Here is a 113,135-nt window from a genome sequence, read left to right as displayed (position 1 = left end):
GGCGATGTCCCTCAAATCCCGGCCAACCACCTGTTGGTCAAGAACCTGACGGTGATCGGCTTCTATATCGGCGGCTACCTCAGGTTTCGCCCGGATATCGTGCGCAACAGCTTTCAGACGCTGTTCCAATGGCATGCCGAAGGGAAGATCACACCTCATATCAGCCACACCCTGCCGTTGAACGAAGTCGAACACGGCCTCCGCCTGTTGAAAGAGCGTAAATCCACCGGCAAGATCGTGGTTACGCCCTAGCCCACCACAGCCCGAAGGGGTGTGCCGCCCAGCATGCGGAAATTCTGTCGCACCAGTTGCGCCAGCGCCTCTATGACAGCATCGCGCCCCGGCTCTCCACCGTATAGATTAATCATATGCGCAGGCAGCTCGGGCAAAACACCACCCGAGTCGATCTGTTCAAGGTGTGCGGCCTCGGTGCCGTCCAGCATCGCGTGAATCGCCAGATCAGCGCTGACGGTCGCTTCGATGGTGCGGTCATTCTCGGTTTCGACGGAAAGCTCCCACGGGATACCTGCGGCATCCAGCGCCGCGATAACCTGCGGGCGGAACATGCAGCGCCGCCCCAGCGCAATCGGCACCGGGTTCTTGCGCCAGGCCGAGCCACCGGGCGCCCCGATCCAGCGCAGCGGAAGCTCGGCAATGGTCTCAGAGCCGTCGGATGACGAAGGCTCAGTCGTCAGGATCAGATCACATTCTCCGCGCTTAAACATATCCTTTAGCTGCAGCGAATAGGACGAGATCAACTGCACCCGCACACGCGGGAAATCGGCATTGAACCGCTGAAGTACGCGCGGGATCGCCGGGTAGACAATGTCATGAGGGACACCCAGAACCACCTCGCCCTCAAAGGCCTGATCCGTGAGTTTCGAGATCACCTCATCATTCAAAGCAATCATCCGACGGGCATAGGCAAGCAACTGCTCGCCCGAGGCGGTCAGCGCGATGGTCCGACCACTTCTGTCCAGAAGCTCCAGATCCAAAAGCTCTTCCAAGCGTTTCAACTGCATGGAGACGGCTGATTGCGTCAGATGCAGAAACCCCGCCGCCCGGGTAACGCCACCCTGATCGGCCACAGCCACAAAGGATCGCAATGTGGTGATGTCCAGATTTCTCATGTTCACGAATCCTTATGCATCCAATCAAAAATATTCGTTTTTAAAATGTGCCTTAACTCGCCATATAAATCAAGGAAGTTGATGAGACCGATCTAAACCATCTGAAAAACGAAAGGATAGACCATGAACTCGATCGCCCTGAACCGCCCTTGCCCTCAACACAAACAATCCCTGTTTGCGCGTATACGGTCCGTCCTGTCCGTACGACGTCAACGCCAACAACTGGCTCGGCTGGATACCCGCGCCCTGAACGACATCGGCATCACCCGTGCCCAGGCCGACGCCGAGGCCCGCCGTCCCATCTGGGATGCCCCGCAGTTCTGGAAAAGCTGCCTTTAAAACTCATGTTTTTTCAGCGATAGGCGATCTGCGGCAGCAGGTCGCCGTTTTTGTTGCGTATTTTAGGCGGAAATACCGCAGAAACTCTTGAAACACAGCCTGCAGTTGCCGATATTCAGCAGGAAAGCGGCCAATACTTACGGGCCGCACGCAGATACGTTTAGGGAGACCTTTTTAAATGGCACAATTCGATACGATTCGGACGGCCGCAGGCGCACGCGCCGCCGAGATTGATGAGGGCCTTCGCGCCCATATGAACAAAGTCTACGGCACGATGTCCGTGGGTATGTTCATCACCTTCCTCGCAGCCTGGGCGATCTCGGGTCTGTCGATCACCACCGATCCGTCGGCGGCCGTGGCGCAGCTGAACGCGAACACCTACCTGACCGCGCTAGGTCATTCGATCTATGTCTCGCCACTGAAATGGGTGATCATGTTCGCACCGCTGGCCTTTGTGTTCGGCTTCAGCGCCATGATCAACCGCATGTCGGCCGCGGCTGCGCAGTTGGTTTTCTACTCGTTCGCCGCCGTAATGGGCCTGTCGATCAGCTGGATCTTCATCGCCTTTACCGGTCAGTCGATCATTCAGGTCTTCCTGATCACCTCGATCGCCTTCGCGGGTCTGTCGCTCTACGGCTACACGACCAAGAAAGACCTGTCGGGTATGGGAACCTTCCTGATCATGGGCGTTATCGGTCTGATCGTCGCGATGGTGGTCAACATCTTCCTGGCCTCGTCGGCCATGGCCTTCGCGATCTCGGTCATCGGCGTTCTGATCTTCGCCGGCCTGACCGCCTATGACACGCAGCAGATCAAGAATACCTACCTCCAGATGGCACATGCCGGTGATCAGGAGTGGCTGGGCAAAGCCGCCATCATGGGTGCGCTGAGCCTGTACCTGGACTTCATCAACATGTTCATGTTCCTGCTGCAACTGCTGGGGAACCGAGAGTAAACCTCTCCCCCACTGCAGAAACCATTCAAACCTGCCAAGACCCGATCTTGGCAGGTTTTTTGTTTCCGGAATATGCGTGACGGCCCTGCAACGCGCAGGCGATGGCCGAGCGTCACCCCTCCAGCTTGCGCGCCACCAGATACGAGGCCGGGAAGGCCGCCACAAACCCCACCACAGCCGCCAGCACGATTGGAAGGACTGCGGTGTATCCCATAACCAGAACAGCAATCACGGCTGTTCCTGCGAGGGTAGAGCCAAGGAAGATATGAACGATCAACATCAGGGGGAGCATTGCGACCTCATTCAAGTATTCGACAATGCGCAAACATTGGCACGTTGATCGAATTCGGTCCTTGATCTGGGTCAGAGGTTTGGGGGGCTCAGATCACTTGCGACGGCGAGTGAGTATCCGTTCGAGGAAACGTGCGTAGTGGATGAATGGAGAGGGGAAGAACCGCGACCAATCCAAACGGATGAGCGGCGTCCCGGAAATTGTCCAGTGGACGAACTCAGCCGCAAACGCGGAGCCACGGAGCGCCAAAGCGTTCGCAACGGTTGATCAGTAGAACGGAGGGCAGCGCCGACCCGAGGGGCGGCGCAAACGCGCCGCCACATGGGGGCGGGTCGGCTCGGCCCGGCGGTGCCGCCGGGCGAGACAAACCCTTGTGAAACCCAGACACTTGTGAAGGTTGAAAGATACAACTTAGTACTACTGCTGTCTCGCTGAGCAAGAGACCTTAACCGTCAAAACACGAGCTAATTTATGAAGAACTCATTTCCAAATAAAGGTACAGCAGTAGAACAACTCATTCGACGAGAGTTTGCATACGAATTGGGGCTCTACCTTCAAACGTGCGCGCACATTGAAATGATGGCCAGCGCCTTAATTGTTTGCTTGAGAGGGCTGGAACCAGAAAGCGAGGATTGGTTTCATGAGTACTGTAAAGTTAGGAAGCTCCAAACTGGTCGATTCCTCGAACAGCTCGGTAAATGCAGTGAGCCAGCAAAAACATTTGGGTTCTCGGATGAGCTATCCAAGCTATCTGACTGGATTAAACGATTTGTACAGAATCGGCATATGGCCGCACACGGCGCATTCTTTGACAGTCCCCAAGGTTTCATGCGTGTCGACTATGTAACCAAAACCGGTACGAAAAAGGAAACCAAGTTTCAGCGCGAAAATACCGCTGTGACGCGGGAGCAAATTGACGTCGTACTAAAAGATGCTGACAGGATCTATCTCACTGTTTTGAGCATGATTGCCCTTATTCACGAAGACCTTCCATCCAGAATACATCAAAGAGTTGTGCCGATAGTAGTGCACCCAACCTAAGAAAACCAAACTTCTTCATCGATCTAATCGCGTGGGCACGTAGTTGGCTGCGCCAACGGCTTTCGCCTACCCACCGAAAAAATGGGCAGACTCAGCTGTCCATTTTTAGGGCGCTAATAAACGCCTCTTGTGGGATATCCACCTTCCCGAACTGACGCATCTTCTTTTTACCCGCCTTCTGCTTGTCCAGCAGTTTGCGTTTCCGCGTGGCGTCGCCTCCGTAGCACTTCGCGGTCACGTCCTTGCGCAGCGCCGAGAGCGTCTCGCGGGCGATGACCTTGCCTCCGATGGCGGCCTGAATCGGGATTTTGAACATGTGGCGCGGGATCAGGTCCTTGAGCTTTTCGCACATCGCCCGGCCCCGCATCTCGGCCCGGTCGCGGTGAACCATGGTCGACAGCGCATCGACCGGTTCGTCATTCACCAGCACCGACATCTTGACCAGATTATCCTCGGTATAGCCGGTCATCTGGTAGTCGAACGAGGCATAGCCCTTGGTCACCGATTTCAGGCGGTCGTAGAAGTCAAAGACGACCTCGTTCAGCGGCAGGTCATAGACGACCATGGCGCGGGTGCCCGCATAGGTCAGGTCTAGCTGGCTGCCGCGGCGATCCTGGCAGAGTTTCAGCACGTCGCCGAGGTATTCGTCGGGCACCAGAATGGTCGCCTTAATGCGCGGTTCCTCGATATGGTCGACCTTCGAGGGGTCGGGCATGTCGGCGGGGTTGTGCAGCTCGATCATCTCGCCGTCTTTCATGTAGACGTGATAGATCACCGACGGCGCGGTAGTGATGAGCTCAATATCGTATTCGCGTTCGATCCGGTCGCGAATGACCTCAAGGTGCAAAAGGCCGAGGAAGCCGCAGCGGAAGCCAAAGCCCAGCGCGGCGGATGTTTCCATTTCAAAGCTAAAGCTGGCGTCGTTCAGCGCAAGTTTGTCGATCGCGTCACGCAGGTCTTCGAATTCAGCCGAGTCTACGGGGAAGAGGCCACAGAACACCACCGGCTGCGCGGGTTTGAAGCCGTCCAGCGCGTCCTCAGTCCCGTTGCGGTCATTGGTGATGGTATCACCCACGCGGGTGTCGCGGACCTGTTTGATTGAGGCGGTCAGAAAGCCGATCTCACCGGGGCCCAGCGAGTCCACCATCTCCATCTCGGGGCGGAAGACACCGACGCGGTCGACATGATGCAAGGTACCGTTCGACATGAACTTGACCCGCATGCCCTTTTTCAACGTGCCGTCCATGATGCGGACCAGAACGATAACGCCGAGATAGGCGTCATACCACGAATCCACCAGCATCGCCTTAAGCGGCGCGTCGAGATTTCCCTGCGGTGCGGGCAGTTGCTGGACGATGGCTTCGAGTGTCTCATGGATGCCCTGCCCCGTCTTTGCCGAGACCTGAATCGCGTCCGTCGCGTCGATGCCGATCACATCCTCGATCTGTTCCGCCACGCGATCACAATCGGACGCAGGCAGGTCGATTTTGTTCAGCACCGGTACGATCTCATGATCGGCGGCGATGGCCTGATACACGTTGGCCAGCGTCTGCGCCTCAACCCCTTGGGTCGAGTCAACAACCAGCAGAGAGCCCTCGACCGCGCGCATCGACCGGCTGACCTCATAGGCAAAGTCCACGTGGCCGGGTGTGTCGATCAGGTTCAGCACATATGCCTCGCCATTGTCGGCGGTATAGTCGATGCGAACCGTGTTGGCCTTGATGGTGATGCCGCGCTCACGCTCGATGTCCATGCTGTCGAGCAGCTGTTCCTTCATGTCACGATCCTTGACCGTTCCGGTCTCTTGGATGAGCCGGTCAGCAAGGGTGGATTTGCCATGGTCGATATGCGCGACGATGGAGAAATTGCGGATATGAGCGAGGTCTGTCATGGATTGGGATATGTCCGGAGTTTGTGGTCTCGTCAAGCGCTGAAGCGTTGCAAAAAAGGCCATTCTCGCAGCTTTCTGAGCAATAGCATTTACCGGATTCTAGCCAATGGGTAGAATGCTTAAAGCGACTGATCCGAATAAGAGCCAGAAAGCAGCTATCAGGTGGCCGATTACTCTATCTTCGTTTTGGGCGAAAGCCAGCTAACGATTTCGGTCGCGCAAGGGCTGGACGGCCTCACTCAGGGCACCGGCATTCATCTGATTGGCGAAACAATCACGATCGACACTCTAGCTGTTACGGAAGTCTTCATTACGGACGCAGGTTCAGACACGAGCTTTGCAGACAATGATGGAAATCAGCGTTTGGATGGTGACCAAACAATTGATGGAACCCTGTTTTCCAGTGGTACGCGGGTTGAGGCCGAATATGGAATTACCCTGACGGATGGAACCAATACCTACCAGGCTGTTGCCTTCAATGTGAATAACTCCTCCCCCGCCTTTGGTACAGTTGAAGGGATAGCATTCATCGGCGGCCCGGGCGAGTTTCCTCCGTCAGGTATCCCACTGACCGTCGTCAGCACGCAAGAGGGTCCGAGCTTTGAATCCTCAGATTATGTGAGCCCAATCTGCTATTGCCGTGGAACACTCATAGAGACCCCAGAGGGTGATACCCCGATTGAGAAGCTTCAGGTGGGCGACTTGGTCTGGACGAAAGATGACGGGCACCTGCCAATCACTTGGGTCGGATCACAAGATGTGATCGCGAGCGGGAGTTTTAGAGCGGTCGAAATCCCCTCCGGCCCATTGCAAAATCCAATTTCGCTCAGCGTTTCACAGCAACATCGGCTGCTGATCACGCACCCTGCGGCTGAGCTAATGTTTGGGGTACCGGACGTATTTGTTCCTGCAATCAGCCTTGTTGATGTTGGCCTTGCCCACTTCTCCGATGCACGCGCCGTTAGTTATCATCACATCTTGCTTGATCGACATAGCATCCTAAAGGCCAACGGGGTTGAGGCAGAAAGTATGTTTGTTGCGAAAGCACCTCGGGACGCAGAGCCAGACGCTTTGTTTTTTCAGAATATCACCCCCCCAACTGCCGGGCCGATGCAGATCGCGCGAATGCCACTAAGACGTCGTGAAGCCACGGTCTTGCTTTGTGAAGTCCTACGTATTGATCCCAAGCCATGTTTGATTCATACTCCCGCGCAGATTGAGAGGGGCGCAAGATCCCTCCAAGCAGGCAAAAACGAGGCATGAGCATGAAACAGTTCCTCCTAATCGCATTTTGTGCGGCGTCGCTGACGACAGTGGCTCCGGTTGCGGACGCATCGCAGATCAAGCGGGCGTGTTTGGCGTCGGACCGTCAGGCAGCGACGCGGGCGCGGTGTTCTTGTATCCAGCGCGTGGCAGATCAAGCGTTGACGCGCAGTGATCAGAAGACCGTCTCGAAATGGTTCACTGACCCCCATCAGGCGCAGCAATTGAAGATGTCTCAGACTGCACGCGATGACGCGCTGTGGGATCGCTATCAGAACTTTGGCCAAATGGCGCAGGCGATCTGCAGCTAGGCCGTTCTGAAACCTTGACCTGATGCCCGCTGCGCCCCAAAAAAAGGCGCAGCGAAAGGTGTATCTTATGGTGATGAAAGGGCTGACCCTGCGGGGCCTTGAGGTGTTTGAGGCGCTGGCCCGGACAGGATCGGTGGCACAAGCGGCGGAGATCACGGGGCTCAGCCAGCCCTCGGTTTCTCAGCAGTTGCGCAATCTGGAAAAGGCCATCGGCACCGATCTGGTGGACCACGGGCGAAGGCCAATGCGACTGACGCAGGCCGGGCGCAGTTTTCTGACACGCGCGCAGGCGGTTCTGTCCGAGCTGCAGATGGCCCAAAGCGAGCTGACCGTGATGGATCTTGGCCATCTCACGACGCTCTCGATCGGATTGATCGACGATTTCGACAACGACCTGACACCGCGGCTTGCGACCCTTTTGGCCGACAGCCTGACGCGCTCGAAATTCAAGCTGATCACCCTGCCCAGCCTTGACTTGTTTTCCGAGCTTGAAGCACAGCGCCTGCATATGGCCGTCTCAGCCCATAGCGGCGAGGTGTTGGAGGGGGTCGTAGAGTACCCTCTGGTGCAGGACCCCTTCATTCTGGTCGCGCCGAGCAGCGTCGGCAATGGAACCGAGGCCGTCGAGAAACTGCCTTTCCTGCGATATGCGCGCGAGCAGCTGATCAGCCGTCAGATTGAAAGCCATATCGCCCGACAGCAAATCGAGTTCGAGGAGCGGTTCGAGATCGGCTCACACCTGGCCCTGATGGCGATGGTGGCGCGGGGCTTGGGCTGGGCGATCACCACACCGCTGGGATATATGCGCGCGGCCCGGTTCCACGAGGACCTGCAGGCCCATCCCTGCCCCCTTGGAGCGTTTTCTCGCACGATTTCGTTGTTCACCCGCACCGACTGGTCCGATCAGGTCCCGCAAGAAGTCTCGGGCATGATGCGACGGCTGATGCAAAGCCAGATGATCGACCCGGCCATTGCCAAGCTGCCCTGGCTCAGCGGACAGTTGAAGGTGATGAACAGTTAGCCCTCAAGATACGCGGCAAGCCCTTCGACAGCGGTTTCGATCAGATCCAGCGCGCCGTCAAAATCCCGCGTGTAGTACGGGTCAGGCACGTGATCCGCCCCGGCCTGAGGCGCGAAATCAGTCAATAGACGAACCTGGGTCTGATTACCGACCGGGCGCAGGGCTTCAATATTCGCGATGTTCTCGGCGTCCATCCCCAAAATCAGGTCGAACCGCTCGAAATCCTCAACCACGAATTGCCGGGCCCGCAGATCGTCCAGCTTGATATCCCGCGCCTTGGCTGCGGATTGCATCGGACCATAAGGCGGCTTGCCGATATGCCAGCCTGCCGTCCCGGCGCTGTCGGTTTCATGGTGGCGCGCGCGAGCGCGAAAAGTGCCCTCGGCCGCAGGAGACCGACAGATATTGCCCAGGCAAACAAAGAGGATACGATGTGTCATGGGCCAATCTGTAGCGCGTGAGGGGCATATGGAAAAGATCGTCATTCTGACCGGGGCCGGGATTTCCGCCGAAAGCGGCCTCAGCACCTTTCGCGATGAGGGCGGCCTGTGGGCGCAACACCGGATTGAGGATGTGGCAACGCCCGAGGGTTTCGCCCGCGACCCTGCCTTGGTTCAGGGGTTCTACAACGCCCGCCGCGTGCAGGCCGCCAAGGTGGAACCCAACGCGGCGCATAAAGCGCTGGCCCGGCTGCAACGGGGCTTTCCGGGCGAGGTTGTGATCGTCACGCAAAATGTTGACGGGCTGCACGAGGCCGGCGGCGCGCAGGATGTGATCCACATGCACGGGAAACTATCCGGCGCGCTCTGCGCATCCTGTGGCCACCGCTGGACAGCACCGCCTGAGATGGAGGTGGGCGAGCCCTGCCCGGCCTGCAACGCCCCCACCGCACGCCCTGACGTGGTCTGGTTTGGGGAAATGCCCTATCATATGGAGGAGGTTTTCGATCACCTCGCCTCCGCCACGATCTTCGCTGCGATCGGCACATCAGGCCAAGTCTATCCAGCGGCAGCTTTTGTCCACGAAGCTCAAGCAATTGGAGCGCGAACAATCGAGATCAATCTTGAGCCGACCGGCGGAGGCTTCGACGACCATCTTCTGGGCAAAGCGTCCGAAACTGTGCCAAAATGGGTTGATCGCTTACTACAGATTCAAACCTAGTGCGAACGACAAAGCGGGACTATCCCGCTCTATTTCAACAAGGTTTTTCAAGAGGCCGTAAAATGACCGACCAAGACCCCCAAACCGGCGAGATTCTGGACGATAACAGCATGACCGAGCGAGACAGGCTGAGCGCGCAACTTTCAAGCCTGTGGTGGACGTTTCTGATACGTGGGGTGCTGGCGGGTGCGGTCGGGATCGCCGCGCTGTTCTGGCCCTCGAGCAGCATCGCGCTGTTGCTACGGCTGGTTGGGGCACTGTTGATCATCGACGGCGGGTTGACTCTTTTGGGGGTTGGTCGTCGCGGGCTGTTGGGCGGGGCGGCCATCGGCGCTGTTCTGATCGGCCTCGTTCTGCTGATCTGGCCCGAAGGCACCGTCAAGCTGGCCTTCTTCCTACTGGGCGCCTGGGCATTGATCATCGGCATCGGCTCACTGGCCGCTTCACAACAAATGAATGAGCGCGACCCTCAACGCGGCTCGATGCGTGGGTCAGGGATCGCAGCTTTGATCATCGGCCTGGTCCTGATGATATGGCCAGCCGTTGCATTGATCGCACTGGGATGGGCCATCGCCTTTTCAGCACTTGCGATTGCAGCCGTGATGTTCTGGCTGGCCACCCGTCTGCACAACGCCAGCGACCGGGTCGGCATGAAAACCATCAATCGCTGATGTGCCAACACCAGCCTAGGGATGCAAAAGGCCGGGCTCTGTGCCCGGCCTTACGCATGGATGATGGCCGCAACGCGGTCCGAAGACAGGCGTTCACCTAGTTCGAATACGACCCGTGGTTATCATGGCCATGTTTGTCCTCGCGTTCCAGATCAACCGGAATCTCAACCACGACCTCACCTGCATTTTCAAAAACCAAGGTAACAGGCAGCATCTCGCCTTGTTCAAAAGGGTCCTTCAGACCCATGAACATCACATGGGCGCCCCCGCGCTTGAGCGCAAAGCTCTCACCCGCTGGAATCACAAAGCCTTCCTCGACATGCACCATCTTGGCCACGCCCGCATCGTCGATCATATGGGTGTGCAGCTCGACCCGAGCCGATACGTCCGAAGTCGCACTGATCAGGCGATCATCGGTATCACTGGTGTTCTGTATCACCATAAAGGCCGCACCCGCCTTGGCTGCCTTACCAGACGACCGAGCGTATGCGTCGTCTACAACGATGATATCGGCGGCAAAGGCTGGAACGGCCAACACACAACCGGCCAGTGTTGCGAACAGAGTGGATTTGAGGGACATCGCGCCTCTCCTATTTATTTTGGTCTGATTTGTATCGAAAGGGAATCAGACCTTCACCGGAGGGGCCCGCGCCGGTTTCCGCGGCAAAGGCAGCGCGATCAAGTTTTCATCGCGGCTGAGCGGCTGAACACCACGCATCAGCGGCGCATCAGGTACGACCGGAGGATGCGGATGAACTGCCCCTAGCAGAGCCAAAGCATAGTCCGGACAATAGTGCGGAGGCGCTGTCGGCTGCCCCTCCTCATCCATATAGACGACAACGGGTCCTGTGCCCGTACACAGCACCATTTGGCCTACTGCGCGGTCAACTCCGCGCGAAACGGCCAATCCCTGCCCTGTCAGAACAACCAACAGGCACATCACAACTGGAAGGATTCGAGGCACGAAACGTTTCATTCGGCCTGGATATAGGCCGCTGCGCAAACAAGCTACAAGCGCCAAACCGTCGCGCCCGAAATCGCTTCAGTATTCCAGACCGCGCCGCTTTACGGTTCCCTTTGTGAGGCTGGTATGAGACCGGTTAACCCGGCGCTGCATCCGGGAACATGCGGAAATTGTCTTACTTGCCAGCTTACTCAGCAAAAGAAAGAAATAAAAACTCTTAAATGACATTGGACAACACTCGTTGTTGATAAACCAATAATGTCAAAAATAGGGCGGCTTTGTCTGTGAACAAGATCACTCAAGAGGATTTTGTTTCCCGGACGAGCACAACCGTTGCCAATCGTTTCCAAATGAAAAAGCCCCGAACCGGCTAGGTTCGAGGCTTTGGAATTCTGTTAAGTGTAAGGACTTAGGCCGCGGCTTGGGCCTTAGCGATTTCCTTTTTCACTTTCAGAGCGTTTGCCGACAGCTCTTCGTCCTTGGCTTTCGCCAGGAACGCGTCCAGACCACCACGGTGGTCGACCGAGCGCAGGGCAGCCGCCGAGATGCGCAGCTTAACGCCGCGACCCAGGGTCTCGGACTGCAGGGTAACGTCGTTCAGGTTCGGCAGAAAACGACGACGAGTTCTGTTTTTGGCGTGGCTGACATTGTTGCCAGTCATCGGGCCTTTTCCGGTCAGTTCGCAACGGCGCGACATGGTTTCTTCCTTTGTTTCTGGAGGCCCGGCAAAACGCCTGCGGCCAAATCACAAGGGGCACAACCCGAAGTCGCGCCCGAAAACTGGTTGGATGCGTTTAGTGGGAATCGCTGGAAGGGTCAAGACACGGCGGACGGATTCTTTTACAAAACCGTTTACTGCGGAACGGCCTGCCGGGCCGCACCTGCGGCGCGCGTATTTTGGAAAAGGTGAAAGCACCTTTAGACCAGACTCGCCAGCATTTTCTCGGCGGCTGCAGCAGGGCTGAGGCGACCTTGGGATACTTCTGCATCAAGCTGCGCCATCTGGGCCTTGGCCTGGGCTGTTTCAAGGCGTGCAAGCAGCGAATGCCGCACCTCTTGATCGAACCAATAGCGGGCTTGTGCGGCGCGATTGGATTGCCAATGACCCGCCTCGCGCCTCCAATCGGTCAGACTCTGAATTTCCGCCCATGCCTTGTCCAGCCCATGTTCCTCAACCGCTGAGACGGCCATGGCCTTCGGGAAACCTTCGGGGTCCTGAGGCCGTTTGCGCAACAGGCGCAGGGCACCGGCGTAATCGGCACAGGTGCGGGTTGCGGTTGCCTTAAGGTCTCCGTCGGCCTTGTTGATCAGGATGATGTCGGCCATCTCCATGATACCGCGCTTCACGCCTTGCAACTCATCCCCGCCTGCCGGGGCCAGCAGCAGCAGGAACAGGTCCGACAGCTCCGAAACCACGGTTTCGGACTGGCCGACCCCCACGGTTTCGATCAAAACGACATCGTAGCCGGCTGCCTCGCACAGGGCGATGGCCTCGCGGGTTCGGCGGGCGACGCCGCCGAGGTGGCTCTGGCTGGGAGACGGGCGGATAAAGGCGTTTTTCTCACGGCTCAGACGCTCCATCCGGGTTTTGTCGCCCAGAATGGACCCACCCGAGCGGGCCGAGCTGGGATCCACGGCCAGAACTGCGACGCGCAACCCCTGCCCGATCAGCATCATGCCAAAGCTTTCGATGAAGGTGGACTTGCCGACACCCGGCGTACCTGACAGACCAATCCGCAGGGATTGCCGCCCGGATTGCGCCAGATGGGACAGCAACTCAGTCGCTTGTGCCCGGTGATCTTCCCGCTGGCTTTCGACCAAGGTAATCGCACGCGCCAAAGCCCGACGCTCGCCCTGCAATATCCTGTCGCCCAAGTCAGCTATGTCCATCCGTCCGGTCCCTTTAGAATCCGCCCTAGATGAATGTGCGACGCGTGGTTTGTCCAGAGGCCCTGCGGGATTAACTGCGCTGCTTCTGGACGTCGGGTCTCGCTTTGGCGATAAGGCCGCATGAGCCGTTTGCCGATAGATGACGCCCTTCCGGAACTCCTGGAGGCCCTGAGAACCCATGGTCGTGCCGTGCTGCAGGCCCCGCCGGGCGCGGGCAAGACGACGCGGGCGCCTCTGGCGATGCTAGAGGCCGGACTATGCGCCGGTCGGATTGTGATGTTGGAGCCCCGCCGGCTGGCTGCCCGCGCCGCAGCCGAACGTATGGCCGAAACGCTGGGCGAACGCGCCGGGCAAACGGTAGGTTACCGCGTCCGAGGCGATGCGAAAGTGTCGAAATCCACCCGGATCGAGGTGGTCACCGAAGGCATCCTGACCCGTATGTTGCAATCCGAACCGGACCTGCCCGGCGTCGGAGCGGTGATTTTCGATGAGTTCCACGAACGCTCTCTGAACGCCGATCTGGGACTGGCTCTGTGTCTTGAGGTGACCGGAGCCCTGCGCGATGATCTGATCCTGCTGGCGATGTCCGCGACGCTGGATGCAGATCCTGTGGGGAGGTTGATGAAGGCCCCGCTGGTGACCTCGGAAGGCCGCAACTATCCGGTTGAAACGCGATGGTTGGAGAAACCATTGGGTGCGCAGGCCCAGCGGCTGGATGCGCTGATTGATCTGGTCGCTAAAGCTGAGCGGGACAGCCAGGCTATCGGTGGCGGTATCCTCGTGTTCCTCCCGGGCGAAGGAGAGATTCGGCGCGCAGAAAGCGCACTGTCCGGACGTTTGCCACAGGATTGCGTTGTGCGCCCTCTCTTTGGGGCCATGCCCTTTGCCGCCCAGCGCGCGGCCATTGCGCCGGTTGAGAGCGGGCGGAAGGTGGTGCTGGCAACCTCGATTGCCGAAACCTCGCTGACGATCCCCGATATCCGCGTCGTGGTTGATATGGGACAGGCCCGGCGGGCACGGTTCGATCCCGGCTCGGGCATGTCGCGGCTAGTGACGGAACGGGTGACACGGGCTGAAGCGACCCAGCGCGCAGGCCGGGCGGGCCGGGTTTCAGACGGGCTGTGCTATCGGCTGTGGTCGAAAGGCGAAGAGGGGGCATTGGCCGCCTACCCGCCTGCCGAGATCGAGGCCGCCGACCTGACCGGGCTTGCGCTGGAACTGGCACTCTGGGGGGCCGAAGCCGGCGATCTGGCATTTCTGACAGCTCCGCCCGAGGGCGCTCTGGCTGAGGCGCAGGCGCTGCTGACCTTACTGGGCGCTTTGGATGGCAAGGGGCGGATCACGGATCATGGGCGTGCATTGGCTGCCCTGCCCTTGCATCCCCGCTTGGGTCATATGCTGGTTACGGCGGGGGCGCAGGCAGCCCCTCTGGCCGTACTGATGGCGGAACGTGATCCGCTGAAGGGCGCTCCGGTTGACCTGTCCTTGCGGCTTGAGGCTCTGCGCGACGCCCGTGCGTTTCAGCGCAGCCGAGTGTGGCAGGTCAATATGGGCGTGTTGGACCGGGTCAAGGCCGAGGCCAAACGGCTGCGGGCACAGGCCGAATCTGAGGTCGAAAACCTCAGCCCCGCTGCCATGGCTGCGCTGGCCTATCCCGACCGCATTGGCCAAAGGCGCAAGGGCGACGCGCCACGCTATGTGCTGTCCGGCGGCAAGGGCGTTGTTCTGGACAATGGCGACACGCTGGCAGGCGCGCCCTATTTGGTGGTCATAGATACGGACGGCAACCCGCGCGAGGCGAAGGCGCGCATGGCCGTTCAGATCAGCGAAAGTGAAATTCGCGCCCTGTTCGCAGATCAGATCGGATGGGAGACCAGTTGCGTCTGGTCAAAACGCGACCGACGGGTCATTTCACGGCGGCAAGAACGCCTCGGCGCAATCACGCTAGAGGACCGGATCTGGAAAGACGTCCCCGAGGACGCGATCGCCCGTGCCATGTTGGACGGCGTGCGCGATCTGGGGCTGCGGTTGGAGGGCGCAGCCGCCCGGCTGGCCGCGCGGGTTGAACTGGTGCGAGCTGATGGGGTCGACCTGCCCGACTTCTCGGGCCAAGGGCTGATCGAAACAGTGGAAGATTGGCTGCTGCCGATGCTCTCGGGCGTGCGCAGTGCAGAGGACTGGAAGCGCTTTGACCTGCTGCCCGCGCTGCGGGCCCGTTTGGACTGGGCGCAGACGCAAGAGCTGGACCGCCTTGCTCCGGGATCCTTCGTTACCCCGCTGGGCCGCAAGGTTCCCATCGACTATGGCGGCGACGCGCCCGAAATCTCGGTGCGTCTGCAAGAGCTGTTCGGTGTCACGCGCCATCCGGTGGTCGGAGGCACACCGCTGAAGATCACCCTGCTGTCTCCCGCGCAACGCCCGATCCAGATCACCCGCGACCTGCCGGGGTTCTGGGCTGGCTCTTACGCGGATGTCCGCAAGGACATGCGCGCGCAATACCCCAAACACCCTTGGCCCGAAGATCCAACGCAGGCCGATCCGACGTTGCGGGCCAAACGAAGGCCCGGCTGAGGCATCACCAAGCACCGAATTTTGCCGAATTCCCCCCAAATTGCGACAAAATTGCCGCCAAACCCCTAAGAAAAGCCGTTTTTCCGAGGTTACGTTGCATTCATCTACTCCGACGACTATCTGAACATGCATTGAGGTAAGATGTTTTCCGAGCGGCAGAAGAATGAAAGCGCAGTTGCAGAGAATCTGGGATGAGGTCGGACGACCTATGATACAGCGACCCAAGCGCGTGCAGGTGGCCGCCCTCTGTACGCGTCAGACCAAATCAGGCCACGAGGTTCTTTTGGTGACCAGCCGCGATACCGGGCGCTGGATCATTCCCAAAGGCTGGCCGATCGACGGACTGGACGGAGCCGGAACTGCCCTGCAAGAGGCTTGGGAAGAGGCCGGCGTGCGCGAGGCCAAAGCCAAAAAAGAGCCAGTGGGTCACTTCACCTATGACAAGGTCCTCAAAGACGGCTCAGTCGAAGCAGTGTTGACCAGCGTCTACCGTCTTCGCGTGACGAAACTTCTGGATGACTTCCCCGAAGCAGATCAGCGTCAGCGGAGCTGGGTGACGCCGAAGATAGCAGCTGAACGTGTGGATGAGCCTGAACTCAAGGCCCTTCTAAGGCATCTTTAAGGGTCAAGTGGCGTCATGGTTGCCCTCAGGTCGTGAAACCTGTAGGGACCGGCGTCAATCTTTTTGGACCTCATCACACCCATGTCGAACACGAACTCCAAACCGCGCTGGAAGGCGCTGGACAGCGACCTGCATCGCATCTCGCGGGTCGAGACAGCAAATGCGCATGTCGCCCGCCCCTTGCTTGCACCAGGCATAGCTCTGGCCTTCATGGCATTGGCCGGGTTGACGGCGGCAGTTCTGTTCGGGCAAGCGGATGGTGGCGTCATCGTCGTCGCAGCGGCGGCGTTCGGGGCCTATATGGCAATCAATATCGGCGCCAATGACGTGGCCAACAACATGGGCCCGGCCGTGGGTGCAAATGCCCTGACCATGGGCGGCGCGATTGCCATCGCGGCCATTGCCGAAAGCGCAGGCGCGTTGCTGGCAGGTGGAGATGTGGTTTCAACCATCTCCAAGGGGATCATTGACCCGGCCTCAGTCCAGAACAGCAATGTGTTCATCTGGGCGATGATGGCGGCACTGATCTCCTCGGCCATGTGGGTCAACCTTGCGACCTGGCTGGGCGCGCCTGTTTCGACCACCCATTCCGTCGTGGGCGGAGTCATGGGTGCTGGCGTCGCCGCGGCAGGGCTGAGCGCGGTCAGCTGGGGAACCATGGGGGCGATCGCGGCCAGCTGGGTGATCTCTCCGGTTCTGGGAGGCGTGATCGCGGCTGTGTTTCTGGCGCTTATCAAGGCCAAAATCCAGTATCGGGACGACAAGATTGCAGCCGCACAACGCTGGGTGCCGATCCTCGTGGGGCTGATGGCCGGTGCGTTCGCCACCTATCTGGCGGTTAAGGGGCTTAAGAAAATCGTTGCGATTGATCTGAACACAGCTGTTCTGATCGGTTTGGCCGCCGGTCTGATGGCATGGGCCGTGACGGTGCCTTGGGTGCGCCGTCGCTCGCAAGGGCTGGAGAACCGCACGCGGTCGCTGAAAACCCTGTTCGGGTTGCCTCTGGTGATTTCAGCGACCTTCCTAAGCTTTGCGCATGGGGCCAATGACGTGGCAAATGCGGTCGGCCCTCTGGCCGCTATCGTGCACGCAGCCGAGTTCGGAGATTTTGCCGCCAAAGTCACCATTCCCACATGGGTCATGGTGATCGGAGCCTTTGGGATTTCCTTTGGTCTGTTCCTGTTCGGGCCGAAACTGATCAGAATGGTGGGCAGTCAGATCACCAAGCTGAACCCGATGCGCGCCTTCTGCGTCGCGCTGTCTGCCGCAATCACCGTGATCCTGGCCAGCTGGTTGGGCCTGCCAGTCAGTTCGACCCATATCACCGTGGGTGCCGTTTTTGGCGTAGGCTTCTACCGAGAATGGCATTCTGATCGACGCTGGGCACACTCCAACCGCCAACGCCCGCCCGAGCAGCGACTGGCGCGGGAAGAGCATCAGCGGCGCAAGCTGGTTCGCCGGTCGCATTTCATGACGATCGTGGCCGCTTGGGTGGTGACCGTTCCAGCAGCGGCTGTGTTGTCCGCTGTGATTTTCTGGATGCTGACTGCATTTGGATAAGCTGGGGACTTGCGAGGCTCTGCCTCGCGCTCCGCGATATTTTTAGCCAGATGAAGAGCGGATCAGGGTCTGATCTGGGCAGGCCGCATGGGTTCTGTTGTGGTTGCACGGATCAATTCGGCGACCCGGCTGTTGATTGGGGTTGGTCTGTTCAGGGACACGCCTAGACGGATAATTTCACCTTGCAGACTGTCGATTTCCGTAGGGCGACCAGCGCTGAGGTCATAGGCCATCGAGGTTCGCGCGCTGGGGTCGATGGTCAGCATTTTAGAGGCGATGCGCTTGAACAGAGGTGTCGGCAGGCGCAGGATATGCGGCGTCATCCATGCAGGCAGCGGCGTGGTCGAGGCGACCGGGTGACCGGCGGCTTTAAGAACTGAAAGCGCCTCGACCATCTGATCGGCCATCAGGCTACGCCAACTGCGGTCCGTCAATTGTTCGACCAGCGTAAGGCCAGATAAGGCATTCAGCGCGTTGTTGAGGTTGATGACGAGCTTGCCCCACTGAACGGCCTCGATCTGGTCGCTCTCGGTGATCGCAAGCTGAGCGCTGGTCAGATGTTCAGCCAAGGACCCCGGGCCCGCTTGTATGACGATATCCCCGGACGTGGCGCGGTGATAGGTGGCAGGTCGGTTTGGAACCACGTTGAAAGGCACCATCCCCGCGCGAACATCGTGGTTGGGCAATGCGGCGCGCAGGGTTCGGGCGTTCTCCATCCCGTTTTGCCACGAAAGGACCGGAGCCGACTGCGACGCGTGCGCAGCGATCAGCGCCGCCATGTCTTCGGTCGCGCCAGATTTCACAGTGACGATGATCAGATCGGCTTTGGCCAGACAAGTGGGATCTGTGCTGAGCGTCAGCGACGTCGCCGGAACCGTGAGGCTGAGACCCGAGAAATCGGTGACCGTCAGCCCCTGCTCTCGGATCGGGTCCAAAACGCGGGCGCGGCCGAGCAGAGTGACCATATGCCCGGCATCAGCCAGCAACGCGCCGCAATAGCAACCGATACTGCCCGCACCTGCAATAACGATCTTCATGGCGATCCCTCCGTTGCGGCAAGGATCACCGGGATGGCATGCCGGGGCAAGTCCAGCGTCAGGTAACGTGGCGTTCAGCGGGCTAGTCTGGGTTTGGTGCGTTCCAGTTCCGGCGAGATGGGTATGAACTCCTGATCATCGCCGGGCGGCAGGTGGAAGGCTCCGTTCGCCCAGTCGGCGTTCTTCCATTCCCGTGTTGCGTGTTCGATTTTTTCCTTCGACGAGGACACGAAATTCCACCAAATATAGCGCTCTTCGTTGAGGGTCGCGCCGCCGAGCAACATAAGCCGCGCGCCCATCGGCCCGGCCGTGACCGAGAGCTTGTCGCCCGGACGGAAAACCATCATGCGACCGGCCTCGAAGTTATCGCCCGCAATCTCGACTGAGCCTTCGGTGACATAGACGCCCCGATCCTCATGGTCGTCCGGCAGCGGGAACGAGGCACTAGGGTCCAGTTGGACATCCAGATAGAATGTCTCGGACAGCATGGTGACCGGGCTTGTCTCACCATAGGCCGAGCCGAGGATCAGGCGGGCGCTGACGCCTTTGTCCTGAATATGGGGCAGCGCGCCTTGTTTGTGATGCTCAAAATCCGGTGCCATATCCTCATGCGCTTCGGGCAAGGCGATCCAGGTCTGGATCCCGAATAGCTTGTTTTCGCGGGCGCGCGTCTCAGCACTTGTGCGTTCAGAGTGGGTCACGCCGCGACCGGCGACCATCCAGTTGACCTCACCGGGGTAGATCATTTGGTGGGTGCCCAGACTGTCCCGATGTTCGAACTCGCCCTGATACAGATAGGTCACCGTCCCCAGCCCGATGTGAGGATGCGGGCGGACATCTATGCCGCCTTCGGTGATGAACTCGGCTGGACCCATCTGATCGAAGAAGATGAACGGCCCGACCAGTTGGCGTTCGACCGATGGCAGCGCCCGGCGCACTTCGAACCCGCCCAGATCACGGGCACGCGGGATGATCAACGTCTCAAGCGCCGGGTTTTCCGTGACGCAGTCGGGGGTGTGAGTCGGGTTCCAGCTCATGCCTGATCTCCTTTGGTCGGACGGACTAACTTTCTAACGTTCCTGAATGCACTGTAGCGCAGAGTTCACGACATGTATCGCGCAACTATGCACATACTTGGTGCGGCGTCTGGTTCGTTGAAGCTCGGTGGGCCATGTACCGTCACATAGCCGTGAACATTAAATTGTCCACGCTTAGACGGCGCGCGCTCGGTTTTCCAAACAAGCGTGCTATATTTTGGGATAGGCGAACCCGGCCAGTCAGGTCGGGCTAGAATGTGGGCCACATGACAGGAGAGTTTCCATGACGCGCCTTCATATAACCCGCCGGTCTCTTCTAGTTGCCGGCATTGGCACCCTCGCGACGGGTTTATCGGAGGGAGCGCACGCCAGCGGGCTCGCTGCGACCCCTTCGATGCGCGGTGGGTCCAACAACTATCGCCCCGGCGCGCCGATCGTCGACAGGATCGGTGGCGGAGGGTTCTGGATGACAGGCACGGTGCGACGCGCCGGGGATGGAGCGCCCCTGCCCGGTCAACGCATCCAGATCTGGGCGCACACGACCGAAGGGCACGAGCGCGATCCTCACAGTCACGGAGCGACCTTGACCGACGCCAATGGCGAGTTTCGGCTGGAGATGCCGCAGATCGTGCCTGCCTTCGGGCAACCGCATGGGCATCTGGCCTATGACAGCGGTGAGTTCCAGACGGTGTTCCTGCGGCCTGTGATGTCTAGCGCGAAAGACAAGACGCTGGCCGCACATTTCGTGCTACAACCTGCCTGAACCAAGTGATCCGCATCGCTCTGATTTGGCTGGGGATTGGGGGAGCGTTGCTTGGTCCTTTGATCACGGCCGCAACCAGCCCTTATCTCGCTTGGCGTGACCCAATCTACATCCTAGCAGGCTTTGCCGGGGTTCTGAGCCTTGGGTTGTTGTTGCTTCAACCTCTACTGGCGGCCAGAATTTTGCCGGGTCTTGCCCCGATGAACAGCCGTCGCATGCACAGATGGGTCGGGATTACGTTGATCTTGGCGATCTTTATCCATGTTGGCGGCCTTTGGATTACCAGCCCTCCGGATGTGGTGGATGCGTTGCTCTTCGTCTCAGCGACCCCGTTTTCCGCTTGGGGAGTGATCGCCATGTGGGCGGCATTTTTTGCGGCGTTTCTGGGTATCTACCGACAGCGCTTGGCCTTGCGGTTTCGCGTCTGGCGGCTAACGCATACGACGCTGGCTTCTGTGACGATCGTCGGAAGCGTTGTGCATGCCATGCTGATCGAGGGCACGATGGAGATCATGACCAAGACCGCCCTCTGCGTTTTGGTGCTATTAGCGAGCGGGCGGGCGCTCGCCAAACTGCGTGTTTGGGACGTGAGGAGACGGGCTTAAACGCCCAGACACCACCGCATCACTGCCTTTTGCGCATGAAGGCGGTTCTCGGCCTCATCAAAGATCACGGAGTTCGGGCCGTCCATCACCTCGGAGGTCGCTTCTTCCTCGCGGTGGGCGGGCAGGCAGTGCATGAACAGTGCATCCGGCTTGGCATGGGACATCAGCTCGGTATTGACCTGATAGGGGCGCAGCATGTTGTGGCGGCGCTCTTTCGCGGATTGGCTGTCATGCATCGAGACCCAGGTATCGGCAACCACCAGATCTGCGCCCTCAACGGCCTTGTAGGGATCTCGCTCAACGACGATTTTCGAGCCCTTCTGACGGGCAAAACCAATGAATTCTTCCTCGGGGTCGAACTGTGCCGGGCCGGTGAAGGTCAGGTCAAAGCCGAACTGCCCTGCCGCGTGAAGGAACGAGGCGCAAACGTTGTTCCCGTCGCCGGTCCAGACCACTTTTTTACCCGCAATAGGGCCGCGGTGTTCTTCGTAGGTCAGGATATCGGCCATGATCTGGCAAGGATGGGTGCGGTCGGTCAAGCCGTTGATCACAGGTACGTCCGAGTATTCGGCCATCTCGGTCAAGACGGTCTCGTCAAAGGTGCGGATCATGATCATGTCCACATAGCGTGACAGGACACGCGCCGTGTCGGCGATGGTTTCGCCATGCCCCAACTGCATGTCCTTGCCGGACAGAACCATGGTCTGACCGCCCATCTGGCGAACACCGACATCAAAGGACACACGCGTCCGGGTCGAGGGTTTTTCGAAGATCAGCGCGACCATATGGTCTTTGAGCGGCTGTTCATCATCCAGCGCGGCTTTTGGCCGTCCAAGGCGGGCCTGTTTCATCGCGCCCGCTTGATCAATCATGTTGCGCAGGTCGGCTGCGCCGGTTTTGTGAATATCAAGGAAATGGTTCATATCGTTTCGCTTTTGGCTGTGTGGTACGTGGGGGCCAGCCCCCACACCCCCGAGGAATTTGTGAACAGAAGAAGGATCAGGCGGTGGCCAGGTTGGCTTCGATTTGCGTTGCGGCCTTATCGAGGCGGATCATCGCCTGGGCGATATCGTCCTCGGTCAGGGTCAGTGGCGGCAGCAGGCGAATGACGTTGTCGGCGGCGGGAACCGTGATGACCTCGTTGTCATAGCCTGCGTTGACGACGTCGATATTTGTCGCTGTGCACTTCAGGCCCAGCATCAAGCCGGTGCCGCGCACCTCTTCGAAAACCTCGGGGTGGTCGGCCACCAAGCCTTCGAGTTTCTGGCGAAGCAAGCCAGCCTTGCGGTTGACGCCTTCGAGGAAGGCAGGCGTGGCGACCTGGTCGATCACGGCGCAACCAACGGCGCAACCGAGTGGATTTCCTCCGTAGGTCGAGCCATGCGTGCCTGCGGTCATGCCGCTGGCGGCCTCTTCCGTGGCCAGCACCGCGCCCAGAGGGAAGCCTCCGCCGATGCCTTTGGCGACCATCATGATATCGGGCGTGATACCCGCCCATTCGTGGGCAAAGAGCTTACCGGTCCGGCCCACGCCGCACTGGACCTCGTCCAAGATCAGCAACAGGCCGTGTTCGTCACATATCTGACGCAGGGCTTTGAGTTCGGCGTCGGGAACGGGGCGGATTCCGCCTTCGCCCTGCACCGGCTCGATCATGATTGCCGCTGTTTTTTCGGTAATCGCATTGGTGACTCCGTCCAGATCTCCGAAGGTGAGATGCACGAAACCGGGCAGCAGAGGGCCAAAGCCTTTGGTCATCTTCTCGGACCCGGCGGCGGCGATACCAGCCGAAGACCGTCCGTGGAACGAGCCATCGAAGGTGATGATCTCGACCTTCTCAGGCTGGCCTTTGTCATTGAAATACTTGCGGGCCATTTTCACGGCCAGTTCGCAGGACTCGGTGCCCGAGTTGGTAAAGAACACCGTGTCGGCGAAGGTATGCTCGACCAGCTTATCGGCCAGCGCCTGCTGCTGCGGAATGTGGTAGAGGTTCGAGACATGCCACAGCGCGTGTGCCTGCTCGGTCAGCGCGTTCACAAGCGCCGGATGCGCGTGGCCCAGCGCGTTCACCGCGATGCCCGCCCCGAGGTCCAGAAAACGTCGGCCATCCGCCTCGGTCAGCCAGGCTCCTTCGCCCTTCACGAAAGTCAGGGGCGCACGATTATATGTCGGCAGAACGGACGGGATCATCGGATCATCCTTTTAAGATAGCTTAAGCCCTGTGAGTGATACACCGGGGCCATGGTCGTCAACTGATTTGGTGGAGAATGCGCGGATTTGGACAGCGCAAATAGATCAAACGGGCCGGTTATGCGGTCAGGCGTCGGCGTCGGAGGCGCAGGATATGTGCGGTTTTGATCATGGCGGCTCGTATAGCGAGGTTCGATCTGTCTGGGAAGACCAATAGTTAGAAAGCCCTGAAATTTCACAATGAGATGAGAAGCCGCCATTTCACGCTTGCTATTTCAACTCCTGTGGCACACCGCTTGGCCATGATGCCGACACCTCAGAATCCGCCCCTTGCGGCCCTGTTGATCTTTGCCGCCAGCGCCCTGCTCGCAGGGACAACATTGCTGGCCAAAGCGTTGGGGACAGACACGCTTGGCCCTGCGCTGCATCCGATGCAGATCAGCCACGGGCGGTTTCTGTTTGCCTTTGTGGTGATCGTGACCGCCACAGTTGTTCTGCGCCCGGCGCTGAGGCGCCCTCATTGGGGGCTGCATATCGGCCGCACCAGTTTCGGATGGCTGGGGATCACGCTGATGTTTGCATCCGTCGCTTATATCCCGATCGCGGACGCCACGGCGATTTCCTTCCTTAACCCGGTTTTTGCGATGGTTCTGGCCATCCCGCTGCTGAAAGAAGGTGTCGGCCCTTGGCGTTGGCTGGCCGCAGCGGTGGCTTTAACCGGGGCACTGATTCTCTTGCGCCCGACGCCTGCCAGTTTCCAACCGGCCGCCCTGTTGGCCCTGACGGCGGCCGTGGTGATCGGGATGGAGCTGATTTTCATCAAAAAACTCTCGGGCCGCGAGATTCCGATCCAGATTCTTTTGGTGAACAACGGATTGGGCCTGACCATCGCCTCGGTCGCGGTGATTGCCGTGTGGCAGGCGCCGACCCCTGCACAATGGGCAGCTTTGGCCGGAATCGGGGGGTTGATGGCCTGCGCGCAGGCCTGTTTCGTCAACGGAATGGCCCGCGCCGATGCCTCGTTCGTTGCGCCCATCAGCTATGCCACATTGATCTTCGCGGCGTTCTACGACTTTGCGATCTTTAGCGTGATCCCGGATCGGATCAGTATCATCGGCTCATCCATAATCCTGACAGGCGCGTTGATTCTGGTCTGGCGCGAAACCATTCACCGTCAGGCCTTGAGCCGGTAGCCCGTCCGTAACATCTGCCAGGTCACCGCACCGACGAACAGCGTCGCCCCGGTGCAAACTGCCATTCCCAGCCAAGGTGAGCTATCGGAGACGCCGATCATCCCATAGCGCAGACCGTCGATCAGATAGAAAACCGGATTCAGATGACTCAGTTTGTTCAGCATCGGAGGCAGCGCCTCGACCGAGTAGAAGGTACCCGATAGGAAGGCTAAGGGCGTGACGATGAAGTTGGTGATCGCGGCCATCTGGTCGAATTTATTAGCAAAAATCCCGGCAAACAGGCCCAGCGCGCCCATGAAGGCTCCGCCTAGAATCACGAAGATTAGGGTGATGAATAGGTTCTGCGGCGCAATCGACAGAAACACCAGAAACGCGAGGGCCACAACACAAGCAATCAAAACGCCGCGCGCGATGCCGCCTGCAAGATAACCCAGCAGGATCTCCAGTGGGGAAAGCGGTGGCATCAGGGTATCCACAATGTTCCCCTGCACTTTCGAAATGACCATAGAGGACGAGGTATTGGCGAAGGCATTCTGGATCACCGTCATCATCATGATACCGGGCGCCAGAAAGATCAGAAACGGAACACCCATCACGTCAGGCCGACTTGGGCCGATGGCAATAGTGAAGATCAACAGGAACAATCCAGCCGTCACCAGCGGGGCCAGCAAGGTCTGGGTCCACACTGCCATAAAGCGCAGGGTTTCGCGTTTGGCCAGCGTGTAGAGGCCCATCCAATTGACCGCGCCAAACCGGCGCGCGTCCTGATCCATAAGATTCTGCATGAGAGCCTTTTAACTGATTCGAAGACCGCTTGTAACTCGGCCCGCAGTGATTAGAATAGGGCGCTGAGACGAATTCCCAAGGCGGCCCGAATCCGGGGCCGCTTTCCGCTTTTGAAAGGCAACCGATGTCCTGGACTGACGAGCGCGTAGAACTGCTGAAGAAAATGTGGGGCGAGGGCCAGTCGGCCAGCCAGATCGCCAAGGAACTGGGCGGCGTGACCCGCAACGCGGTGATCGGCAAGGTCCACCGTCTGGGCCTGTCCAACCGCGCAACCGGTACAACGCCCGCCAAGGCCGAGCCCAAGGAAAAACCGGCACCCGCGCCCAAGGCCGAGGCGAAACCAAAGCCCGCACCCAAGACCGAACCCGCGCGTCCCGCCCCTGCCCCGGCAGCCGAGGCGAAACCTGCGGTTCCCGCCCGCCGTCAGATCATCCCGGCGGGTCAACCTCTGCCGCCGCAGCCTTCGGCGAATGAGATCAGCCCCGAGGCGCTGGCCAAGGTCAATGAGGTTGAGAAGAAAGCCAAGAAGCTGACGTTGATGGAGCTGACCGAAAAGACCTGCAAATGGCCCGTCGGCGACCCCGCGACCGAGGATTTCTGGTTCTGCGGCCTGCCGGTTGAAGCGGGCAAGCCCTACTGCGAGGCGCATGTCGGCGTGGCCTTCCAACCCATGAGCTCGCGCCGCGACCGTCGGCGGTGATTGGGAACGCCAAAACCATATTTCTATTCTGGAATGTGGGAAGGGTGCGGGGTTTCTCCGAGCCTCTTATCGGAAGTGTTGCGAAGTCAAAACAACACTAGGCGTACCGGGCGCTGACGCGAAAAACATCCTCGCAGCTTTCCGCAAGGCTGTATTAGATCGGGGCGTCGGATGTGCGGACTCTACCGCCATTCGCCCGAATGATTTGAATGACTGTTTTCCATTCAAGGCATTCAGCTATCCTCCGTTGAGCGCAACTTGAGCCATGCCACAACGTTGGCCACTGCCTCATGGTTTTTAGTGGCTCGCGACATGAGGACATAGAAGTCATTTCTGCTCACGTCCCAGGCTGCACCAACCTCGACCAAGCGTCCGGCTTCAATGTCATGAGCTACTAGAAACCGGCTTACCAAGGCCACGCCTTGTCCAGCGATGGCAGCGTCGACCGCAAGCGACGTTTGGCTCAAGCGGAGGACACGGGGAGACTGGTCCTCGACGCCCAATTGCGCAAGGTAGCTGGGCCATAGATCATGGGTGTCATGGATCTTCGGCAGTTTGGCGAGGGTTTCTGGCTCAAGGAGACTACCGTCCTTGGCCGCGAATTTTGGCGCGGCTACCGCGATGAGCGATTGCTTGAACAAAAGCGTCACGTCCAGTGAAGCGCCGAAGGGTGGCGACCCTTGGCGCACTGCGAGGTCTATCCCGTCGCTATGAAAACTCGAGACTTTCTCAGTGGCCATGATTCGCAAATCAATGTTCGGGTATGCCGCCGAAAAATCCGGTAGGTTGGGGATCAGCCATTTTGCAGCGAAAGTCGGAGTGACGCTGATAAGGACTTTGTACGGCTCTGGCTTCAACTCGGCAGTTGCGGATCGAAGGTCTGCAAACACGTCAGCGATCCGGTTGTGAAAGCTGCGTCCTACCGATGTAAACCGTAGGCCCTTCGGTACCCGTTCAAACAAGGCCACATCAAGATGCGCTTCGAGCTGACGCACTTGTTGCGCCACGGCCCCTTGCGTGACGCCCAATTCATCAGCGGCGGCTCGGAAACTAAGGCGGCGGCCTGCTGCATCGAAAGCACGCAAACTATTGAGCGGGGGAAGGTCAGTCATTTTGCGATAGTATTTCTACTGTCATGTAACATCAATTCTCAATCGATCTCTCTCATATTGATATCCATATATAGTCCAATCATGAAAGGACACTAGTTATGTCAGTAGAAAAAGTAGCACTGGTCACAGCGGGCGGTAGCGGCATGGGAGCGGATGCAGCCCGTAAATTGGCGGAAGATGGGTTCAAGGTTGGCATCCTGTCCTCGTCCGGCAAGGGTGAGGCGCTCGGCGGCGAACTCGGCGGCTTTGGCGTGACCGGCTCTAACCTTGACGGAGAAGCGCTGAACGCTTTGGTCGAGGGTGCGAAGGATCGTTGGGGCCGTATTGATGTCTTGGTGAACTCTGCTGGCCACGGACCGAAGGGTCCGGTTCTCGAAATCAGCGACGACGAATGGCATAAAGGGATGGAAGTCTACCTGATGAACGTGATCCGCCCGACAAGGCTTGTCACACCCACAATGCAGGCGCAGGGCGGCGGAGCAATCATCAACATCTCAACCTTTGCGGCATTCGAACCCGACCCTCTTTTTCCAACGTCGGGGGTATTCCGGGCCGGGCTTGCTGCATTCACGAAGCTCTACTCGGACAAATTTGCGTCAGAGAACATTCGTATGAACAACGTCCTTCCGGGCTTCATCGACAGCCTGCCCGAAACCGAAGACCGCAAAGCGCGTATTCCCATGGGGCGTTACGGGTTGGCGTCGGAGGTGTCTTCTCTTGTTTCGTGGCTCGCCTCAGAAGATGGTGGCTACATGACGGGACAAAACCTGCGTATCGACGGAGGCTTGACCCGTGCAGTCTGATGCTTTGGTCCTTGGATCGCCTCGCGAGCGCCTTGTCTTCGCTGTCAAGTGGGGCGCATCCGCCGTTCAGATCATGGGATATACTGCAACGGGGTTTGGTTGGGCACCTTGGAACCTATACATGTTTCTTGTCGGTGTAGTTGGTTGGTTCGCCGTTGGCGCACTGTGGCATGACAAGGCGCTCATGCTTGTCCACCTTGTCGCGCTAGGCGCAATGATTGCTGGTATGGTTAGCAGCAGATGAGCAAAAGCAGCCATTCGTGCATAGCGTGGCATTCGGTATATCTGGGCTCGAAGCAGACATTGAGGTTTCGGTGATCTTGGAGCCGAGGGCACATGATCGGTATTTTACTGCGCCGGATGGGACGGCAGATCCGGTTCAGGTTGCCAGCCGGGCACATCTTCTGGCGCGACCGAGGCGTGCAGGTGTTCGGACTGGTCCTTGCCCACTATCCGTCTTTTGCGCAGCAGAAAAATCTTGCCCCACCCGCGCCACGTCCCAACCGAAGCCCCTTGGGCATTGGTCGGAAAACGAGCACGCCATCCCTCCGGCAGCGGCAGCCCATGCCGCTCGGCCTTGTCCAGCATCCAGATGAGAGAGATGTTGCTGAGGGCGCGTGCCTCTTCGTAGCCGTTCAACTGACCACCCACATCGCCATGGGTGCCCCGGAACCAGACCTGTTCGACATGGCCTTTGAACTCTGGTGTGCATTTCCACAGGACAGGTTCATAGACCTCCCGGGTCTCGTTCAGGGCCATCGCGTGATATCCGTGGCGGATCGCGCGGCCCAGCTGATGATTGTGGAAGGCGTGCTTTTCCTCAGCCCAACGCCACAGCAGCGGTAGGCGCAGACCAAGCGCTTTGACCGTGTCCCACACCCCGACCATCTCAATTGCCACATCCTCATGGCAAAATTTGCGGCGGAAATCGCGGGCCGCCGTGCCACTCGGGTTGCATTCATAGTGGCGGTAGGCCTGCTTGATGTTCCGCTCGGTCGCGTGTTCCGCCTTCAACAAGCCGATCATGTCGATCACACCCGCAAGGCTGCGAACACCGTAGGCCCCACGGGAATACCCTATAAAGTAAATCCGGTCTCCGGGTTTGTAGCGCGAGGCCAGATAGCCATAGGCCCGACGGATCTGCCGATTGATCCCCCGCCCCATCATCACATCGAGCGAAGACTTCCAGCTTTCCCACTGCACGCCAGCCTCATAAAACACGGAAACCTGAGGCCCCATTTCCTGACACAGGCGAAACGTCTGCCCAGCATGGGTTTCGAAGCCAGGCTCCAGCGTCGACATTGTTCCGTCCAGAATGACAACATGGCTGATCGGCTCACGGTGCAGCGCTTCGGCGGAATGCTCAGAGCGTAAGGGTCGCCCGAGCCATCCAAGAACCTTTCTGCTTAACCGTGACAGAATCATATCTCAGCCACTCCTGTACTCTTCGAGGGAGCGCGCGCGCCTCAGCATTGCGCCTCCCTGACCTTCAAGGGGCATCTGCAGCTGAGGCCTATGCGCCCATATCCCGCCTCGGTTCAACCGCCAACCCATTACTTGCCCACGCGCCGGTAGAGGCGAGGTACACTCAAGGATGGGTTTCATCCGCATGTCGGACAAGAGATCCAACGAAACCGTGAGACGTTGAAGCATAGCTGCAAGCCTAAGTGCGCAATTGGGCATCATCATGACTAAGGCGTGCGGCATGCGTGACCTCATCGTTACAGCCACCATATGTCTGAATATATTACGAAAGCTCAAACGCATTGCAAAATTCCCGAAACCGTCTGACGACAGATCACGAAACGAGCAGTGAAGCCGCATCTTTTCGGGTCGCCCCATCTCGTGACAGCACGTTACAAGTGTAGCTGAACGACCCAGTGCCTGTCTGTGGCGTCGTTCACTATCCCGGCGGGCCGAATGCCTTGTGGATTTGAGCGCAAAGCCTTCCCCTTTTGCCATCCTTTCGCTATTTCACGCACTAACCAAGATTGATGACGCAGGACGCACCCCATGGCGATGGAAAAGACATTCAACGCGGCCGAGGCTGAGGCCCGCATCTACGAGGCCTGGGAACAGGCCGGAGCCTTCAAGGCAGGCGCGAACAAATCGCGTGACGAGAGCTTTACCATTATGATCCCGCCGCCCAACGTGACAGGTGCTTTGCACGTGGGCCATGCGTTCAACAACACGCTTCAGGACATCCTGATCCGTTGGCACCGGATGCGCGGCTTCGACACGCTCTGGCAGCCCGGCCAGGACCACGCAGGCATCGCCACACAGATGCAGGTTGAAAAGATGCTGGCCGCCACACAACAGCCGGGTCGGCGCGAGCTGGGCCGTGAGAAATTCCTTGAGAAAGTCTGGGAATGGAAAGGCGAATACGGTGGCACGATCATCGAGCAGCTGAAACGTCTCGGTTCCTCCTGCGACTGGTCGCGCAACGCGTTTACCATGGCGGGTGCGGCGGGCGATCCGCGCACAGGCCATGAAAATTCGGCCAATTTCCATGACGCCGTGATCAAGGTCTTCGTCGATATGTACGAAAAGGGCCTGATCTATCGCGGCAAGCGTCTGGTCAACTGGGACCCGCATTTCGAAACCGCGATCTCGGACCTTGAAGTCGAGAATATCGAAGTCGCGGGCCACATGTGGCACTTCAAATACCCGCTGGCCGGGGGCGAGACCTACACCTATGTCGAGAAAGACGAGGACGGGAATATCGTGCTCGAGGAAGAGCGCGACTATATCTCGATCGCCACGACGCGCCCTGAAACCATGCTGGGCGACGGCGCGGTCGCGGTTCATCCCTCGGATGAGCGTTATGCGCCCATCGTCGGCAAGCTTTGCGAAATCCCGGTTGGTCCGAAAGAGCATCGCCGTCAGATTCCGATCATCACCGATGACTACCCTGATCCCGATTTTGGCTCGGGCGCGGTGAAGATTACCGGCGCGCATGACTTCAACGACAACATGGTCGCCAAGCGCGGCGGCATCCCGATGTACCGCCTGATGGACACCAAAGGCGCGATGCGGGCCGATGGTGCGCCTTACGCGGAAGAAGCGGACAAGGCGCAGGAATACGCACGCGGCAAGGAGTTCACCGAGAATGAGATCGACGCGATCAACCTGATCCCCGACCACCTGCGCGGCCTCGACCGATTCGAAGCGCGCGCGAAGGTTGTCGAAGAAATCACTGCGGACGGTCTGGCTGTTATGACCCGCGCGGATGATCCGCGTCTGGGTTCAACCGCTCTGAAGCCCGATCATGAAGGCGCGGACAAGCTGGTCCCGTTGGTCGAAAGCAAACCAATCATGCAGCCCTTCGGCGACCGCTCGAAAGTCGTCATCGAGCCGATGTTCACCGACCAATGGTTCGTCGACGCGGCCAAAGTCGTCGGCCCCGCGCTGGATGCGGTCAAGGACGGTACAGTCAAGATCATCCCCGAGTCTGGCGAGAAAACCTATTACCACTGGCTGGAAAACATCGAGCCCTGGTGCATTTCGCGCCAGCTGTGGTGGGGGCATCAGATTCCGGTTTGGTATGGCCTCGATCTCTCGGCTGAGAACTTCAAGGACGACGAAAACGACGGTGACCTTGATCTGGTCGAATTGGGCCGTTTGCTGAACGAAGGCGGCATGTTGCATCGTGGCAATGTCATGGAATGCGCTGCGAGCCTTGAAGCCGTTACAGAGAAATTCCTCGATGACAACGCAAACATCCCCAGCCCGCTGAGCCATGCGACGGTTGTCGAAGTCGCCGACAAGCAGGAAGCGATCCATCAGTTCGCTGAAAGCCTTGCTCGGTACGCGGTCGATCAAGACCCGACCAAGCTGGTCTACCCGGTCTGGCGCGATCCCGACGTCCTCGACACCTGGTTCTCTTCCGGCCTCTGGCCCATTGGCACACTGGGCTGGCCTGAACAGACCGAAGAATTGGAGCGCTACTTCCCCACGGATGTCTTGGTTACCGGTTTCGACATCCTGTTCTTCTGGGTCGCCCGGATGATGATGATGCAACTGGCCGTCGTCGATCAGATCCCGTTCCACACCGTCTACCTGCACCAGCTCGTCCGTGACGAGAAGGGCAAGAAGATGTCCAAGACCACCGGCAACGTCATTGACCCGCTGGAGATCGTGGACGAATTCGGTGCCGACGCACTGCGGTTCACCAACGCCTCGATGGCGGCGATCGGCGGCGTGCTGAAACTGTCCCGCGAGCGCATCACCGGTTACCGGAACTTCGGCACCAAACTTTGGAACGCCGTCCGCTTTGCCGAGATGAACGAGGTCTTCACCGACGCCGTGCCGCAACTGGACGTGGCCGACCTGAAGCCCAAGGCGGCTGTAAACCGCTGGATCATCGGCGAAACCGCCCGCGTGCGGGAAGAGGTCGATGCGGCACTGGAAAGCTACCGCTTCAACGACGCCGCCAACGGTCTGTACGCCTTTGTCTGGGGCAAGGTCTGCGACTGGTATGTGGAACTGTCGAAACCGCTGCTGCAAGGCGACGATGCCGAAGCGCAAGCCGAAACCCGCGCCACCATGCGCTGGGTTCTGGATCAGTGTGTGGTCCTACTGCACCCGATCATGCCCTTCATCACCGAAGAACTCTGGGGCCTGACCGGTGACCGCGCCAAGATGGTCGTGCACGCCGACTGGCCGACCTATGCCGCCGCTGACCTAATCGACGCCGACGCGGATCGCGAAATGAACTGGGTGATCTCGGTGATCGAAAACACCCGCTCGGCCCGCGCGCAGATGCGGGTTCCTGCTGGCCTCTATGTCCCAATGCTGGTGACCGAGATCGACGATCACGGCCAAGCCGCATGGGACCGCAACGAAGCGTTGATCAAACGCCTGGCACGGATCGACAGCCTGACCAAGGCCGACGAGCTGCCAAAAGGCACCATCTCGATTGCCGCCCCCGGCGCTTCTTTCGGCCTGCCGCTGGCTGATATCATCGACATCGGTGCCGAAAAGGAACGGTTGGAGAAAGCCAAAGGCAAACTGGCCAAGGAACTCGGCGGTCTGCGGGGACGTCTGAACAACCCCAAATTCGTGGCCTCGGCCCCGGAAGAGGTGGTTGAGGAAGCCAAAGCCAACCTCGCTGCGCGCGAAGAAGAAGAGGCCAAGCTGAACGAAGCCCTCGCTCGTCTGGCCGAACTCGCCTGATCTTCTTCTCGTTCCAAATACGGAAATCCCGACCTCATCACCCGAACCGGTGGTGAGGTTTTTCTTTACCTTCAGAGCTTTCCCCTTGTTCGCGCCAGCCCGCGCTTGTTAGCACTTCGGAATAACAACCCTCCGAGGCCCCTATGGCACGACCTTTCCCTCCGATGCAGACCGTCTCAACCGGACTGGTAGTCGCCATTGTCGGGTTCTTCAGCTCATTTCCCATCGTGCTGCAAGGGCTGAGTGCGATGGGCGCATCACCAAGCCAAGCAGCCTCGGGCCTGATGAGTGCTGCAATTGCAATGGGGCTGGCGGCGATTGTTCTTAGCCTGCGTTACCGGCAACCAATCAGCGTGGCCTGGTCCACCCCCGGAGCGGCGCTGCTGGCGGTCTCAGCCACCCCGGTCGCAGGCTTCTCAGGCGCAATCGGCGCCTTCCTCTGCGCCGGAGCTTTGACGATTCTGGCCGGACTTTGGAAACCCCTAGGGCGTCTGGCCGCTGCGATCCCGACCACTCTGGCACAGGCGATGTTGGGCGGTGTTCTTTTGCCCCTGTGCATTGTCCCATTCAAAGCGGCTGTTGAGCTACCCTGGCAGGCCCTGCCCGTGATCCTGACGTGGTTCATCGCCGGACGTCTTAACCGTCTGTTTGCTGTTCCCGCAGCCGTCGTCGCCGCGGCGCTGGTGGTGGTGTTCAGCGCCGATGGTACTTCGGTCCGGCCCGAGGCCTATCTGGCCGCGCCTGTCTGGACGATGCCCTCATTCTCACTTGCGTCAGCTATCGGCATCGGCCTGCCGCTATTCGTCGTCACAATGGCAACCCAAAACATCCCCGGCATCGCCGTGATGCGCGGCTTTGGCTACACACCCGCACCTGGCAAGCTGTTTTCCTCCGTCGGAGGGGCGAGCATGTTGTCGGCCCCATTTGGAGCCCCCGCCACCTGTCTGGCGGCCATCACCGCCGCGATGTGTTCGAACGAAGACAGCCACCCGGACCGCACCCTGCGCCATTGGTCGGCAATCATGGCCGGTGTGTTCTACTGCGTCTTCGGAATCTTCGCCGTGGCGATCACAGGCTTTGCCGCCCATGCCGACCCGCTGCTGATGGGCACGCTGACCGGCGTGGCCCTGATTGGCGTTATGGCCAACGCCACCTTCGCAGCACTGGAAATACCCGCCGAGCGAGAAGCCGCGATTCTGACCTTCGCCATCACCGCCTCAGGGATCACGGTGTTTGGTCTGGGCGCTGCGGTCTGGGGCTTGATGGCTGGGGGCGTCGCCTACATCTTGACCACCAAACTGCGATGATCCCTTTCTCCCCACGCCTGAAAAAGTTATCCTGCGCCCATGTTCGGATCACTTGGAAAACTGGTGGAACGCCAGATAGAGAAGGCTCAGGCCGAGGGTCAATTACAGGGTCTTGAGGGCGAAGGTGCGCCTCTGCCTGATCGCTCTGGCGAAGCGCAAAGCGATCCCGCCATTGCGGCCGGTCATCGGATCATGGCGCAGGCCGGGGTACTGCCCGAGGAGTTCGACATCAAAAAACAGTTGGACGAGGCCCGCAAGGAATATGCCGGACTGACCGATCCCGAGGCCCGCAAAGCCACGATGTCTAAGATCGCCGATCTCGAAATGCGCTACAACATGGCCCGAGACGCGCGGCGTGCCTTCATGCGGTGATCACTTGAACTCGGGCTTTCGGCCCTGCATCTGTGCCATCACAACCTCCATCTGGTCAGGCTTTCCAATCAGATCCACCTGTTCCGAGGACTCGGCCAGCAACACATCGGCGCGCGGATTGGTTTCGGCGAAATCTATGAGGCGCTTGGCGGCGCGGATGGCTGAGGGGCTTTGCGAGGTGATGTTTTCAGCCAATGCAAGTGCTTCGGTCTGTGGATCATCGGACAGCTTGGTGACCAAGCCCCACTCGGCCGCCTGTGCAGCCCCAATGGGACGCGCGGTATAGGTCAGCAGCCGCAAAACGTCTGAGCGAACCAGCTTCGGAAGCAGAACCATGCCACCCATATCGGGAATGATGCCCCATTTCATCTCCATCACTGCCAGCTTCGCCTCGGGGTGGGCGATGCGGATATCCGCGCCTAGGGCAATCTGAAGACCGCCCCCATAGGCCGCGCCTTGGATAGCGCAGATGACAGGAACAGGGATGCGTCGCCAGATCAGGGCCAGTTCCTGCATCTCGTTGGCGTCCTCGTGGTTGCGGGTCATCAGCCATTCGGTCGGGTCCATATGGGCCATTTTCGCGAAACTCGCCATGTCGAGACCGGCACAGAAGCTTTTGCCCTCACCCGACAGGACCACGGCGCGGGCGTCTGAGGCCGCAACCTCTTGCCCGGCGGCCAGCAGCGCTTTGATCATCGCCTCGTCCAGAGCATTCATCTTGTCGCCGCGCGTCAGCGTGACATGAGCGATGCGATCCTTGTACTCGACAGATACGCGCGCCATTGCGGACCTCCTTGTTTTGCAATCTTGGTAAGACTGCCCCGAATGCGAGTGTAGTTCCACTGCGACGTTGAGGCATGTTGAGGCGCGGGCTTGCAGCAACCCGCACGGTGGGCTTATCTGCGCCTATGACCAGACCTCGCTACACATCGCTCGCCCAATCCCTGCCCGCAACCGTCCCGTTTGTGGGGCCGGAAACACAGGAGCGCCAACGCGGTGCCCCCTTCAAGGCGCGGCTTGGTGCGAACGAAAGCGTGTTTGGCCCCTCGCCTCGTGCAATTGAAGCGATGCAACGGGCCGCCAGTGAGATCTGGATGTATGGTGACCCCGAGAATCACTATCTGCGCCATGCTTTGGCCGAGCATCACGGGGTTACGCCCGAGAACATAGTGGTGGGCGAAGGCATCGACGGGCTGTTGGGCTACTTGGTGCGGCTATTGATCGGACCGGGCGATGCGGTTGTGACTTCTGACGGCGCCTATCCAACCTTCAATTACCATGTGGCAGGTTTCGGAGGGGTTTTGCACAAAGTCCCCTATCGCGACGACCACGAAGACCCCGCAGCTTTGTTTGCCAAGGCAGCAGAGGTGGATGCCAAGCTGGTCTATCTGGCCAACCCCGACAATCCGATGGGAAGCTGGCATTCGGGCGCCGATATCGTGGCCGCGATGGACGCTCTGCCTGCGGGGTGCCTGCTGGTACTGGACGAGGCCTATGTCGAATGCGCGCCGGACGGCACTGCTGCGCCCGTTGCCGCCGAAGATCCGCGCGTGATCAGGATGCGAACGTTCTCCAAAGTGTATGGGATGGCAGGCGCACGGCTGGGCTATGCCATCGGTGCCCCCGAATTGATTGCCGCCTTTAACAAAGTACGCAACCATTTCGGGATGAACCGGGCTGCACAGGCCGGAGCACTAGCCGCGCTTGAGGATGGTGACTGGCTGTCAGAAGTGCAGGCTCGGATCACTGAGGCTCGGGATCGTATCGGGCGAATTGCGCAGGCCAACGGTTTGACCCCGTTACCTTCGGCCACGAATTTCGTTGCGATTGACTGCGGGCGTGACGGGGTGTTTGCCAAGGCTGTTCTGGACTCGCTGGTCGAACAGGGTGTGTTTGTGCGAATGCCATTTGCGGCCCCGCAGAACCGATGTATTCGCGTGAGCTGTGGTGGAGAGGCAGAGTTGGCGGCCTTTGAGGCGGCCCTGCCTTTGGCCTTGGCGCAAGCTCGGGCGGTCTAGGGGGGCTGTCTGCCCCCCATCGCGCCAAGGCGCGATTCCCACCGAGGATATTTTGAGCCAGATGAAGAGGCAGACCTGCGCTATGTGGCCAGTGTCGCGGCGGCGGCTTCCAGCGCGCCTTGGCCGCGGGGGATATCAAGTGCCGCCATGGCGGTTTCCATGCCACCCAGCATCGCCATGATCATCTGCGCGTTGACGTGCCCCATATGGCCCAGGCGGAAGCAACCGTCCCAGTCCTCCATCCCCAAGCCAATACCCAGTGTCAGGCCAAGCTGATTTTCGGTGTAGTTGCGCAGCGGTGTACCGCGCCCCTCGGTCAGGCGTAGGGCGGTGACGGCGTGGCTGCGATGGGTCGGGTCGGTGACGTTGAAATGAAGCGCTCCGCCTTGCGCCCAGACATCGCAAGCAGCCCAGATAGCCTTGGCAAGGCGCTCATGACGGGACCAGACGTTTTCGAGACCCTCACGGTGGATCAGGTCCAGCGCGGCACGCAGGCCGTAGAGGTGATGAGTCGGCGCGGTGCCGTTGAAATACTGATAGAACAGCTCGGGGTTGGCGCGCGGTTGCCAATCCCAATATTGCGAAACGCGGGGCATTGCAGCACGTTTCGCCTTCGCTTTGTCGTTGAAGAAGACAAAGCCGGTGCCCGCCGGGGTCATGAGGCCCTTCTGGCAGGCTGTCACGGTGACATCGACTCCCCAAGCGTCCATCTCGAACCGGTCGCAACCCATCGAGGCGATACAGTCGGCCATTAGCAACGCTGGGTGGTTCAAGTCATCCAGCAGGGCGCGCAAGGCAGGGATATCATTCCGGATCGAGGTGGACGTATCCACATGGACGGCAAGCACAGCTTTGATTTTGTGCTCCTTGTCGGCGTTCAGCGCCTCGGCGATGTGGTCGAGATCCCAGGGTGAAGACAAGCCGAAGTCTATCAGGTCGATCTTTGCGCCGATCCCCTCGGCCATCTCGGCCCAGCCATGGGTGAAACGACCCGAGGCCGGGGCTAGAACGGTTTCTCCGGGGGCGATCACATTCGATAGCGCGGCCTCCCACGTGCCGTGGCCGTTGGCGATATAAATGGCGACGTCGTGCTGGGTTCCGGCCACGCGCTTTAGGTCCTGCGTCAGCGCGGGCATCATCTCGATCAACGCGCCATCGTAGATATTGGGCGACGGGCGGTGCATGGCTTGCAACACCGCGTCGGGCATAACCGAAGGGCCGGGAATGGCCAGATACTCGCGCCCATGCACAAGGGAGGTTTGGTTGTTCATGAGGGTAACCTGTTTAACTTGTGGCTTACCCTAGCGTTTCGACTTTCGGCGTCAATCCGTCAGGTGGGTCGCCTCACGCGCAAGCGCTTCGATCCCGGACCAGTCACCCTCTTGAACCATCTGCTTGGGCGCGACCCAGCTTCCTCCGGCGCAGGCCACGTTGGACAGCGAAAGGTAGTCGCGGGCATTTGAGGGCGATACTCCGCCTGTGGGGCAGAACGTGATCTGAGGCAGGGGCGCCCCTATGGCTTTGAGGGCCGGTGCACCGCCCGAGGCCTCGGCGGGGAAAAATTTCAGCATGTCATAGCCCTTTTCCAGCAGGGCCATCGCCTCACTCGCAGTGGCCGCGCCGGGCAAAAGGGGCAGGCTTTCGGCTTCGCATGCGGCGATCAGGGCATCGGTCGCGCCGGGCGAGACGCCGAACTGCGCGCCCGCCTCTTTGGCGGCGCGGACGTCTTCGGGAGTGACCAGCGTGCCTGCGCCCACGACGCCTCCGGGCACAGCGGCCATGGTGCGGATCACGTCCAGTGCCGCAGGGGTGCGCAGAGTGACTTCGAGCGCGGGAAGACCACCTGCGACCAGCGCCTCTGCCAAGGGGCGGGCGTGGGCCGCGTCATCGACGACGAGCACCGGAACGATGGGGGCCAGCGCGCAGATTTCGCGGGTGCGTTGGGTTTTGGACATGGGTTAAACTCCGAAAATGCTGGCACCTGTGTCGGCGGACCCGACATTCTGGCGGAACGCGCCGAAGAGGTCGCGACCAACGCCGTGCTGGTTGGCAGACAGATCAGCAGTCGCTGGGCTGCGGTCGAGGACGCCGGGGGTGAGGATTTCAAGCTCACCCTTTACCGCATCGACGCGCAGAAGATCACCGTCTTGCAGATAGCCGATGGCACCACCGTCCAGCGCTTCGGGGCAGACATGGATGGCGGCGGGAACCTTTCCCGACGCACCAGACATGCGGCCATCGGTGACCAGAGCGACCTTTTGGCCCCTGCCCTGAAGGATCGACAGTATCGGTGTCAGCGAGTGCAGCTCGGGCATGCCGTTGGCCTTCGGGCCCTGGAACCGAACAACGACGATGACATCATCGGTGAATTCTCCGGCCTTGAAGGCGGCTTTGACATCGTTCTGGTCGTGGAACACACGGACGGGCGCTTCGACCACTTGGTGCTCGGGTGCCACAGCCGAGACCTTCATGACGCCGGTGCCCAGATTTCCGGTCAGGCGCGACAGACCACCGGTAGGCTGGAACGGGTCCTTGGCCGGGCGCACGATCTTTTCATTCAGGCTGTGACCCGCACCGTCTTCCCAAACCAGCTCGCCGTCTTTCAGCTTTGGTTCCTTGGTGTAGTTGTGAAGACCCTGCCCCGCGACGGTCAGTGTGTCGGGGTGCAGCAGCCCATCCTCCAACAGCGTGCTTATGGTAAAGCCCAAACCCCCGGCGGCGTGGAAGTGGTTCACGTCGGCCAGACCGTTGGGATAGACCCGCGCGACCAGAGGGACCACGGCAGAAATATCCGAGAAATCCTCCCAGTCTAGAACGATACCACCCGCGCGCGCCATGGCGATCAGGTGGATCAGCAGGTTGGTCGAGCCGCCTGTGGCCATCAGGCCAACGATACCATTGACGAAGGCGCGTTCATCGAGGATCTGGCAGACCGGTGTGTAGTGATTGCCCAACGCGCTGAGAGACAGGGCGCGGCGTGCGCCTTCCTCAGTCAGCGCATCGCGCAAAGGCGTGTTGGGGTTGACGAAGCTAGAGCCCGGCAGGTGCAAGCCCATGAACTCCATCAGCATCTGGTTGGTGTTGGCGGTACCGTAGAAGGTGCAGGTGCCGGGGCCATGGTAAGCTGCCATTTCAGCCTTCATCAGAGCATCGCGACCAACCTCTCCGGCAGCGAATTGCTGACGCACCTTGGCTTTTTCGTCATTCGGTAGACCGCTGGTCATCGGACCAGCGGGCAGGAAGACGGCCGGCAGATGGCCAAAGGCCTGCGCGCCGATGATCAGGCCGGGCACGATCTTGTCGCAAACCCCAAGAAACACCGCCGCGTCATAGGTGTTGTGGCTGAGAGCCACGCCCGTCGCCAGCGCGATCACATCGCGCGAGAACAGCGACAGTTCCATCCCCGCCTCGCCTTGGGTCACGCCGTCGCACATGGCGGGAACCCCGCCTGCGACCTGCGCTGTACCGCCTGCCGCGCGGATCGCCTGACGGATCAGCTCGGGATACCGCTCGAACGGTTGGTGGGCCGAGAGCATGTCGTTATAGGCGGTGACGATGCCAAGGTTCCCAGCCGTACCGGTCGCCATCGAGTTCTGATCCTCACCGGCACCGGCATAGGCATGCGCCTGACCACTGCAGGACAGATGCGCACGGGCGGGGCCCTTGGATTTGGCCTGTTCCATGCGCTCAAGATGCGGGCCGCGCAGGTCGGCGCTGCGGTCGATGATGCGTTTAGTGACGTCCGAAATAATTGTATTGACCATGATTACCCTCCGATCTGACGCCAACGGCGTCCATCGCGATGCATCAGCATCAATGCTTCTTCGGGCCCTGAACTGCCCTGATCGTATTTTGCGGGCTTGTCGCCACGCTCTTCCCAGCCGCGAATGATGGGATCAACCCAGGCCCAGGCGGCCTCGGCCTCATCGCCGCGCATGAACAGGGTTTGGTCGCCGCGGATCACATCCATGATGAGACGTTCATAGGCGTCGGGCGATTGCGCGCCATCGCCCAACGCATCGGCAAAGCTCATGTCGAGCGCCACGTCGGACAGACGGAACCCGCCCTGCCCCGGTTCCTTGATCGTAGTGCGCAGAGTGATGCCCTCGTCCGGCTGCAGACGGATCACCAGCACATTGCCGTGCAGAGGCCCCACATTGGGAAAAATCGTATGCGGCGGGTCGCGGAAGAACACCGCAATTTCGGACTCGCGCGCCCTCAGGCGTTTGCCGGTGCGCAAGTAAAAAGGCACGCCCGCCCAACGCCAGTTGCCGATATGAGCCTTCAACGCAATGAAGCTTTCGGTACGGCTGGCGGGATCGCCGACATGATCGAGGTAACCGTCGCCGCCCTTGTCCGTGCGATATTGGCCACGAGCGATATCCTTCGGCTCGACCGGCTCCAGCGCTTCGATCACCTTAACCTTTTCATCTCGTACCGCGTTTGGCGCGAATTTCGAAGGCGGCTCCATCGCGGTCAAGCAGAGAAGCTGCACCAGATGGTTCTGGATCATATCTCTCATCGCGCCGGATTGGTCGTAGTAAGCACCGCGCCCCTCGACCCCGACAGTCTCGGCCACGGTGATCTGCACGTGATCGACATGGGTCGCGTTCCAAAGCGGCTCGAAAAGGGAATTGGCAAAGCGCAGCGCCATCAGGTTCTGCACGGTTTCCTTGCCCAGATAGTGGTCGATCCGGTAGATTTGATGCTCTTCAAAACAGGCGCGCAGCCCCTCGTTCAAAGCCTTAGCCGAGGCCAGATCATGACCGAAGGGCTTTTCCACCACGATCCGGCTGTCAGGCGTTGCAAGCCCGTTATCGTTCAGACGCTGCGCAATGCCTGAGAACAAGCTCGGTCCGACCGACAGATAGAAAGCCCGCACCACATCCGGGCGCAAGGCTTTGGCCAGATCGGCCCAGCCCGCATCGCCCAGCGCATCCACTGGCACATAGTCAACATGGGTCAAAAAGCGATTCAGAGTGTCCTTGTCGTAACTCGGCGCGAATTTATCCATCGAAGCGCGCAACTGGTCACGAAACCCGTTACTGTCCATGTCGGACCGGGCGGTTCCGATGATCCGCGCATCCTCCGGCATCTGGCCCATTTCAAACCGGTGATACAGCCCTGGCAAGATCTTGCGCTGCGCCAGATCGCCCGTCGCGCCAAACAGCACGAGGTCGAACGGGTCTACCGGGATGACGCGTGAAACCATGATCAGCTTCCTTTTATGCTTCCTGCCTCAAGAAGCAGAACCTCAGTCGCGATGTGGGTCGCTGGCACGGCCCTGAATGTTATCGCTAACATTTCCACCGCTGGATACGGAACCTTGAAATAAAAATCAAGCCCGGAATCCCCAATAGGCCGACTGATGGGTCACGATTGCGACCGCAACCACTCCATGACCGCCGGGCGCACGGATTGCTCACCACGATGACGTGCATCCGCGATGATCTTGCGGACGTCCTGCAGGTTCGATCTCAGCAACAGGCTTTTGACCGGCCCGATCGAAGCCGGACGCATGGACAAGGTGCGGATCCCCATCGCCGCCAAACACAGTGCCTCAACTGGGCGGCCGGCATCCTCGCCACAGAAACTCAGCGGCGTATCCGAGATACTGCAGCGTTCCACGATCCGTTCGATGAAGCTGAGGAAGCTGACGTTCAACGTGTCATATCGGCGGCGCACCAGCTCGTTTTCACGATCGGCGGCAAAGAAGAACTGTTTCAGGTCGTTGCCTCCGATCGAGATGAAATCCACCTCATCAAAGAACTTTTGCGGTGAGAACGCCAGCGACGGCGTTTCCAGCATCGCCCCCACTTCGAGCGTTTCCGGCAGAATATGGCCAAGACGCTTTTCACGCTCGATGGTTTTGTTGACCTCCCAACGGGCCTCGCGGAACTCCTCAGCCTGCGCGACGAAAGGAAACATGATGGTTAGTGGGCGGCCATTGGCGGCGCGCAACAGGGCCTGCAGCTGCATCCGCATCACGCCGCGCTTATCCAGACCAACGCGAATCGCACGCCAGCCCAGCGCCGGGTTCGGTTCGGCCACGTGCTTCATGTAGGGCAGAACCTTGTCGGAGCCGATATCGAGGGTCCGGAACACAACGCGCTTTTCTCCGGCCGCGTCCAGAACCCGCTGGTATTGGGTCACCAGCTCAGACCGTTTCGGCATCTGGTTGCGGATCAGGAATTGCAGCTCGGTCCGGAACAAGCCAACGCCTTCCGCGCCCGAGTTCCCGAGCGAGGGCAGATCGGCCATCAGGCCCGCATTCATCGCCATGTTGATCCGCGCGCCATCCTGCGTAACGGTTGGCGTTTCCCGGATCGAGGCATAGCGCTCCTGCGCTTTGGCCTGCATCGCGATCTTGTCGCGAAACGCGCTGACAACACTGTCTTCGGGGCGCAGATGGACAACGCCGTTGTCCCCATCGACAAGAATGTGGTCGCCGTTCAGAGCTTCGGTCGTGATCCGCCCGACATGCACGACCAAAGGGATCGCCAGCGCGCGGGCCACAATCGTGGCGTGGCTGCCAACCGAGCCTTCTTCAAGGACGATCCCCTTCAGGGACCGCCCATATTCCAGCAGGTCTCCGGGGCCGATATTGCGGGCGATCAGGATCGGATCGGGCGGCAGATCGGCGCTATCGGTCTTGCCCTGCCCCGTCAGGATGCGCAGCAAGCGATTGCTGAGGTCATCCAGATCCGCCAGACGTTCCCGCAGATAGGGGTCGGTCACCTGACCCATACGGGCGCGTGCTTGCGACTGCTCTTTCTCGACCGCGGCCTCGGCGCTGAGGCCGAGAGCGATGTCTTCCTCCATCCTCCGCATCCAGCCCTTGGAATTGGCGAACATACGGTAGGCTTCCAGAACTTTTAGTTGCTCTTTGTCACCGTTCTGTGAGATTTCGAGCATCTTGTCGACGCCGACGCGCAGCTCCTCGACCGCCTCATTCAACCGCTCGCTTTCGCGGTGCGGGTCTTCGGCAATCGGGTTGGTCACGACTACGCGCGGCTCGTGCAGCCAGACATGCCCCTCGGCAGACCCTTCCTGCGCCGGACCGCCGGTCAATTGCACCGATTGCTGGTGCAAGGGGGAAAGGGCCGCGCCTTCGCCAACGAACGCGCCCAGTTCCGCCATCTCAGCCAGAACCATTGCGACCACTTCCAGCGCATAAATTTCATCGGCAGAGAATTCACGCGCGTCACGGGACTGCACCACCAGAACGCCCAGTTTCTGACCCAGCCGCTGTACCGGTACTCCGAGGAATGAGGAAAAGCGTTCCTCGCCAGTTTCCGGCATGAACCGGAACCCCTTGGCCGCGGGCGCATCTGCTGTGTTCACAACCTTGCCGGATTTGGCCACCCGGCCCACAAGACCTTCGCCCAGACGCATCCGGGTTTGGTGGACGGCCTCGGGCGAGAGGCCCTCAGTCGCGCAAAGCTCAAGGGTTTCTTCGTCACGGAACAGATAGATCGAGCAGACCTCGCAGCGAATGCTGTCCGCAATCAGCTGCGTGATGCGGTCGAGACGCTCCTGACCGGCCGCCTCGCTCGCCATTTCCTCGCGCAGCCGAACCAGCAGCTTGCGGGATTCTGTTTCCGTACCGTCTGCCATGGCCCAACCCAATTAGTGCGTCAGGCGAAACCTTTGGCCGATCAGCTCAGGCCGCCTTGTCCAGTTCAAAGGCATCATGCAGTGCCTGAACCGCAAGTTCCATGTATTTCCTGTCGACAAGGACGGAAATTTTGATCTCAGAGGTTGTAATGACCTTGATGTTGATCCCCTCATCCGAGAGAACCTTAAACATTTTGGCCGCCACACCCGATTGCGAGCGCATGCCGATGCCCACCACCGAAACCTTGCAGACGTCTTCGTCGGCCACCAGCTCGGCATAGTTCAGTTCGCCCGCATCCTTGATCGCCAACAGCGCCTTTTCAGCGCGCGCCACCTGATCGGTCGGGCAGGAGAAGGTCATGTCCGTACGCCCTTCGTCCGAAATGTTCTGGACGATCATATCCACGTTCACGCCCTCATCGCTGAGCGCGGTGAAAATGATCGATGCGATGCCGGGGCGGTCGGCCACGGAAACGACGGTCATCTTGGCTTCGTCGCGGGAATAGGCCACACCGGCCACAACATTGGATTCCATGATATCCTCCTCGTCGCAGACCAGTGTACCGGCCTCGTCTGATTGTTCTTCGAAACTTGAAAGAACGCGCAGTTTCACCTTATAGCGCATCGCCAGCTCGACCGAGCGGGTTTGCAACACTTTCGCGCCCAGTGACGCCAGTTCGAGCATTTCCTCGAACGAAATCCGGTCCAGCTTGCGCGCCTTTTCGCAGATGCGCGGGTCGGTCGTGTAGACGCCATCGACGTCCGTGTAGATATCGCAGCGCTCGGCCTCAAACGCGGCAGCAAAGGCAACAGCGGTCGTGTCCGAACCGCCACGGCCCAGCGTCGTGATCCGGCCTTCGGGGCTGATACCCTGGAAACCGGCAACCACGGCCACCCTCATGCCTTCGCCGAACTTTTGGTTCAGGTTGTCGGTCGGAATTTCCTCGATCCGGGCCGAGGAATGCGCGCCATTGGTCAGCAGCGGCACCTGCCAGCCCTGCCAGCTGCGCGCCGGAATTTCCATCTCCTGCAACGTCAGCGCCATCAGGCCGGCGGTGACGTTTTCGCCCGACGACACCACAGCATCATACTCGCGGGCGTCGAACAGCGGCGAGGTCTCGTTCACCCACCCCACCAATTCGTTGGTTTTGCCGGACATTGCCGAGACGATGACAATGACGTCATAGCCCTTTGCCACCTCAACGCCGATGCGTTTCGCCGCGCGGCGGATGCGGTCAAGATTGGCAACCGATGTGCCACCGAATTTCATCACGAGTACGGGCATGGGGGCAAGTGTCTCCGCGCCTTGGATTTAAAGTCCCGAGCCTCATATGCGAGGGGGACACCAAGAGCAAGGGGCGCTGCATAACAGATATTGCGTCACGGGGCCGCTTTACTTTCCGAAAACGCAATGTCAGCCTAGCGCTAAAGCAATTCCAAGAGGTTATTCATGCATCGTTTCGCAACCGTCCTTGCCGTGATCGCATCCCCAGCCCTGTCCCAGCAGGCCAGCGTGGCTGGCACCGATGGACAGAACGCGCTGGGTACGGTTCCCTGCGCCGGCAGAGCCGGTGATCCGCTGCAAAGCTGCAACGCCGAGCTGCGCCGCCGTGATGATGGCACCGCAACATTAGCCGTGATGTTGCCCGGTGGTGATGTTCGCAGAATTTACTTCACCGATGGCATTCCGGATTCCAGCAGCTCGCCCTCACCGATCAACCATGAAGTTCGGGGCGACATCATGGTGATTTTCATCGAACCCGGCGAAGTGTATGAACTGCCCAAGGCCGCGCTGAACACTCAGTAGGCGTGAGGCTTCCCGTCGTAGGTTTCGAAACAACCTGTGTTGTCCAGCGACAGCGCATCGAAACGCTCCATCAGGCCAGCGACGGCTTGATCCACATGGATGTCCGCCGCTGAGCCACCCATGTCGGTCTTCACCCAACCGGGGTGATAAATGCCCACTGCAATCCCATCCGCCTTTAAGTCGGCCGCCAGATTACGCCCCAAATTCAACGCCGCCGCCTTGGAGGCGCGGTAGATGTAGCTGCCGCCCGGCGCGCGGGTGTGCGATGCCATCTGAGACGACATGATCGCAATCCGTCCGACAGCCGCGCGCAGATTGGGCAGCAATGACTGCACAGTCAGGAAAACGCCAGTGACATTGGCCGCAAAACTCTGCGCCCACATCTCGGCGGGGTAGTCATCAATGCTGTGACCTTTGTCCAAATAAACGCCCGCATTGCAAATCAACAGGTCGACCGGCTGCCCTTTTAGCTGGTCCGCCATCGCCGCTTGCTGCGCCGGATCGGCTACGTCCAACTGAACCTCGGCGCTGCCATCACGCGCAGTTCCCGTGACGCCATGACCCTGCGCGCGATATCGCTCCGCCAGAGCCCATCCAATTCCCCGATTGGCTCCGGTAATCACGATATGCATGGGTCAGTTTGTCTTTCTGCTGGGAATAAAGGGAAGTGGCGCAACCGGTACCCCGTCTTCGATCAGGGATTTCGCCTCATCCGGTTTCACTTCGCCATAGATCGAGCGCTCGGGTGCTTCGCCCAGATGCATCTTGCGCGCCTCCGAGGCGAAGTCATGGCCCACATAGTCCGAGTTTTCTTCGACCTTGCGGCGTAGTTCGGCCAAGACGCGTTCAACTTCAGTGGGGGTGCTGGCTACGTTGATATCATCCGATGACGGTTTTGGCATTTGCGCGGTCTTCTGGGCATCCCGCGCAGGCCGGACACGCGGAGTCATGATCGCCTTTTCAACATGGGCACATCCACATACCGCGCATGTCACCATGCCCGAGGCTGCCAGCTTGTCGTAGGCTTCGGCAGATTGGAACCAGCTGTCGAAACTATGGCCCTTGCTGCACTTCAACGCGTATTGAATCATGGTCCTTCCAAAATGACGGTTGGCGAATAGATACCGACCGAAACTCCAATATCAAGTCTCTCAGCATTAAGTTTAGTGTATCCGGGGCGCAAATTTGCGCAAAATAGCGGCAAGATCCGGCGAGTTGACTCTCGATGCGGCCTTTTGAAGCGTACACCACTTACGTTTCCGCTGCCCTGTCTCTGGGAACTGATTCTGAACCTGATCCACATGCAGTGGGTAGACATCCACCGCGCACAGAACCGGACCACGCTTGGCGCAGGTTTTGGCCATCGAGAACTGGCCCAGCTTGACCGGCACACATGTGCCGATCACACCGGCCTCTTCCCAAGCTTCCTGAGCCGCGGTTTCCGAGGCGCTTAATCCATCAATCAACCAGCCTTTCGGGATGATCCAGCGCTGCGCCTTGCGGGAGGTGATTAACAGAACCTCAGGACGACCTCGCGACAACCGATAGCACAACGCGGCTGCCTGAGGCAGGACCGGAACCTGCCCCACATCGAGGTTTAGACTGGACGCCCGAGAAACCTTCATCGCGCCACACTCACTTTCGCATCAGATCAGTGCCTGTATACCGCGTCTTCTATTAAGCTTTTATATCGCGGCCTGTTAAACTCAGTATACCACATGATGCGGCAGCGACCAAATCTAACCGCTACATACGCGCGCTGAGCCTGCGAACCAGAACATCGTGTGAGATATCCGCGTCCATCGCCAACCGACGCAAACCAAAGTGAACATGGGCGATCTGCTGGTAGTAGCGGGTATAGATGTAATTCGTCCCACCCCCCGCAAGCGCCCCCAGAACCGGTACGGATTGCGCCGCCAATTTCTGACCCAACACAACCGATAGTTTTGGCGCCACAGCCGCAATCAGTTTCTGCATCGCAGGGCCTGTCAACGTCAGGCGCACGGAAAAGAACCCCAGATCCGCTCCGTCATCGTGCGACAAGGGACCTGCAGCCGCCAACACCCGAACACAGTCGAATTTCACGTTTTCTTCAGCCGGATCAAAGCCTTCACGCGCGGCTGCCCCTTGGATTGAGCGCAACAGCATCGCTGTGGTCGCCGGCAACTCGACCAAGGCGGTAGACAGGCCACCCAATCCGCCCGCAGCGCCCATTGCCGTTGTGACCGCGGTGTTCAGCCAAGGGGCCTGATCCGGTACGACCTGCCGCGATCCTTGCGCTGCCTGCATCGCCATCCAAAGGGCTTGCTCGGTCGCTCCGGTCAAGCCGTTGCGCAGAGGTTCGGGCAGTTGATCCAGCAGGGATTCCGCCGACCCGCCCAAAGCGTTGAGCAGTTTGACACCCGCCCCACCGGCCGAGCGGTAGTGTTTCGCCAAGCGATCCAATTCCGCGTCCGCGTCGACACTGTCGATCAGTATAACATCCTGCATCCGAACCCTCCGTTCCTTGAAAGATCGGTATTTCAGCGCGGTGTTTCAATAGTTCAGCGCGACCAGCGGGTTACGGCTCCGGTGATATTGTCCCACTTTCCGGGGCTCAGAGCCATGCCCAAAACACGGTCGGGGTTGGTTGGCGGGGGCATCTCAACCCCCGTCAATGGCGTGAACCCAAAACGGGCGTAATATGGCGCGTCGCCGACCAGCATGACGCGGTCCCAACCCTTTTCCCGCCCCGTTTCAACGCCGGAATGAATGAGGTAGCCTCCAAGCCCCTCGCCCTGATGAGTGGGGTGAACTGCAACAGGACCCAACAGCAAGGCGTCATGATCACCGACATGAACAGGCCAGAACCGGATCGCTCCGGCCAGAATTCCCTGCCCATCGCGCGCAACCAGAGACAAACCGGTCACTGGCGGCACATCATCGCGCAAACGGTAAGAGGAAAGCGCCTCACGCCCCGGCGCAAAGCACAGATCATAGAGGGCCTCGACCTCCCACCAATCCTGCGGCTCTTCCGGCCTGATCGCGAAGTGCTGCACGCCTGCCCTCTTTTCCTAGCTGGCAATCGCCCTAGCACTTCGTTACGCCTTGGGCAAACGCTTGGAGACCATATGTTCTATCGCCCCGAAGACGGCCACGGCCTGCCGCACAACCCGTTCAACGCCATCATCACCCCGCGCCCAATCGGATGGATTTCGTCGCGCGACGCTAACGGGATCAACAATCTGGCGCCTTACTCATTCTTCAACGGGGTCGCCTACTCCCCGCCGCAGGTGATGTTTGCCACAACCGGAACCAAGCACGACCAGGATGGCGGCAAGGACAGCATCGCCAATATCGAGGCAACGGGCTTATTCTGCGTGAACATCGTAGCCTTTGCCCACCGAGATGCGATGAATGCGAGTTCAGCCGGACTGCCAAAAGATACCGACGAATTTGCCCATGCAGGCCTGACAGCGGTCGAGTGCGAAACCATTGCCTGCTCACGCGTTGCAGATGCGCCCGCTGCGCTGGAATGCAAGCTGACCGAGATCACGACTCTACCCGGTGAGGCGAACCGCGTTGTCTTTGGCGAAGTAACCGGGGTCCATCTGCGCGATGACTGCCTGAAGGATGGCAAATTCGACGTGACAACCTTCCAGCCTTTGGCGCGGCTTGGCTACCGAGACTATGCCGTTGTCACCGAGCTGTTTTCGCTGAACAGGCCGGATGATTGAGGCCTGTCCCAAGGGGGCGCTGCCCCCGCCGCCCTGCGGCGACTCCCCCGGGATATTTTTAGCCAGATGAAGCAGGGGATCCTTTGTTCATCTGGCCTCAAATATCCCGGAGCGCGAGGCAGAGCCTCGCAAATACCTCAGTGGCCACCCAGGATGCCGGTACGGACCGAGTAGTCCACGGCCAAGCCGTAATCCGGGTCATCGTCGCTATCGACCATCAAGTGGCCCGCTTTGTTCAGCAGCTTGTGGCAGTCGTGGCTAAGATGACGCAGCATCACACGCTTGCCCGCAGCCTCGTATTTTGCAGCGACGTTTTCGATGGCCTGCAGGGCGGATTGATCGACCACGCGGCTTTCGGCGAAATCCACAATGACCACGTCGGGATCGTTCGGAACGTCGAACAGCTCGACAAATCCGTCCGACGAGCCAAAGAACAACGGACCCTGGATTTCATAGACTTTCGCGCCCTTTTCCGTCTCAGAGTCGCGGGTGACAGCATGGATACGCTTGGCGTTATTCCATGCATAGGCCAGGGCCGAAACAATCACGCCGACGACAACCGCAACCGCAAGGTCTTCCATCACCGTAACGACAGTCACCAGAACAATCACGAAGGCGTCCATCAAAGGCACCTTGCGCATGATCTTGAATGAGTTCCAGGCGAAGGTCCCGATCACCACCATGAACATTACACCAACCAGCGCAGCCAGCGGGATTTGCTCGATCAGCGGCGAGGCGAACAGGATGAAGATCAGCAGGAACAGAGCAGCCGCGATGCCCGCAATCCGGGTGCGACCGCCGGACTTCACGTTGATCATCGACTGGCCGATCATGGCGCAACCACCCATGCCTCCGAAGAAGCCGGTGGCTACGTTTGCGACGCCCTGCGCGATGCATTCCTGCGAGGCTCCGCCACGCTTGTTAGTGATCTCACCCACAAGGTTCAGAGTCAGCAGAGATTCAATCAGGCCAATTGCGGCCAGAATGACCGCGTAGGGCAAGATGATCTCGAGCGTTTCGAAGTTCAGCGGCACCATCGGGATGTGGAAGGCAGGCAAGCCGCCCTCGATCGAGGCCAGATCACCGACGCGCGGCACATCCAAACCAAAGCCGATCACCAGCGCGGCAACCACCAGAATACCGGCTAGAGGGGCCGGAATGATACGCGTGATCCGCGGCATGACCCATATCACCGCCATGGTTAGCGCGACGAGACCCAGCATTGTATAGAGTTGCATGCCTGAGAGCCACTCGCCCCCGCTCATCCCGTGGCCGGTGTTTTCCATGGTTCCGGGGACCTTGAACTGGCCCATCTGCGCCAGAAAGATCACAATCGCCAGCCCGTTCACAAAACCCAGCATCACCGGATGCGGCACAAGGCGAATGAAACGCCCCCAATGCATCGCACCAGCTATTACTTGCAGAATGCCCATCAAAACCACGGTTGCGAACAAGTACTCGACCCCGTGCTGCGCGACCAACGCCACCATTACGACCGCCAAGGCCCCCGTCGCGCCCGAAATCATGCCGGGGCGGCCTCCGATCAGCGCGGTGATTAGGCCGACCATGAAGGCCGCGTAAAGACCGACGAGAGGATGCACGCCCGCGACAAAGGCAAAGGCCACGGCTTCGGGCACCAGCGCCAGTGCAACCGTCAGACCTGACAGCAGCTCAATCCGCAGGCGCGACACGGTAAGGCCCTCATCGGGCACCCAACGGAGATCGGGCTTGGCAATACGGTTGGCAAAGCTTGCCAGCATGGCTCGGGGCATGGGACGGTCCTGTGGGTCTTTGTGTTCGCGCGAAAGGGCGCCTTTTACCTGTCAAAGCACCCAAGAGATACCGCGATCAGCGGGACCCTGATATGCGTCAACCGCATAGCTTAACAGCACAACTCGCGATGAACCGGTGCAAATGGCTGAGACCACTTGCCAATTTCGCCTGCGACCCGCAGTGTTTTCCCGCATGGATTGAGCAGCGGAGACCCAACGTGACCCAAACAAAAATCGCCGTCATCGGCGGATCAGGCATTTACGACATCGACGGGCTGGAAAATGCGGAGTGGGTCCGGGTTGATACGCCTTGGGGAGCGCCCTCCGATCAGGTTCTGACCGGATCATTGGATGGAGTCGATATGGTGTTTTTACCCCGCCACGGGCGCGGACACATCCATTCGCCAACCGAAGTGCCTTATCGCGCCAATATCGACGCTTTAAAGCGGCTGGGTGTGACGGATGTGATATCGGTCTCGGCCTGCGGATCATTCCGCGAGCATATGGCGCCGGGTGATTTCGTGATCGTGGATCAGTTCATCGACCGGACATTTGCACGAGAGAAAAGCTTTTTCGGAACCGGCTGCGTGGCCCATGTCAGCGTGGCGCATCCCACCTGCCCGCGTTTGTCGAATGCCTGCGAAGAGGCCGGAATAGCCGCTGGTATTTCCGTGCATCACGGCGGCACCTATCTGGCGATGGAGGGGCCGCAGTTTTCGACTCTGGCCGAGTCCAAGATGTACCGCGAACAGTGGGGCTGCGATGTGATCGGCATGACCAATATGCCTGAGGCGAAACTCGCCCGCGAGGCCGAGCTTTGCTATGCCTCGGTTGCGATGGTCACTGACTATGACAGCTGGCACCCTGATCATGGCGAGGTCGACGTGACCTCGATTATCGCAACCCTGACCGGGAATGCAGAAAAGGGCCGGGCTTTGGTCAAAGGGCTGCCAGGCTTGCTGGGTCCGATCCGCACGCCCTGCCCGCATGGGTGTGACCGGGCCCTGGACCACGCGATCCTGACCGCGCCGGAAAATCGCGACCTGACCGTGCTGGCAAAGCTGGACGCGGTGGCCGGCCGGGTTCTGTAGTCTTACTGCGGCGGCAGATTGTCTTGCACGGTCTGCCACAAGCCATGCGACCAGAGATCATTGTGTGTGCCGCCCTCAATCATGAACAACTGAGCCTCGCCTCCTTCGGCAAGCGCTTTTCCGTGATGCGGCGGGACGACGATGTCTTCGGAGCCATGAAAGATCAGCGTCGGCACCTCAATTTGGCCGATGATGTCGCGTGTGGCGAACTTGTCCTGCATGAGAAGTGAAACGGGCAGCCAAGGGTAGCGCTCGGCCGCGACATCAACGGTTGCGGTAAAGGGTGCTTCCAAGACCAGCAGTCCCGCGTCAGGGCGCTGTGCGGCAACAGCAGCCGCGACGCCAGTTCCGAGGCTCTGACCATGAAGCACAACCGATTGGCCCTGTGCGCTTAGTTGGTCATAGAGGGCCAGACCGTCAGCGACGAAAGCGGCCTCGGATGGGGTGCCATCGCTGCCGGGGAACCCTCGATAACTTGGCGCGAGCAGACCGAAGCCGCTGTTCAGGATTTCACGTAGCCGGTCGGCGCGATCTCCCAGATTACCGCTTTGTCCGTGGAAAAACAGAACGGTCGGCGCATCCTCAGCCACTGCAGGCGCGGACCAGACCGTCAGATCGGTGCCATCCGACATGGGCAGCGACAGGACCTCGACATCCGCCAAACCGATCGCGCTGGGTTCAGGCAACACGCCGGATGGTTTGAACAGCAGATCGCGCTGATTCACATACATATAAACCACGGCCAACACATAGAGCGCCGCGATCACCGCAATCAGGACAAATGCGCCTTTTCTCAGCCGCGCTGTGTGGTCTTGCGTCAGGTTCTGAGTCTGCTCCATCGGGGCCTCCGTTCATCCGTCTTATCAGTCTGGGCATCGATGCGCGGGATTCAAGAGAGATGTATCAGGCTTAATCCGGCCTTTAGAATTTCTGGGCGAGGCTGAAACCGCTTGACGCCTGCTCCGTGTGAGGGCTTGCTGCGAGGCGAACAGGAACAGGATGACCCATGTCTTTAGAACTCTGGTTGGCCTTTGTGGCCGCATCGACCGCGTTGCTGCTGATCCCCGGACCGACCGTGCTGCTGGTTCTCAGCTATGCGCTATCAAAAGGGCGCAGCGTGGCGGTTGCCTCGGCCACCGGTGTTGCCGTTGGTGATCTTGTCGCGATGACAGCGTCTCTGCTGGGTTTGGGCGCTTTAGTTCTGGCCTCTGCCACGTTGTTTTCTGTGTTGAAGTGGATCGGGGCCGCCTATCTGGTCTGGTTGGGCATCAAACTGTTGCGCAGCGCGCCATCGGGTGGGTTGAACCCGGTTGAAACAGGGCGTGATGTTACCGCGCGCGGGGTTTTCGGACATGCGGCAGCAGTTACCGCCCTGAACCCGAAATCAATCGCCTTTTTCATCGCCTTCGTCCCGCAGTTCCTGCGCCCAGCCGAACCCCTGGGCCCTCAATTCGCGATCCTGATTGCGACCTTCGTGGGCCTCGCGTGGCTGAATGCGCTGGCTTACGCGCTTCTGGCCGATCGACTGCGGCTCATGATCGGGCGCGCTGGCGTGATCAACGCAATGACACGGTTCGGAGGACTAGCTCTGATCGGAATGGGCGTTGCGACGGCTGTACTGCGGCGACCCGCCTAATCGTCTGCGTGTTCTTTCATGAACCCGCGGATAAAGCGGCGGATTTCGCGTGCGGCTGACGTGTCCAGCTCTTTACACAATTCGACAAAGGCATCACGTTCGTCCTTATCCAGACGCAACACCAACTGACTGTTTTTCTTGGTAGAACCCTTACCGTCTTTCTTCGCCACGCGCCTTAATCCCGCAAAACACTTGATTCTCTCCGCGATGCAATGTATATACATAGCATATAGGATGTAGATATCGGGCACCTAACAACAAAAAAAGGATTTTGGCAATGAACCTTCATGCGGCTCAGGCATTTCTTTTGAGAGACCAGCGCAATTGGCGCAAACCTCACCTGTCGTGGCTCCCCGCCACGCTGTACCGGTACTACGGACTATCAAAGGCCGTCCCGAACCGGCGCAGATAGGCGCAGGCGGCAATCTCTCCTTGCAAGGTTGACCCCAATGGGCCAAACACCCCGGCGTGTTCTGATGCCAAAGGGGTGCCTCATGTCCAGAAACAACTCGGTCAAGGATTACATCCGAACCATCGTCGATTTCCCTCATGAAGGGATCATGTTTCGCGACGTCACCACCCTGTTTGCCGATCCGCGCGGATTTCGCATGGCCATCGATCAGATGCTGCACCCCTATGCGGGCGAGAGGATAGACAAGGTCGTCGGGCTTGAGGCGCGCGGTTTTATTCTGGGCGGCGCAATTGCACACCAGTTGAGCGTCGGTTTCGTTCCCATCCGCAAAAAGGGCAAGCTGCCCGGCACCACGATCAGCCAGGACTACAAGTTGGAATATGGCGAGGCGATCGTCGAAATCCACGATGACGCCATCCAAGCAGGCGAAAAGGTTCTGGTCGTCGATGATCTGCTGGCCACCGGCGGCACCGCTGGCGCTGGCATCAAACTGATTGAGCGGCTGGGGGGTGAGATCATCTCTTGCGCGTTTATTGTGGATCTGCCTGAGCTGGGCGGGCGCAAAGTGCTAGAGGATATGGGCATGGATGTTCATGTCCTATGTGAATTCGAAGGTCTGTGAGCCGAAAAAACTCACATATTATTGTATTGAAATTTGAAACAGCGTTGGCTTAGCGCTGTTTCGCGACTGTTCAAGGCAATTCTTTGCGCAAAACGCGTGATCCGTATGCGCAGATCGCCGTATCCCGATTGATGCTGCTTGAAGCATTTCTAATTTGGGAGACCATAAAATGTTCCGCAAACTCGCAGTCGCTAGCGTCGCAACGATCCTGTTGGGCACATCCGCAATGGCAGACGGTCACGGCAAAGACATCGTCGATACCGCCGTCTCAGCCGGTAGCTTCGAAACCCTCGTCGCCGCCGTTCAGGCCGCCGAACTTGTAGACACTTTGAAAGGCGAAGGTCCCTTCACCGTGTTCGCCCCTACGGATGAAGCGTTCGCAGCTCTGCCCGAAGGCACAGTGGCCGACCTGCTGAAGCCCGAAAACAAAGACCAGTTGGTCGCCGTGCTGACCTACCATGTGGTGCCGGGCAAAGTGATGTCGGGCGATCTGTCCGACGACATGACCGCGGCCACGGTACAGGGCGGCGATATCACGATTGATCTGGATTCGGGCGTGATGGTGAATGACGCCAACGTCGTTCAGGCTGATATCGAGACATCAAACGGCGTGATCCACGTGATCGACAAGGTCATTCTGCCCGCATCATAAAGCAATCAGACACGGTCCGGACCGTTCGGGCCGTGTCTACGCCTTCAGGATCGCTCCGGGGTTCATGATCCCTTTTGGGTCCAAGGCAGCCTTGATCCCTCGCATCGCCTGAAGTTTGACGGGATCGCCATAGCGCTCCAAGTCCTCGACCTTCAACCGTCCCACCCCGTGTTCCGCGCTGACCGAGCCGTCAAACGCGTGAACAAGATCGTGAACCGCGTTCTTCACCGCTTTGCGGTGGCCATCAAAGGCATCGCGGCTCTGACCCTTGGGCGGGAAGACGTTGTAGTGAAGGTTACCATCGCCCAAATGCCCGAAACAGTTGATACGGAACGGACCTAACGCGCCGATCGCCTCGGCACCCTGCCGAATGAATTCGGGGATGGTCGAGATCGGGACCGATATATCATGGCTCGAGACGGACCCGATCAGGCGGTTGGCCTCAGGGATACGCTCACGCACGGCCCAAAGCGCGCGGCGCTGCGCCTCGCTCTGGGCAATCACGCCATCTTGGACAAGGCCCCGAGGCTCCGCAGCAGCGAAAATCGCCTCCAAACGCTCAGACGCGGTCTGCCCGGCCGCCAATCCAAGCTCGATAAGCACGCTCCATTCGGGCGGCGTATCGAATGGCTGGCGCACATCGGGCAGCACCTCGGTCAGGAAACCCAACCCTTGCCGGTGGATCAGTTCAAACGAACTGACCGTCTCGCCCACCAAATCGCGCGCAAGGGCCAGCAGGTCGATCGCGGCCTCGGGCGAGGCCACTTGAAACATCGCTGTCCCTACCTCAGCCGGACGTGGAAACAGCTTAAGGGAGGCGGCGGTGATGATCCCCAGCGTCCCCTCGGACCCGATCAACAGATTGCGTAGATCATAGCCCGTGTTGTCTTTTCTCAACCGGCTCAGCCCATGCCAGATTTCACCGCTGGGCAACACCGCCTCTAGCCCCAGACACAGATCACGTGCATTACCATATCGCAGCACGTTGACGCCCCCGGCATTGGTCGCGAGGTTGCCCCCGATCCGACACGATCCCTGCGCGGCCAGAGACAGGGGAAACAGCCTGTCCGGCGCCTCTGCTGCGGCCTGCACGTCCTCAAGAACGGCCCCAGCCTCGGCAATCATTACGTTTTCAGTTGGATAAACCGCGCGAATGGCGGTCATACGCTCCAGTGAGATCAACAAAGGTGCCGGACCAGAGGTCATGACCTGCCCACCTACCAAGCCCGTGCCGCCGCCATAGGGCACAACCGGCACGCGCGCACCCGAGGCAAGCCGAACCAGCGCCGCCACGTCCTGCACGTTGCGCGGCAGGGCCAACAACCCAATTTCGCCCGCAAACCGGTTGCGCGGCTCTTCCAGGTAACGTTCAGAAACCGGACGCAACACATCATCGCCCAATTCAGCGCGAATGGCGTCAGCAAGCTTGGCATCTGCGGGGTTCAAATCCATTCGCCTTCCTTGCCCAACATGCGCGCGACCGGCAAGCCCTATTCCAGATCGATCAGATATTGCGGCTCTAGCACGACAACTGTGGGCCGGTCCGGCAAACTGCGCAGCGAGACGGTCAGCTCTGACACACCTTCGCGTACAACCGGGAAGTCATTGCGAATATAGACGAGAAAGCGATCCAGCGAGAAACCGGAGAACCAATGCATGGGAATAATCACCGAGCTTTTCAGCCGTTTGAGGACCGAGATCATCTCGGGCAGAGGCATGGTCGTCCCGCCATCGACGGCTGCCATCACTACATCCAAACGCCCCAGCGCGGCAAACTGCTCATCCGAGGGCACGTGATGCAAATGCCCCAAATGACCGATACACAGCCCTTCGACCTCGAACACGAAAATCGAGTTCCCCTTCTCCTCGACCCCACCATAGGACGACCGGATATCGGTCGAGACATTGCGCACCAGCATCTCGCCTAAATCCAGATGATGGTCTATCCCCTGCCCGAACTCACCCCACCCTGGCAGCACATTGGGAATGGCCGGGTCCGGATGTGCCGTCCAATGGGTGCTGTGCGCGTGGTTCATCGTCACCACATCCGGGATCAGATCGGCGCTGCCGATGAACCCGGTGAAATCCGTGACCGCGTTCAGCCCGCCCGCAGTCTGGATCAGAAAGGACGCATGCGCGATATAGCTGATCCGCACCGAAAACTCCGGCACCGGGTCCTGCCAAGCGGCCTTGTGCAGATATTCAATCCCAGGTGCTGCGTCGGCGATGGCAATGCAATGGCTCGGCCGCCGCTCCTGCGCAGCAGCCGCACCCGAAAGAAATATCAATACAGCTACAATCCAGCGCATAGGAGGAGTGTAGCGCATCCCTCCGCCAAGTCATGCCCCTTGTTCATCTGGCCAAAAATATCCCGGGGGAGGCGCGGCTTGCCGCGACGGGGGCAGAGCCCCCTAACCTGCGTCCGTCCGGCCCCGGCGATCCGACCGCAAGCTGGCGTAAAGAACATGCGTCCGCCACCGCCCGTTGATCTGCAGATAGGACTGCGCCACACCCTCGTATTTGAAACCCGAGCTTTCCAGCAGCCCGCGAGAGGGTTTGTTTTCGGGCAAGCAGGCTGCCTCGATCCGGCTTAGGTCCAAGCGGGTGAAGGCGTGATGAACGACCGCTCCGATAGCCTCGCGCATGTAGCCGTTGCGCGCAAAGCTCTGCCCGGTCCAATAGCCCAGGGTTCCAGCCTGCGCAGGACCGCGGCGGATGTTGTCCAGTGTGATCGCCCCCACCAGCAGGTCATCTGAACGGCGGAACAGAAACAACGGGATTGCGGTTCCGCTGGCGACCGAGCGCTGCGCCCAATAGACCCGGTTGGTGAAAGACTTGCGGCTTAAATGGTCCTGCGCCCAGATCGGCTCCCAGGGGGTCAAATACTCCTCTGAGGCGCGGCGCAGAGCGGCCCATTCGTTGAAGTCGGAATGCACAGGCGGGCGCAACCTTAGCCGCGCGGTTTCAAGTTTCAGCTTGCGCCTGCCCAACAGCATCACGCCGCACGCCTCTCCTGCAGTTCTACCAAGGATGGCGCGCCCGAGACCGGACCGTATAGCGCCAAGGCCGCCGGGGCCTGAACGGCCATGCGTTCGGCGAAGGCCCGGACATCTTCGGTACTGACCGCATCAATTTTGGCGACGGTATCTTCCAACGAAGGCACCCGCCCCCAGATTTGCACCAGACGCGCCAGACGCTCAGCCCGGTTCGAGGGGCTTTCCAGACCCATCAGCATCCCGGCTTTCATCTGCGCACGGGCACGAGCGACCTCTTCTTCGCTCATGTCTTCGGCGGCGCGCTTCATCTCGTCTATCGTGATGGTTGCCAGCTCGGCGACCTGATCTGCCGACGTTCCCGCGTAAATCGTGGTCGTGCCGGTATCCGCATAGGCCCCGGTCTGCGCAAAGATCGTGTAGCAGAGCCCGCGCGACTCACGCACTTCCTGGAACAGACGCGAGGACATGCCGCCGCCCAACGCCGTCGAATAGATCTGAGCGGTATAGATCCCATCGTCGCGATAGCCCGGGCTTTCCAGCGCCAGAGCAAAATGCGCCTGCTCCAGATCTTTTTCTTGCCGCGCCTCACCGCCAGTGAAGCGGGCAGCTTCCGGGATCAGGCCCTTGCGCGGTTGCAAGTGGCCAAACATCTCTTCGGCCATTTTCATCAGCGCGTCGTGATCCACAGCACCCGCCGCAGACAGGATCATTTGCTCAGGGCCATAGTGCTCAGCCACGAAGCCGGAAAGATCTTCTCGCGAGAAGGAACTCACCCGTTCAGACGGACCGAGGATGGTGCGGCCAATCGGCTGGTCGTGATAGCTTTGTTCCTGCAGCCAGTCGAAAATCACGTCGTCCGGCGTGTCATAGGCCTGACCTATTTCCTGGAGGATCACGCCACGTTCAACTTCGATCTCACGCGGATCGAAAACCGGGTTCAGAACGATGTCGCCGATCACATCCATCGCCAGCGCCACGTCGTCTTTCAGGACGCGCGCGTAATAGGCCGTCACTTCGCGCGAGGTATAGGCGTTGATATAGCCACCTACATCCTCAATCGCCTCTGCGATTTGCAGCGAAGAACGCCGCTCGGTTCCCTTGAACGCCATATGTTCAAGGAAATGCGCGATCCCGTTCTGTTCGATCCGCTCATGCCGCCCGCCGGCGGTCACCCAGATGCCGATGGCTGCCGATTGCAGCCCCGGCATATGTTCACTGACGATACGAAAGCCGTTCTTCAGCTGGTCTTGTCTGACTGTCACTCAGCGATATGCCTTCTGATATGATCCTCGAGGGCACCCAGATCATTGGCAATCCGCGTCACCCGTTCCGGACGTTCATACAGATCAGACATGCGGGATGGAAGAGGCGGATGTTCCCCGCTCGCCTTCTCGACCGCAGCCGGGAATTTCGCCGGGTGCGCGGTGGCCAGAGTGATCATCGGCACATCTGCTGCGCGGTGGTCCTCAGCCACTTTGATGCCGATGGCCGAATGCGGGCAGACCAGCTCGGCACTATGGGCCAGAGTATGTTTGATCGTCTCAAGCGTTTCATCTTCGGACACGCGGCCCGAATCAAAGCTCTCGCGCAAGGCCTCCATCGCGCCTTGGCTGACGTTGAAACCACCAGATTTCAGCTCATCCATCAACTGAGCGACCGCGCTGCCATCCTCGACATAAGCATAATACAGCGCGCGTTCGAAGTTTGAGCTGACCTGAATATCCATCGACGGGCTGATCGAGGGGATGGTCTCGCCTTTGAAATATCCCTCACCCGACAGGCAGCGGTGCAGAATGTCGTTCTGGTTGGTCGCCACAACCAGTCGGTCGATGGGCAGCCCCATACGTTTGGCCAGATAGCCTGCGAAGATGTCCCCGAAATTGCCGGTGGGCACGGTGAAGCTGACTTCGCGATGCGGCGCGCCAAGGCTGACAGCCGCCGAGAAGTAGTACACGATCTGCGCCAGAACGCGGGCAAAGTTGATCGAGTTTACGCCCGCCAATTTGACCTCATCCCGGAAGTCGAAATCGTTGAACATATCCTTCAGTGCGGCCTGACAATCGTCAAAGTCACCATCCACGGCGAGCGCATGGACATTGCTGTCCGCTGGCGTCGTCATCTGGCGGCGCTGCACCTCGGACACCCGTCCATGCGGATAGAGGATGAACACATCCACCGCATCCAGGCCCCGGAATGCCTCAATCGCTGCCGAGCCGGTATCGCCGCTGGTCGCGCCAACGATGGTGACACGGTCGTTGCGGCGATTCAGGGCCACCTGGAACAGCTGACCGATCAGCTGCATGGCAAAATCCTTGAAGGCCAACGTTGGCCCGTGGAACAGTTCCAACAGGAAGTGGTTTTCGTTCAACTGCTTTAGCGGCGCGCGGGCGTCGTGACCGAAGCCTTCATAGGCGCGGGCGATGATCTGTTTGAACTCATCCTCTGCGAAGGAACCGCTGACATAGGGCCACATCACGCGAAACGCGATCTCCTCGTAGGACTGACCAGCCATGGCGGCGATCTCGTCATGGCTGAGCGTAGGGATTTCGGCCGGCAGGTACAGGCCACCGTCACGGGCCAGCCCGGTCAGCATCGCCTCTTCAAAGCTCAGTTCAGGCGCTTGGCCACGGGTCGAGATGTATTTCATTGCGGGTCACTCTCAGAAGGGGCGCGATTGCGCCACAGGAAGTATCCGGTCATCGCGGCCCAGACGAGGGCCAGTCCAAACCATGTGATTGCATATTGCAGGTGATCATTGGGGATCCCCGCCGTGTCGACCGGCAGCGGGGTCACGCCCGGATCGGTCTGAGACCGGGCGATCAGCAAGATCGGCTCGGTCCCCAGCGCGGCGGCCAGATTGGGCACGTCGCGGGCGAACCAGATGTTGCTGTCGATATCGGCCTCAGGCGTATAGCTGTCGATCTCATCTGGCCAATGCAGGTTGCCTGTCACCTCCATCGGGCCGGTCAAACGGTCAGTCTGCTTGGCCGTGGTTGGCACAAAACCCCGGTCCACCAAAATGGTGCGATCCTCGGTGCTGAACGACTGGATGATGCGATACCCGGCCCCGACTTGCTTGACCGAGACCAGAACGTGGATCTCGCCCGGCTCCATATCACCCGAGACCGTCACAGGCAGATATTTGTCTTCATCCTCTGACACCTGTTGCGGCAGCGGAACTGGTTCGGCGGCGATGCGGCTTTCAATCTCGGAAAGGATCTCTTGCTTCCACGCCAGACGCTGGACCTGCCACGTACCAAGCCACAGCAATACGCCCAATCCGGCGAGACTGAAGATCAGCAGAAACAGAGTGCGGCGCATGGAAGGACTATCGCTCGTTGCAGGAACCGGCGTCTTGTTAAGGGGGGCAGGCACGAGAATGCAACCACGCAATTGTATGGGGCGCAATCTTGCCCTCGAAAATGCGAAAAAGCCGCCCCGAAGAGCGGCTTTTGCAGTTCAATACCAAAGCCGCTTAGAACAGCGGCGCCTGTCCCCAGATGTAGACTGCGAAGAACAGGAACAGCCAGACCACGTCAACGAAGTGCCAGTACCAGGCTGCGGCCTCGAAACCGACGTGTTTCTCGGGGGTGAAGTCCCCTTTCAGCGCGCGGATCAGACAGACTGTCAGGAAAATCGTACCGATCACTACGTGAAAACCGTGGAAGCCGGTTGCCATGAAGAAGTTCGAGTAGAACTGGTCACCGCCAAACTGCCAATCCTCATGGGCCAGCAATTCATAGTATTCAAACGCCTGAAGCGCCGTGAACAGGATACCCAGCACGATACCGATGGCCAGACCGTTGATCAGCGCCTTGCGATCGTTGTCGTGAACCAGAGCGTGGTGCGCCCAGGTGATCGCACAGCCCGACAGCAGCAGGACCAGAGTGTTGATCAGCGGCAGGTGGAACGGATCAACCGCGTGGATATCCGGCTGGATGTATTCGGTGCCCGCATAGTCGTACATCGGGTACATGCGATGTTTGAAGAACGACCAGAACCAGGCGAAGAAGAACATTACCTCGGACATCACGAACAGGATGAAGCCATAGCGCAGACCGATGCGCACAACCGGCGTGTGGTCGCCCTGACGGCTTTCCACCACAACTTCGGACCACCAGGCGAACATGGTGTACAGCACGGCAACGAGACCGGCCCAGAACAGCCACGGCGTCACACCGTGCATCCAAAGGACGGCTCCGAACAGCATCACAAAGCCACCGACAGCGCCGATCAGCGGCCAGATCGACGGGGCCAAAATGTGATAATCATGGTTTTTTGCGTGTGCCATCAGCGTCCCTCACCTAAAGGCGTTAGTTCGTGTTTGTGTCTTCCTGCGTTTCAAGGGCGGCATAGCCCTCGGGCAGGTCAATTTCGTAGAATGTATACGACAGAGTAATCGTATGCACATATTTCGCTTCGAGGTCTTCGACCATTTCCGGATCAACAAAGAAGCTGACCGGCATCTCTACCCGCTCACCGGGTTGCAAAACCTGCTCTTCAAAGCAGAAGCAGGCGATTTTCTGGAAATAGCCACCTGCCGAATACGGCGCGACGTTGTAAGACGCCTGCCCCGCAATCGGGCGATCGGTCGGGTTGTAGGCCTCATAGAAGGCCAGCCCGGTTTCACCGATGCGCACCTCCATCTCACGCTCGACGGGCTTGAACTCCCACGCCATGTCCTTGGCTTTGGATGCGTCGAAACGGACCGTCACTTTGCGGTCGAGGATATCATCAGGCGCGGCTTCGGCGACGCCAGTGGTGCCTCCGAATCCGGTAACACGGCAGAACCAGTCGTAAAACGGCACAGCCGCCCAGGCGAGGCTGCCCATCAGGACAACCACACCCACGGTTTGCACAACAGTTTTCTGAGGACCGGACAGAGCCATCAGTTTTGCACCTCCTGCACGGGTTGCCCCAGGCTGGTGCCCGAGACCTTGACGATTGTGAGGCCGAAGATGATCACGATGAAGGCCGCAAGTGTCAGGCCAACACCCAAGTTTCGGCTGAAACGACGTTGGTGAATTTCATGGCTTTTGCGCAGGCTCATCACCACCCTCCCAAGCCGTAGGGTTTCAGCAGCGCCTCAACCAGAATCGCGCCAAAATGCAGGAACAAGTACAGCAGAGACAGCTTGAAGAAACTCCGCTCCACCTTGAAATTGTCCGCTTCCGCGTCGTCTTCGGTGCGGCGCGAGATCTGCCATGCGCCACGCAGGAACAGGGCGTTCAGCACCATGGCAACTGCCAGATAGATCGGCCCGCCGATGTCTGAGAACGCGGTGCCAACGGCCAGAACAGCCAGAAGGCCGGTGTAAACGAGAATATGCTTACGGGTCGCGCGACGACCATGGGTCACGGTCAACATGGGCACGCCCGCATCGTCATAGTCCGAGCGCATGAACAGCGCCAATGCCCAGAAATGTGGAGGCGTCCACATAAAGGTCAGAGCAAACATCAGCCACGGCTCAAGCGTCATCGACCCGGTTGCGGCAACCCAGCCGATCACCGGAGGGAACGCACCTGCCGCGCCGCCGATCACGATGTTCTGCGGCGTCGAGCGTTTCAGCCACATCGTGTAGACCACAACGTAGAAGAAAATGGTGAAACCCAGAAACGCGCCGGCGAACCAGTTGGTCGCAAGGCCCAGCATGATCACCGACAGGCCGGACAGCGCCAAACCCAGCGACAGCGCCTCGCCTTCCTGTACTTTACCGGCGGGAATCGGACGGCCTTTGGTCCGCTTCATCACCCGGTCGATATCCGCATCCCACCACATGTTCAGTGCACCAGACGCGCCGCCACCGATGGCGATAAACAGGATGGCGCAGAAACCCACGAAAGGATGCACCGACGCCGGAGCCGCCAGCAAGCCAACCAGAGCCGTAAACACGACCAGAGACATCACACGCGGCTTCAGCAGGGCGAAATAATCGCCAAAGCTGGCCTCATCCGCGTATGCCTTGGCGGTCGATGTGCTGGCATTGATGCTTGCGTCGGTCATCTCGGGTCCTTTTGGGGCGAAAGCCGCGCGGTTTAGCGCGCAGCCAACGAGTATTCTAAGGCGCGAACGCCCAGTCTACGCTCAGTTCGAGGCCACTTGGAAGTTTTGCGGCTTGCCCGCATATTCCTCGATCGCGCCGTTCAGCCACTGCTCGTAGGCCTCTTCGCTGACAACTTTGACGGTGATCGGCATGTACGCGTGGTCCTTGCCGCAAAGCTCGGAACACTGGCCGAAATAGACGCCCTCTTTGTCAGCTTCAAACCACAGCTCGGCCAGACGACCGGGAACGCCGTCCTGCTTCACGCCGAAGGACGGGATCGTCCAAGAGTGGATCACGTCAGATGCGGTGACCTGCATCACGATGACCTTGCCGACCGGAACCACAACAGCGGTATCAGTGGCCAGCAGCCATTCATCATCGCTGTAGCCTGCATCAGCCAGTTTGGCGCGCATAGCGTCATCCAGAACGAAGGGGGTCACATCCGCGTCTGCAGGGCGTGCGCCTTCATCAAGCGTAGCGGGGTGGCCAAGCAGGTAGCTGTCGAACGCGAAATCGTGATCAACATATTCGTAAGTCCAGTACCACTGGTTGCCGACCACTTTGATGACCACATCACCTTCGGGAATTTCCTGCTGCTTGAAGAGAACCGGAAGGGAGAAAGCGCCGATGAACACCAGAATCAGGATCGGACCCAAAGTCCACGCGATCTCAACCGGGGTATAGTGCGAGAACCGCGCCGGTGTCGGGTTGGCGCGCTGGTTGTAGCGCACGATGCAGTAAACCAGCAGCGCAGCAACAAACAGGCAGATCACGGTGATGATTACCAGAATCATCGCGTCCAGCCTGTGAATCCCGTCTGCAAGGCTGGTCGCTGCGGGTTGAAAGCCCATTCCACCGTCAACCGGCTTGCCAATTATCTCAAGCTCCTGAGCCATGGCGGGAAGGCTGGAGAGGGCCGTAGCAAGCCCGGAAAGCATCAAAGCATTCTTCATGTCTTGTCCTGATCGTTTGATCTTTGCGTCTCTGGCGAAAAGGTATGAATCGGTGAAACCACACCCGTTGTCTTTGGCCGCGTTAAAAACCATATTCCTGCGGGTAGATAAAGCAAAATGCTTGCGTCAAACAGACGCTATTTTTGATCTGGATCAAACCGGAAAGGTTACAGCCCATGACTCAGGCCCCGTTTCGCCCTTTTGAAAGCGCTCTTCCGCATGATGAAGCGCTCTCCATTTTGCAATCGGCGACCGCCGGGGCCGAGGACGGAGAATTGTTTGTCGAACGGCGGAAATCCGAGTCTCTGGTCTTTGACGATGGTCGGTTGAAGACCGCATCCTACGATGCATCCGAGGGATTCGGGCTGCGGGCCGTTCAGGGCGAAGTAGCGGGCTATGCACATTCGACAGACGTTTCGATTCCCGCGTTGAAACGCGCGTCCGAGACCGCTCGGCTGGCCGTTGGTGACGGAGGGGGCACCCTGGCCGATGCCCCCATGGCGACCAACAAACGCCTTTACACCGATGAAGATCCCATTGAAACCGCCAGCTTCCCTGTCAAGGTTGAGACCCTGCGCGAGATCGACGCCTTCGCCCGCGATCTAGACCCTCGCGTCGTGCAAGTCAGCGCCACTATCGCCGCCGCGGTGCAAGAGGTCGAGATTCTGCGCCCCGACGGCGTGCTGGTGCGCGACGTGCGCCCGATGACCCGGGTAAATGTCTCGGTCATCGTCGAGCAGAATGGCCGCCGTGAAAGCGGCTCGGCTGGTGGCGGTGGCCGTGTAGGGCTGAGTGGGCTGATCGACCCTGCCGACTGGCAGAGCAAGGCGCGTGAGGCCCTGCGGATCGCACTGGTCAACCTCGAAGCTGTCCCCGCCCCGGCCGGAGTGATGGAAGTCGCCTTAGGCCCCGGCTGGCCCGGTATCCTGCTGCACGAAGCCATCGGGCACGGGCTGGAAGGGGATTTCAATCGCAAGGGCAGCTCGGCATTTGCAGGTCTGATGGGGCAGCAGATTGCCTCCAAAGGCGTGACAGTGGTGGATGACGGCACGATTGCTGATCGGCGCGGCTCGATCACTGTGGATGACGAGGGAACGCCAAGCTCTCGCACAGTATTGATCGAGGACGGTATCTTGACTGGGTACATGCAAGACCGCCAGAACGCCCGCCTGATGGGCGTCACCCCTACCGGCAATGGACGACGGCAAAGCTACGCGCACAAACCGATGCCGCGCATGACCAATACGGTGATGCTGGGCGGCGATGCCGACCCGGCCGCTCTAGTTGCTGATATCAAGGACGGTATTTGGGCCGTGGGTTTCGGTGGTGGTCAGGTCGACATCACCAACGGCAAATTCGTCTTTTCCTGTACCGAGGCCTACCGGGTCGAAAACGGCAAGATCGGCGCTCCGGTCAAAGGCGCGACGCTGATCGGGGATGGACCTTCTGCGCTGAACCGCATCCGTGGGTTGGGCAACGACATGGCGCTGGATCCGGGAATGGGAACCTGCGGCAAGGATGGTCAATGGGTGCCCGTAGGTGTCGGCCAGCCAACGGTTCTGATGGACGGACTGACCGTCGGAGGCTCCGCCGCCTGAGTCGGAATCACCTGAAATAGGAAAGGCGCAGGGTTAACATTGCGCCTTTTCGCCAAAGTGGCTGAAGTCAATTGGAATTGCGGTTCATTCACCTTGGCAGAAGTTTTATACTTACAATACAATTGCTTAACAGCATTCCCTGGAGAACACGCCCAAAAAATTGCATCTAATTTTCAACGATTTACAGGCTGTTAACCCCGACACACGTAAACCAGTTCTGCAATCAGGCGGAGCATCGGATGACCGAAGAGCAGCATTCTTCCAATCACCCCCCACTCCCACCCACCACGGAAGAGGATCGGTTTTCGTGGCTCCGCCTGTTGCGCTCACGCAAGGTTGGTCCGGCGACGTTTCGTCGGCTGCTAAGCGAACATGGCTCAGCGCAGAACGCGCTGGCCGCGCTGCCTGAAATGGCACGCGCTGCCGGAATAAACGGGTATGAAATCTGCCCTCCCGGCGTGGTTGAGGCGGAACTCAAGGCCGCACAAGCCGCCAAAGCGCGGCTTGTGTGCCTTGGGTCCGCCGATTTTCCAAAAGCTTTGCAGGATGTATCTGACGCGCCGCCGCTTCTATGGGCTTTTGGCGATCTTTCCATGCTGCAAAAACCCGCAATCGCCTTGGTGGGCGCGCGCAATTGCTCCTCGCTCGGCGCGCGTATGGCCCGTGGTCTGGCGAAAGAACTGGGCGATCTCGGCCATGTCATTGTCTCTGGTCTTGCCCGCGGAATCGACACTTCGGCCCATCTGGCCGCGCTGGAAACCGGCACCATCGCCGTGATGGCCGGAGGGGTCGATGTCATCTACCCGGCCGAGAACAGCGAACTGGCGCATAAGATCGGCGAGACAGGTCTACGCCTGTCGGAGCAACCTATGGGGCTGACACCACAAGCCCGCCACTTTCCGCGCCGCAACCGGATTATATCGGGGCTGGCACAGGCGGTCGTGGTGGTTGAGGCCGCGGCTAAGTCAGGCAGCCTGATCACTGCAAGGGACGCGCTGGACCAAGGGCGCGAGGTCCTCGCCGTTCCCGGCCATCCGTTCGATGCACGGGCCTCCGGATGCAATTTGTTGATTCGGGACGGCGCGACCTTGATCCGATCTGCGGAAGATGTGATCGAAGCCCTGCCCAAGGGAGAAGACCTCTTCCGAACACCCAGTGAGCCTCCTGTTGCGCCAATACCGACACCCGCTGTAGCGCTGCACGATCAAATCCTGCAACGACTCGGCCCATCGCCCATCGCCGAAGACCAACTGCTGCGCGATATCGCTGCTTCGGCCGGTGATCTTGGACCCGCTTTGGTAGATCTGGAACTTGAGGGCCGAATCCAGCGTCAACCCGGTGGGCTTTTGTCGCTAGCAAGCTGAAATGGACGTATCGCAACGCAGCACCCCCATGAGGCTTCGCCTGCCCCAAAGGCATATAGGGGGCTGAAATCTAGGGATTTTTCACGCTGCAAAAGGAACGCATTGACATTCCGGCCTTGCCCCACACATTTTGCACGACCATAACAGGCGCCCTATTCGTCGAGCGAGGTTTCCCCTTAAATGCCCGTAGTTGTTGTAGAATCTCCGGCCAAAGCAAAAACAATCAATAAGTATCTCGGCCCCGACTACACGGTTCTGGCCTCCTATGGCCATGTGCGGGACCTGCCGCCCAAGGACGGATCGGTCGATACCGACCATGAATTCGAGATGAAGTGGGAGGTCGGCAATGATAGCAAGAAGCACGTCAAAGCGATTGCGGATGCGCTGAAGGAAGACAACGCGCTGATCCTCGCAACTGACCCTGATCGCGAGGGGGAAGCGATCAGTTGGCACTTGCAGGAAGCGCTGACCAAGCGGCGCTCGATCAAGAAAGATACCCCAGTCAGCCGCGTGACCTTCAACGCGATCACCAAAGAGGCCGTCACCCAGGCGATGCAAAACCCGCGCGAGGTCGACATGCCGCTGGTCGAGGCCTATCTGGCCCGCCGCGCGTTGGACTATTTGGTGGGCTTCAACCTGTCGCCGGTTCTGTGGCGCAAATTGCCCGGCGCGAAATCGGCAGGCCGGGTGCAATCTGTCTGTCTACGGCTGATCGTCGAACGCGAGATGGAGATCGAGGCGTTCAAGCCGGTTGAATACTGGTCGGTCAAGGCCCTGTTCGAAACCCCACGCGGCCAAACTTACGAGGCGCGCCTGGTTACCTATGCCGGCAAAAAGCTGGACAAGCACGATCTGAAAGACGCGACACAGGCAGAGCTGGCTGTTCAGGCCATCACCAGCCGCGCGCTGAGCGTAACCTCGGTCGAGGCGAAACCTGCGGCACGCAACCCCAGCGCGCCCTTCATGACCTCGACCCTGCAACAGGAGGCTAGCCGCAAATTCGGTATGGGTGCGCGGCACGCGATGCAGGTGGCGCAGCGTCTCTATGAGGCAGGCTACATCACCTATATGCGAACTGACGGCATCGACATGGCCCCCGAAGCGGTCGCCGCCACGCGCGACGCGATTTCGGATCGCTATGGCGCCGAATATGTGCCGGACAGCCCGCGCATCTACAAGAACAAGGCCAAGAACGCGCAGGAAGCGCACGAATGTATCCGCCCGACGGACATGACGCGCGATGCAAAAGAACTGAAAGTGACCGATGAAGATCAGCGCAAGCTTTATGATCTGATCTGGAAGCGCACGATTGCTTGCCAGATGGCTGCTGCGCGCCTGGAACGCACAACCGTTGAAATCGGCAGCGACGACGCTCAGGTCGGCCTGCGCGCGACCGGTCAGGTGGTGCTGTTTGACGGTTTCATGCGCGTCTACGAAGAAGGCCGTGATGATGTGGCAGATGACGATGAAAAACGTCTGCCGCAAATCATGCAGGGCGATCCTGCGAAATTTGCCAAAACCTCGCTGCGCGATCAATTCACCAAGGCGACGATCGACAGCACGGACAAAACTGCCAAACAGGCGATCCTGTCCGATAACGAAGCCGTTCTGGCGCTGCAGCACCATACGCAACCGCCTCCACGCTATACTGAGGCCACTTTGGTCAAACGGATGGAGGAGCTGGGGATCGGCCGTCCTTCCACTTATGCCTCAATCGTAACTACGATTCAGGACCGCGAATATGTGCGTAAGGACAAGAACCGCCTGATCCCCGAAGAAAAGGGCCGGATCGTCACCATCTTTCTGCTGAACTTCTTCCGCCAATACGTGGGCTATGAGTTTACGGCGAATCTGGAAGAAGAGCTGGACGATGTCAGTGCCGGCGATCGTGACTACAAAGATCTGCTGAGCAAGTTCTGGCGCGATTTCTCGGCCGCGATTGGCGAGACGTCTGAGCTGCGAATCTCGGAAGTGCTGGACAAGCTTGACGAGGCGCTGGCCCCGCAATTGTATCCGCCACGTGAGGACGGGTCGGACCCACGCATTTGCCCGAAATGTGGGACGGGTCAACTGCATCTAAAAACGTCTCGGACCGGCGGGTTCGTTGGCTGCGGCAACTATCCCGAATGCACCTATACCCGACCCATCGCGGGCGAAGGGGCCGAAGGAGATGAACGTCTTCTCGGTGAGGATGCAGGCGACGAAATTTGGCTGAAATCCGGCCGGTTCGGTCCCTACGTTCAGCGCGGAGAGCCGACGCCCGAGAACAAGAAACCCCCGCGCGCCTCTCTGCCCCGTGGGTGGAGCAAGGACGACATGGACCTTGAGAAGGCCCTGACCCTATTGTCCCTGCCCCGCCAAATCGGTGAACATCCCGAAGGCGGTATGATTAGTTCGAACTTCGGGCGGTTCGGGCCGTATATCATGCACCAACTGCCGGAAGAGGCGAAACCGGTCTACGTGAATGTCAAAGACCCCAATGACGTGTTCGAGATCGGCATGAACCGCGCGGTCGAGATGCTGGCAGAAAAACGCGCCAACCCGGGACGTGGGCGGCGCGCTGCGGCCGCCCCCCTCAAAGAGTTGGGCGAACACCCTGATGGAGGTGCCATGCAAGTTCTTGATGGGCGCTATGGGCCTTATGTGAAGTGGGAAAAGGTCAACGCCACCATTCCCAAGGACATCAAGCCCGAAGATGTGACGCAGGAAATGGCCATCGAATTGGTCAATGAACGCGCCGCAAAGAAGGGAACAAAGAAGAAGGCTGCCCCAAAGAAGAAGGCCGCTGCCAAGAAAACAACTAAGAAAACGGCAAGCTAGGGTTGGATAGGTAGAAATACCACCAGCCCTTTGGATTCGTTGACTTCCCCCTGACGCGGCGGCACAACCTGCCCATCACCATGTCATTGGGGGAGTTTTCCATGAAGAAAATCTATGCCAATGCCTCTGACGCGCTCGACGGAGTGCTTTCGGATGGCATGATGATCGCGGCGGGCGGTTTCGGCCTTTGCGGCATCCCGGAACTGCTGCTCGAGGCGATCAAAGAATCGGGTGCTCAGAACCTGACTTTTGCGTCAAACAATGCGGGTGTCGACGATTTCGGCATCGGCATCCTGCTGCAAACCAAGCAGGTCAAGAAAATGATCAGCTCATACGTCGGCGAAAACGCGGAATTCATGCGTCAGTACCTGGCCGGAGAGCTTGAGCTGGAATTCAATCCGCAGGGCACTCTGGCCGAACGGATGCGCGCAGGTGGCGCAGGCATCCCCGGCTTCTATACCAAAACCGGCGTGGGCACTGTGATCGCCGAGGGTAAGGAACACAAAGACTTCGACGGCGAGACCTACATTCTGGAAGAAGGCATCTTTGCCGATCTGGCCATTGTCAAAGCATGGAAGGCCGATGACACCGGCAACCTGATCTTCCGCAAGACCGCCCGGAACTTCAACGTGCCTGCGGCGACTTGTGGCAAAATCTGCATCGCCGAAGTCGAAGAGATTGTCCCCCGAGGCTCAATGGACCCGGATGCGATCCACCTGCCGGGCATCTATGTGCATCGGATCATTCAGGGCGATCACGAAAAGCGCATTGAACAGCGCACCACCCGTAAGAAGGAGGAAGCATAATGCCTTGGGATCGGAACCAGATGGCCGCCCGTGCGGCGCAAGAGCTTGAAGACGGCATGTATGTGAACCTCGGCATCGGTATTCCGACGCTGGTGGCAAACTATGTGGGCGACAAGGACATCACCCTGCAATCCGAGAATGGTATGCTGGGTATGGGCCCCTTCCCGTTCGAAGGCGAAGAAGACCCCGACCTGATCAACGCGGGTAAGCAAACCATCACTGAGCTGTCGCGCACCGCATATTTCGACAGCGCGACCTCGTTCGCGATGATCCGGGGCGGCAAGATTGCCGCAGCCGTTCTGGGCGCGATGGAAGTGGATGAAGAAGGCGACTTGGCCAACTGGATGATTCCCGGTGTTCTGGTCAAAGGCATGGGCGGCGCGATGGATCTTGTGGCCGGCGTCGGCCGTGTAATTGTGGTGATGGATCACACCAACAAACACGGCAAATCCAAGCTGCTGAAGAAATGCACCCTTCCGCTGACCGGGAAAAAGGTGGTGAATCGCATCATCACCAACCTCGGGGTTCTGGATGTGGTTGAGGGTGGCCTGAAGATCGTCGAGATCGCTGAAGGCGTCACCGAAGACGAGATCCGTGCCGCAACTGAGGCGAACATCGTCAACTAAACCAAAATCTGGGCCTGCTGATTTAGGCAGGCCCCATAGCGTTTCGGGTTAGACTTGTAACGCGAATAACCTGCCACGCTTTTAGTGTTCTCGGGACATTCGCGTCACTTGATTATTCAGGTAAAACCCGAAACGCTTTAGTTTAGCGTTTGGAATACGCACCCATCCGAGGCATAGACCGGCGGCGTCGCGCAGAGCGCCCGCGCGACCTGAAAAGCCGCGAGCACCTTGGGCACATAATCCCGGGTCTCTTCATAGGGCGGCACACCGCTGTGTTTGCGGACGGCCCCCTCTCCGGCATTGTACCCGGCAAGCGCCAATATCGGGTCATTGTCGAACTCACCCATCAGCCAATCCAGGTATTTGACCCCACCCGAGATATTCTGAGAGGGCTGGAAGCTGTCCTGCACGCCAAACCGCTCGGCCGTTGCGGGCATCAGCTGCATCAGCCCCTGCGCCCCGGCCGAGCTGACCGCATCGGCCCGCCCAGCCGATTCCACCGAGATAACCGCCAGAACCAGTGCAGGTGAGACGTTAGTGCCAATGGTCGAGCGCAGGATATCGCGCCCCTGATTGTTCACGATGCCCTGTAGGGTCTGCAACCGAGGTGTGGACACGCTAGTAGCGGCCAAGGCGTCTATCGCAGAATCCAGCCGTCCCGGCCCGGCCTGTGCCAGCTCGGGCGAGATCTTCTCCCAAAAGGCTTTATACGCGCCTTTCGGAGGTGCTTTGGTCGCGACGACGGGGGCGTCTGCTGCCGGAGGTACTTTGGCATGTTTGATGACATCGGGGACTACCAGTTCCGCTCCGGTGCTGGGTGCGGACGGTCTGGCCGCGTGTTCTTCAGAGGTAATCCGAATGTTAACCTTCGGCCGCTGACCCGGCTGAGGCGCCTTGATCCTTTTATAGACACCACGCGGTTCGACCTCATCGGCGCGCACGGTGTCTGGCGTGCATACCAAAAACGCCAATACGCCGGCGCATGTAACTGCGTCCCGGAGATTCATTTGCCTGCCTCATGTTTTAGTTTTGATTGATTTGAACCTCGAATCTTCGCGCAAAGCCAGAAAAACCAAGCAAATTGGGGCAGTTTCGCCTCATTTGCCGCAAATTTGCATCGCTAAAAGACGACCCCAAACAACCAGATTTGTTTTTTTACATTTATTTTCAATATCTTAAAAACTAAATAACCAAAAAGTTAGGCATCGGGCAAATTTTTCCCTGTTTGGCCCAATTCCTGCCATGCACAACAGGCAAACATAGATGCATACCGAGACGATCGGGAGCGGACTGAGAGAGGAAGCTCTGAAAGACGCCGAGGTTTAGAAGACTTTTTTAGATCCTTTAGGAGGGACGTAACATGATCAAGTTCATCAAGAACTTCCGCAAAGACGAAGACGGCGCAGTAACAGTTGACTGGGTTGTTCTGACCGCAGCAGTCATCGGCCTGGCAGCCGTTGCATACCAGCAAATCGAGGGCGGCGCGACCAGCCTGGCGGACGACGTAGACACCGCGCTGAGCACCGCTACTGTTTCGACTGGCGACAACACCAACGCAGGCGGCATCACCACAGCAGGCTCTGCGACCGGCACCGACGAATAATTTGGCTTACAGCTAAGTTTCTAGGCCGCACCAAGATTTTGGTGCGGCTTTTCTTTTTGAGGTAAATACACCCAAAGTCTACAAGGCGCTATTTTAACAAGCGCTTTTTGTCACCGTCAAAAATGAGTTTTTGTTCCGTGACCAATGCGAAAGCAGTGGCAATTTGGCATGACCTCCTTTTTCTGGCCCAATTTCCGCCATCCACGTCAGCTAAAACTGTATAGATCGAATTATCTGCACTTGGGCTGGCGATGGCTTGAGTAGAAGAGGCTCTTGGAAGGACGACACATGAAACAGTTTCACAATCGCTTTGTGAAAAGCGAAGAGGGCGCAATCACGGTTGATTGGGTCGTCTTGGTCGCTTTGATCATCGGGCTCAGCTCTGCACTCATACTTGTGATGAGGACCGGAATGGACAATTTCGGCGGAAACGTGGACCAAGCTTTGTCAACGGCGACAGTCAGCACTGGTGACAATGACAACGCTGGTGGAATCACTTCAGCCGGAACCGTAAACGGCGAATGATATCTTTGCCTTGAAGATCGTGCGCCTGTGACAGTTAGCAACGAGTTTTCTGTCCGGCGCGCGATTGCTTTGACGTCAGTGATTTGTGCGCGCGCGTCGCAGATGAACAAAAAATTTTTTGCATCGAAAAACGCTTTTGCCCCAGATTTCGACACAATTCCCCGTTAAACAGGTCGCTGTTTCAGAACTTCTTGTTGGGCACTATTTGCCCAACTAGCACAGAATGAGGTGGATGTATGCGAGCGATATTCGGACTTGTCCTGATTGTCGGACTAGCTCTGGCCGGTGGTGCTGTCTACATGGCGCAGAACTATATCTCTGCTTATCAACAGGAACTCGCACGCGAACGGCAAGCAGCAGCAGCCGCGTTAGAGGCCGCCGCAGCAGAAAACGCTGCGATAGAAGTGATTCCAACCGTAGGTGTTATTGTATCAAATCGGACCCTGAAATACGGAGAACGTCTGGCAGAAGACGACGTGCGTGTTGTTGATTGGCCAGAAAACGCGATCCCGGAAGGCAGCTTTACCGACCTTGCGGTTCTTTTCCCCGAGTCAGGCAGCAAAGATCGTTTCGTTCTTCGCACAATGGAAAAAGACGAAGCGCTGATGGAGGTCAAAATCACTCAGCCGGGCGAAGGGGCGGGTCTGACGTCTCAGCTGGACAAAGGTATGCGCGCTTTCGCTATTCGGGTTGATGTGGCTTCGGGCGTTTCCGGTTTCTTGCGCCCCGGTGATTTTGTGGACGTGTACTGGACCGGTTCGCGTCGCGGGACAACCGCCGAAGCGGATGGCGAGATCACCCGCCTGATCCAGCCCAGGGTCGAACTTATCGCCGTTGACCAGATCGCAGGAACGGACGTGACCGGAACAACCATCGCGCGAACGATCACCGTTGCAGTCACACGTGAACAGGTTGCTGTACTTACGCAAGCGCAAAACACGGGCAGACTGACCCTGGCGCTTGTCGGGATTGAAGATGAAACGGTGTCGTCAGAAGTCATCGAAATCGACCAACGCGCGTTGCTGGGTGTCGTCGAGGAAGAAGCCGCCCCCGTCCCTGAACGTGTGGAGCAACAAGTTTGCAAGACGCGCATTCGTCGCGGTAACAGCGAAGTTGCCGATAGTGTGATCGCCTGTACAAACTGACGCCTATTCAGGATGTTACACCTGCCGAGCCGCGCAATTCGCGCGGCTCAATTGATTCCTATGTTGCTAATTGCCCACATAAGGAAACTTCCGGAAACCCTTGATTATTGCAATAAATTCCGTTTTCGCGCAGAGTTTCGCCTATAGGGCATAAGACCCATAAAAACGAGGCGTGATCGGAGAGGCAGGTCACATGAAAATACGTTCCTGGATCAGCGCAACCCTGCTGGGGTTGTCGCTCGTTGTTAGCCCAGTCGGCGATGCCGCTTGGGCCGAAACTCTTCGCGTGGTGAAGAAGGGCACAGTGGAAACGCTGGAAGTACCTGTAAACCGCGCGATCGTTGTTGAAAGTGAAGAGCCATTTGCCGAACTGAGTATCGCGAATGCCGGTATTGCCGACATCTCGTCGCTTTCAGAGCGAACGATCTATGTCTTGGGCAGAGCACCCGGCCTAACTACTCTTACACTTTTCGATGGGGCCGGTATGCTTTTGGCGAATGTCCGCGTACGCGTGTCCCCTGACGTGACTGAATTTAAAGAGCGTCTGAGGCAGATCTTGCCGAACGAACAAATCGAAGTGCGCACTGCGAACGACGGCATCGTCTTGTCCGGCACGGTTTCAGGAGCGGCCAAACTAGCCCGCGCATTGGAACTAGCCGAACGCTATGCCCCCGACCGGGTCTCGAACCTGATGTCGGTCGGCGGTGTGCAGCAGGTCATGCTGAAGGTTCGCTTTGCCGAAATGAACCGCTCGGTCGCAAAGAACCTGTCGACATCTCTTGGCTTTGGAGGCGGCGACGTCACAGCCGGTTTCAACACCCTAAACACGCAAGGTGCGTTGAACAATGCGCTGGCCAACAACATTCCGATCGCGCAAGCAAATACGGGCGCAATTCTGTTCGGTTTTGGCGCCGGTTCTACCCAAGTTAGGCTACTGCTTGAAGCACTCGAAACCAAAGGTCTTGCGCGTACGCTCGCCGAACCGAACCTATCCGCTCTGTCCGGTCAGCAGGCAACGTTCCTAGCCGGTGGTGAGGTCCCGATTCCTGTGCCCGCAGATGACGGTGTTGTCGCAATCGAATACCGCGCGTTCGGTGTTGAGATCGACTTCATTCCGCGCGTGGTCGACGGTGATCTTATCAACTTGGAGCTTGGCACTGCAGTATCGAGTATCGATACGTCTTCGGACTTTACGATCAACGGCGATTCGGTCCCAAGCTTCATTACCCGCCAGACCTCAACAACCATTGAGCTGCGCGACGGTGAAAGCTTTGCGATCGCAGGCCTGATTCAGGATGACTTCACGGACCTGAGCAATCAGGTGCCATGGTTGGGCGACGTTCCTGTTCTGGGCACCCTGTTCCGCAGCGCACAGTACCAGCGAGAACAAAGTGAGTTGGTTATCATCATCACCGCGCACTTGGTCTCACCGACCCGTGGGGAAACGCTTGCTTTGCCGACAGATCGAGTAAAACCCCCCAGTGAGTTTGATCTGTTTATAAACGGTCGCGTTGCTCGGACCGAGCGCGCAGGCGCAGGTGGCGCATCGGAAGTCGCCAAGCAAGATTTTGGCAGTTCTTACGGCTATATTCTGGATTGATGAGGAGGTTAGGACCAATGAAAACGTTGATACTCACCTTAGGTCTTTCGGTCGCAGTTACCGCATGTACACGCGAAGCCGGGTATGAAATTGATGCGGGAACCTTTGGCAACGCGACGCTGAACAATTCGCAGGTCATGAACGGAGAGCTGACATACGCTCAGATTCTGAGCCGCCGGTTCGCCGCTGAAGTCCCCAGCCAAGTGAACTTTGCCTTCAACAGTTCACAGCTCGATGCGTCGGCCCAACGTATTCTGTTGCAGCAGGCGGATTGGATCAAACAATTCCCTGAAGCACGGTTCCGTGTGTATGGCCACACGGACGCAGTGGGCTCAGCCAGCTACAACAAGAGCCTTGGCTTGCGTCGGGCACAAGCTGTTGTGTCCTTCTTTGCCCAACAGGGAATCTCGCGGTCTAGACTAGAGGCGGTGGTTTCTTTCGGCAAAACGCGTCCACTGGTTGCTACAACGAATCGCGACCGCCGGAATCGCCGGACGGTGACCGAGGTTTCGGGCTTTGTGGATCGCGCACCACAAACGCTGGACGGCAAGTATGCTGATGTCATCTATCGCGAATACGTCGAAAGCGCAGCTTCCGGTTCTACAGTCGAACAAGTCGACGCAACTGGCGGCGGCGGTGGATAATCCCATCTGAACGGGCGACATCGTCGCCCGTTTCCCTACAATTGGTTCTTTTGCGCCAAATTCTCGCCCAACTTCAAAGCAATATTGTGAACAATAGGGTGACCTGCGGCCAAAATTGACCGCATTGGGGCGACAGCAAATCTACCCGAGCGTATTCGTTCGCATGAAATGCCAAGCCCTCTCTACGAGGATTGTGTATATGAGTAGCGCGACGCCGCAAGACAACGACTCGGGAATTCTGGCCTGCACGATCAGCCGGGACGTCCAGAACTTCGATCTGCTAATCGAAGACATGGAAACCATTCTGGGTGAGCGTTGGGGCGATCTTGGCTTTGCCGAAGCTCTCGCGTTTTTCAGCCAACCCGAAGCGGAAACACTGGAATTCGTTGCCCTGGCAATTGATGGAGATGATGAAGACAACCTCTCGCTGATGGGCGAGATCATCACCCAGGCAAAAGACAAGAAGATCAAAGTGGTGCTTATTGCCGAGGACGTGACCCCCGCCTCGCTGCATCAGCTTCTGCGCAAAGGCGCGGATGAGTTTGTCCCCTACCCGCTTCCCGAAGGTGAACTGAACGAAGCGATCGAGCGGATGAACAAGCCCGATCCCGTGGTTGCAGCACAAGCCGCGGCGGCCACTTTGTCCAGCGGAGAATCAAAAGAAGGCGCTCTGTTCGTAGTGCAAGGGCTGGCGGGCGGCGTTGGTTCTACGACATTGGCTGTGAACCTGGCCTGGGAACTCGCCACAATCTCGGACAAGGACGCGCCTTCTGTCTGTCTGATCGACCTGGATCTGCAATACGGCACGGTCTCGACCTATCTGGACCTGCCCCGCCGTGAAACCGTTTTCGAGATGCTGTCCGATACAGCGTCAATGGATGATGAGGTTTTCTCGCAAGCCCTTCAAAGCTATGAAGAAAAAATGCAGGTTTTGACGGCCCCATCCGACATGGTGCCGTTGGATCTGATCACGCCCGAAGACATCCAGCGCGTGATAGATACGGCGCGCAAACATTTCGACTATGTGATCGTGGACATGCCCAAGACATTGGTTTTGTGGTCAGAAACTGTTCTACAAGCTGCACATGTCTATTTCGCCATGATCGAGTTGGACATGCGCTCGGCTCAGAACGCATTGCGTCTGAAACGCGCCTTGCAGGCCGAAGAGCTGCCGTTCAACAAATTGCGCTTCGCCCTAAATCGGGCCCCCAAGTTCACCGATCTAAACGGCAAGGGGCGCATCAAACGTATGGGCGAAAGCCTCGGGATTTCGATCGACCTGCAACTGCCCGATGGGGGCAAGCCGGTGATGCAAAGTGGCGATCATGGCCTGCCACTGGCCAGTTCAGCCGCCAAAAACCCGCTGCGTCGCGAAATTGCCAAGCTTGCAAAGTCGCTCCACAGCCTCGGCAGCAACGACGCTGAGGCCGCATAACACAACTCCAAGGGAAGAGCCGCCATGTTTTCCAGATATAAGAAAGCGTCTGATGCGCAGCCGGTCGAGACTCCGGCCAAAGCGCCCGAAGCGGCCCCCGCAGCGCCAACGGCAACAGCAGTTGCACGCAAGCCCGTTCAGAAGAAAGCTGGCGAAGTCACGAGCGCCGACCGCGACCGCAAACGGAAAGAGCGCCTGAGCGAAATCAAGATTGAGCTGCACCGGGAACTACTGGAAAATTTGAACCTCGCAGCCCTTGAAAACGCAGGAGAGGCCGAGCTTCGCACCGAGATCAGCGCAATTGCCAGCGAAGTTTTGGAAGCCAAAAGCATCGTGCTCAACCGCGACGACCGCGCGCAGCTGAACAAGGAGCTTTACGACGAGGTCACGGGCCTCGGACCACTTGAAGCCCTGCTTCGCGACGATACGGTCAACGATATTCTGGTGAACGGCCCGCAACAGATTTTTGTCGAACGTGCGGGTAAGCTGGAAATCAGCGACATCACGTTTAAGGACGAAAAACACCTGATGCGGATCATCGACAAGATCGTGTCCGCAGTGGGCCGTCGTGTTGACGAATCCAACCCCTATGTCGACGCCCGTCTGGCCGATGGCTCGCGTTTCAACGCGATGGTTCCTCCGATCGCGGTTGACGGCTCGCTGGTATCGATTCGCAAGTTCAAAAAAGACAAGCTGGGCATCGATGATCTGGTCAATTTTGGCGCGTTCACTGAAGAAATGGCCGCCTATCTTCAAGCCGCCGTTTCGACACGCCTGAATATCATTGTCTCGGGCGGTACGGGTTCCGGTAAAACGACCACTCTGAATGCGCTTTCGAGCTTTATTGACGACGCTGAACGTATCTTGACCATCGAGGATACGGCGGAACTTCAACTGCAGCAGACTCACGTTGGCCGGATGGAAAGCCGCCCGCCAAACGTTGAGGGAAAAGGTGAGGTCAGCCCCCGCGACTGTCTGAAAAACGCCTTGCGGATGCGTCCCGACCGCATCATCGTGGGTGAGACCCGTGGCGCCGAGGTGATCGACATGCTGCAGGCGATGAACACCGGCCACGACGGCTCGATGACCACAATCCACGCGAACTCGGCGCGGGATGGTATCTCGCGTCTCGAGAACATGATCGCAATGGCGGGGATCGAAATGCCGATCAAGGCGGTTCGCAGCCAGATCTCAAGCGCTGTGAACTTGATCGTTCAGGCCAGCCGTTTGCAGGATGGCTCGCGTCGCATGACCTCGATCACCGAAATTACCGGGATGGAAGGCGATGTGATTTCGATGCAAGAAATCTTTCGTTTCCAACGCGTTGGCCTGACACCCGATAACAAAATCATCGGTCACTTCACCGCCACCGGCGTGCGCAGCCACTATTCTGAACGCTTCCGCCTTTGGGGCTTTGACCTGCCCTCGTCCATCTACGACCCAACCACAATGTAGGAGATCACGACATGCAATTGCCTATGGAGGCTCTCATCTATGTCGCCATCTTCGTGGGTGTCCTTGCCCTGGTGGAAGGCATCTATCTTGTGGCGTTCGGCAAATCCATCAGCCTGAACAGCCGAGTCAACCGACGGCTCGACATGCTCGACAAGGGCGCGGGGCGCGAGCAAGTTCTAGAACAGCTGCGCAAGGAAATGCAGCAGCATATGAAAACGCAGAGCATCCCTCTGTATTCGCTGCTTGCAGACAAAGCCCAAAAGGCTGCCATAGCGTTTACGCCAAGACAACTGATCATGATCATGGGTCTTGTTTCGGCTTTTGCCTTTGTTGGCTTGAGTATTGGCACGGCAACTGAAACTGTGCTGCGCGCCGCTATTTCGATCGCCATCGGTGTTGGTGGCGTCTTCATGTGGGTCAGTAGCAAGGCCAAAAAACGCATGAGCATGATCGAAGAACAACTGCCCGACGCAGTCGAGCTGATGGTGCGCTCACTGCGCGTCGGTAACCCTTTCGTATCTTCGATTCAGATCGCTGCAAACGAAGTTCAAGATCCACTTGGAACCGAATTTGGCGTCATTGCAGATGAGTGTGCCTATGGTCGTGACGTGGGCGAGGCCCTCAAAGACATGGCAGAGCGACTGGATATGCAAGATCTACGCTTTCTCGCGGTCGCAGTTGGCATTCAGCAACAATCCGGCGGCAACCTCGCCGAAATTCTAGCCGGATTGGCCCAAGTGATCCGTGCCCGTTTCCGCCTGTTCCGCCGCGTAAAGGCGATCACCGCCGAGGCTCAATGGTCCGGCAAATTCCTTTCGGGATTTCCGTTATTTTGTCTGGTCTTCATTTTGGTAAAATCGCCAGACTACTATGACGAAGTTCTTGACCACCCCTGGTTTATCCCATGCTGTTTCATCGTTGGCATCATGCTGACACTGAACCTGATCGTTATGAAAATGATCACCAATATTAAGGTGTGAGGTCACTGTCATGGAATTTCTAGCCTCCATCAATGATACTTTGACGCAGCAGCTGGGAGAGTTTGGCCCCCTGATCGTGGTCGGTGTTCTCGGCGTGGTTTTGGTGGCCGTGGCGGTTCTGTTGATGCTGAACCAGCCTGAAGATCCCCTCAAAAAACTTCAACGTTCGAACGCAGCGCCAAAAACGCCGAAGAAATCCAAAAAGGATCAACTGCGTCAAAGCGGTCGAAACGAACAGCTGGAAAAGTTTGCGACTTTCCTTGAACCCAAAAGCGAAGAAGAGCTGTCGGCCATTCAGCTAACAATGCGTCAAGCGGGGTATCAATCCAAGGACGCGGTCCGGTTCTTTCACTTCGCTCAATTCGCTCTGGGTATCCTGGGTATTCTCCTCGGAGTTGTATGGGTCACGGTATTTGCTGGCGATCAGGAGTTCACTGGAACCCAATTGTTGATCCGTGTTCTGGTTCCGGGCGGGATTGGGTATTTCATACCGAAATACTGGATTACTCGCCGTGTTGAAGAGCGACGTGAAGCCATTACGTCTGCCTTTCCGGACACGTTGGATTTGATGCTTGTCTGCGTCGAAGCCGGTCAGTCCCTCGACCAGGCGATCGTGCGCGTTGCATCGGAAATGAAAAGCTCTTACCCGGAGATTGCGCAGGAATTCGAAGTCGTAGCCTATGAAATGAAAGCAGGTAAGGACAAGGATACGGTCTTGCGTGACTTCGGAACGCGCTGCGGCGTTCAGGATGTAAGAGCATTTGTAACCGTGATGATCCAATCAGCCACGTTCGGCACCTCTATTGCCGAGGCTCTGCGGGTTTATGCTGCCGAAATGCGAGACAAACGTGTGATGCGTGCAGAAGAAGCCGCAAACAAGTTGCCTACGAAGATGACTCTGGTCACAATGACCTTAACGGTACCGCCTCTATTGATCATTCTGGTGGGGCCTTCTGCAAGCGTCATTTCGAACTTCGGAGGATGATGTAACTTCGATGCTCCCAGAAAAAGGCTGTGCCTTGCGTAGGCTTCGCCGAAGTTTTCAGGCCATCATGGTTTTCGCCATGGTGGCCTCTTGCACGGAAGGGCGCCTGTCGGATGACCTCGATGCGCCGGGCATAGATCCGTCGGGACAGGCCGAAGACAACATCACCGTAGGAAACCGCCTGATGGCCGCCGGAGAATATGAGCTGGCCCTCGACAGCTTTACCCGCGCCGCGCTGGAACAAGGGATGACGCCGCAGGTTCTGACCTCATTGGGGACCGCAAATCTGGGGCTGCGTCGTTTGGGGCAAGCCGAGACCCTTCTACGCCGCGCGGTCGAGGATGACACGGACTGGCCCATCGCCTGGAACAATTTGGGTGTCCTGCTGATGGAAACCCGACAATACCCCGAGGCAGAACAGGTGTTTCGACGGGCGTTTGCCTTGGACAATGGCGAAAGTGACGCAATCCGCGACAATCTTCGCTTAGCTATCGCAAAAATGGAAAATCCTGTTAATAATACTGACCAAGAACAAGAATATACGCTGGAGCAGCTAGGCGACGGGCAATTTTCGCTACGCAAAATCCAGTAACCGAGGCAAGAGCAGTAAAAGGACGCAAAAATGCGCCAACAATTCTTGATTCCATCACTCGTGGTCACTGGGTTGATCCTGTCCGCCTGTGCAAAAGAAACCGAAGAAGAAAAGGTCGAACGCACATTTCAGGAGGTGAACGTCATTGACGAAACCAACCTGAACGACGTGCTTCTGACCGCCGCCGACCCCAACGAGGCAGTCACTTATTTCCATAATGCCGCAGCCAAGAACCCTGACCGGATCGACCTGCAGCGCGGGCTTGCGATCTCGCTGGGTCGCGCCAAACGCTCGACCGAGGCGGCCGCCGCGTGGAAACGCGTGACGACCATGAACGGCGCCAATGCGGCCGACAAGGTTGAATACGCGGATGCGCTGGTACGCAATGGGGATTGGAACACGGCCCACACCGTTTTGAACTCGGTCCCGCCGACGCATGAGTCGTTCAAGCGCTACCGGCTTGAAGCCGTCGTAGCGGATTCCCGCAAGGAATGGAAACGCGCCGATCACTTCTATGAAACGGCTGTGGGCCTGACCACGCGCCCGGGTGGGGTGATGAATAACTGGGGCTACTCCAAGCTGACGCGCGGGCAATATGCTGAGGCCGAACGCCTGTTCACCGAGGCCGTCCGACAGGACAAGAGCCTGTTTACAGCCAAGAACAATCTGGTTCTGGCCCGGTCGGCGCAGGGGAATTACAGCCTGCCAGTCGTGCCCATGACACAGGTTGAACGCGCCCGGCTGTTGAACACGATGGCAATTTCCGCGGTGAAACAAGGGGATACGACAACCGGCAAGAACCTCCTCCGCGAGGCGATTGCGACCCATCCCCAGCATTTCGATGAAGCCGTCCGCTCGCTTCGCGCGCTTGAGGACAGCTGACACATGGCGATACCAGCCTATGCGGCAGCATGGTTTCTGCCCTTTGTGCTGCCGATCTGCTTTTATGTCGCGTTCACGGATATGCGCGAAATGAAGATCAAGAACCACGCCGTCACGACGCTGGTTCTGGTCTATATCGTCGTTGGTCTGTTTGTGCTGCCTCCGTGGTCGACGGGGCTGATTGGAGGGCAGATCGGCCCTCTTGATATCGCATTACCGATCTATGTCTGGCAATTCCTGCATATCTTCGTGGTTCTGCTTGCCGGTATCATCCTGAACGCCGCCGGAGCGATGGGCGCGGGCGATGCCAAATTTCTGGCCGCAGCCGCTCCGTTCATCTGGTTCGCAGATATGATTCTACTCATGGCTATTCTGATGGCCTGTACTTTGGGGGCCGTATCGACCCACCGTTTGGCCAAGCACACAAGGCTGCGCGCGATTGCCCCACATTGGGATAGCTGGGACAAGGGCAAAAAGTTCCCGATGGGGTTGGCCCTGTCTGGTTCGCTTGCCATGTATCTGATTCTTGGGACTGTTCTCGGATCGTAAACTATCATCTGCGCGCCTTGTCGCTGCCTTGGTCCCGCCACAAAGCTGCGCCAGATTTCACACAACTGGCCTGCTTTGGGGCCTTTGGTGTGACATCAGAACAGACGAGTCCCGCTCATGAATATGCAGACCTCCGCAGTTATGGCGCCCCCTGCCCCGAAGGGTTTGGGTGAAATGCAGCTCCCGCTTGTGATGATGCGGGACATTTTGCTGAAGACGATCTTTCGCAAGAATGCCAGCACCGTGACCGAAGTGGCCGAAGCCGTCTGCCTGCCCGGCTCTGTCACGCAGGAACTAATCGACATTGCCCGTGACCAAAAATTACTTGAGGCCACAGGCACACTGAACGCCAATAGCGGCAATGAGATGGGCTATCAGCTGACCGACGCCGGCAAGGCCCGTGCGTTGGACGCGCTCAGTCAGTCGGAGTATTTCGGTGCGATGCCCGTACCGCTGGATGTGTATCGCGAGCAGGTCAAACGCCAGTCGATCCGCAATATTCAGGTCACGCGAGACCAACTGACCAATGCGATGGGTCACCTGGTTTTGCCCGACAGCCTGCTGGATCACCTCGGCCCCGCGGTCAGTGCAGGCCGTTCGATCCTGATGTATGGCCCTCCGGGGAATGGTAAGTCTTCGATCTCGAACGGTATTCGGGATGCGTTGGGTGACAATGTCTATGTCCCCTACGCTATCGAATATGCCGGTCAGGTGATCACCGTTTATGACCCGATCGTACATACCGCGATTGAGCAGGAGCCTGACGACCCTAACAGCCTGCGTCGCCGCAAGAGGTTCGATTCGCGCTATGTTCAGTGCGAGCGCCCAACCGTTGTAACCGGTGGTGAATTGTCGCTGAGCATGCTGGACTTGGTCTACAACCCCACCGCGCGGACCTATCAGGCCCCGCTGCAGCTGAAATCGACCGGTGGCATCTTCATCGTGGACGACCTTGGACGACAGGCAGAACCCCCTCAGGCCCTCGTCAACCGCTGGATTGTTCCGCTGGAAGAGAACAAGGATATCCTCGGTCTGCAATCGGGTGAAAAGTTCGAAGTCCCCTTCGACACGCTGGTGATCTTCTCGACCAACTTCCACCCGAATGAGATCTTCGACCAAGCGGCCCTGCGCCGGATCTTCTTCAAGATCAAGATTGATGGTCCGAACCAAGAGAACTTCCTGAAGATCTTCGCAATGGTCGCCCGCAAACGCGGCATGCCACTGGATGAGGCCGCGCTGGTGCATCTGTTGAAGGTGAAATACCCGACGATCGACAACATCTATGCGAACTACCAGCCGATCTTCCTGATCGACCAGATGATCTCGATCTGTGAGTTCGAGGGCATCCCCTATCAGATGAGTCCCGACCTGATCGATCGTGCCTGGGCCAACATGTTCGTCAAAGACGAGAAAATCGTCAAATAACGCCGTGCCATTTTCGGGATGACAGGGGTAGTCTGCGCACATGACGCAGATTCCCGCCCGGATCGGCACTTGGTTCAGCACCAAGGGCTGGACCATCCACCCTCATCAGCAGGACATGTTCGACCGAGCGCAGGACCCGGCCACTTTGCTGATTGCACCCACTGGCGGCGGCAAAACGATGGCGGGGTTTCTGCCCTCACTGGCCGAGTTGGCGGACGGTACACGTACCGGATTGCATACTATATACGTCTCGCCCCTCAAGGCCCTTGCAGCGGACATAAAACGGAATCTGCGCACACCCGTGGACGAGATCGGGTTGCCCATCCGCATTGAGGACCGCACAGGCGATACCTCAGCCACGCAGAAAAAACGCCAGCGCGCCAACCCGCCGCATATCCTGCTGACCACGCCCGAGAGTCTGGCTCTGCTGACCTCATATGAGGACGCTTCACGCATGTTTGATGGAGTGCAACGTGTGATCGTCGATGAAATCCACGCTTTGGCCGAAAGTAAGCGCGGGGATCAACTGATGCTGGCGCTGGCGCGGCTCCAGACTCTATGTCCAAACATCCGACGTGTGGGCTTGTCGGCCACTGTTGAGGACCCTCAGGCCATTGCCCGCTTTCTGGCCCGTCACCCCGACCCGTGTCAGATCATTCAAGCCGATCCTGGCCCCGATCCCAACATCGCGATGCTGGAAACTGCCGAGATGCCGCCATGGTCGGGCGGAGGCGCGGCCTATGCGATCCCAGCGGTGCTGGACCAAATCCGCCAACACAAGACGACACTGATCTTCCACAACACCCGCGCGCAGGCTGAGATTTTCTTTCACAATCTGTGGCTTGCCAACGAGGACAGTCTGCCCATCGGAATCCATCACGGCAGTCTGGATCGCCAGCAACGCGAGAAGGTCGAGGCCGCCATGGTCCGAGGTGACCTGCGCGCCATTGTCTGCACCGGCTCCCTCGATCTAGGCATCGACTGGGGGGATGTTGATCTGGTGATCCAGATCGGCGCGCCCAAGAACGTCAAGCGGCTGGTGCAGCGTATCGGACGGGCAAATCACCGCTACAACGCGCCGTCCAAAGCCTTGCTGGTACCTGCCAACAGGTTTGAAGTGGTCGAATGCGTGGCCGCCCTTGAGGCCGCAAATGCCCATGATCTGGACGGAGAGCCGCGCGGCGCAGGCCCCCGAGACGTGCTATGCCAACATATCCTGATCGCGGCATCTGCGGAACCGTTCAATGCGGATGCACTGTTTACCGAGATGACCTCGGCCGGGCCGTTTGCACAATTGACGCGACCCGAGTTTGACGATTGTCTCGAATTCTGCGCGACCGGCGGCTATGCCCTGCGGGCCTATGATCGATGGCAAAGGTTACAGCAACGCGCCGACGGTTTGTGGCAGCTAAGGGACCCCCGCGCCGCGGCACGCATTCGGATGAACCTCGGCACCATTCAGGACAGCGATACCCTGAAAGTCCGCCTGAAGCGCAACCGGGGTGGTAAGCCGTTGGGCGAGGTGGAGGAGGCTTTTGCAGCCACTTTGACCCCCGGCGACACCTTCCTGATCGGCGGTCAGATCGTGCGCTACGAAGGCCTGCGCGAGCTTGTGGTCGAAGTCAGCCGCCGTGCCGACAAGAAGCCCAAAATCGCCACTTTTGCGGGAACAAAGTTCGCCACCTCAACGCAGCTGAGCGACCGTATCCTGCGCATGTTCGCGCAGTCCGATTGGCCTCAGCTGCCGCAACACACAGCCGACTGGCTGAAGTTACAGCGGCATGTCTCTCGCCTGCCCCAACGCAACCGCCTGTTGGTCGAGAGCTTTCCCAGCGACGGGCGCGAGCATATTTGTGTCTACGGCTTCGCCGGACGCAATGCGCAACAAACCTTGGGCCTACTCCTCACCAAACGCATGGAGGAAACAGGCCTTGCCCCTCTCGGATTTGTTGCGACCGACTACGCGACCCTGATCTGGGGCTTGGATGCAGTGACCGATCCAACGCCTCTGTTTCGGATCGATGCGCTGCGCGACGGGTTGGACACATGGCTGGCTGGGAATGCGGTAATGAAACGCACGTTTCGCGCCTCGGCCACAATCGCGGGCCTGATCGAGCGCAACACTGGCGGGCAACGCAAAAGCGGACGGCAGGCCACGTTTTCGTCAGATATCCTCTACGATACGTTGCTGAAATACGACCCCGACCACATTTTGATGCAGATCACCCGTGAAGAGGCCATGCGCGGCCTCGTCGATTTTGGCCGAATCGAAGCAATGGTGGAACGGATTGGCGACCGTATTGATCTGGTTCGGCTGGACCGCGTGTCACCTCTCGCCGCACCCTTGTTCCTTGAAGTTGGAAAAGTCCCAGTCAAAGGGGCCGGCGAAGAACGTTTGTTGGCGGAGGAAAGCGCGCGATTGCTCCAGGCGGCCGGGCTGGATACGCTCTGATCCACCTTGCACGGGCGGGCAAAACGCGCGAAGAACGTTCCATGAACAACGTTGAATTTTCCTTTGCCGGGCAGAACCTGATCGCCCTACCCTCGGGCGCATTGTGGTGGCCCGCGCAACAATTGCTGTGCGCCTCCGACCTACATCTTGGCAAGTCAGAACGCATGGCCCGGCGCGGTGGCGCGATCCTGCCGCCCTATGAGAGTCAGGACACGTTGGACCGGCTGGCCGCGGATCTGGAGCATACGCGCGCTGCAACCGTGATCTGTCTAGGGGACAGCTTTGATGATCTTGACGCCTCCCTGTCGCTGCCCGGCCCCGAGAGGCTGCGCATTGCCACCCTACAAGCCGGGCGCCGTTGGATCTGGATCGAAGGCAATCACGATCCCGGCCCGGTAGAGCTTGGTGGTACGCATCTGGCCGAGTGGACCTGCGACACACTCACCTTTCGCCATATCGCGCAGTCCGGGGCACAAGGTGAGATTTCGGGCCACTATCACCCAAAGGCCACGCTGCGTGCGCGTGGCCGCAGCATCACGCGCCCGGCTTTTCTTTTGGATTCAAATCGTCTGATCCTGCCCGCCTTTGGCACCTATACCGGCGGGTTGCGCAGCTCGGATCAGGTTCTGACCGATTTGATGGAGCCAAAGGCGCTGGCGATCCTGACGGGTGCTCAACCGCAGATGATCCCGATGCCTCGCTAAGTCTCAGATCAGGCCGTCCTTTTCCAGCATCGGCCGGTACTTACGGCTGACCGGAACAAGATCGCCATTAACCAAACTCAGGAAGATCTTGCCCTCGGACCGCTCAACTCCCGCCACGGCCTTATCGCACACCCAATGCGACCGGTGCAAGCAATGGCCTGCAACAGGCTCCATCTCGTCTATGGCATCGGTAAAACGAGAGCGGATCGTAAAGGTCCCCTCGGAGGTCACGACGTCCACATTGTGGTCGCGCACGGTCAGGCGGTAGAACTCACCCTGAAAACTCTCGGGCAGACGACGCGCGAGCCGTGGCATGGGCTTTAGCTCAGGCTCGGCTTCGACCTTGCCATCGTGCCATTCGGCCCGACGCACCAGCAACAGGCCTGTCGCAAACAATATCCCGTAACTAGCAACAGTCGCCATCTCAGGCGCCATATGACCACCCCAAGTGAACAGCAACCATGCCAAAAGCCAGAGGGTCGGAGTGAACATCGCAAGAATCACAACCGCATATGCCAGGTCGCGCGCGGGCAGTTGCTCCAGTATCTGATGTCGTTCAATCACATTCCGCGCGGCCCAAATGGCGGCCAAAGCCAAAACCAAAACGCCGGCCCAAAACAGCAAACGCAGGGGAAAAGACAGCTCTGCGGCCAGAAAAGGGGGGAATACGTAGGCAAGCAAGGGCAGGAACACAACGCCTGCGACTACCCGCTGTGGGGTGCAATGAGAACGCAATAGCCCGATGTATAACGTCATACTCACAGAACAGCGCCCAAGACCCAGTCAGGACATCTTGGACGGCCACGGTATTTACTCGGCAACTGACTGGGAAATAACGGATATCATGAATTGAGTTCCTGTAAAACACAATTCATGCATGGGCTTGAACGCAGGCCGCTGACCCCGGCCCGCGTCTCGTCAGGGTCGGACCGCACAACGCAGTCCGACGAAGTCGTGGATCAGGCTGTAAGGCCCTCGGGCTCTGGCAGGCCGTTGGCGCGGCAGCACGCAGTCAGAGTGTTGGCCAGTAGGCAGGCGATGGTCATCGGACCCACGCCACCCGGAACCGGAGTGATCGCGCCTGCGCGCTCAGCTGCGCTGGCGTAGTCGACATCACCGACCAGCTTGTTCTTGCCGTCGCGCTCGATACGGTTGATGCCCACGTCGATCACGGTTGCGCCTTCTTTGATCCAATCGCCCGGAACCATCTCGGGGCGGCCTACGGCTGCGACAACGATATCAGCGCGGCGCACGACGTCCGGCAAGTCCTTGGTGCGAGAATGCGCGATGGTCACGGTGCAGCTGTCACCCAGCAGCAGTTGCGCCATTGGCTTGCCCACGATGTTCGACCGGCCAATCACAACCGCATCCATGCCCGACAGCGAGCCGTGGTAGTCGCGCAGCATCATCAGGCAGCCCAGAGGGGTGCAGGGCACCATCGACTTCTGACCGGTACCCAGCAGGCCCACATTCGAGATGTGGAAGCCATCAACGTCCTTGGCCGGATCGATCGAGTTGATCACCAGGTCTTCGTTCAGGTGCTTGGGCAGCGGCAGCTGCACCAGAATACCGTGAACCGCAGAATCGTTGTTCAGCTTGTCGATCAGTGCCAGCAGGTCCTCTTCCGAGGTCTCGGCGTCCAGCTTGTGCTCATACGAGTTCATGCCGACCTCAACGGTCTGCTTACCCTTTGAGCGCACATAGACCTGGCTTGCCGGGTCTTCGCCCACCAGAACCACGGCCAGACCGGGCGTGATGCCGTTTTCTTCTTTCAGCTTTGCAACCTGATCGGCCACTTGCGCGCGCACTTTCGCCGCAAAGGCTTTGCCGTCGATAACCTGGGCTACCATCCTGTGATCCCTTCTTTCCAAAAACGGATCGGGCGCAAAGCGCCCGGGTGTTCAGTCAGGGCCAATCACGCGCTCTTCGCGGGCAATCGACCAGTCAATCAAAATGCGCCAGAGCTTTTCGGCCAGATCCGGGTCCATCCCCAACTGATCCGAGCTTGCGCGCACACGCTGCACCACCTCTTCGACACGGTCCGGGATTCGTGCCGGAAGGCCTTCGCCTGGCTTCAACTGCGAGGCGCGATCAATATATCCCGCGCGCGTCACCAACATCGCGATAAGTTGGCGGTCCAGCTTGTCGATCTGAACGCGCAAGTCCTGCATCGTCTCACAGTCTTGCGGCGGTGTCAGAGTGGGCATCGTGATCTCCTCATGGCCCGGGGTGTAATCCCCGGACCACGAGATGGTTCAAAAATCGGCTTAGAACAAGCCCTCAATCTGACCTTCTTCGTTGAGACGGATTGTCTCAGCGGCAGGTTTGCGCGGCAGACCCGGCATGGTCATGATCTCACCGCAGACAACCACGATGAAGCCGGCACCTGCGGACAGACGAACTTCACGTACCGGAACCGAGTGGCCGGTGGGTGCGCCACGCAGGGTCGGGTCGGTCGAGAACGAGTATTGGGTTTTCGCCATGCAGACAGGCAGGTTGCCATATCCGGCTGCTTCCCATTCCTTCAGCTGGTTGCGGATCTTGTTGTCTGCCAGAACCTCGTCCGCGCGGTAGATGCGCTTGGCGATGGTTTCGACTTTCTCGAACAGAGGCATATCGTCAGGGTAGATCGGCGAGAAGTTCGCGGTGCCACCTTCAACGATTTCGACAACTTTCTCGGCCAGAGGCGCCGAGCCTTCCGAGCCCAGTTCCCAGTGACGCGACAGAACTGCCTCAACACCGTGATCGGCGCAGTAGCTCTTTACCGCTTCAACTTCGGCGTCGGTGTCGGTGACAAAGTGGTTGATGGCGACAACAACCGGCACACCGAAGGACTTCACGTTCTCTATGTGGCGGCCGAGGTTGGCGCAGCCAGACTGAACCGCGTCGACGTTTTCGGCACCCAGATCGGCCTTGGCAACGCCGCCATTCATCTTCATCGCGCGCACGGTGGCAACCAGAACGACGGCCGACGGTGCGATGCCGGCTTTGCGGCACTTGATGTTCATGAATTTCTCGGCACCCAGGTCGGCGCCAAAGCCCGCTTCGGTCACGACATAGTCAGCAACTTTCAGAGCGGTTTTGGTCGCGATGACCGAGTTACAGCCGTGCGCGATATTCGCGAACGGGCCGCCGTGGACGAAGGCCGGGTTGTTTTCCAGCGTCTGCACCAGGTTCGGCTGCATTGCGTCTTTCAGCAGAACGGTCATTGCGCCTTCTGCTTTGATGTCGCGGCAGTAAACCGGGGTCTTGTCGCGGCGGTACGCGACGATGATGTCACCCAGACGCTTTTCCAGGTCTTTCAGGTCGTTTGCAAGGCAGAGGATCGCCATGACTTCCGACGCAACGGTGATGTCAAAGCCTGCTTCACGCGGGAAGCCGTTCGACACGCCACCCAGCGAGGCGGTGATCTGACGCAGAGCGCGGTCGTTCATGTCGACCACACGACGCCATGCGACGCGGCGAACATCGATCTCAGCTTCGTTGCCCCAGTAGATATGGTTGTCGATCATCGCCGACAGTAGCGAGTGCGCCGAAGTAATCGCGTGGAAGTCACCTGTGAAGTGCAGGTTCATCTCTTCCATCGGAACAACCTGAGCGTAACCGCCACCTGCAGCGCCGCCCTTCATGCCGAAGTTCGGGCCAAGCGAAGCTTCACGGATACAGATCATCGCGTTTTTGCCGATGCGGTTCAAGCCGTCGCCCAGACCCACGGTGGTGGTGGTCTTGCCTTCACCCGCAGGGGTCGGGTTGATCGCGGTGACCAAGATCAGCTTGCCATCTTCGCGGTCCTGGACCGAGTTGATAAAGTCCTGGCTGACCTTCGCTTTGTCGTGGCCGTAAGGCAGCAGATCGGTAGATTCGATACCGATCTTTGCGCCGATTTCCTGAATCGGCTTCTTGTTCGCTTCGCGCGCGATTTCGATGTCAGATTTGTAGCTCATTGGGCAGGGTCCCTGATTGAATGCCGTGCAAAACCGACGCGGCGCGTCGGTGCTGTCAAACCCATACAGTTGCATACCCAAGCAGTGGCTAAGGATTCCGACATATTCGTGCCGCGAAACGGCGTCGCTCAATTTCAAGCGTTTCCAATCGGAAACGAATGAGCGCTATGGCTGCCAGAGCGGCTGATCGGGAACAAACAGCTGTAAACGATCGCCGATATGCAGAGCTCCGGGCCGTTCGACCCATCCCGTGATCCCCCGCCGCCCCTGCGCGGCCGGTTTGAAGGCGGCACCGTAGCCGCTGTGATCCGCCTCGATCTCACGTCCGGGCAGGACACAAGGTGCGTTTTCCATATCGACTGTAATCGTCAAACCCGCCTCGGACCGAAGGCGCGAAGACGGCGGGATATGAGAAAAGTCAGGGATGCCCTTCAACACGATCGAGGCCCCCAGGTAAGACGGATCGAGCTTGTCCATCTCCATCGCGGCGGCAATCTCCGACAGCTCCTCGGCTGACAGAATCGACACCTGACGGACATTCCGAATCTCGGTTCCTTTCGGGTAGACGTTGCTGACCCGCACGCATGAAGCACGGTTGAACCCCTCGTGCCGTTCGCCCTGCACTCCGTCAAAGCCAAACTCCAACGTTTCAACGGGCTCAGCGCGCAGCGACTGACCGGCCGGGACGCGCCCTAACCAGACGACCTCGGCAGAGTATTCGGTTTCACGCAGGAACGGCATGGGGTTTTCCTTCTTCATCCATCTGCGCGCATAATGACGAGCAGTTGGCGGATGAAAAGAAAAAACCCGAGGTTTGGACCTCGGGTTTGTCGTGTTTATGCGGTTGGCTCCGGCTCCATCCCACCTTCGGGTGGAGATTTCTTGGGCTTGGTCTTAGGAATAGCCGTGACGCTGGGCGCGCTGCCCTGATCCGGGCTGTCGCCCTCGTCATCGCCTTCGGTCGGCGCATCCCCATTCATGACCCGCTTGATCTCGTCGCCGGTCAGGGTTTCGTATTCCAACAGGCCCTGCGCCAGACGCTCCCATTCCTCACTCTTGTCGGTCAGAATCTGGTGGGCGCGCTCATAGCCCTGCTGGATCAGACGCTTCACCTCTTCCTCGATCAGCTCTTTGGTATGGGCAGAGACCGAGAACCCAGCGGTGTTGCCCGAGTAGCCTTCATGGGCTTCGGCGTAGTCGATATTGCCGACCTTGTCCGACATACCCCAGCGCATCACCATGGCGCGCGCCAACTGGCTGGCCTGCATGATGTCGCCCGCCGGACCATTAGAAACATGGTCTTCGCCATATTTGATGACTTCGGCCGCCTTGCCCGCCATGGTCATGGCCAGCTTCTGCTCACACTCATCACGGTGATAGTTCAAACGATCCATTTCGGGCAGTGAGACAACCATACCCAACGCGCCACCACGCGGGATAATCGTCGCCTTGTAGACCGGATCGCACATCGGCAGTTCCAGACCAACAACAGCATGGCCAGCCTCGTGATACGCGGTCTTTTCCTTTTGATCCTGGGTCAGCACCATCGAGCGGCGCTCAGCCCCCATCATCACCTTGTCCTTGGCGTTCTCAAAATCCTCCATGGTGACAAAGCGACGGCCTACGCGTGCAGCCATCAGCGCCGCCTCGTTCACGAGGTTCGCCAGATCAGCACCCGAAAAGCCCGGAGTACCGCGCGCGATGATGCGCAGGTCAACATCAGGGCCCAGAGGCGTCTTGCGCGCATGCACGCCCAAGATCTTCTCACGGCCTTTGATGTCGGGGTTCCCAACAGTAACGTTCCGGTCAAAGCGGCCGGGACGCAGCAGCGCAGGATCCAGAACGTCTTTACGGTTGGTCGCGGCCAGAATTATCACACCTTCGTTGGCCTCAAAACCGTCCATCTCGACCAGCAATTGGTTGAGCGTCTGTTCGCGTTCATCATTACCACCGCCATAGCCGGCACCCCGATGGCGACCCACGGCGTCGATTTCGTCGATAAACACGATACAAGGCGCGTTCTTCTTGGCTTGCTCGAACATGTCACGGACACGGCTCGCACCAACACCCACGAACATCTCAACGAAGTCAGAACCCGAGATGGTGAAGAACGGGACACCCGCCTCACCCGCAATCGCACGGGCCAAGAGCGTTTTACCGGTACCCGGAGGGCCAACCAGCAGAGCGCCCTTGGGGATCTTGCCACCCAGACGGCTGAATTTCTGCGGGTTGCGCAGGAACTCAACGATCTCTTCCAGTTCTTCCTTGGCTTCGTCGATACCAGCAACGTCATCAAAGGTCACGCGGCCGTGCTTTTCGGTCAGCATCTTGGCCTTGGACTTGCCAAAGCCCATCGCGCCGCCTTTACCGCCACCCTGCATCCGGTTCATGAAATAGACCCAAACGCCGATCAGCAGCAGGAAGGGCAGCAGAGTGATCAGGAACGACTGGAAGCCCGATTGCTGCTGCTTGACCGCTTCGACCGGAATCTGTTCGTCGATCAGTAGCTTCGTGACCTCGGCGTCACCAGGTTTGATCGTGGTGTAATTCGCGCCGCTTTGTGTGGTGTAGCGAATTTGCTCACCATCCAGCGTGACGTTCTTGACCTCACCGCTTTGAACGGCGCTGACAAAGTCGGAATAGGTGCGTTCATTGCCCTGAAGAGTTCCGCCCGGTCCGCTGAATAGGTTGAACAGTGCAAGGATCAGCAGGAACAGAACGACCCAGAAGGCGATATTACGAGCGTTGCCCAAGGAAATTCTCCTAAAAGATTTCGGCAGACAAGGACCTGCCGGGTTACTTCTTAAAATAGAGAGGATTGGCTGAGGTTCAATGCGATAAAAAAGATGCGTGAAACTCGGGCCAATCAGGGGCCATATCAGCACTCCAACCATTGGCGAAACCGGCCAAGGGTGCGGCCTCAAGAGTGTCGCCCCTCCAAACCGCTGGGGACGCTTGCAAAGCAAGCCGGGGACGCCCCGTGGCACGCCAGTCTGGCAGCATCTGTAAACCGTTTTCACCAAGAGCCCGAATCTCCGTCCCCGGAATATCGGGGCCGGACAACACCCATCGCGCGTCCCATGTACCCGTGATTTTCGCGATCAGGCCGTCAACCGCGTTGAACTCCCTGCAGATCCACTGTTTTTCTGCCTTTGAAAACAGCAAACAGCCCCCAATTGCGGCAGGACCCCCGTTCAGAATGGCCAGCAACGCCTGATCCACAGTCGATTGGCGCGGCGGGTAGCCGGGGCCCGCGATCCATGAAACAGCGCCAACCAGAACCCTACGCCGGATTTCTTCAGGCAGCGCGGCGAAGCCCTCGCGATCCAGCACAACGGACCCGGCATCGACCGTAGCTACCCGTTGGGCGGAGTCCTGCGCATAGCGTTCTAGCGCCTCACGCGCTTGTGTAAGGTTGTCGGCGACACGCGTCAGGGTTTCGGCCGATATGCCTAGCGGTTCCAGATCAGACACGGCTTGCCGCGCCTTGATCCGGCCAAAGCGTGTATCCTGATTCGAGGGGTCCTCGACCCACTGCGCGCCGATCTCGGTCAAATAGGCCCGCAGCCTGTCTCGAGTGATCCCTAGCATAGGGCGCAACAGGTCGATCCCATCGTGGATTCGACTGCTTGGCATACCCGACAGTCCCGTCACCCCGGCCGAACGGGCCAGTCGCATAAGAAGTGTTTCGGCCTGATCATCCGCCGTATGGCCCAATGCAATGGTGCTGATGTCGTTGCTCTTCGCCCACTCGGTCAGCAAGGCATACCGCGCCTGCCGGGCCTGATCCTGCAGATTGCCTAAGCCATTCCACCCCTGCCACTGCAAAATTTCGTGGGGGATACCTAACGCGGCCGCCTGCTTTGCAACCGTTCGGGCCTCATCCACCGACTCGGCGCGCAAACCGTGGTCGACCGTGGCGGCGAACAGTTCCACCCCCTCATCCGACGCAATGCGGTGCAAAAGGTGCATCAGGGCAACCGAGTCCCCTCCGCCCGAGACCGCGATGCTCAGACGCTCCGGCAAACGTTCAGGCAACCGGGCGCGCAGATCGGATGTCAGTTTGTCGAGTGGCGGGGTCAAGAACACCCCAAGGAGGCCATTTCCTGCACCGCACTTGAGGCTTGACCCGAGGACGGGAAGCGCACGCCAACCTCGGACAAGGTTATGCAGGCTTGATCGGTCTGTCCCAAACGACCCAAAGCTGCGCCAAGTTCAAACAGCGCCTCGGGGGCCACGGCACCTTCGGAATCTCCCGTGAAGCTGGCGAGGAATGCACGTGCGGCCTCGCGCGTATCCCCGAGCCCTTCGAGCGCTTTGCCACGGTTCAAATGCGCCTCGGGCGCAAGCGGGCTGCCGGGATAAGAGGTGTCGAATTGTGCGAACATCGTCGCAGCAGTCTGGAAATCACCATCGGCCAATGCTTGCGACGCATCATCAAAATCCGCTCGCTCGCCGACGGCCAGCTCGCCTTGGTCCGAAGTGTTCGGTTCCGTTGGAGCGGGTGTGATGGCAGCGGTGGATTCCCCTTCGCCACCTAAGGTGGAGGTCTCATCCAGTGTCGACAAATCGCCACCTTCCAGCTCAACCAGTCGGAATTCAAGATCTCCGATCCGGTTGGTGCCGTCGGTCACGATGTTCTGAACGCGCTGGTTCAACTGCTCGGTCTGACGGGTCAGGCGCTGCAGTTCGGCCTCAATCGCATCCACACGTTCAAGGATCGAGCTGCCAGACAGGTTCGGCGCGGGAGAGCCGGTAGTCGAAAACTCACGCTTCAGGCGCTGTATCTCTACATGAAGCACGGTCAGCTCCTGCCGGATATCCGCCAGGGTCTGCTGATCCTGCGCTTGCGCCACGCCCGCTGTTGCCACAACTGCGGCCAGAACCCATCCTGCAACTCTCATCGTCTTACCCCAAGGTTGAACCAGTCAGCACCGTCACCGCGCGGCGGTTTTTGGAATAGCAATCTTCGGTGCTGCAAATCTCGATCGGGCGTTCTTTGCCGAAGCTGACCGTCGTCAGACGATTGCCTGCGACCCCACGCGAAATCAGGTATTCACGCGCCGCATTGGCCCGGCGTGCGCCCAGCGCAAGGTTGTATTCCCGCGTGCCCTGCTCATCCGCGTGACCTTCGATGGTTGCCACGTAATCCGGGTTGGCCAGCAGCCATTCCGCCTGCCCTTGCAAAACGGTCTGCGCCTGCGGCGACAGGGTGGACTGATCAACCGCGAACAGAACACGATCCCCGACCGTCTGCTGGAAATACGCGGGCGAGCGCGGATCACTAGGAGAACCCGCAACGATCGAGCCGCTACCACCAGCGCCGCTGCCACCCAAAGCCGAAGGATCATTGTTGGTACAGGCCGCGACCACGCTCAGCGCGCCCAAGGCCAGGATTTTGCCCAATACGTTCATCTCAAGTGCCTCGTTGTTTTGTTTGTTGCCGCCTGTCTATCACAGCGACGGTTTCTTGTGAACTTTGCCGCGTAGTGGCGGCGATCAATTCTGCAATGGCCCCCAGGACGGGTCGCTGCCGCCATCCGGCGTCCGCACGGGGCGCAGGTTCCGACCCGAGATATCCACGGAATAGAGCGTCGCCCGACCGCTTGCGCCTTGCGTTTCGCGGGTGAACATGATGACGCGGCCGTTTGGCGACCAGGTCGGACCTTCGTCCAGGAAGGACGATGTCAGCAGGCGTTCCTCACTGCCATCGGTGCGCATCACTCCGATATGGAAGCGGCCTTTGTTTTGCTTGGTGAAGGCAATCAGATCACCACGCGGCGACCAGACCGGCGTACCATACCGCCCCTGCCCAAAGCTGATCCGCGTCGCTTCGCCTCCGTTTGCCGCCATCACGTAAAGCTGCGGCGTACCCGAGCGGTCGCTTTCAAACACGATCTGACTGCCATCCGGCGAATAGCTGGGCGCGGTTTCAATCGCAGGCGTGTTGGTCAGGCGCGTACTCTGACCCGAGGCCAGATCCATCCGCCACAGATCGGTGTTGCCACCCTGAATCAGCGAATACACAATCGACCGCCCGTCCGGCGAAAAACGCGGAGAAAAGCTCATAGTGCCGTCTTGCGTTCGCAGCTCGCGCCGCTGCACACGACCGACATCCAGAATGTAGATCCGCGGGCTACCGCTTTCGTAGCTGGTATAGAGCAGTTGCTCGCCTGTTGGCGAAAAGCGCGGGGCCAGAACGATGGCCGCGCTATCCGTCATGTACTGAACATTGGCCCCGTCATAATCCATGATCGCCAGACGCTTGAGGCGCTGATCCTTGGGGCCGCTTTCTGACACGAACGCAACGCGGCTGTCGAAATAGGCGCCCTCGCCCGTAATCCGGCTATAGACCTGATCGGCAACCTTGTGCGCCATGCGCCGCCAGCCATCCGTGGTGCCCGCCAGCTGCAGGCCGTTCCCAAGCTCCTGCCCCGAGAACACGTCCCAGACCCGGAACCGAACCGTCAGCCGCTTGCCCGAGACATTCACCGCCCCTGTCACCAATGCCTGTGCGTTGATCGCTTTCCAATCGGCAAACTGGACCGGAGCGTCAAAGCTGCTGACCCGGCTGATAAACGCGTCCGATGAGATTTCGCGGAACAACCCCGTTCCGGTCAGATCCGCCGCAACCACACGCGAGATATCGTTGGCGAACTGCGTCGCTGCCGGGCCGTCGGGCACAAAGTTGGGAACCGCAAAGGGCATCGGCTCGATGATGCCTTCGTCGATTTCCAACCGCAGGGGGCTGTTCTGAGCGTAAACCGGGGCCGACACCAGGGTCAGCCCAAGAAAGAGGCTGGTCAGAAGTTTCATCATTTGATCCGCATCCTCTCGGGATTGAATGTAATCTCAATATCCTGCCAGTGATCGTATTTGTCAGCAGGCAGATCATATCCACGCGCGCCACAGCGCAAAATTGCGCGTCGGGCCGCCTGATAGGCTTGATTTTCGGCTCCCGTTGCACCGCCAGAGCTATTCAGCAAACGAATGCTCTCGCTGATAATCGTGCCATCACGATTGAGCGAGAACGCAACCGTCACCACGACGTTCAGTGCGTCGGTCGATAGTGATCCCACATTCCAGCACCGCGAGACCGCAACGCGCATCGCATCCTTTTCACCACTGGTGAGCGGCGGGCCGGATGGTTCAGTTCCACCCGCCAAGGCTTCGGACAACGCGTCATTGATGGCGTCACTATTGTCCGGCGCAGGCATTGGCGAGGGGGTTTCCGGGGCCGGTTCCGGAGTTTCTGCAACCTCAGGCGCAGGTTCAGGACGGTTGGGCCGCACACGCGGACGCGGAGAAATCAGAGGTGCTGGCTCGTTGGTCTCCTCGGCCTCAGTCACGATCTCTGGCGCAGCTTCTTCAGGGGCCGTCTGATCTTGTTGCTCCTGCTGCGTCTCTGCGCCTTCGTCCAGTGAGACGGGGGGCGTTTCCACCTCGTCCGGTTCAGCCTCGGGCGGAGGCGGCGCGATGGCCTCGGGGGCGACACGCTCAGCCGGGCTGGGTTGCGCTTCAGGTCCCGGCGGCACCGGCAAGGCGGCCGTTTCCGGTTCCGTCAATGTCGGAGGTTCTTCGGGCAACTCAGGCTCAGGTGGAACCTCGACCGTTTCGGGGACAATCTCAGGCTCCGGCTCTGCGGGCGTCACCGGTTCAGGACGTGGTTGTTCTTCCGGTGTCACCTCGGGGGTGCTGACCTCAGGTTCCGGCGCGTCGGGTTGTTCCAGAGTACCCGGAGACTCCGGCAGCTCAGGCGCGTCGCGTTGCGCCGTGAGCGCTGCGAATTGCTCAGCCGAAATCACGGAAACATCCTGCACTTGTGTCGGCAGCGGCTCGGATCGGAAGGTGCCGCCGAACAACGCCCAGCCGATCAGGCTGACATGCGCAATCGCTGAAATCTTGGTGCCGGTATCCACCGCGCGACCCCACCTTTACCCATCGTCCAGCGTCGGCCCGCCGGTATCCGTCACCAGACCCACATTCGAAAACCCGCCCGCATTCAGCGCGCCCATAACCTGCATCACCTCCGCGTAGGGGATCGCCCCATCCGCTCGCAGGAAGACTCGGTCACTGCTGCGCTCTGCCGCGATGGCGCGCAAACGTCCAATCAGCTCGTCGCGCGCGATATCCGTGGTCTGGATCTGAATACGGCCATCGGCGGTCAGCGTGACGGTCAGTGGCTCCTCGCTGTCGCCAGGCAAGGCGCTTGCGGCAGTCTTGGGCAGATCGACCGGCACCCCAACGGTCAGCAGAGGCGCTGCGACCATGAAGATGATCAACAGCACCAGCATGACGTCGACAAACGGCGTGACGTTGATCTCAGCCATCGGCTGAGCGCGACCGCGCCGGCGTCCGCGCCTACGTCCGTTCCCGCCCGAGCTTTGCTGAACCGCTGCCCCCATGGTTAGCTGTCCAACTGGCGGGACAGGATGGTGGCGAACTCATCGGCAAAGGCCTCATAGCCTCCAACGATCCGGTCACTATCCGCGCTGAGCTTATTGTAGAAAATCACTGCCGGGATCGCGGCCAGCAGGCCAAGACCAGTGGCCAACAGTGCCTCGGCAATGCCGGGGGCCACAACGGCGAGGTTTGTGTTCTGCTGCTCGGCAATCTCGATAAAGGCGTTCATGATGCCCCAAACCGTACCGAACAGACCAATGAACGGAGCGGTTGAACCGACAGTCGCCAGGATCGGCAGACCTTTCTGCAGCGTCTCCGCCTCCTTTGCGATGGCCACATCCATGGACCGGTCGATACGAGCCGTCGCCCCGGCGATCAAACCGCCATCTGTGCGGTGCGACCTGCGCCATTCGATCATGCCGGCCGCAAAAATCTTCTCGGAACTGCCATCGGGCTGCGAGCCGATCTGCTCAAACAGCTCATCCAGCGGGTTCCCAGACCAAAAGCTCTCATCAAACTTCTGCGCTTCACGTCGGGCCGCACGGTAGTTGATGAGTTTCTGAATGATGATGCCCCAAGACCAGATCGACGCCGCTATCAGCATCAGCATCACGAGTTTTACGATAAAGGTCGCGCGGGCATACAGCCCCCACATGGAGAAATCGATCTCCTGCGCCAGCGCCAGCGTTTCAGCTTCCATGAACCTGCTCTTTTTTGCCTGATGGCCGTTTGTTTGGCCTTGTTTTGCCAAACGCTAACGCAGTTGGGGTTGAAAAGCCAACAGAACCACCCCGGGCTGCGAAAATGTTACATCAATGCGCGAATCTCTGCCGGGAGGCGGATCGGTTTGCCGTCTTTATTGATGCAAACCGCCGTGACCGAAGCGCGGAAAATATCAGTCTCACCCCGTTTCACAAGCTGCGCCATGGTCAGGCGCACGCCGGAAATCTCGGTCACTTCTGTTTCGACGATCAGTTCGTCATCAAACTTGGCGGGCGACAGGTAGTCCGCCTCGACCCGTCGTACGACCCAGACGATCCCCTCATCCCGCATGGCGTTCTGGTCATTGCCCAAACGGCGCACCCAGTCCGAGCGCGCACGTTCGATGTAGCGCAGATAGTTCGCGTGATAGACGACACCGCCCATGTCGGTGTCTTCATAGTAAACGCGAACCGGAAAGATGTGCTTCATTGCGGCGGCTCCAACCGGGCAAACAGGCGTAACGCGTGCGAAGCATCCTGCGCCGCCCCCGGCAAGATCGGATCGTAAGCGGCCCGGATCAGGCCTGCAATATCCGGACGCAGGATCGTCGCCTCACCCGCCACAGCCAGAGGCGATTGCTTTCGAAACGCCGTATCCGACCACAGCAGAATGGTCTGCACCACTTGACTAAGCGCCAGAGTCTCGGCCGGGACTTTGGACAGTTCTTTGTCCATGCGTAGAAATACAAAGGCCGCGCGGATCGCGCCATCTTCTTCGAACCGGAAGATGCGGTATTGATTGGCATCCGCTGCAACCAGACGCTCAACCAAAGGCGCAAGATCGGGGACAAGACGATCCAGATCCGGAACCTCAAGCAACTCCTGCCAGTCGCGGAAGAAAAAGACCATGCAATTGGCGCCCAGCTCTGGGTCCGTTTCGGCCATCTTGTGACCGGCCAGTGTCACCACGGCCTCGAACGCGCCTTTGACGGTTGCCAGCGTCTCATCCTCGACACCGAAAACGATCGGTACGATGGGGCGACCCCACCGCGCAAACAGGAACTCTCCGCTTTCGCGCGCAAACAGCGCCTCGATCTCGTCCGGTGTCACGCCCAGCCTTTCATCATTTTAACAATGCTCTCACCGAAGGCTTAAAATTTCTGGGTGATGCCTTCAACCAAACAGATCACTCTGACCTTTTGGTGCCGCCATGCCCAAATGCGTCCACGCCTTTTGTGCCAACATCCGCCCGCGCGGCGTGCGCTGGATCAGCCCCTGCTGCAGCAAATAGGGCTCGATCACTTCCTCAAGCGAGTCGCGACTTTCCGATAAGGCCGCCGACATCGTCTCAATCCCAACCGGACCACCGCCATAGTTCTCAGCGACCAGTTTCAGATACCGACGGTCCGCGCCGTCCAACCCGAGATGATCCACACCCAAGCGGGTCAGCGCGCCATCGGCCAATTCGCGCGTAATCCGCCCGTCACCCTCGACGATGGCAAAATCCACCACGCGCCGCAGCAAACGACCTGCGATCCGAGGCGTCCCTCGCGACCTGCGCGCAATTTCACGCGCGCCGTCGTCGTCTGCTGGCGCACCAAGTTTGCGTGCGTTGCGGGTGACGATCTCGTGCAACTCATCGACTGTGTAGAACTGCAACCGGGTCGGGATACCAAAACGGTCGCGCAGCGGCGTGGTCAGCAGACCCATCCGCGTGGTGGCTCCAACCAACGTAAACGGCTGCAATTCAATCCGAACGGTCCGCGCTGCTGGACCTTCACCAATGACCAGATCGAGTTCGAAATCCTCCATCGCAGGATAGAGAACTTCCTCAACCGCCGGGTTCAAGCGATGGATTTCGTCGATAAATAACACATCCCGCGCTTCCAGATTGGTCAGGATCGCCGCCAGATCACCTGCCTTGGCCAGAACTGGACCAGAGGTCATACGGAAATTCACCCCAAGCTCGCGCGCCATGATCTGCGCCAGCGTCGTCTTCCCCAAACCCGGCGGACCATGGAACAGCGTATGATCCATCGCCTCGCCGCGCTGTCGGGCGGATTGGATGAAGATACGCAGGTTTGCACGCGCCTCGGCCTGACCGATGAACTCATCCAGCCCCTGCGGGCGTAGGGCGCGGTCATTGTCCTCGGGCAGAGGGTCCGGCCGCAGCGTGGGATCGGCGTCTACCATTCAATCACCCTTTCGGAGCCAGCAGCTTGAGCGCCGCGCGGATCAATTCAGCCTCACCCGCGTCGGGCAGATTGGCCGCGGCCTCCGCCACGGCCGAGGCCGCCTCGGATGGGCCATATCCCAGATTCGACAAGGCCGACAACGCCCCCGCGGAGGCCGCTGCCGACCCCGAGGCCGGTTTTGCGGTCCGTTTCGGCGCTGGCTGCGGCTCGACGGTCTCAACAACTTCCAACGCGGGGCCGTCCGTCGCCTCGGTCACGGTGCCGCCCATCGCCATAACCCCCGGCGCCTTGTCCTTAAGGTCCAGCACGATGCGCTGCGCGGTCTTCGGGCCCACACCCTTGGCAGCCTTCACCGCACCCCAATCGCCCAAAGCGATCGCGCGGCTTACACCATCCGGCCCCAACGCGCTGAGAATGGCCAGCGAGACCTTGGCCCCGACGCCCTGAACCGAACACAGCAACCGATGCCATTCTTTCTCGATCAGTGAGAGAAACCCGTAGAGCTGCATCAGATCTTCACGCACGACCATGTCGGTATAGATCGAGACCGCCTCACCCACACCCGGCAAGGCAGCCATGGTCCTGTCCGAGCAATAGACGATGTAACCCACGCCCCGCACGTCGATCAGGATGTGGTCTGCGGCGCGATAGTCCAGACGCCCTGTCAGTTTACCGATCATGCCCTCACCTCTTTCACACGCGGCTGTTGTGTCTTGCCGTAATACGCATGACAGATCGCAATCGCCAATGCATCCGCTGCATCCGCGCCTTTAGGCAGACAACCCGGTAGTTGCAGTTTAACCATGTGCAGGACCTGCTCTTTCTCGGCATGCCCAACGCCAACGACGGTTTTCTTGACCCGGTTCGGGGCATATTCGCCCACCGGCAGCCCGGCCTGCGCCAGCGTCAGCAAGGCCACGCCACGCGCCTGACCGAGTTTGAGCGTCCCGGCACCATCCTTGTTCACGAAAGTCTGCTCAATCGCAGCTTGGTCGGGCCTAAATTCGGCGATGACCTCGACAATCTGATTGTGCAGAGACAGCAGCCGCTCACCCAGATCATCCCCGTCAGATTTGCACAAACCGTTCGAAACGTGGCTCAAACGGCTGCCATTTGATTCGATGACGCCCCATCCCATGGTCCTAAGACCCGGATCAATGCCCAGAATTCGCATGCTTCGCCTCAGCCCGCTCGGGTTTTGTGATCTTTTTTCAACGGATAGCACGAAGCGTGAACATTTTCCAAGCGAATTGACCCTAAGTCTGAAAACGACACGGCAATCCTGCGCGCGACACAAAGGGCGGTTTGCGACTTCGGAAAGTCTGAAATCGACACTTTTATGAACCCGTTTTAACCATGTTTTTAAGGTGCCTACAGAATCAGCAAGCGTTGCAAAAACTGCATAGGACACATGCAAAAAACGCTATTGCGCGGGCAAATCTTCGACACTAGATGCCGCTCAGATCGCAAGATCAAATGTTCACACAAACCAGAAGGAAACAGGATATGGCTGCACTGGACTCGACCCGCATCGCCACCACTGGCTCATTCGGCCTCGTTGGCCGTATCGGCGCATTTTTCACATCGGTTGCACATGCCGCCGTCGATTGGAATGACGCCCGCGTAACACGCAACGTGCTGACCGGTCTGAGCGACCGCGAACTGGATGATATCGGCCTGTGCCGCGGCGACATCGACGTGATCGCCGAAGGCCGCCGGTAAAACGACCCCCTCACGATACGCCCCTTTCTCCTCCCTGTAGGGGCGCAAAGAAACACCGCGAGCCGAAAGGCCGCGGTGTCTTCTGTTTCAGCTTGTGCTTAGTAGAGAACTTTGTTGAGCTGAACCGAGAGGAACTGTGAAACCGGGTCGATCTGCATGATCCAAGCGCCTGCCTGTTCGACTTGGGTGCCTTCTTTCAGGCTGTCGATGCGGTATTGATATCCTGAGGGACCAAGGCTGGACAAAAGAAACGCCTTGAAGGCAAAAACCGCAAGCAGGGTAGACACCAATACTTTAGCCGGAACCGCTGAGCGAACCCTTTGCGGCTTCATCACCACCAAGCCATCTTTGCGCATCGTTGCGCGATAGCCTTTGCTGAGCTTCGAGTGCTTCTTGTTCAGGCGCTGAACGCGCTGATCAAATTCCAGTTGTTTTCCCGCCATGGCAGCCTCCACAAAACCGCCCCCCATCAAAATGATTAAAAAAGGGTAAGCATAGATTGCGACAAAAACGTGGCGCGACTCTAGAAAACTCCTGTAAATGGCCCCGATTTAGCCCTGTTTACTTAAGATTAGCGTCGTCCATTCACCAATCTCACCTCGATGGTGCAGATTGAAGCCATTCTGGGAATAAACATTCACCACATCATCGGCCTGTTCGTTCAGGATTCCCGACAGGATTGCATAGCCCTCAGCCCGGAGATTCGCCGAGATTTCCGGCGACAGAGCGACCAGCGGACCCTTCAGGATGTTGGCGAAAATCAGATCATAAGGCGCATGGGCGTTCAGGTCCGGATGATCGAAGCCAGCGGCCTCGACACAGTGAACTTGGCCGGACATGCCATTGGCCTTCAGGTTGGCTTCGGCCACATCGACGGCAACCTGATCAATATCACTTGCGATGATGTCCCCTTCCCAAACGCGCGCAGCCGCCATGGCCAGTACCGCAGTTCCACATCCGATATCGGCGACCTTGCTGGCCAAGAACCCTTCGTCCAGTAACTGATCCAGCGCCTTCAGACAGCCCAGAGTGGTTCCGTGGTGTCCGGTGCCAAAGGCCATCGCGGCCTCGATCAACAGGGGGATACGGCCTTCGGGTAGCTTGTCAGCGTCGTGGCTGCCATAGACAAAGAAACGACCTGCCTCGACAGGGGCCAGTTCTCGACGCACATGGGCGACCCAATCGGTTTCGGGCAGCTCGGACACCACAAAGGGCTTGGCCTCAAAAGCCGCGGCCAGAACGGCCAGCGCCATCTCATCAGGGGCTTCGGTGAAATACCCACCAACCTCCCACAGGCCCGAGCCATCTTCGACTTCAAAAACGCCAACGCCAGTGGGTTCGGGATCCAGACGCTCCATCGCTTCGCCAAGAACTTCGGCGGGTTTCTTGCCGGTCAGCGTGGTAAGAGCGGTGAATGTGGGCATGGGGGCCTCCTGTCTGGGTCAAGACAGCGCGTAGGGCGTGGGCCCGCCAAGGTCAAGCTCTTGCGCCTATTCGGCGGGTGCCGGCGCGTATTTGGTCAGGATGGTCTCATTGCCCGGCTCAGGATGGCGCGGGATCAACAGAGACAGAGCAAGCGAGATCATCGCCATTGCCGCCGCCAGCGCAAACACCGCACCGGGTGAGGCCACCCAAAGCAACCCAAGCAGCGCGGGAAGGAACACCGCGGCGATATGGTTGATGGTAAACGCCACAGCGGCCGTCGGTGCGATATCGGCCGGATCGGCGATTTTCTGGAAGTAGGTTTTCAGGGCCAAAGCCAGTGCGAACAGCACATGGTCGATCACATAGAGGGTCGCCGCCAGAACCACGCCCCACCCAAACCAGTAGATTCCACCATAGGCCGCGAAAACAATCGCCAGCCCGGCATATTCGAAGATCAATGTCCGGCGTTCGCCAAATTTGGACACCGCTTTGCCCAGCATCGGAGCCGCCGCCATATTGATCACAAGGTTGATCAGATACAGGCTGGTGAGTTCGTGCACCTCGAACCCAAATTTCTCAACCATCATGAAGCCCGCGAACACCACAAAGATCTGGCGGCGCGCGCCCGCCATGAATTGTAGCGCGTAATACAGCCAATAGCGTTTGCGCAGGATCAGCTTCTTGGTCTGAGGCGTCGGCGCGTCGAATTGCGGATAGGCCAGCAGGCAAAACAGAGCCAACAGCGCCGTCGCACCGCCCGCCATCATGAAGACGAAGTTATAGGACAGGTCGAACCGATCCCAGGTCAGGACGATCAACCCATAGACCACTGCCGTCGCCGCCGAGCCCATCGCCACAAGCCATCCCAGAATCTGTGGCGCACGGTCCTTTGGTAGCCATTGCAACTGCAACGACTGGTTGACCGTCTCGTAGTAGTGAAATCCGATCGAGCTAAAGAGCGTTACGAATAGCAGCCCACCAAGGCTTGGGAACCATGCAGTCACCGCCGTCGCCACGCCCAGCATCATCAGCGAGATCATGGCCAGAACCTGTTCCCGCACAAAGATGATCACAGCGATCACACCTACGGCTAGAAAACCCGGTATTTCCCGCACCGTGTGCAGCAAGCCGATATCCGCGCCATCGAAATTCGCCACTTCGATGACGAAGTTGTTCAACAGCGCGCTCCACCCATTGAACGCAATGGGCATAGTCAGCGCCATCATGAACAGCAGCGTGATCGGGCGACGCCAAAACGGCAGGCTTTGCGCCTCGGAAAGTGGCATTGGTTTCAACATGCGACTCCCTCTACGCCGATTTTTGCGCTTTGGCGAGAGGAGAGATCCCGGCGCACATCCGCTCTGCGCCTATGCAGAGGTTAGTAGAAGTTCTGCGGGTCGATATCGACGGTCAGGCGGATATCCCCTTTCAGGCGCAGAGGCGCGATCCAGCGGGCGATGGCGTCCTGAATGGGCGCACCCTTGGGGGCCTTGACCAAAAGGCGTACGCGATGCCTGCCCCGGATGCGGGCAATCGGCGCAGGGGCAGGACCAAAGACCTGAGCGCCAATCTCGCGCAGCGGCGCATCATTGCGCGCCATCGCATTGCCGATATCAAAGACCGGAGCGACCTCGGGGCCAGACAGCACGATCCCCGCCATGCGCCCATAGGGCGGCACACCAGCGGCCTGTCGACCAGCGGCCTCGGCTTTCCAGAAGCCTTCTTCATCACCCGATAGAATGGCGCGGATCACCGGATGCTCGGGCTGAAACGTCTGCAACAGCGCCTGCCCCGGCTTATCCGCGCGCCCCGCACGCCCCGCCACCTGTCGCATCAGTTGAAACGTCCGTTCTGCCGCGCGCAAATCTGCGCCATGCAGGCTGAGATCGGCATCAATGACCCCCACCAGCGTCAGCCTGGGAAAGTTGTGCCCCTTGGCCACCAGCTGCGTGCCGATGACGATATCCGCATCCCCGTCGGCGATCTCTTCGATCTTGGCCTTCAACGCACGGGCCGAGCCGAACAAGTCGGAGCTGAGCATTGCGATCTTGGCCTCGGGGAAAGTCGCCTCGGCCTCTTCCGCCAGCCGTTCGATCCCCGGGCCGACCGGGGCCAGTTTCCCTTCGACCCCGCAAGACGGGCAAGTATCTGGCATCGGTTTGGTCTCGCCGCATTGATGGCACATCAGGCGCTTGAGGAACCGGTGCTCGACCATCCGCGCGTCGCAGTGATCGCAGGCAATCTGTTCCCCACAAGCCCGGCACAAGGTCACCGGCGCATAGCCCCGGCGATTTATGAACAGCAGTGTCTGTTCACCCTTTTCGATCCGCTGCCGCACCGCCTGCCGCAAGGACGGAGAAATCCACGTCCCGGTCTGCATTTGCTCGGCCCGCATATCGATCGGTTTCATCTCGGGCAGCACCGCTGCCCCGAAGCGTGAGGTCAGATCCAGCCGCTCATACTTGCCCGCCTCGGCATTGGCCCAGCTTTCCAACGAGGGCGTCGCGCTAGCCAGAATCACTCGCCCGCCGCAAATGGCCGAGCGCAGAACCGCCATGTCTCGCGCGCTATAGTGCACGCCGTCTTCCTGTTTATATGAGGTGTCGTGTTCCTCATCGACCACAACCAAGCCCAAATCACGGAATGGCAGGAACAGGGCCGAGCGCGCGCCCACCACCAGTTGCGCATCACCCTGCCCGACCATCCGCCAGACCCGGCGACGTTCGGTCATCGTGGCCCCTGAGTGCCACTCGGCTGGGCGGGCACCAAACCGGGCCTCGACTCGGGTCAGGAATTCGGCCGTCAGTGCAATTTCGGGCAGCAGAACCAGCGCTTGTCGCCCCATGCGCAATGCTTCGGCGACGGCTTCAAGATAGACCTCGGTCTTGCCCGAACCCGTCACACCTTTTAGCAGCGTTGTACCGTAGGTGCCCGTCCGCTGGCCCGCCTGCAGACGCGCCACGGCCGCCGCCTGGTCTTCGGTCAAGTCTTTACCGGGCAACTCGGGATCGAGATGAGGATAGGGTAGATCGCGTGGGCTGTCCTCTTCCCGAACAGCGCCCAGTTTGACCAACCCTTTGACGACAGAGGTGGTTACCCCGGCCTGCTCGGCCAGTTCCTTCAAGGTGAAGGCCAGCCCGCCATATTCTTTCAACACCTCAAGCACCCGGGTGCGTGCATCGGTCATCCGGTCCGGTTCAGACGCACCCAACCGGTAGACCTTGCGCATCGAGGGCGGATCCCCCAAGCCCGGCGCGCGAGTCGCAAGCCGCAGCATCGCAGGCATCGGAGTCAGCGTGTAGTCCGCTACCTTTCCCAGAAACACCCGCATCTCGTCGCGCATGGGCGCAACTTCAAGCACCCGGATCACGGACCGTGCTTTGGTCAAATCGAACCCGCCCTGCCCCGGCCCCCAGACCACGCCCAGCACCTTGCGCGGCCCCAATGGCACCTCGACAAACGCACCCAGAAAGCACCCGCCCTCGGGCGCTTTGTAGTCCAACGTCCGATCCAGAGGTTGCGTGGTCAACACTGCAACCAGCTCTCCTTCGTCGAAAAATCCGTTAGCGCTCACAGCATATCCTATGCAGGGGGTTCCAGCAGGGGTCTCTTTGAGGTAAAGCCATCCGCGACCAAGGCCAACCCATCAAAGGACTGCCCGCATGAAATTCTTCGTAGACACCGCCGAGATCGACGCCATTGCCGAACTGAACGACCTGGGCATGGTGGACGGCGTCACCACCAACCCTTCGCTGATCCTGAAATCAGGCCGCGACATTCTGGAAGTCACCAAAGAGATCTGTGATTTGGTCGAAGGCCCTGTGTCCGCCGAAGTTGTCGCCACCGAGGCCGACGACATGATCGCCGAAGGCCGCAAGTTGGCCAAGATCGCCCCGAACATCGCGGTCAAAGTACCACTGACATGGGCCGGCCTGAAAACCTGTAAAACCCTCAGCGACGAAGGCCAGATGGTCAATGTGACGCTGTGCTTCTCGACCAACCAGGCTCTTTTGGCAGCCAAGGCGGGCGCAACCTTCATCTCGCCCTTCATTGGCCGTCTCGATGACATCAACCTCGACGGCATGGACCTGATCGCCGATATCCGTCAGGTCTATGACAATTACGGGTTCGAGACCGAAATCCTCGCTGCCTCGATCCGCACCGTGAATCACGTGACCGACAGCGCGCGCATCGGTGCCGACGTGATCACCGCACCGCCCGCCGTCATCAAGAAGCTGGCCGACCACCCGCTGACAGATAAAGGTCTGGAAACCTTCCTGGCAGACTGGGCCAAAACCGGTCAGAAAATCCTCTGACCCTTTGCACGACCGCGGGGGGGGGGAAAGGAACAAAAGGGGGAAAAACGTGGGGGGGTGGGGTCTGGGTCGCGGAAAAAAAAAGAGGGGGGGGCGGGAACAAGGCAAAAAAAAAACCACACAAAAACGGAGTTTTTGCAACAGA

General features: G+C 59.0%; 114 protein-coding genes (1 of these 114 running past the window's edge). 50 read left to right on the top strand and 64 right to left on the bottom strand.

Annotation, left to right across the window (positions count from 1 at the left end; all coding sequences use genetic code 11):
* Positions 1-252, top strand: partial view of an NADPH:quinone oxidoreductase family protein gene (locus ACXAH8_RS19635; protein ID WP_475220300.1) — the 3' portion only. 705 nt of this gene lie to the left of the window's left edge; 252 of the gene's 957 nt are visible here — the last part of the coding sequence; the start codon falls outside the window, past its left edge; it ends in the stop codon at positions 250-252.
* On the opposite strand, the gene ACXAH8_RS19630 is transcribed toward ACXAH8_RS19635, so the two are convergent.
* The gene (locus ACXAH8_RS19630; protein WP_475220299.1) at positions 249-1,130 is read right to left on the bottom strand and encodes a LysR family transcriptional regulator; all 882 of its coding nucleotides are present in this window, start codon (positions 1,128-1,130) and stop codon (positions 249-251) included. The two genes, ACXAH8_RS19635 and ACXAH8_RS19630, sit on opposite strands and share 4 nt — an antisense overlap.
* A 123-nt stretch (positions 1,131-1,253) precedes the next feature.
* Between ACXAH8_RS19630 and ACXAH8_RS19625 the strand changes: the two genes are divergently transcribed.
* On the top strand, positions 1,254-1,469 hold the full coding sequence (locus ACXAH8_RS19625; protein ID WP_170471843.1) for a DUF1127 domain-containing protein: 216 nt from the start codon (positions 1,254-1,256) through the stop codon (positions 1,467-1,469).
* A gap of 178 nt (positions 1,470-1,647) precedes the next feature.
* Positions 1,648-2,424 carry a Bax inhibitor-1/YccA family protein gene (locus tag ACXAH8_RS19620; RefSeq protein ID WP_170377970.1) on the top strand — a complete coding sequence of 259 codons (777 nt, stop codon included), beginning with the start codon at positions 1,648-1,650 and terminating at the stop codon, positions 2,422-2,424.
* Positions 2,425-2,536: 112 nt separating this feature from the next.
* Here ACXAH8_RS19620 and ACXAH8_RS19615 read toward each other — a convergent pair whose 3' ends face one another.
* Positions 2,537-2,716 carry a CTP synthetase gene (locus ACXAH8_RS19615; protein WP_170665619.1) on the bottom strand — a complete coding sequence of 60 codons (180 nt, stop codon included), beginning with the start codon at positions 2,714-2,716 and terminating at the stop codon, positions 2,537-2,539.
* Between the two features lie 471 nt (positions 2,717-3,187).
* On the opposite strand from ACXAH8_RS19615, the gene ACXAH8_RS19610 reads away from it, so the two are divergent.
* Complete coding sequence (locus tag ACXAH8_RS19610) at positions 3,188-3,757, top strand: hypothetical protein (RefSeq protein WP_475220298.1); 570 nt, start codon at positions 3,188-3,190, stop codon at positions 3,755-3,757.
* Positions 3,758-3,848: 91 nt separating this feature from the next.
* On the opposite strand, the gene lepA is transcribed toward ACXAH8_RS19610, so the two are convergent.
* Entirely contained in the window at positions 3,849-5,648 is a 1,800-nt protein-coding gene (gene lepA, locus ACXAH8_RS19605) for a translation elongation factor 4 (protein WP_475220297.1), read from the bottom strand.
* Between the two features lie 162 nt (positions 5,649-5,810).
* Here lepA and ACXAH8_RS19600 point away from each other — a divergent pair, with 162 nt between their 5' ends.
* The 3 genes from ACXAH8_RS19600 to ACXAH8_RS19590 all read left to right on the top strand — a co-directional run bounded on the left by ACXAH8_RS19600 (position 5,811) and on the right by ACXAH8_RS19590 (position 8,243).
* Entirely contained in the window at positions 5,811-6,911 is a 1,101-nt protein-coding gene (locus ACXAH8_RS19600) for a Hint domain-containing protein (protein WP_475220296.1), read from the top strand.
* A gap of 2 nt (positions 6,912-6,913) precedes the next feature.
* Positions 6,914-7,222: a hypothetical protein gene (locus tag ACXAH8_RS19595; protein ID WP_170660004.1), complete on the top strand. Its 309-nt coding sequence runs from the start codon at positions 6,914-6,916 to the stop codon at positions 7,220-7,222.
* Between the two features lie 67 nt (positions 7,223-7,289).
* Positions 7,290-8,243 carry a LysR family transcriptional regulator gene (locus tag ACXAH8_RS19590; protein WP_475220322.1) on the top strand — a complete coding sequence of 318 codons (954 nt, stop codon included), beginning with the start codon at positions 7,290-7,292 and terminating at the stop codon, positions 8,241-8,243.
* Here the strand turns inward: ACXAH8_RS19590 and ACXAH8_RS19585 are convergent.
* Positions 8,240-8,683, bottom strand: coding sequence for a low molecular weight protein-tyrosine-phosphatase (locus ACXAH8_RS19585; RefSeq protein ID WP_475220295.1), 444 nt, complete (start codon positions 8,681-8,683; stop codon positions 8,240-8,242). The two genes, ACXAH8_RS19590 and ACXAH8_RS19585, sit on opposite strands and share 4 nt — an antisense overlap.
* 28 nt (positions 8,684-8,711) lie before the next feature.
* On the opposite strand from ACXAH8_RS19585, the gene ACXAH8_RS19580 reads away from it, so the two are divergent.
* Together ACXAH8_RS19580 and ACXAH8_RS19575 are read left to right on the top strand one after the other, a co-directional pair.
* A complete protein-coding gene (locus ACXAH8_RS19580; RefSeq protein WP_475220321.1) occupies positions 8,712-9,404 on the top strand; it encodes an NAD-dependent deacylase in 693 nt (230 codons plus the stop codon).
* A gap of 62 nt (positions 9,405-9,466) precedes the next feature.
* Positions 9,467-10,075 (top strand): HdeD family acid-resistance protein, encoded by a 609-nt coding sequence (locus ACXAH8_RS19575; protein ID WP_425083824.1) that lies wholly within the window; start codon positions 9,467-9,469, stop codon positions 10,073-10,075.
* Between the two features lie 97 nt (positions 10,076-10,172).
* Here ACXAH8_RS19575 and ACXAH8_RS19570 read toward each other — a convergent pair whose 3' ends face one another.
* The 4 genes from ACXAH8_RS19570 to meaB all read right to left on the bottom strand — a co-directional run bounded on the left by ACXAH8_RS19570 (position 10,173) and on the right by meaB (position 12,929).
* The gene (locus ACXAH8_RS19570; RefSeq protein ID WP_475220294.1) at positions 10,173-10,655 is read right to left on the bottom strand and encodes a copper chaperone PCu(A)C; all 483 of its coding nucleotides are present in this window, start codon (positions 10,653-10,655) and stop codon (positions 10,173-10,175) included.
* 45 nt (positions 10,656-10,700) lie between these two features.
* Positions 10,701-11,039, bottom strand: a complete 339-nt coding sequence (locus tag ACXAH8_RS19565) for a hypothetical protein (RefSeq protein WP_475220293.1) — start codon at positions 11,037-11,039, stop codon at positions 10,701-10,703.
* Between the two features lie 409 nt (positions 11,040-11,448).
* The gene (rpmB, locus tag ACXAH8_RS19560; protein WP_085794823.1) at positions 11,449-11,736 is read right to left on the bottom strand and encodes a 50S ribosomal protein L28; all 288 of its coding nucleotides are present in this window, start codon (positions 11,734-11,736) and stop codon (positions 11,449-11,451) included.
* Positions 11,737-11,957: 221 nt separating this feature from the next.
* Positions 11,958-12,929, bottom strand: coding sequence for a methylmalonyl Co-A mutase-associated GTPase MeaB (gene meaB / locus ACXAH8_RS19555; RefSeq protein ID WP_170489656.1), 972 nt, complete (start codon positions 12,927-12,929; stop codon positions 11,958-11,960).
* A gap of 120 nt (positions 12,930-13,049) precedes the next feature.
* On the opposite strand from meaB, the gene hrpB reads away from it, so the two are divergent.
* The 3 genes from hrpB (at position 13,050) to ACXAH8_RS19540 (ending at position 17,682) form a co-directional block, all read left to right on the top strand.
* Positions 13,050-15,500, top strand: coding sequence for an ATP-dependent helicase HrpB (gene hrpB, locus ACXAH8_RS19550; RefSeq protein WP_475220292.1), 2,451 nt, complete (start codon positions 13,050-13,052; stop codon positions 15,498-15,500).
* A gap of 163 nt (positions 15,501-15,663) precedes the next feature.
* Entirely contained in the window at positions 15,664-16,122 is a 459-nt protein-coding gene (locus ACXAH8_RS19545; protein ID WP_475220291.1) for an NUDIX hydrolase, read from the top strand.
* Positions 16,123-16,203: 81 nt separating this feature from the next.
* Positions 16,204-17,682 (top strand): inorganic phosphate transporter, encoded by a 1,479-nt coding sequence (locus ACXAH8_RS19540; protein WP_475220290.1) that lies wholly within the window; start codon positions 16,204-16,206, stop codon positions 17,680-17,682.
* 62 nt (positions 17,683-17,744) lie between these two features.
* Here ACXAH8_RS19540 and ACXAH8_RS19535 read toward each other — a convergent pair whose 3' ends face one another.
* On the bottom strand, positions 17,745-18,719 hold the full coding sequence (locus tag ACXAH8_RS19535; RefSeq protein WP_475220289.1) for a 2-dehydropantoate 2-reductase: 975 nt from the start codon (positions 18,717-18,719) through the stop codon (positions 17,745-17,747).
* Between the two features lie 74 nt (positions 18,720-18,793).
* Complete coding sequence (locus tag ACXAH8_RS19530) at positions 18,794-19,756, bottom strand: pirin family protein (RefSeq protein WP_475220288.1); 963 nt, start codon at positions 19,754-19,756, stop codon at positions 18,794-18,796.
* A gap of 283 nt (positions 19,757-20,039) precedes the next feature.
* Between ACXAH8_RS19530 and ACXAH8_RS19525 the strand changes: the two genes are divergently transcribed.
* On the top strand, positions 20,040-20,519 hold the full coding sequence (locus ACXAH8_RS19525; protein ID WP_475220287.1) for a peptidase associated/transthyretin-like domain-containing protein: 480 nt from the start codon (positions 20,040-20,042) through the stop codon (positions 20,517-20,519).
* Positions 20,520-20,527: 8 nt separating this feature from the next.
* Positions 20,528-21,124 carry a ferric reductase-like transmembrane domain-containing protein gene (locus ACXAH8_RS19520; RefSeq protein WP_475220320.1) on the top strand — a complete coding sequence of 199 codons (597 nt, stop codon included), beginning with the start codon at positions 20,528-20,530 and terminating at the stop codon, positions 21,122-21,124.
* Here the strand turns inward: ACXAH8_RS19520 and argF are convergent.
* Together argF and ACXAH8_RS19510 are read right to left on the bottom strand one after the other, a co-directional pair.
* Positions 21,121-22,047: an ornithine carbamoyltransferase gene (gene argF, locus ACXAH8_RS19515; RefSeq protein WP_425083832.1), complete on the bottom strand. Its 927-nt coding sequence runs from the start codon at positions 22,045-22,047 to the stop codon at positions 21,121-21,123. The two genes, ACXAH8_RS19520 and argF, sit on opposite strands and share 4 nt — an antisense overlap.
* A gap of 76 nt (positions 22,048-22,123) precedes the next feature.
* Positions 22,124-23,311 (bottom strand): acetylornithine transaminase, encoded by a 1,188-nt coding sequence (locus tag ACXAH8_RS19510; protein WP_475220286.1) that lies wholly within the window; start codon positions 23,309-23,311, stop codon positions 22,124-22,126.
* A gap of 302 nt (positions 23,312-23,613) precedes the next feature.
* Between ACXAH8_RS19510 and ACXAH8_RS19505 the strand changes: the two genes are divergently transcribed.
* Positions 23,614-24,504 carry a DMT family transporter gene (locus tag ACXAH8_RS19505; protein ID WP_475220285.1) on the top strand — a complete coding sequence of 297 codons (891 nt, stop codon included), beginning with the start codon at positions 23,614-23,616 and terminating at the stop codon, positions 24,502-24,504.
* Here the strand turns inward: ACXAH8_RS19505 and ACXAH8_RS19500 are convergent.
* Positions 24,486-25,289 carry an ABC transporter permease gene (locus tag ACXAH8_RS19500; protein ID WP_475220284.1) on the bottom strand — a complete coding sequence of 268 codons (804 nt, stop codon included), beginning with the start codon at positions 25,287-25,289 and terminating at the stop codon, positions 24,486-24,488. The genes ACXAH8_RS19505 and ACXAH8_RS19500 overlap by 19 nt on opposite strands.
* A gap of 125 nt (positions 25,290-25,414) precedes the next feature.
* Here ACXAH8_RS19500 and ACXAH8_RS19495 point away from each other — a divergent pair, with 125 nt between their 5' ends.
* Positions 25,415-25,990: a GcrA family cell cycle regulator gene (locus ACXAH8_RS19495; RefSeq protein ID WP_475220283.1), complete on the top strand. Its 576-nt coding sequence runs from the start codon at positions 25,415-25,417 to the stop codon at positions 25,988-25,990.
* 233 nt (positions 25,991-26,223) lie between these two features.
* Here the strand turns inward: ACXAH8_RS19495 and ACXAH8_RS19490 are convergent, their stop codons facing one another.
* Complete coding sequence (locus ACXAH8_RS19490) at positions 26,224-27,102, bottom strand: LysR substrate-binding domain-containing protein (protein ID WP_475220282.1); 879 nt, start codon at positions 27,100-27,102, stop codon at positions 26,224-26,226.
* 98 nt (positions 27,103-27,200) lie between these two features.
* On the opposite strand from ACXAH8_RS19490, the gene ACXAH8_RS19485 reads away from it, so the two are divergent.
* Entirely contained in the window at positions 27,201-27,905 is a 705-nt protein-coding gene (locus ACXAH8_RS19485) for an SDR family oxidoreductase (RefSeq protein WP_475220281.1), read from the top strand.
* A complete protein-coding gene (locus ACXAH8_RS19480; protein WP_475220280.1) occupies positions 27,895-28,149 on the top strand; it encodes a DUF6552 family protein in 255 nt (84 codons plus the stop codon). The genes ACXAH8_RS19485 and ACXAH8_RS19480 overlap by 11 nt, the downstream gene beginning before the upstream one ends.
* Before the next feature lie 104 nt (positions 28,150-28,253).
* Here the strand turns inward: ACXAH8_RS19480 and ACXAH8_RS19475 are convergent, their stop codons facing one another.
* Complete coding sequence (locus ACXAH8_RS19475) at positions 28,254-29,330, bottom strand: DUF2235 domain-containing protein (protein ID WP_475220279.1); 1,077 nt, start codon at positions 29,328-29,330, stop codon at positions 28,254-28,256.
* Between the two features lie 588 nt (positions 29,331-29,918).
* Here ACXAH8_RS19475 and ACXAH8_RS19470 point away from each other — a divergent pair.
* The 3 genes from ACXAH8_RS19470 to ACXAH8_RS19460 all read left to right on the top strand — a co-directional run bounded on the left by ACXAH8_RS19470 (position 29,919) and on the right by ACXAH8_RS19460 (position 34,759).
* A complete protein-coding gene (locus ACXAH8_RS19470) occupies positions 29,919-33,080 on the top strand; it encodes a valine--tRNA ligase (protein WP_475220278.1) in 3,162 nt (1,053 codons plus the stop codon).
* 143 nt (positions 33,081-33,223) lie between these two features.
* Complete coding sequence (locus tag ACXAH8_RS19465; protein WP_475220277.1) at positions 33,224-34,387, top strand: benzoate/H(+) symporter BenE family transporter; 1,164 nt, start codon at positions 33,224-33,226, stop codon at positions 34,385-34,387.
* A 39-nt stretch (positions 34,388-34,426) separates the two neighbouring features.
* Positions 34,427-34,759, top strand: coding sequence for a DnaJ family domain-containing protein (locus tag ACXAH8_RS19460; RefSeq protein WP_475220276.1), 333 nt, complete (start codon positions 34,427-34,429; stop codon positions 34,757-34,759).
* On the opposite strand, the gene ACXAH8_RS19455 is transcribed toward ACXAH8_RS19460, so the two are convergent.
* On the bottom strand, positions 34,760-35,542 hold the full coding sequence (locus ACXAH8_RS19455; RefSeq protein ID WP_475220275.1) for a crotonase/enoyl-CoA hydratase family protein: 783 nt from the start codon (positions 35,540-35,542) through the stop codon (positions 34,760-34,762). It lies immediately after the preceding gene.
* Positions 35,543-35,667: 125 nt separating this feature from the next.
* Between ACXAH8_RS19455 and ACXAH8_RS19450 the strand changes: the two genes are divergently transcribed.
* Positions 35,668-36,777, top strand: a complete 1,110-nt coding sequence (locus ACXAH8_RS19450; RefSeq protein WP_475220274.1) for a pyridoxal phosphate-dependent aminotransferase — start codon at positions 35,668-35,670, stop codon at positions 36,775-36,777.
* An 80-nt stretch (positions 36,778-36,857) separates the two neighbouring features.
* Here ACXAH8_RS19450 and ACXAH8_RS19445 read toward each other — a convergent pair whose 3' ends face one another.
* From ACXAH8_RS19445 to ACXAH8_RS19420, 6 genes are all read right to left on the bottom strand, one after another.
* Positions 36,858-38,048 (bottom strand): pyridoxal-phosphate-dependent aminotransferase family protein, encoded by a 1,191-nt coding sequence (locus tag ACXAH8_RS19445; protein ID WP_475220273.1) that lies wholly within the window; start codon positions 38,046-38,048, stop codon positions 36,858-36,860.
* 51 nt (positions 38,049-38,099) lie between these two features.
* Positions 38,100-38,732, bottom strand: a complete 633-nt coding sequence (locus ACXAH8_RS19440) for a bifunctional 4-hydroxy-2-oxoglutarate aldolase/2-dehydro-3-deoxy-phosphogluconate aldolase (protein WP_475220272.1) — start codon at positions 38,730-38,732, stop codon at positions 38,100-38,102.
* A 3-nt stretch (positions 38,733-38,735) separates the two neighbouring features.
* The gene (gene edd / locus ACXAH8_RS19435) at positions 38,736-40,541 is read right to left on the bottom strand and encodes a phosphogluconate dehydratase (protein ID WP_475220271.1); all 1,806 of its coding nucleotides are present in this window, start codon (positions 40,539-40,541) and stop codon (positions 38,736-38,738) included.
* A 2-nt stretch (positions 40,542-40,543) separates the two neighbouring features.
* Positions 40,544-41,989: a glucose-6-phosphate dehydrogenase gene (zwf, locus tag ACXAH8_RS19430; protein WP_475220270.1), complete on the bottom strand. Its 1,446-nt coding sequence runs from the start codon at positions 41,987-41,989 to the stop codon at positions 40,544-40,546.
* A gap of 161 nt (positions 41,990-42,150) precedes the next feature.
* A complete protein-coding gene (gene ptsP, locus ACXAH8_RS19425; RefSeq protein ID WP_170471907.1) occupies positions 42,151-44,394 on the bottom strand; it encodes a phosphoenolpyruvate--protein phosphotransferase in 2,244 nt (747 codons plus the stop codon).
* Between the two features lie 46 nt (positions 44,395-44,440).
* On the bottom strand, positions 44,441-45,679 hold the full coding sequence (locus ACXAH8_RS19420) for an aspartate kinase (RefSeq protein ID WP_170377908.1): 1,239 nt from the start codon (positions 45,677-45,679) through the stop codon (positions 44,441-44,443).
* Between the two features lie 165 nt (positions 45,680-45,844).
* Between ACXAH8_RS19420 and ACXAH8_RS19415 the strand changes: the two genes are divergently transcribed.
* The gene (locus ACXAH8_RS19415; RefSeq protein ID WP_475220269.1) at positions 45,845-46,201 is read left to right on the top strand and encodes a hypothetical protein; all 357 of its coding nucleotides are present in this window, start codon (positions 45,845-45,847) and stop codon (positions 46,199-46,201) included.
* On the opposite strand, the gene ACXAH8_RS19410 is transcribed toward ACXAH8_RS19415, so the two are convergent.
* The 5 genes from ACXAH8_RS19410 to ACXAH8_RS19390 form a co-directional block, all read right to left on the bottom strand.
* Positions 46,195-46,833, bottom strand: a complete 639-nt coding sequence (locus ACXAH8_RS19410) for an SDR family NAD(P)-dependent oxidoreductase (RefSeq protein WP_475220268.1) — start codon at positions 46,831-46,833, stop codon at positions 46,195-46,197. The genes ACXAH8_RS19415 and ACXAH8_RS19410 overlap by 7 nt on opposite strands.
* A gap of 3 nt (positions 46,834-46,836) precedes the next feature.
* Positions 46,837-47,292 carry a DUF1178 family protein gene (locus ACXAH8_RS19405; RefSeq protein ID WP_475220267.1) on the bottom strand — a complete coding sequence of 152 codons (456 nt, stop codon included), beginning with the start codon at positions 47,290-47,292 and terminating at the stop codon, positions 46,837-46,839.
* Positions 47,293-47,364: 72 nt separating this feature from the next.
* Positions 47,365-47,826, bottom strand: a complete 462-nt coding sequence (locus ACXAH8_RS19400; RefSeq protein ID WP_475220266.1) for an NUDIX hydrolase — start codon at positions 47,824-47,826, stop codon at positions 47,365-47,367.
* Between the two features lie 121 nt (positions 47,827-47,947).
* The gene (locus tag ACXAH8_RS19395) at positions 47,948-48,691 is read right to left on the bottom strand and encodes an EcsC family protein (protein WP_475220265.1); all 744 of its coding nucleotides are present in this window, start codon (positions 48,689-48,691) and stop codon (positions 47,948-47,950) included.
* 53 nt (positions 48,692-48,744) lie between these two features.
* Positions 48,745-49,239, bottom strand: a complete 495-nt coding sequence (locus ACXAH8_RS19390) for a GNAT family N-acetyltransferase (protein ID WP_475220264.1) — start codon at positions 49,237-49,239, stop codon at positions 48,745-48,747.
* A gap of 72 nt (positions 49,240-49,311) precedes the next feature.
* Between ACXAH8_RS19390 and ACXAH8_RS19385 the strand changes: the two genes are divergently transcribed.
* Positions 49,312-49,917 carry a flavin reductase family protein gene (locus ACXAH8_RS19385; RefSeq protein ID WP_475220263.1) on the top strand — a complete coding sequence of 202 codons (606 nt, stop codon included), beginning with the start codon at positions 49,312-49,314 and terminating at the stop codon, positions 49,915-49,917.
* 137 nt (positions 49,918-50,054) lie between these two features.
* On the opposite strand, the gene ACXAH8_RS19380 is transcribed toward ACXAH8_RS19385, so the two are convergent.
* Positions 50,055-51,689 (bottom strand): SulP family inorganic anion transporter, encoded by a 1,635-nt coding sequence (locus ACXAH8_RS19380; RefSeq protein WP_170471921.1) that lies wholly within the window; start codon positions 51,687-51,689, stop codon positions 50,055-50,057.
* 218 nt (positions 51,690-51,907) lie between these two features.
* Between ACXAH8_RS19380 and ACXAH8_RS19375 the strand changes: the two genes are divergently transcribed.
* Positions 51,908-52,780 (top strand): S-methyl-5'-thioadenosine phosphorylase, encoded by an 873-nt coding sequence (locus ACXAH8_RS19375; protein ID WP_475220262.1) that lies wholly within the window; start codon positions 51,908-51,910, stop codon positions 52,778-52,780.
* A 2-nt stretch (positions 52,781-52,782) separates the two neighbouring features.
* On the opposite strand, the gene ACXAH8_RS19370 is transcribed toward ACXAH8_RS19375, so the two are convergent.
* Positions 52,783-53,619 (bottom strand): alpha/beta hydrolase, encoded by an 837-nt coding sequence (locus ACXAH8_RS19370; RefSeq protein WP_475220261.1) that lies wholly within the window; start codon positions 53,617-53,619, stop codon positions 52,783-52,785.
* Between the two features lie 167 nt (positions 53,620-53,786).
* Between ACXAH8_RS19370 and ACXAH8_RS19365 the strand changes: the two genes are divergently transcribed.
* Positions 53,787-54,416: a LysE family translocator gene (locus ACXAH8_RS19365; protein WP_170377892.1), complete on the top strand. Its 630-nt coding sequence runs from the start codon at positions 53,787-53,789 to the stop codon at positions 54,414-54,416.
* Here ACXAH8_RS19365 and ACXAH8_RS19360 read toward each other — a convergent pair.
* On the bottom strand, positions 54,413-54,586 hold the full coding sequence (locus ACXAH8_RS19360) for a hypothetical protein (RefSeq protein WP_170377890.1): 174 nt from the start codon (positions 54,584-54,586) through the stop codon (positions 54,413-54,415). The genes ACXAH8_RS19365 and ACXAH8_RS19360 overlap by 4 nt on opposite strands.
* A gap of 324 nt (positions 54,587-54,910) precedes the next feature.
* On the opposite strand from ACXAH8_RS19360, the gene ACXAH8_RS19355 reads away from it, so the two are divergent.
* Complete coding sequence (locus ACXAH8_RS19355; protein ID WP_170477435.1) at positions 54,911-55,450, top strand: adenine phosphoribosyltransferase; 540 nt, start codon at positions 54,911-54,913, stop codon at positions 55,448-55,450.
* A 169-nt stretch (positions 55,451-55,619) separates the two neighbouring features.
* Positions 55,620-56,102 carry a fasciclin domain-containing protein gene (locus ACXAH8_RS19350; protein WP_170377886.1) on the top strand — a complete coding sequence of 161 codons (483 nt, stop codon included), beginning with the start codon at positions 55,620-55,622 and terminating at the stop codon, positions 56,100-56,102.
* A 36-nt stretch (positions 56,103-56,138) separates the two neighbouring features.
* Here ACXAH8_RS19350 and ACXAH8_RS19345 read toward each other — a convergent pair whose 3' ends face one another.
* The 11 genes from ACXAH8_RS19345 to coxB all read right to left on the bottom strand — a co-directional run bounded on the left by ACXAH8_RS19345 (position 56,139) and on the right by coxB (position 66,094).
* A complete protein-coding gene (locus ACXAH8_RS19345) occupies positions 56,139-57,554 on the bottom strand; it encodes an FAD-binding oxidoreductase (RefSeq protein WP_475220260.1) in 1,416 nt (471 codons plus the stop codon).
* A 38-nt stretch (positions 57,555-57,592) separates the two neighbouring features.
* Positions 57,593-58,429 carry an MBL fold metallo-hydrolase gene (locus ACXAH8_RS19340; RefSeq protein ID WP_475220259.1) on the bottom strand — a complete coding sequence of 279 codons (837 nt, stop codon included), beginning with the start codon at positions 58,427-58,429 and terminating at the stop codon, positions 57,593-57,595.
* 84 nt (positions 58,430-58,513) lie between these two features.
* A complete protein-coding gene (locus ACXAH8_RS19335) occupies positions 58,514-59,098 on the bottom strand; it encodes a GNAT family N-acetyltransferase (protein WP_475220258.1) in 585 nt (194 codons plus the stop codon).
* Positions 59,098-60,360 carry a M16 family metallopeptidase gene (locus ACXAH8_RS19330; RefSeq protein ID WP_475220257.1) on the bottom strand — a complete coding sequence of 421 codons (1,263 nt, stop codon included), beginning with the start codon at positions 60,358-60,360 and terminating at the stop codon, positions 59,098-59,100. The genes ACXAH8_RS19335 and ACXAH8_RS19330 overlap by 1 nt, the downstream gene beginning before the upstream one ends.
* Entirely contained in the window at positions 60,357-61,745 is a 1,389-nt protein-coding gene (thrC, locus tag ACXAH8_RS19325; RefSeq protein ID WP_475220256.1) for a threonine synthase, read from the bottom strand. The genes ACXAH8_RS19330 and thrC overlap by 4 nt, the downstream gene beginning before the upstream one ends.
* The gene (locus tag ACXAH8_RS19320) at positions 61,742-62,419 is read right to left on the bottom strand and encodes an SURF1 family protein (RefSeq protein WP_475220255.1); all 678 of its coding nucleotides are present in this window, start codon (positions 62,417-62,419) and stop codon (positions 61,742-61,744) included. The genes thrC and ACXAH8_RS19320 overlap by 4 nt, the downstream gene beginning before the upstream one ends.
* 154 nt (positions 62,420-62,573) lie before the next feature.
* Positions 62,574-63,389, bottom strand: coding sequence for a cytochrome c oxidase subunit 3 (locus ACXAH8_RS19315; protein WP_170377876.1), 816 nt, complete (start codon positions 63,387-63,389; stop codon positions 62,574-62,576).
* Positions 63,390-63,411: 22 nt separating this feature from the next.
* On the bottom strand, positions 63,412-63,987 hold the full coding sequence (locus ACXAH8_RS19310) for a cytochrome c oxidase assembly protein (protein ID WP_170377874.1): 576 nt from the start codon (positions 63,985-63,987) through the stop codon (positions 63,412-63,414).
* Positions 63,987-64,148: a hypothetical protein gene (locus tag ACXAH8_RS19305; RefSeq protein ID WP_170462197.1), complete on the bottom strand. Its 162-nt coding sequence runs from the start codon at positions 64,146-64,148 to the stop codon at positions 63,987-63,989. The genes ACXAH8_RS19310 and ACXAH8_RS19305 overlap by 1 nt, the downstream gene beginning before the upstream one ends.
* On the bottom strand, positions 64,148-65,101 hold the full coding sequence (cyoE, locus tag ACXAH8_RS19300) for a heme o synthase (RefSeq protein ID WP_475220254.1): 954 nt from the start codon (positions 65,099-65,101) through the stop codon (positions 64,148-64,150). Before cyoE ends, ACXAH8_RS19305 begins: the two co-directional genes overlap by 1 nt.
* Positions 65,102-65,182: 81 nt before the next feature.
* Entirely contained in the window at positions 65,183-66,094 is a 912-nt protein-coding gene (gene coxB, locus ACXAH8_RS19295; protein ID WP_475220253.1) for a cytochrome c oxidase subunit II, read from the bottom strand.
* 176 nt (positions 66,095-66,270) lie between these two features.
* Between coxB and tldD the strand changes: the two genes are divergently transcribed.
* From tldD to ACXAH8_RS19270, 5 genes are all read left to right on the top strand, one after another.
* On the top strand, positions 66,271-67,692 hold the full coding sequence (tldD, locus tag ACXAH8_RS19290) for a metalloprotease TldD (protein WP_475220252.1): 1,422 nt from the start codon (positions 66,271-66,273) through the stop codon (positions 67,690-67,692).
* A gap of 239 nt (positions 67,693-67,931) precedes the next feature.
* Entirely contained in the window at positions 67,932-69,056 is a 1,125-nt protein-coding gene (dprA, locus tag ACXAH8_RS19285; RefSeq protein WP_475220251.1) for a DNA-processing protein DprA, read from the top strand.
* A gap of 180 nt (positions 69,057-69,236) precedes the next feature.
* A complete protein-coding gene (gene topA / locus ACXAH8_RS19280; protein ID WP_475220250.1) occupies positions 69,237-71,876 on the top strand; it encodes a type I DNA topoisomerase in 2,640 nt (879 codons plus the stop codon).
* 101 nt (positions 71,877-71,977) lie between these two features.
* Entirely contained in the window at positions 71,978-72,682 is a 705-nt protein-coding gene (locus ACXAH8_RS19275; protein WP_170766194.1) for a CoA transferase subunit A, read from the top strand.
* Positions 72,682-73,308: a CoA transferase subunit B gene (locus ACXAH8_RS19270; RefSeq protein WP_170554670.1), complete on the top strand. Its 627-nt coding sequence runs from the start codon at positions 72,682-72,684 to the stop codon at positions 73,306-73,308. The genes ACXAH8_RS19275 and ACXAH8_RS19270 overlap by 1 nt, the downstream gene beginning before the upstream one ends.
* Before the next feature lie 137 nt (positions 73,309-73,445).
* Here the strand turns inward: ACXAH8_RS19270 and ACXAH8_RS19265 are convergent, their stop codons facing one another.
* Positions 73,446-74,315: a lytic transglycosylase domain-containing protein gene (locus tag ACXAH8_RS19265; protein WP_475220249.1), complete on the bottom strand. Its 870-nt coding sequence runs from the start codon at positions 74,313-74,315 to the stop codon at positions 73,446-73,448.
* A gap of 353 nt (positions 74,316-74,668) precedes the next feature.
* Between ACXAH8_RS19265 and ACXAH8_RS19260 the strand changes: the two genes are divergently transcribed.
* The 15 genes from ACXAH8_RS19260 to pdeM all read left to right on the top strand — a co-directional run bounded on the left by ACXAH8_RS19260 (position 74,669) and on the right by pdeM (position 90,284).
* Entirely contained in the window at positions 74,669-74,911 is a 243-nt protein-coding gene (locus ACXAH8_RS19260; RefSeq protein ID WP_170639318.1) for a Flp family type IVb pilin, read from the top strand.
* A gap of 288 nt (positions 74,912-75,199) precedes the next feature.
* Positions 75,200-75,436 carry a hypothetical protein gene (locus ACXAH8_RS19255; protein WP_170639317.1) on the top strand — a complete coding sequence of 79 codons (237 nt, stop codon included), beginning with the start codon at positions 75,200-75,202 and terminating at the stop codon, positions 75,434-75,436.
* A 236-nt stretch (positions 75,437-75,672) separates the two neighbouring features.
* Complete coding sequence (gene cpaB, locus ACXAH8_RS19250; RefSeq protein WP_170471964.1) at positions 75,673-76,581, top strand: Flp pilus assembly protein CpaB; 909 nt, start codon at positions 75,673-75,675, stop codon at positions 76,579-76,581.
* Positions 76,582-76,774: 193 nt separating this feature from the next.
* Complete coding sequence (locus ACXAH8_RS19245) at positions 76,775-78,181, top strand: type II and III secretion system protein family protein (protein ID WP_170471966.1); 1,407 nt, start codon at positions 76,775-76,777, stop codon at positions 78,179-78,181.
* Positions 78,182-78,198: 17 nt separating this feature from the next.
* Positions 78,199-78,825 carry an OmpA family protein gene (locus ACXAH8_RS19240; RefSeq protein WP_170471968.1) on the top strand — a complete coding sequence of 209 codons (627 nt, stop codon included), beginning with the start codon at positions 78,199-78,201 and terminating at the stop codon, positions 78,823-78,825.
* A 199-nt stretch (positions 78,826-79,024) separates the two neighbouring features.
* Positions 79,025-80,260, top strand: a complete 1,236-nt coding sequence (locus tag ACXAH8_RS19235; RefSeq protein ID WP_475220248.1) for a CpaE/TadZ family protein — start codon at positions 79,025-79,027, stop codon at positions 80,258-80,260.
* A gap of 24 nt (positions 80,261-80,284) precedes the next feature.
* Complete coding sequence (locus ACXAH8_RS19230; protein WP_170471971.1) at positions 80,285-81,715, top strand: TadA family conjugal transfer-associated ATPase; 1,431 nt, start codon at positions 80,285-80,287, stop codon at positions 81,713-81,715.
* An 11-nt stretch (positions 81,716-81,726) separates the two neighbouring features.
* Positions 81,727-82,695 carry a type II secretion system F family protein gene (locus tag ACXAH8_RS19225; protein WP_170471973.1) on the top strand — a complete coding sequence of 323 codons (969 nt, stop codon included), beginning with the start codon at positions 81,727-81,729 and terminating at the stop codon, positions 82,693-82,695.
* Between the two features lie 10 nt (positions 82,696-82,705).
* Positions 82,706-83,680, top strand: coding sequence for a type II secretion system F family protein (locus ACXAH8_RS19220; RefSeq protein WP_170554677.1), 975 nt, complete (start codon positions 82,706-82,708; stop codon positions 83,678-83,680).
* A 10-nt stretch (positions 83,681-83,690) separates the two neighbouring features.
* Positions 83,691-84,272, top strand: coding sequence for a tetratricopeptide repeat protein (locus tag ACXAH8_RS19215; protein WP_475220247.1), 582 nt, complete (start codon positions 83,691-83,693; stop codon positions 84,270-84,272).
* Between the two features lie 30 nt (positions 84,273-84,302).
* Positions 84,303-85,154, top strand: a complete 852-nt coding sequence (locus ACXAH8_RS19210; RefSeq protein ID WP_475220246.1) for a tetratricopeptide repeat protein — start codon at positions 84,303-84,305, stop codon at positions 85,152-85,154.
* A 3-nt stretch (positions 85,155-85,157) separates the two neighbouring features.
* A complete protein-coding gene (locus ACXAH8_RS19205; RefSeq protein ID WP_475220245.1) occupies positions 85,158-85,703 on the top strand; it encodes a prepilin peptidase in 546 nt (181 codons plus the stop codon).
* Positions 85,704-85,820: 117 nt separating this feature from the next.
* Complete coding sequence (locus ACXAH8_RS19200) at positions 85,821-87,128, top strand: ATPase (RefSeq protein WP_170471981.1); 1,308 nt, start codon at positions 85,821-85,823, stop codon at positions 87,126-87,128.
* A gap of 40 nt (positions 87,129-87,168) precedes the next feature.
* Positions 87,169-89,580: a ligase-associated DNA damage response DEXH box helicase gene (locus ACXAH8_RS19195; protein ID WP_475220244.1), complete on the top strand. Its 2,412-nt coding sequence runs from the start codon at positions 87,169-87,171 to the stop codon at positions 89,578-89,580.
* A gap of 41 nt (positions 89,581-89,621) precedes the next feature.
* Positions 89,622-90,284: a ligase-associated DNA damage response endonuclease PdeM gene (pdeM, locus tag ACXAH8_RS19190; protein ID WP_475220243.1), complete on the top strand. Its 663-nt coding sequence runs from the start codon at positions 89,622-89,624 to the stop codon at positions 90,282-90,284.
* A gap of 3 nt (positions 90,285-90,287) precedes the next feature.
* On the opposite strand, the gene ACXAH8_RS19185 is transcribed toward pdeM, so the two are convergent.
* The 18 genes from ACXAH8_RS19185 to ruvC form a co-directional block, all read right to left on the bottom strand.
* Positions 90,288-91,040, bottom strand: a complete 753-nt coding sequence (locus ACXAH8_RS19185) for a LytTR family DNA-binding domain-containing protein (protein WP_475220319.1) — start codon at positions 91,038-91,040, stop codon at positions 90,288-90,290.
* Positions 91,041-91,243: 203 nt separating this feature from the next.
* On the bottom strand, positions 91,244-92,134 hold the full coding sequence (gene folD, locus ACXAH8_RS19180; protein ID WP_475220242.1) for a bifunctional methylenetetrahydrofolate dehydrogenase/methenyltetrahydrofolate cyclohydrolase FolD: 891 nt from the start codon (positions 92,132-92,134) through the stop codon (positions 91,244-91,246).
* Positions 92,135-92,185: 51 nt separating this feature from the next.
* Positions 92,186-92,491 (bottom strand): chorismate mutase, encoded by a 306-nt coding sequence (locus ACXAH8_RS19175; RefSeq protein ID WP_425083877.1) that lies wholly within the window; start codon positions 92,489-92,491, stop codon positions 92,186-92,188.
* A 60-nt stretch (positions 92,492-92,551) separates the two neighbouring features.
* Positions 92,552-94,228 (bottom strand): formate--tetrahydrofolate ligase, encoded by a 1,677-nt coding sequence (locus ACXAH8_RS19170; protein ID WP_475220241.1) that lies wholly within the window; start codon positions 94,226-94,228, stop codon positions 92,552-92,554.
* Positions 94,229-94,393: 165 nt separating this feature from the next.
* Positions 94,394-94,969, bottom strand: coding sequence for an MOSC domain-containing protein (locus ACXAH8_RS19165; protein WP_475220318.1), 576 nt, complete (start codon positions 94,967-94,969; stop codon positions 94,394-94,396).
* A 95-nt stretch (positions 94,970-95,064) separates the two neighbouring features.
* Complete coding sequence (gene ftsH, locus ACXAH8_RS19160; protein ID WP_170639309.1) at positions 95,065-96,981, bottom strand: ATP-dependent zinc metalloprotease FtsH; 1,917 nt, start codon at positions 96,979-96,981, stop codon at positions 95,065-95,067.
* Between the two features lie 76 nt (positions 96,982-97,057).
* Entirely contained in the window at positions 97,058-98,317 is a 1,260-nt protein-coding gene (tilS, locus tag ACXAH8_RS19155) for a tRNA lysidine(34) synthetase TilS (protein WP_475220240.1), read from the bottom strand.
* Positions 98,308-99,132 carry a tol-pal system protein YbgF gene (ybgF, locus tag ACXAH8_RS19150; RefSeq protein WP_475220239.1) on the bottom strand — a complete coding sequence of 275 codons (825 nt, stop codon included), beginning with the start codon at positions 99,130-99,132 and terminating at the stop codon, positions 98,308-98,310. Before ybgF ends, tilS begins: the two co-directional genes overlap by 10 nt.
* 4 nt (positions 99,133-99,136) lie before the next feature.
* Entirely contained in the window at positions 99,137-99,643 is a 507-nt protein-coding gene (gene pal / locus ACXAH8_RS19145; protein ID WP_170462258.1) for a peptidoglycan-associated lipoprotein Pal, read from the bottom strand.
* An 84-nt stretch (positions 99,644-99,727) separates the two neighbouring features.
* Positions 99,728-101,047: a Tol-Pal system beta propeller repeat protein TolB gene (gene tolB, locus ACXAH8_RS19140; RefSeq protein ID WP_209254226.1), complete on the bottom strand. Its 1,320-nt coding sequence runs from the start codon at positions 101,045-101,047 to the stop codon at positions 99,728-99,730.
* On the bottom strand, positions 101,044-102,147 hold the full coding sequence (locus ACXAH8_RS19135) for an energy transducer TonB (RefSeq protein ID WP_475220238.1): 1,104 nt from the start codon (positions 102,145-102,147) through the stop codon (positions 101,044-101,046). Before ACXAH8_RS19135 ends, tolB begins: the two co-directional genes overlap by 4 nt.
* Positions 102,148-102,162: 15 nt before the next feature.
* Entirely contained in the window at positions 102,163-102,633 is a 471-nt protein-coding gene (gene tolR / locus ACXAH8_RS19130; protein ID WP_170701579.1) for a protein TolR, read from the bottom strand.
* A gap of 2 nt (positions 102,634-102,635) precedes the next feature.
* Complete coding sequence (gene tolQ / locus ACXAH8_RS19125) at positions 102,636-103,331, bottom strand: protein TolQ (RefSeq protein WP_170377803.1); 696 nt, start codon at positions 103,329-103,331, stop codon at positions 102,636-102,638.
* Between the two features lie 107 nt (positions 103,332-103,438).
* The gene (gene ybgC, locus ACXAH8_RS19120) at positions 103,439-103,822 is read right to left on the bottom strand and encodes a tol-pal system-associated acyl-CoA thioesterase (protein WP_170472006.1); all 384 of its coding nucleotides are present in this window, start codon (positions 103,820-103,822) and stop codon (positions 103,439-103,441) included.
* The gene (locus ACXAH8_RS19115) at positions 103,819-104,442 is read right to left on the bottom strand and encodes a hypothetical protein (RefSeq protein WP_475220237.1); all 624 of its coding nucleotides are present in this window, start codon (positions 104,440-104,442) and stop codon (positions 103,819-103,821) included. The genes ybgC and ACXAH8_RS19115 overlap by 4 nt, the downstream gene beginning before the upstream one ends.
* A 63-nt stretch (positions 104,443-104,505) precedes the next feature.
* Entirely contained in the window at positions 104,506-105,525 is a 1,020-nt protein-coding gene (gene ruvB, locus ACXAH8_RS19110) for a Holliday junction branch migration DNA helicase RuvB (RefSeq protein ID WP_170472009.1), read from the bottom strand.
* A gap of 4 nt (positions 105,526-105,529) precedes the next feature.
* On the bottom strand, positions 105,530-106,207 hold the full coding sequence (ruvA, locus tag ACXAH8_RS19105; RefSeq protein WP_475220236.1) for a Holliday junction branch migration protein RuvA: 678 nt from the start codon (positions 106,205-106,207) through the stop codon (positions 105,530-105,532).
* Complete coding sequence (gene ruvC, locus ACXAH8_RS19100) at positions 106,204-106,701, bottom strand: crossover junction endodeoxyribonuclease RuvC (protein ID WP_170659933.1); 498 nt, start codon at positions 106,699-106,701, stop codon at positions 106,204-106,206. The genes ruvA and ruvC overlap by 4 nt, the downstream gene beginning before the upstream one ends.
* Positions 106,702-107,033: 332 nt before the next feature.
* Here ruvC and ACXAH8_RS19095 point away from each other — a divergent pair, with 332 nt between their 5' ends.
* Positions 107,034-107,249 carry a DUF1127 domain-containing protein gene (locus ACXAH8_RS19095; RefSeq protein ID WP_170472013.1) on the top strand — a complete coding sequence of 72 codons (216 nt, stop codon included), beginning with the start codon at positions 107,034-107,036 and terminating at the stop codon, positions 107,247-107,249.
* Positions 107,250-107,347: 98 nt separating this feature from the next.
* Here the strand turns inward: ACXAH8_RS19095 and ACXAH8_RS19090 are convergent, their stop codons facing one another.
* From ACXAH8_RS19090 to ACXAH8_RS19075, 4 genes are all read right to left on the bottom strand, one after another.
* On the bottom strand, positions 107,348-107,692 hold the full coding sequence (locus ACXAH8_RS19090) for a hypothetical protein (protein ID WP_475220235.1): 345 nt from the start codon (positions 107,690-107,692) through the stop codon (positions 107,348-107,350).
* A 108-nt stretch (positions 107,693-107,800) separates the two neighbouring features.
* Positions 107,801-108,673, bottom strand: coding sequence for a 50S ribosomal protein L11 methyltransferase (locus ACXAH8_RS19085; protein ID WP_475220234.1), 873 nt, complete (start codon positions 108,671-108,673; stop codon positions 107,801-107,803).
* Between the two features lie 66 nt (positions 108,674-108,739).
* Positions 108,740-109,972 carry an MFS transporter gene (locus ACXAH8_RS19080; RefSeq protein WP_170477551.1) on the bottom strand — a complete coding sequence of 411 codons (1,233 nt, stop codon included), beginning with the start codon at positions 109,970-109,972 and terminating at the stop codon, positions 108,740-108,742.
* Positions 109,973-110,052: 80 nt separating this feature from the next.
* Positions 110,053-112,248, bottom strand: coding sequence for a primosomal protein N' (locus tag ACXAH8_RS19075; protein WP_475220233.1), 2,196 nt, complete (start codon positions 112,246-112,248; stop codon positions 110,053-110,055).
* Positions 112,249-112,336: 88 nt separating this feature from the next.
* Between ACXAH8_RS19075 and fsa the strand changes: the two genes are divergently transcribed.
* Positions 112,337-112,990 carry a fructose-6-phosphate aldolase gene (fsa, locus tag ACXAH8_RS19070; RefSeq protein ID WP_475220232.1) on the top strand — a complete coding sequence of 218 codons (654 nt, stop codon included), beginning with the start codon at positions 112,337-112,339 and terminating at the stop codon, positions 112,988-112,990.
* The last annotated feature ends 145 nt before the right edge of the window (positions 112,991-113,135 follow it).

This window comes from Ruegeria sp. ABV3_008, assembly GCF_056161185.1.
The sequence above is the reverse complement of the archived record's forward strand: the minus strand, read 5'-3'. Positions and strand labels throughout refer to the sequence as shown.

Bases quoted from the DNA above. Each gene is read 5' to 3' on its own strand.
- ACXAH8_RS19610 (WP_475220298.1), top strand. From the start codon at position 3,188: ATGAAGAACTCATTTCCAAATAAAGGTACAGCAGTAGAACAACTCATT.
- ACXAH8_RS19230 (WP_170471971.1), top strand. From the start codon at position 80,285: ATGTTTTCCAGATATAAGAAAGCGTCTGATGCGCAGCCGGTCGAGACT.
- ACXAH8_RS19305 (WP_170462197.1), bottom strand. From the start codon at position 64,148: ATGAGCCTGCGCAAAAGCCATGAAATTCACCAACGTCGTTTCAGCCGA.
- ACXAH8_RS19175 (WP_425083877.1), bottom strand. From the start codon at position 92,491: ATGCCCACTCTGACACCGCCGCAAGACTGTGAGACGATGCAGGACTTG.
- ACXAH8_RS19185 (WP_475220319.1), bottom strand. From the start codon at position 91,040: ATGACGTTATACATCGGGCTATTGCGTTCTCATTGCACCCCACAGCGG.
- ACXAH8_RS19615 (WP_170665619.1), bottom strand. From the start codon at position 2,716: ATGCTCCCCCTGATGTTGATCGTTCATATCTTCCTTGGCTCTACCCTC.
- ACXAH8_RS19575 (WP_425083824.1), top strand. From the start codon at position 9,467: ATGACCGACCAAGACCCCCAAACCGGCGAGATTCTGGACGATAACAGC.
- ACXAH8_RS19590 (WP_475220322.1), top strand. From the start codon at position 7,290: ATGGTGATGAAAGGGCTGACCCTGCGGGGCCTTGAGGTGTTTGAGGCG.
- ACXAH8_RS19405 (WP_475220267.1), bottom strand. From the start codon at position 47,292: ATGATTCAATACGCGTTGAAGTGCAGCAAGGGCCATAGTTTCGACAGC.
- ybgF (WP_475220239.1), bottom strand. From the start codon at position 99,132: ATGAGAGTTGCAGGATGGGTTCTGGCCGCAGTTGTGGCAACAGCGGGC.
- tolB (WP_209254226.1), bottom strand. From the start codon at position 101,047: ATGATGAAACTTCTGACCAGCCTCTTTCTTGGGCTGACCCTGGTGTCG.
- ACXAH8_RS19200 (WP_170471981.1), top strand. From the start codon at position 85,821: ATGAATATGCAGACCTCCGCAGTTATGGCGCCCCCTGCCCCGAAGGGT.
- ACXAH8_RS19580 (WP_475220321.1), top strand. From the start codon at position 8,712: ATGGAAAAGATCGTCATTCTGACCGGGGCCGGGATTTCCGCCGAAAGC.
- ACXAH8_RS19265 (WP_475220249.1), bottom strand. From the start codon at position 74,315: ATGAATCTCCGGGACGCAGTTACATGCGCCGGCGTATTGGCGTTTTTG.
- ACXAH8_RS19395 (WP_475220265.1), bottom strand. From the start codon at position 48,691: ATGCAGGATGTTATACTGATCGACAGTGTCGACGCGGACGCGGAATTG.
- meaB (WP_170489656.1), bottom strand. From the start codon at position 12,929: ATGGACATAGCTGACTTGGGCGACAGGATATTGCAGGGCGAGCGTCGG.
- ACXAH8_RS19085 (WP_475220234.1), bottom strand. From the start codon at position 108,673: ATGCCCACATTCACCGCTCTTACCACGCTGACCGGCAAGAAACCCGCC.
- ACXAH8_RS19350 (WP_170377886.1), top strand. From the start codon at position 55,620: ATGTTCCGCAAACTCGCAGTCGCTAGCGTCGCAACGATCCTGTTGGGC.
- tldD (WP_475220252.1), top strand. From the start codon at position 66,271: ATGACTCAGGCCCCGTTTCGCCCTTTTGAAAGCGCTCTTCCGCATGAT.
- thrC (WP_475220256.1), bottom strand. From the start codon at position 61,745: ATGAAATACATCTCGACCCGTGGCCAAGCGCCTGAACTGAGCTTTGAA.
- pdeM (WP_475220243.1), top strand. From the start codon at position 89,622: ATGAACAACGTTGAATTTTCCTTTGCCGGGCAGAACCTGATCGCCCTA.
- ACXAH8_RS19505 (WP_475220285.1), top strand. From the start codon at position 23,614: ATGATGCCGACACCTCAGAATCCGCCCCTTGCGGCCCTGTTGATCTTT.
- ACXAH8_RS19215 (WP_475220247.1), top strand. From the start codon at position 83,691: ATGCTCCCAGAAAAAGGCTGTGCCTTGCGTAGGCTTCGCCGAAGTTTT.
- edd (WP_475220271.1), bottom strand. From the start codon at position 40,541: ATGGTCAATACAATTATTTCGGACGTCACTAAACGCATCATCGACCGC.
- ACXAH8_RS19475 (WP_475220279.1), bottom strand. From the start codon at position 29,330: ATGATTCTGTCACGGTTAAGCAGAAAGGTTCTTGGATGGCTCGGGCGA.
- ACXAH8_RS19570 (WP_475220294.1), bottom strand. From the start codon at position 10,655: ATGTCCCTCAAATCCACTCTGTTCGCAACACTGGCCGGTTGTGTGTTG.
- ACXAH8_RS19095 (WP_170472013.1), top strand. From the start codon at position 107,034: ATGGCTGCACTGGACTCGACCCGCATCGCCACCACTGGCTCATTCGGC.
- ACXAH8_RS19630 (WP_475220299.1), bottom strand. From the start codon at position 1,130: ATGAGAAATCTGGACATCACCACATTGCGATCCTTTGTGGCTGTGGCC.
- ACXAH8_RS19220 (WP_170554677.1), top strand. From the start codon at position 82,706: ATGGAATTTCTAGCCTCCATCAATGATACTTTGACGCAGCAGCTGGGA.
- ACXAH8_RS19530 (WP_475220288.1), bottom strand. From the start codon at position 19,756: ATGAGCTGGAACCCGACTCACACCCCCGACTGCGTCACGGAAAACCCG.
- ACXAH8_RS19315 (WP_170377876.1), bottom strand. From the start codon at position 63,389: ATGGCACACGCAAAAAACCATGATTATCACATTTTGGCCCCGTCGATC.
- tolR (WP_170701579.1), bottom strand. From the start codon at position 102,633: ATGGGGGCAGCGGTTCAGCAAAGCTCGGGCGGGAACGGACGTAGGCGC.
- fsa (WP_475220232.1), top strand. From the start codon at position 112,337: ATGAAATTCTTCGTAGACACCGCCGAGATCGACGCCATTGCCGAACTG.
- ACXAH8_RS19210 (WP_475220246.1), top strand. From the start codon at position 84,303: ATGCGCCAACAATTCTTGATTCCATCACTCGTGGTCACTGGGTTGATC.
- ybgC (WP_170472006.1), bottom strand. From the start codon at position 103,822: ATGAAGCACATCTTTCCGGTTCGCGTTTACTATGAAGACACCGACATG.
- zwf (WP_475220270.1), bottom strand. From the start codon at position 41,989: ATGGTTTCACGCGTCATCCCGGTAGACCCGTTCGACCTCGTGCTGTTT.
- folD (WP_475220242.1), bottom strand. From the start codon at position 92,134: ATGGTAGCCCAGGTTATCGACGGCAAAGCCTTTGCGGCGAAAGTGCGC.
- rpmB (WP_085794823.1), bottom strand. From the start codon at position 11,736: ATGTCGCGCCGTTGCGAACTGACCGGAAAAGGCCCGATGACTGGCAAC.
- ACXAH8_RS19445 (WP_475220273.1), bottom strand. From the start codon at position 38,048: ATGAACAACCAAACCTCCCTTGTGCATGGGCGCGAGTATCTGGCCATT.
- ACXAH8_RS19450 (WP_475220274.1), top strand. From the start codon at position 35,668: ATGACCAGACCTCGCTACACATCGCTCGCCCAATCCCTGCCCGCAACC.
- argF (WP_425083832.1), bottom strand. From the start codon at position 22,047: ATGAACCATTTCCTTGATATTCACAAAACCGGCGCAGCCGACCTGCGC.
- ACXAH8_RS19415 (WP_475220269.1), top strand. From the start codon at position 45,845: ATGCATCGTTTCGCAACCGTCCTTGCCGTGATCGCATCCCCAGCCCTG.
- lepA (WP_475220297.1), bottom strand. From the start codon at position 5,648: ATGACAGACCTCGCTCATATCCGCAATTTCTCCATCGTCGCGCATATC.
- ACXAH8_RS19455 (WP_475220275.1), bottom strand. From the start codon at position 35,542: ATGGCGCGCGTATCTGTCGAGTACAAGGATCGCATCGCTCATGTCACG.
- ACXAH8_RS19080 (WP_170477551.1), bottom strand. From the start codon at position 109,972: ATGTTGAAACCAATGCCACTTTCCGAGGCGCAAAGCCTGCCGTTTTGG.
- ACXAH8_RS19420 (WP_170377908.1), bottom strand. From the start codon at position 45,679: ATGCCCGTACTCGTGATGAAATTCGGTGGCACATCGGTTGCCAATCTT.
- tolQ (WP_170377803.1), bottom strand. From the start codon at position 103,331: ATGGAAGCTGAAACGCTGGCGCTGGCGCAGGAGATCGATTTCTCCATG.
- ACXAH8_RS19490 (WP_475220282.1), bottom strand. From the start codon at position 27,102: ATGACTGACCTTCCCCCGCTCAATAGTTTGCGTGCTTTCGATGCAGCA.
- ACXAH8_RS19355 (WP_170477435.1), top strand. From the start codon at position 54,911: ATGTCCAGAAACAACTCGGTCAAGGATTACATCCGAACCATCGTCGAT.
- ACXAH8_RS19465 (WP_475220277.1), top strand. From the start codon at position 33,224: ATGGCACGACCTTTCCCTCCGATGCAGACCGTCTCAACCGGACTGGTA.
- ACXAH8_RS19385 (WP_475220263.1), top strand. From the start codon at position 49,312: ATGTTCTATCGCCCCGAAGACGGCCACGGCCTGCCGCACAACCCGTTC.
- ACXAH8_RS19585 (WP_475220295.1), bottom strand. From the start codon at position 8,683: ATGACACATCGTATCCTCTTTGTTTGCCTGGGCAATATCTGTCGGTCT.
- hrpB (WP_475220292.1), top strand. From the start codon at position 13,050: ATGAGCCGTTTGCCGATAGATGACGCCCTTCCGGAACTCCTGGAGGCC.
- ACXAH8_RS19625 (WP_170471843.1), top strand. From the start codon at position 1,254: ATGAACTCGATCGCCCTGAACCGCCCTTGCCCTCAACACAAACAATCC.
- cyoE (WP_475220254.1), bottom strand. From the start codon at position 65,101: ATGACCGACGCAAGCATCAATGCCAGCACATCGACCGCCAAGGCATAC.
- ACXAH8_RS19275 (WP_170766194.1), top strand. From the start codon at position 71,978: ATGAAGAAAATCTATGCCAATGCCTCTGACGCGCTCGACGGAGTGCTT.
- ACXAH8_RS19380 (WP_170471921.1), bottom strand. From the start codon at position 51,689: ATGCCCCGAGCCATGCTGGCAAGCTTTGCCAACCGTATTGCCAAGCCC.
- ACXAH8_RS19485 (WP_475220281.1), top strand. From the start codon at position 27,201: ATGTCAGTAGAAAAAGTAGCACTGGTCACAGCGGGCGGTAGCGGCATG.
- ACXAH8_RS19165 (WP_475220318.1), bottom strand. From the start codon at position 94,969: ATGCCGTTCCTGCGTGAAACCGAATACTCTGCCGAGGTCGTCTGGTTA.
- ACXAH8_RS19170 (WP_475220241.1), bottom strand. From the start codon at position 94,228: ATGAGCTACAAATCTGACATCGAAATCGCGCGCGAAGCGAACAAGAAG.
- ACXAH8_RS19320 (WP_475220255.1), bottom strand. From the start codon at position 62,419: ATGCGCCGCACTCTGTTTCTGCTGATCTTCAGTCTCGCCGGATTGGGC.
- ACXAH8_RS19245 (WP_170471966.1), top strand. From the start codon at position 76,775: ATGAAAATACGTTCCTGGATCAGCGCAACCCTGCTGGGGTTGTCGCTC.
- ruvB (WP_170472009.1), bottom strand. From the start codon at position 105,525: ATGGTAGACGCCGATCCCACGCTGCGGCCGGACCCTCTGCCCGAGGAC.
- ACXAH8_RS19525 (WP_475220287.1), top strand. From the start codon at position 20,040: ATGACGCGCCTTCATATAACCCGCCGGTCTCTTCTAGTTGCCGGCATT.
- ACXAH8_RS19235 (WP_475220248.1), top strand. From the start codon at position 79,025: ATGAGTAGCGCGACGCCGCAAGACAACGACTCGGGAATTCTGGCCTGC.
- ACXAH8_RS19495 (WP_475220283.1), top strand. From the start codon at position 25,415: ATGTCCTGGACTGACGAGCGCGTAGAACTGCTGAAGAAAATGTGGGGC.
- dprA (WP_475220251.1), top strand. From the start codon at position 67,932: ATGACCGAAGAGCAGCATTCTTCCAATCACCCCCCACTCCCACCCACC.
- ACXAH8_RS19460 (WP_475220276.1), top strand. From the start codon at position 34,427: ATGTTCGGATCACTTGGAAAACTGGTGGAACGCCAGATAGAGAAGGCT.
- ACXAH8_RS19310 (WP_170377874.1), bottom strand. From the start codon at position 63,987: ATGGCTCTGTCCGGTCCTCAGAAAACTGTTGTGCAAACCGTGGGTGTG.
- ACXAH8_RS19240 (WP_170471968.1), top strand. From the start codon at position 78,199: ATGAAAACGTTGATACTCACCTTAGGTCTTTCGGTCGCAGTTACCGCA.
- ruvC (WP_170659933.1), bottom strand. From the start codon at position 106,701: ATGCGAATTCTGGGCATTGATCCGGGTCTTAGGACCATGGGATGGGGC.
- ACXAH8_RS19470 (WP_475220278.1), top strand. From the start codon at position 29,919: ATGGCGATGGAAAAGACATTCAACGCGGCCGAGGCTGAGGCCCGCATC.
- ACXAH8_RS19335 (WP_475220258.1), bottom strand. From the start codon at position 59,098: ATGCTGTTGGGCAGGCGCAAGCTGAAACTTGAAACCGCGCGGCTAAGG.
- ACXAH8_RS19545 (WP_475220291.1), top strand. From the start codon at position 15,664: ATGAAAGCGCAGTTGCAGAGAATCTGGGATGAGGTCGGACGACCTATG.
- ACXAH8_RS19535 (WP_475220289.1), bottom strand. From the start codon at position 18,719: ATGAAGATCGTTATTGCAGGTGCGGGCAGTATCGGTTGCTATTGCGGC.
- ACXAH8_RS19370 (WP_475220261.1), bottom strand. From the start codon at position 53,619: ATGGAGCAGACTCAGAACCTGACGCAAGACCACACAGCGCGGCTGAGA.
- cpaB (WP_170471964.1), top strand. From the start codon at position 75,673: ATGCGAGCGATATTCGGACTTGTCCTGATTGTCGGACTAGCTCTGGCC.
- coxB (WP_475220253.1), bottom strand. From the start codon at position 66,094: ATGAAGAATGCTTTGATGCTTTCCGGGCTTGCTACGGCCCTCTCCAGC.
- ACXAH8_RS19260 (WP_170639318.1), top strand. From the start codon at position 74,669: ATGATCAAGTTCATCAAGAACTTCCGCAAAGACGAAGACGGCGCAGTA.
- ACXAH8_RS19595 (WP_170660004.1), top strand. From the start codon at position 6,914: ATGAAACAGTTCCTCCTAATCGCATTTTGTGCGGCGTCGCTGACGACA.
- ACXAH8_RS19620 (WP_170377970.1), top strand. From the start codon at position 1,648: ATGGCACAATTCGATACGATTCGGACGGCCGCAGGCGCACGCGCCGCC.
- ACXAH8_RS19205 (WP_475220245.1), top strand. From the start codon at position 85,158: ATGGCGATACCAGCCTATGCGGCAGCATGGTTTCTGCCCTTTGTGCTG.
- ACXAH8_RS19255 (WP_170639317.1), top strand. From the start codon at position 75,200: ATGAAACAGTTTCACAATCGCTTTGTGAAAAGCGAAGAGGGCGCAATC.
- ACXAH8_RS19270 (WP_170554670.1), top strand. From the start codon at position 72,682: ATGCCTTGGGATCGGAACCAGATGGCCGCCCGTGCGGCGCAAGAGCTT.
- topA (WP_475220250.1), top strand. From the start codon at position 69,237: ATGCCCGTAGTTGTTGTAGAATCTCCGGCCAAAGCAAAAACAATCAAT.
- ACXAH8_RS19510 (WP_475220286.1), bottom strand. From the start codon at position 23,311: ATGATCCCGTCCGTTCTGCCGACATATAATCGTGCGCCCCTGACTTTC.
- ruvA (WP_475220236.1), bottom strand. From the start codon at position 106,207: ATGATCGGTAAACTGACAGGGCGTCTGGACTATCGCGCCGCAGACCAC.
- ACXAH8_RS19090 (WP_475220235.1), bottom strand. From the start codon at position 107,692: ATGGCGGGAAAACAACTGGAATTTGATCAGCGCGTTCAGCGCCTGAAC.
- ACXAH8_RS19365 (WP_170377892.1), top strand. From the start codon at position 53,787: ATGTCTTTAGAACTCTGGTTGGCCTTTGTGGCCGCATCGACCGCGTTG.
- ACXAH8_RS19195 (WP_475220244.1), top strand. From the start codon at position 87,169: ATGACGCAGATTCCCGCCCGGATCGGCACTTGGTTCAGCACCAAGGGC.
- ACXAH8_RS19540 (WP_475220290.1), top strand. From the start codon at position 16,204: ATGTCGAACACGAACTCCAAACCGCGCTGGAAGGCGCTGGACAGCGAC.
- ptsP (WP_170471907.1), bottom strand. From the start codon at position 44,394: ATGGCAGACGGTACGGAAACAGAATCCCGCAAGCTGCTGGTTCGGCTG.
- ACXAH8_RS19225 (WP_170471973.1), top strand. From the start codon at position 81,727: ATGCAATTGCCTATGGAGGCTCTCATCTATGTCGCCATCTTCGTGGGT.
- ACXAH8_RS19440 (WP_475220272.1), bottom strand. From the start codon at position 38,732: ATGTCCAAAACCCAACGCACCCGCGAAATCTGCGCGCTGGCCCCCATC.
- ACXAH8_RS19500 (WP_475220284.1), bottom strand. From the start codon at position 25,289: ATGCAGAATCTTATGGATCAGGACGCGCGCCGGTTTGGCGCGGTCAAT.
- pal (WP_170462258.1), bottom strand. From the start codon at position 99,643: ATGAACGTATTGGGCAAAATCCTGGCCTTGGGCGCGCTGAGCGTGGTC.
- ACXAH8_RS19340 (WP_475220259.1), bottom strand. From the start codon at position 58,429: ATGCGCTACACTCCTCCTATGCGCTGGATTGTAGCTGTATTGATATTT.
- ACXAH8_RS19400 (WP_475220266.1), bottom strand. From the start codon at position 47,826: ATGAAGGTTTCTCGGGCGTCCAGTCTAAACCTCGATGTGGGGCAGGTT.
- ACXAH8_RS19345 (WP_475220260.1), bottom strand. From the start codon at position 57,554: ATGGATTTGAACCCCGCAGATGCCAAGCTTGCTGACGCCATTCGCGCT.
- ACXAH8_RS19410 (WP_475220268.1), bottom strand. From the start codon at position 46,833: ATGCATATCGTGATTACCGGAGCCAATCGGGGAATTGGATGGGCTCTG.